The 111828-nt window shown below is 59.8% G+C and carries 108 protein-coding genes, 2 tRNA genes, 1 other RNA gene, 3 pseudogenes and 1 riboswitch (2 of these 115 only partly in view); of the genes and pseudogenes, 48 read left to right on the plus strand and 66 right to left on the minus strand.

All coding sequences use genetic code 11. The features are described 5' to 3' along the window. The 18 genes from lpxC to rsmI all read right to left on the minus strand — a co-directional run. Window positions 1-214, minus strand: partial view of a UDP-3-O-acyl-N-acetylglucosamine deacetylase gene (gene lpxC / locus ACA066_RS23810; protein ID WP_017340679.1) — the 5' end (the start) only. It extends 698 nt beyond the left edge of the window; only the first 214 of its 912 coding nucleotides appear in the window; it begins with the start codon at window positions 212-214; its stop codon lies beyond the left edge, outside the window. Between the two features lie 112 nt (window positions 215-326). Next, on the minus strand, window positions 327-1520 hold the full coding sequence (ftsZ, locus tag ACA066_RS23815; protein ID WP_017340680.1) for a cell division protein FtsZ: 1194 nt from the start codon (window positions 1518-1520) through the stop codon (window positions 327-329). Window positions 1521-1626: 106 nt separating this feature from the next. After that, the gene (gene ftsA, locus ACA066_RS23820) at window positions 1627-2886 is read right to left on the minus strand and encodes a cell division protein FtsA (RefSeq protein ID WP_017340681.1); all 1260 of its coding nucleotides are present in this window, start codon (window positions 2884-2886) and stop codon (window positions 1627-1629) included. A gap of 15 nt (window positions 2887-2901) precedes the next feature. Further along, complete coding sequence (locus ACA066_RS23825) at window positions 2902-3771, minus strand: cell division protein FtsQ/DivIB (RefSeq protein WP_497696882.1); 870 nt, start codon at window positions 3769-3771, stop codon at window positions 2902-2904. Between the two features lie 4 nt (window positions 3772-3775). After that, entirely contained in the window at window positions 3776-4744 is a 969-nt protein-coding gene (locus ACA066_RS23830) for a D-alanine--D-alanine ligase (protein WP_497696883.1), read from the minus strand. Next, complete coding sequence (gene murC / locus ACA066_RS23835) at window positions 4741-6201, minus strand: UDP-N-acetylmuramate--L-alanine ligase (protein ID WP_084320479.1); 1461 nt, start codon at window positions 6199-6201, stop codon at window positions 4741-4743. The genes ACA066_RS23830 and murC overlap by 4 nt, the downstream gene beginning before the upstream one ends. After that, window positions 6194-7264, minus strand: coding sequence for an undecaprenyldiphospho-muramoylpentapeptide beta-N-acetylglucosaminyltransferase (gene murG / locus ACA066_RS23840; protein ID WP_253431704.1), 1071 nt, complete (start codon window positions 7262-7264; stop codon window positions 6194-6196). Before murG ends, murC begins: the two co-directional genes overlap by 8 nt. Beyond that, window positions 7254-8471: a putative lipid II flippase FtsW gene (gene ftsW / locus ACA066_RS23845; protein WP_497696884.1), complete on the minus strand. Its 1218-nt coding sequence runs from the start codon at window positions 8469-8471 to the stop codon at window positions 7254-7256. Before ftsW ends, murG begins: the two co-directional genes overlap by 11 nt. After that, window positions 8468-9814, minus strand: coding sequence for a UDP-N-acetylmuramoyl-L-alanine--D-glutamate ligase (gene murD / locus ACA066_RS23850; RefSeq protein ID WP_497696885.1), 1347 nt, complete (start codon window positions 9812-9814; stop codon window positions 8468-8470). The genes ftsW and murD overlap by 4 nt, the downstream gene beginning before the upstream one ends. A gap of 6 nt (window positions 9815-9820) precedes the next feature. Beyond that, window positions 9821-10903, minus strand: a complete 1083-nt coding sequence (gene mraY, locus ACA066_RS23855) for a phospho-N-acetylmuramoyl-pentapeptide-transferase (RefSeq protein ID WP_497696886.1) — start codon at window positions 10901-10903, stop codon at window positions 9821-9823. Then, window positions 10903-12270 (minus strand): UDP-N-acetylmuramoyl-tripeptide--D-alanyl-D-alanine ligase, encoded by a 1368-nt coding sequence (locus tag ACA066_RS23860; RefSeq protein WP_497696887.1) that lies wholly within the window; start codon window positions 12268-12270, stop codon window positions 10903-10905. The genes mraY and ACA066_RS23860 overlap by 1 nt, the downstream gene beginning before the upstream one ends. Then, a complete protein-coding gene (locus tag ACA066_RS23865) occupies window positions 12263-13726 on the minus strand; it encodes a UDP-N-acetylmuramoyl-L-alanyl-D-glutamate--2,6-diaminopimelate ligase (protein ID WP_497696888.1) in 1464 nt (487 codons plus the stop codon). The genes ACA066_RS23860 and ACA066_RS23865 overlap by 8 nt, the downstream gene beginning before the upstream one ends. Next, on the minus strand, window positions 13726-15465 hold the full coding sequence (locus tag ACA066_RS23870) for a peptidoglycan D,D-transpeptidase FtsI family protein (RefSeq protein WP_497699948.1): 1740 nt from the start codon (window positions 15463-15465) through the stop codon (window positions 13726-13728). Before ACA066_RS23870 ends, ACA066_RS23865 begins: the two co-directional genes overlap by 1 nt. Next, the gene (gene ftsL / locus ACA066_RS23875; protein WP_032828607.1) at window positions 15465-15758 is read right to left on the minus strand and encodes a cell division protein FtsL; all 294 of its coding nucleotides are present in this window, start codon (window positions 15756-15758) and stop codon (window positions 15465-15467) included. The genes ACA066_RS23870 and ftsL overlap by 1 nt, the downstream gene beginning before the upstream one ends. Then, the gene (rsmH, locus tag ACA066_RS23880; protein WP_497696889.1) at window positions 15755-16702 is read right to left on the minus strand and encodes a 16S rRNA (cytosine(1402)-N(4))-methyltransferase RsmH; all 948 of its coding nucleotides are present in this window, start codon (window positions 16700-16702) and stop codon (window positions 15755-15757) included. Before rsmH ends, ftsL begins: the two co-directional genes overlap by 4 nt. Further along, on the minus strand, window positions 16699-17154 hold the full coding sequence (mraZ, locus tag ACA066_RS23885; RefSeq protein ID WP_008025967.1) for a division/cell wall cluster transcriptional repressor MraZ: 456 nt from the start codon (window positions 17152-17154) through the stop codon (window positions 16699-16701). The genes rsmH and mraZ overlap by 4 nt, the downstream gene beginning before the upstream one ends. 354 nt (window positions 17155-17508) lie before the next feature. Next, window positions 17509-17862, minus strand: an RNA gene (gene rnpB / locus ACA066_RS23890) — RNase P RNA component class A. A gap of 75 nt (window positions 17863-17937) precedes the next feature. Further along, a complete protein-coding gene (gene rsmI, locus ACA066_RS23895) occupies window positions 17938-18843 on the minus strand; it encodes a 16S rRNA (cytidine(1402)-2'-O)-methyltransferase (RefSeq protein ID WP_161990822.1) in 906 nt (301 codons plus the stop codon). Window positions 18844-19019: 176 nt separating this feature from the next. On the opposite strand from rsmI, the gene ACA066_RS23900 reads away from it, so the two are divergent. The 4 genes from ACA066_RS23900 (at window position 19020) to ACA066_RS23915 (ending at window position 22466) form a co-directional block, all read left to right on the plus strand. Then, window positions 19020-20831: a penicillin-binding protein activator gene (locus tag ACA066_RS23900; protein ID WP_497696890.1), complete on the plus strand. Its 1812-nt coding sequence runs from the start codon at window positions 19020-19022 to the stop codon at window positions 20829-20831. Then, a complete protein-coding gene (locus tag ACA066_RS23905; RefSeq protein ID WP_461953306.1) occupies window positions 20831-21193 on the plus strand; it encodes a YraN family protein in 363 nt (120 codons plus the stop codon). The genes ACA066_RS23900 and ACA066_RS23905 overlap by 1 nt, the downstream gene beginning before the upstream one ends. Before the next feature lie 104 nt (window positions 21194-21297). Then, entirely contained in the window at window positions 21298-21891 is a 594-nt protein-coding gene (locus ACA066_RS23910) for a phosphoheptose isomerase (protein WP_008025961.1), read from the plus strand. Continuing rightward, complete coding sequence (locus ACA066_RS23915) at window positions 21888-22466, plus strand: BON domain-containing protein (protein WP_214378574.1); 579 nt, start codon at window positions 21888-21890, stop codon at window positions 22464-22466. Before ACA066_RS23910 ends, ACA066_RS23915 begins: the two co-directional genes overlap by 4 nt. A 150-nt stretch (window positions 22467-22616) precedes the next feature. On the opposite strand, the gene ACA066_RS23920 is transcribed toward ACA066_RS23915, so the two are convergent. The 7 genes from ACA066_RS23920 to rplM form a co-directional block, all read right to left on the minus strand. Then, window positions 22617-23030 (minus strand): ClpXP protease specificity-enhancing factor, encoded by a 414-nt coding sequence (locus ACA066_RS23920; protein ID WP_008037283.1) that lies wholly within the window; start codon window positions 23028-23030, stop codon window positions 22617-22619. A gap of 16 nt (window positions 23031-23046) precedes the next feature. After that, the gene (locus ACA066_RS23925; protein ID WP_007905304.1) at window positions 23047-23664 is read right to left on the minus strand and encodes a glutathione S-transferase N-terminal domain-containing protein; all 618 of its coding nucleotides are present in this window, start codon (window positions 23662-23664) and stop codon (window positions 23047-23049) included. Between the two features lie 150 nt (window positions 23665-23814). Continuing rightward, window positions 23815-24597: a cytochrome c1 gene (locus ACA066_RS23930; protein ID WP_008025956.1), complete on the minus strand. Its 783-nt coding sequence runs from the start codon at window positions 24595-24597 to the stop codon at window positions 23815-23817. Beyond that, window positions 24597-25808: a cytochrome b gene (locus ACA066_RS23935; RefSeq protein WP_497696891.1), complete on the minus strand. Its 1212-nt coding sequence runs from the start codon at window positions 25806-25808 to the stop codon at window positions 24597-24599. Before ACA066_RS23935 ends, ACA066_RS23930 begins: the two co-directional genes overlap by 1 nt. Further along, window positions 25808-26401 carry a ubiquinol-cytochrome c reductase iron-sulfur subunit gene (gene petA, locus ACA066_RS23940; RefSeq protein WP_150633468.1) on the minus strand — a complete coding sequence of 198 codons (594 nt, stop codon included), beginning with the start codon at window positions 26399-26401 and terminating at the stop codon, window positions 25808-25810. The genes ACA066_RS23935 and petA overlap by 1 nt, the downstream gene beginning before the upstream one ends. A gap of 267 nt (window positions 26402-26668) precedes the next feature. Further along, the gene (gene rpsI, locus ACA066_RS23945) at window positions 26669-27061 is read right to left on the minus strand and encodes a 30S ribosomal protein S9 (protein ID WP_002555064.1); all 393 of its coding nucleotides are present in this window, start codon (window positions 27059-27061) and stop codon (window positions 26669-26671) included. Window positions 27062-27075: 14 nt separating this feature from the next. Beyond that, window positions 27076-27504, minus strand: coding sequence for a 50S ribosomal protein L13 (rplM, locus tag ACA066_RS23950; protein WP_007905295.1), 429 nt, complete (start codon window positions 27502-27504; stop codon window positions 27076-27078). A 245-nt stretch (window positions 27505-27749) separates the two neighbouring features. Between rplM and ACA066_RS23955 the strand changes: the two genes are divergently transcribed. Next, window positions 27750-28790: an NADP(H)-dependent aldo-keto reductase gene (locus ACA066_RS23955; protein WP_497696892.1), complete on the plus strand. Its 1041-nt coding sequence runs from the start codon at window positions 27750-27752 to the stop codon at window positions 28788-28790. 8 nt (window positions 28791-28798) lie between these two features. Here the strand turns inward: ACA066_RS23955 and ACA066_RS23960 are convergent. Both ACA066_RS23960 and ACA066_RS23965 read right to left on the minus strand, forming a co-directional pair. Continuing rightward, a pseudogene (locus ACA066_RS23960) lies at window positions 28799-28885 on the minus strand (outer membrane lipoprotein carrier protein LolA); the annotation flags it as partial. An 8-nt stretch (window positions 28886-28893) separates the two neighbouring features. Next, window positions 28894-30030 (minus strand): acyl-CoA dehydrogenase family protein, encoded by a 1137-nt coding sequence (locus tag ACA066_RS23965; protein ID WP_084320466.1) that lies wholly within the window; start codon window positions 30028-30030, stop codon window positions 28894-28896. A gap of 244 nt (window positions 30031-30274) precedes the next feature. On the opposite strand from ACA066_RS23965, the gene ACA066_RS23970 reads away from it, so the two are divergent. The 5 genes and pseudogenes from ACA066_RS23970 (at window position 30275) to ACA066_RS23990 (ending at window position 36646) form a co-directional block, all read left to right on the plus strand. Further along, window positions 30275-31171 (plus strand): GlxA family transcriptional regulator, encoded by an 897-nt coding sequence (locus ACA066_RS23970; protein WP_497699949.1) that lies wholly within the window; start codon window positions 30275-30277, stop codon window positions 31169-31171. Window positions 31172-31327: 156 nt separating this feature from the next. Further along, window positions 31328-33273 (plus strand): annotated as a pseudogene (locus ACA066_RS23975) (flavin monoamine oxidase family protein). 206 nt (window positions 33274-33479) lie between these two features. Continuing rightward, window positions 33480-34367, plus strand: a complete 888-nt coding sequence (locus tag ACA066_RS23980; protein ID WP_497696893.1) for a nitrilase family protein — start codon at window positions 33480-33482, stop codon at window positions 34365-34367. A gap of 16 nt (window positions 34368-34383) precedes the next feature. Next, window positions 34384-35595, plus strand: a complete 1212-nt coding sequence (locus ACA066_RS23985; RefSeq protein WP_497696894.1) for a hypothetical protein — start codon at window positions 34384-34386, stop codon at window positions 35593-35595. A 70-nt stretch (window positions 35596-35665) separates the two neighbouring features. After that, on the plus strand, window positions 35666-36646 hold the full coding sequence (locus ACA066_RS23990) for an asparaginase (protein ID WP_497696895.1): 981 nt from the start codon (window positions 35666-35668) through the stop codon (window positions 36644-36646). Window positions 36647-36829: 183 nt separating this feature from the next. On the opposite strand, the gene zapE is transcribed toward ACA066_RS23990, so the two are convergent. The 3 genes from zapE to ACA066_RS24005 form a co-directional block, all read right to left on the minus strand. Then, window positions 36830-37924 (minus strand): cell division protein ZapE, encoded by a 1095-nt coding sequence (gene zapE, locus ACA066_RS23995; protein WP_497696896.1) that lies wholly within the window; start codon window positions 37922-37924, stop codon window positions 36830-36832. A gap of 90 nt (window positions 37925-38014) precedes the next feature. After that, window positions 38015-39370 (minus strand): tryptophan--tRNA ligase, encoded by a 1356-nt coding sequence (locus ACA066_RS24000; RefSeq protein ID WP_497696897.1) that lies wholly within the window; start codon window positions 39368-39370, stop codon window positions 38015-38017. 24 nt (window positions 39371-39394) lie between these two features. After that, window positions 39395-40039 (minus strand): alpha/beta hydrolase, encoded by a 645-nt coding sequence (locus ACA066_RS24005; RefSeq protein WP_497696898.1) that lies wholly within the window; start codon window positions 40037-40039, stop codon window positions 39395-39397. Between the two features lie 144 nt (window positions 40040-40183). Between ACA066_RS24005 and ACA066_RS24010 the strand changes: the two genes are divergently transcribed. Continuing rightward, on the plus strand, window positions 40184-40618 hold the full coding sequence (locus ACA066_RS24010; protein WP_214378584.1) for a Z-ring associated ZapG family protein: 435 nt from the start codon (window positions 40184-40186) through the stop codon (window positions 40616-40618). Between the two features lie 242 nt (window positions 40619-40860). Here the strand turns inward: ACA066_RS24010 and ACA066_RS24015 are convergent, their stop codons facing one another. The 7 genes from ACA066_RS24015 to ACA066_RS24045 all read right to left on the minus strand — a co-directional run bounded on the left by ACA066_RS24015 (window position 40861) and on the right by ACA066_RS24045 (window position 51392). Continuing rightward, window positions 40861-41589, minus strand: coding sequence for a YiaD family glycine zipper/OmpA-like lipoprotein (locus ACA066_RS24015; RefSeq protein ID WP_497696899.1), 729 nt, complete (start codon window positions 41587-41589; stop codon window positions 40861-40863). A 101-nt stretch (window positions 41590-41690) separates the two neighbouring features. Continuing rightward, the gene (locus ACA066_RS24020; protein ID WP_008025937.1) at window positions 41691-42332 is read right to left on the minus strand and encodes an MBL fold metallo-hydrolase; all 642 of its coding nucleotides are present in this window, start codon (window positions 42330-42332) and stop codon (window positions 41691-41693) included. 86 nt (window positions 42333-42418) lie between these two features. Continuing rightward, complete coding sequence (locus ACA066_RS24025; RefSeq protein WP_497696900.1) at window positions 42419-45157, minus strand: winged helix-turn-helix domain-containing protein; 2739 nt, start codon at window positions 45155-45157, stop codon at window positions 42419-42421. Between the two features lie 174 nt (window positions 45158-45331). Beyond that, entirely contained in the window at window positions 45332-46696 is a 1365-nt protein-coding gene (locus ACA066_RS24030; protein ID WP_497696901.1) for a DUF1329 domain-containing protein, read from the minus strand. A gap of 28 nt (window positions 46697-46724) precedes the next feature. Next, window positions 46725-48587 (minus strand): DUF1302 domain-containing protein, encoded by a 1863-nt coding sequence (locus ACA066_RS24035; RefSeq protein WP_497696902.1) that lies wholly within the window; start codon window positions 48585-48587, stop codon window positions 46725-46727. A 337-nt stretch (window positions 48588-48924) separates the two neighbouring features. After that, complete coding sequence (locus tag ACA066_RS24040) at window positions 48925-50607, minus strand: fatty acid--CoA ligase (protein WP_497696903.1); 1683 nt, start codon at window positions 50605-50607, stop codon at window positions 48925-48927. A gap of 155 nt (window positions 50608-50762) precedes the next feature. Then, complete coding sequence (locus ACA066_RS24045) at window positions 50763-51392, minus strand: LysE family translocator (RefSeq protein ID WP_497696904.1); 630 nt, start codon at window positions 51390-51392, stop codon at window positions 50763-50765. A gap of 300 nt (window positions 51393-51692) precedes the next feature. On the opposite strand from ACA066_RS24045, the gene ACA066_RS24050 reads away from it, so the two are divergent. The 3 genes from ACA066_RS24050 to ACA066_RS24060 all read left to right on the plus strand — a co-directional run bounded on the left by ACA066_RS24050 (window position 51693) and on the right by ACA066_RS24060 (window position 54528). Beyond that, window positions 51693-52658, plus strand: a complete 966-nt coding sequence (locus ACA066_RS24050) for a 2-hydroxyacid dehydrogenase (protein ID WP_497696905.1) — start codon at window positions 51693-51695, stop codon at window positions 52656-52658. 33 nt (window positions 52659-52691) lie between these two features. Next, on the plus strand, window positions 52692-53690 hold the full coding sequence (locus ACA066_RS24055; protein WP_497696906.1) for a methyltransferase: 999 nt from the start codon (window positions 52692-52694) through the stop codon (window positions 53688-53690). 39 nt (window positions 53691-53729) lie between these two features. Further along, window positions 53730-53855, plus strand: a riboswitch (yybP-ykoY riboswitch). Window positions 53856-53943: 88 nt separating this feature from the next. Next, window positions 53944-54528, plus strand: coding sequence for a TMEM165/GDT1 family protein (locus tag ACA066_RS24060; RefSeq protein WP_497696907.1), 585 nt, complete (start codon window positions 53944-53946; stop codon window positions 54526-54528). Window positions 54529-54650: 122 nt separating this feature from the next. Here ACA066_RS24060 and ACA066_RS24065 read toward each other — a convergent pair whose 3' ends face one another. Continuing rightward, the gene (locus tag ACA066_RS24065) at window positions 54651-55469 is read right to left on the minus strand and encodes a M48 family metallopeptidase (protein ID WP_497696908.1); all 819 of its coding nucleotides are present in this window, start codon (window positions 55467-55469) and stop codon (window positions 54651-54653) included. A gap of 272 nt (window positions 55470-55741) precedes the next feature. On the opposite strand from ACA066_RS24065, the gene ACA066_RS24070 reads away from it, so the two are divergent. Further along, a complete protein-coding gene (locus ACA066_RS24070) occupies window positions 55742-57883 on the plus strand; it encodes a methyl-accepting chemotaxis protein (protein WP_497696909.1) in 2142 nt (713 codons plus the stop codon). Between the two features lie 102 nt (window positions 57884-57985). On the opposite strand, the gene ACA066_RS24075 is transcribed toward ACA066_RS24070, so the two are convergent. From ACA066_RS24075 to ACA066_RS24085, 3 genes are read right to left on the minus strand one after another with little or no spacing between them, the layout of a single operon-like run. Next, window positions 57986-58609, minus strand: a complete 624-nt coding sequence (locus ACA066_RS24075) for an SOS response-associated peptidase (RefSeq protein WP_017340721.1) — start codon at window positions 58607-58609, stop codon at window positions 57986-57988. Window positions 58610-58644: 35 nt separating this feature from the next. Beyond that, window positions 58645-58905: a putative signal transducing protein gene (locus ACA066_RS24080; protein WP_454841258.1), complete on the minus strand. Its 261-nt coding sequence runs from the start codon at window positions 58903-58905 to the stop codon at window positions 58645-58647. 12 nt (window positions 58906-58917) lie between these two features. Then, window positions 58918-59100 carry a CPXCG motif-containing cysteine-rich protein gene (locus ACA066_RS24085; RefSeq protein ID WP_008153387.1) on the minus strand — a complete coding sequence of 61 codons (183 nt, stop codon included), beginning with the start codon at window positions 59098-59100 and terminating at the stop codon, window positions 58918-58920. A gap of 142 nt (window positions 59101-59242) precedes the next feature. Here ACA066_RS24085 and ACA066_RS24090 point away from each other — a divergent pair, with 142 nt between their 5' ends. Then, window positions 59243-60406 carry a 1-acyl-sn-glycerol-3-phosphate acyltransferase gene (locus ACA066_RS24090; protein ID WP_497699950.1) on the plus strand — a complete coding sequence of 388 codons (1164 nt, stop codon included), beginning with the start codon at window positions 59243-59245 and terminating at the stop codon, window positions 60404-60406. Window positions 60407-60503: 97 nt separating this feature from the next. Here the strand turns inward: ACA066_RS24090 and ACA066_RS24095 are convergent, their stop codons facing one another. After that, entirely contained in the window at window positions 60504-60782 is a 279-nt protein-coding gene (locus tag ACA066_RS24095) for a hypothetical protein (protein WP_017340724.1), read from the minus strand. A 195-nt stretch (window positions 60783-60977) separates the two neighbouring features. Here ACA066_RS24095 and ACA066_RS24100 point away from each other — a divergent pair, with 195 nt between their 5' ends. After that, complete coding sequence (locus ACA066_RS24100) at window positions 60978-61184, plus strand: hypothetical protein (protein WP_214378627.1); 207 nt, start codon at window positions 60978-60980, stop codon at window positions 61182-61184. 123 nt (window positions 61185-61307) lie between these two features. Here ACA066_RS24100 and ACA066_RS24105 read toward each other — a convergent pair whose 3' ends face one another. Further along, entirely contained in the window at window positions 61308-61892 is a 585-nt protein-coding gene (locus ACA066_RS24105) for a YajG family lipoprotein (RefSeq protein ID WP_017340726.1), read from the minus strand. Between the two features lie 206 nt (window positions 61893-62098). Here ACA066_RS24105 and ACA066_RS24110 point away from each other — a divergent pair, with 206 nt between their 5' ends. Next, the gene (locus ACA066_RS24110) at window positions 62099-62332 is read left to right on the plus strand and encodes a hypothetical protein (protein ID WP_497696910.1); all 234 of its coding nucleotides are present in this window, start codon (window positions 62099-62101) and stop codon (window positions 62330-62332) included. 737 nt (window positions 62333-63069) lie between these two features. Then, the gene (gene mqo / locus ACA066_RS24115; protein ID WP_497696911.1) at window positions 63070-64578 is read left to right on the plus strand and encodes a malate dehydrogenase (quinone); all 1509 of its coding nucleotides are present in this window, start codon (window positions 63070-63072) and stop codon (window positions 64576-64578) included. A 200-nt stretch (window positions 64579-64778) separates the two neighbouring features. Here the strand turns inward: mqo and ACA066_RS24120 are convergent, their stop codons facing one another. The 4 genes from ACA066_RS24120 to ACA066_RS24135 form a co-directional block, all read right to left on the minus strand. Continuing rightward, window positions 64779-65066 carry a PA4642 family protein gene (locus ACA066_RS24120; RefSeq protein WP_497696912.1) on the minus strand — a complete coding sequence of 96 codons (288 nt, stop codon included), beginning with the start codon at window positions 65064-65066 and terminating at the stop codon, window positions 64779-64781. 63 nt (window positions 65067-65129) lie between these two features. Next, window positions 65130-65615, minus strand: coding sequence for a hypothetical protein (locus ACA066_RS24125; RefSeq protein ID WP_497696913.1), 486 nt, complete (start codon window positions 65613-65615; stop codon window positions 65130-65132). Window positions 65616-65797: 182 nt separating this feature from the next. Continuing rightward, window positions 65798-66271, minus strand: coding sequence for a WbuC family cupin fold metalloprotein (locus ACA066_RS24130; protein ID WP_497696914.1), 474 nt, complete (start codon window positions 66269-66271; stop codon window positions 65798-65800). Between the two features lie 3 nt (window positions 66272-66274). Continuing rightward, window positions 66275-66832, minus strand: a complete 558-nt coding sequence (locus tag ACA066_RS24135) for a hypoxanthine-guanine phosphoribosyltransferase (RefSeq protein ID WP_497696915.1) — start codon at window positions 66830-66832, stop codon at window positions 66275-66277. Window positions 66833-67008: 176 nt separating this feature from the next. Between ACA066_RS24135 and upp the strand changes: the two genes are divergently transcribed. Then, the gene (gene upp, locus ACA066_RS24140) at window positions 67009-67647 is read left to right on the plus strand and encodes a uracil phosphoribosyltransferase (RefSeq protein ID WP_461953271.1); all 639 of its coding nucleotides are present in this window, start codon (window positions 67009-67011) and stop codon (window positions 67645-67647) included. A gap of 2 nt (window positions 67648-67649) precedes the next feature. Further along, window positions 67650-68924, plus strand: coding sequence for a uracil-xanthine permease family protein (locus ACA066_RS24145; protein ID WP_497696916.1), 1275 nt, complete (start codon window positions 67650-67652; stop codon window positions 68922-68924). Window positions 68925-69113: 189 nt separating this feature from the next. Here ACA066_RS24145 and hemH read toward each other — a convergent pair whose 3' ends face one another. Together hemH and ACA066_RS24155 are read right to left on the minus strand one after the other, a co-directional pair. Beyond that, window positions 69114-70139, minus strand: coding sequence for a ferrochelatase (gene hemH, locus ACA066_RS24150; RefSeq protein WP_497696917.1), 1026 nt, complete (start codon window positions 70137-70139; stop codon window positions 69114-69116). 13 nt (window positions 70140-70152) lie between these two features. Continuing rightward, window positions 70153-71055 (minus strand): TIGR01777 family oxidoreductase, encoded by a 903-nt coding sequence (locus ACA066_RS24155; protein ID WP_497696918.1) that lies wholly within the window; start codon window positions 71053-71055, stop codon window positions 70153-70155. A 196-nt stretch (window positions 71056-71251) separates the two neighbouring features. On the opposite strand from ACA066_RS24155, the gene ACA066_RS24160 reads away from it, so the two are divergent. The 12 genes from ACA066_RS24160 to ACA066_RS24215 all read left to right on the plus strand — a co-directional run bounded on the left by ACA066_RS24160 (window position 71252) and on the right by ACA066_RS24215 (window position 81403). Next, window positions 71252-72238: an NAD(P)/FAD-dependent oxidoreductase gene (locus tag ACA066_RS24160; RefSeq protein WP_497696919.1), complete on the plus strand. Its 987-nt coding sequence runs from the start codon at window positions 71252-71254 to the stop codon at window positions 72236-72238. Beyond that, window positions 72235-72450, plus strand: coding sequence for a TIGR02450 family Trp-rich protein (locus tag ACA066_RS24165; RefSeq protein WP_497696920.1), 216 nt, complete (start codon window positions 72235-72237; stop codon window positions 72448-72450). The genes ACA066_RS24160 and ACA066_RS24165 overlap by 4 nt, the downstream gene beginning before the upstream one ends. A 219-nt stretch (window positions 72451-72669) precedes the next feature. Then, complete coding sequence (locus ACA066_RS24170; RefSeq protein WP_497696921.1) at window positions 72670-73629, plus strand: YbgA family protein; 960 nt, start codon at window positions 72670-72672, stop codon at window positions 73627-73629. Then, window positions 73629-74570, plus strand: coding sequence for a MerR family transcriptional regulator (locus ACA066_RS24175; RefSeq protein WP_497696922.1), 942 nt, complete (start codon window positions 73629-73631; stop codon window positions 74568-74570). Before ACA066_RS24170 ends, ACA066_RS24175 begins: the two co-directional genes overlap by 1 nt. Before the next feature lie 21 nt (window positions 74571-74591). Next, the gene (gene phrB / locus ACA066_RS24180; RefSeq protein WP_497696923.1) at window positions 74592-76037 is read left to right on the plus strand and encodes a deoxyribodipyrimidine photo-lyase; all 1446 of its coding nucleotides are present in this window, start codon (window positions 74592-74594) and stop codon (window positions 76035-76037) included. Then, window positions 76030-76452, plus strand: a complete 423-nt coding sequence (locus tag ACA066_RS24185) for a nuclear transport factor 2 family protein (RefSeq protein ID WP_497696924.1) — start codon at window positions 76030-76032, stop codon at window positions 76450-76452. The genes phrB and ACA066_RS24185 overlap by 8 nt, the downstream gene beginning before the upstream one ends. Then, entirely contained in the window at window positions 76449-77231 is a 783-nt protein-coding gene (locus ACA066_RS24190) for an SDR family NAD(P)-dependent oxidoreductase (RefSeq protein ID WP_497696925.1), read from the plus strand. The genes ACA066_RS24185 and ACA066_RS24190 overlap by 4 nt, the downstream gene beginning before the upstream one ends. After that, window positions 77228-78475 (plus strand): NAD(P)/FAD-dependent oxidoreductase, encoded by a 1248-nt coding sequence (locus ACA066_RS24195; protein WP_497696926.1) that lies wholly within the window; start codon window positions 77228-77230, stop codon window positions 78473-78475. The genes ACA066_RS24190 and ACA066_RS24195 overlap by 4 nt, the downstream gene beginning before the upstream one ends. After that, the gene (locus ACA066_RS24200; protein WP_497696927.1) at window positions 78472-79287 is read left to right on the plus strand and encodes a DUF1365 domain-containing protein; all 816 of its coding nucleotides are present in this window, start codon (window positions 78472-78474) and stop codon (window positions 79285-79287) included. Before ACA066_RS24195 ends, ACA066_RS24200 begins: the two co-directional genes overlap by 4 nt. Next, on the plus strand, window positions 79274-80545 hold the full coding sequence (locus ACA066_RS24205) for a class I SAM-dependent methyltransferase (protein WP_497696928.1): 1272 nt from the start codon (window positions 79274-79276) through the stop codon (window positions 80543-80545). The genes ACA066_RS24200 and ACA066_RS24205 overlap by 14 nt, the downstream gene beginning before the upstream one ends. Further along, the gene (locus ACA066_RS24210; protein WP_497696929.1) at window positions 80538-81044 is read left to right on the plus strand and encodes a DUF2878 domain-containing protein; all 507 of its coding nucleotides are present in this window, start codon (window positions 80538-80540) and stop codon (window positions 81042-81044) included. Before ACA066_RS24205 ends, ACA066_RS24210 begins: the two co-directional genes overlap by 8 nt. Window positions 81045-81097: 53 nt before the next feature. Further along, the gene (locus tag ACA066_RS24215) at window positions 81098-81403 is read left to right on the plus strand and encodes a YkgJ family cysteine cluster protein (RefSeq protein WP_084320418.1); all 306 of its coding nucleotides are present in this window, start codon (window positions 81098-81100) and stop codon (window positions 81401-81403) included. A 160-nt stretch (window positions 81404-81563) separates the two neighbouring features. Here the strand turns inward: ACA066_RS24215 and ACA066_RS24220 are convergent, their stop codons facing one another. From ACA066_RS24220 to hemA, 6 genes are all read right to left on the minus strand, one after another. Continuing rightward, window positions 81564-82082 carry an acyloxyacyl hydrolase gene (locus ACA066_RS24220; RefSeq protein ID WP_497696930.1) on the minus strand — a complete coding sequence of 173 codons (519 nt, stop codon included), beginning with the start codon at window positions 82080-82082 and terminating at the stop codon, window positions 81564-81566. Window positions 82083-82194: 112 nt separating this feature from the next. Then, window positions 82195-82986, minus strand: coding sequence for a glutamate racemase (gene murI, locus ACA066_RS24225; RefSeq protein WP_497696931.1), 792 nt, complete (start codon window positions 82984-82986; stop codon window positions 82195-82197). After that, window positions 82979-83734 (minus strand): molybdopterin-synthase adenylyltransferase MoeB, encoded by a 756-nt coding sequence (locus tag ACA066_RS24230; RefSeq protein ID WP_497696932.1) that lies wholly within the window; start codon window positions 83732-83734, stop codon window positions 82979-82981. The genes murI and ACA066_RS24230 overlap by 8 nt, the downstream gene beginning before the upstream one ends. Then, the gene (gene prmC / locus ACA066_RS24235) at window positions 83728-84558 is read right to left on the minus strand and encodes a peptide chain release factor N(5)-glutamine methyltransferase (protein WP_497696933.1); all 831 of its coding nucleotides are present in this window, start codon (window positions 84556-84558) and stop codon (window positions 83728-83730) included. The genes ACA066_RS24230 and prmC overlap by 7 nt, the downstream gene beginning before the upstream one ends. Continuing rightward, window positions 84555-85634, minus strand: a complete 1080-nt coding sequence (gene prfA, locus ACA066_RS24240; protein WP_497696934.1) for a peptide chain release factor 1 — start codon at window positions 85632-85634, stop codon at window positions 84555-84557. Before prfA ends, prmC begins: the two co-directional genes overlap by 4 nt. Further along, window positions 85631-86920, minus strand: coding sequence for a glutamyl-tRNA reductase (gene hemA / locus ACA066_RS24245; protein WP_084320413.1), 1290 nt, complete (start codon window positions 86918-86920; stop codon window positions 85631-85633). Before hemA ends, prfA begins: the two co-directional genes overlap by 4 nt. Before the next feature lie 272 nt (window positions 86921-87192). Between hemA and ACA066_RS24250 the strand changes: the two genes are divergently transcribed. The 8 genes from ACA066_RS24250 to ychF all read left to right on the plus strand — a co-directional run bounded on the left by ACA066_RS24250 (window position 87193) and on the right by ychF (window position 94113). Next, window positions 87193-88917 (plus strand): tetratricopeptide repeat protein, encoded by a 1725-nt coding sequence (locus ACA066_RS24250; protein ID WP_497696935.1) that lies wholly within the window; start codon window positions 87193-87195, stop codon window positions 88915-88917. Between the two features lie 4 nt (window positions 88918-88921). Next, the gene (lolB, locus tag ACA066_RS24255; protein WP_497696936.1) at window positions 88922-89539 is read left to right on the plus strand and encodes a lipoprotein insertase outer membrane protein LolB; all 618 of its coding nucleotides are present in this window, start codon (window positions 88922-88924) and stop codon (window positions 89537-89539) included. A 2-nt stretch (window positions 89540-89541) separates the two neighbouring features. Continuing rightward, window positions 89542-90393: a 4-(cytidine 5'-diphospho)-2-C-methyl-D-erythritol kinase gene (gene ispE, locus ACA066_RS24260; RefSeq protein WP_497699951.1), complete on the plus strand. Its 852-nt coding sequence runs from the start codon at window positions 89542-89544 to the stop codon at window positions 90391-90393. Between the two features lie 36 nt (window positions 90394-90429). After that, window positions 90430-90504 (plus strand) — tRNA-Gln (locus ACA066_RS24265). Between the two features lie 45 nt (window positions 90505-90549). Beyond that, window positions 90550-91491, plus strand: coding sequence for a ribose-phosphate pyrophosphokinase (locus ACA066_RS24270; RefSeq protein WP_003208392.1), 942 nt, complete (start codon window positions 90550-90552; stop codon window positions 91489-91491). Between the two features lie 141 nt (window positions 91492-91632). After that, complete coding sequence (locus ACA066_RS24275; RefSeq protein ID WP_497696937.1) at window positions 91633-92235, plus strand: 50S ribosomal protein L25/general stress protein Ctc; 603 nt, start codon at window positions 91633-91635, stop codon at window positions 92233-92235. A gap of 169 nt (window positions 92236-92404) precedes the next feature. Then, window positions 92405-92989 carry an aminoacyl-tRNA hydrolase gene (gene pth, locus ACA066_RS24280; protein ID WP_008037207.1) on the plus strand — a complete coding sequence of 195 codons (585 nt, stop codon included), beginning with the start codon at window positions 92405-92407 and terminating at the stop codon, window positions 92987-92989. Window positions 92990-93012: 23 nt separating this feature from the next. Next, window positions 93013-94113, plus strand: a complete 1101-nt coding sequence (ychF, locus tag ACA066_RS24285; protein WP_008011955.1) for a redox-regulated ATPase YchF — start codon at window positions 93013-93015, stop codon at window positions 94111-94113. A gap of 144 nt (window positions 94114-94257) precedes the next feature. On the opposite strand, the gene ACA066_RS24290 is transcribed toward ychF, so the two are convergent. Beyond that, window positions 94258-95520 (minus strand): MFS transporter, encoded by a 1263-nt coding sequence (locus ACA066_RS24290; protein ID WP_497696938.1) that lies wholly within the window; start codon window positions 95518-95520, stop codon window positions 94258-94260. Between the two features lie 438 nt (window positions 95521-95958). On the opposite strand from ACA066_RS24290, the gene ACA066_RS24295 reads away from it, so the two are divergent. Both ACA066_RS24295 and ACA066_RS24300 read left to right on the plus strand, forming a co-directional pair. Then, window positions 95959-98016, plus strand: coding sequence for a methyl-accepting chemotaxis protein (locus ACA066_RS24295; protein ID WP_497696939.1), 2058 nt, complete (start codon window positions 95959-95961; stop codon window positions 98014-98016). A 116-nt stretch (window positions 98017-98132) separates the two neighbouring features. After that, window positions 98133-98209: transfer RNA gene (locus ACA066_RS24300), tRNA-Met, on the plus strand. A 282-nt stretch (window positions 98210-98491) separates the two neighbouring features. Here ACA066_RS24300 and ACA066_RS24305 read toward each other — a convergent pair. After that, entirely contained in the window at window positions 98492-99601 is a 1110-nt protein-coding gene (locus ACA066_RS24305; protein ID WP_497696940.1) for a DUF2817 domain-containing protein, read from the minus strand. A 151-nt stretch (window positions 99602-99752) separates the two neighbouring features. Between ACA066_RS24305 and ggt the strand changes: the two genes are divergently transcribed. Next, entirely contained in the window at window positions 99753-101585 is a 1833-nt protein-coding gene (gene ggt, locus ACA066_RS24310) for a gamma-glutamyltransferase (RefSeq protein ID WP_497696941.1), read from the plus strand. A gap of 73 nt (window positions 101586-101658) precedes the next feature. On the opposite strand, the gene ACA066_RS24315 is transcribed toward ggt, so the two are convergent. The 3 genes from ACA066_RS24315 to ACA066_RS24325 are packed head-to-tail and all read right to left on the minus strand — an operon-like array spanning window position 101659 to window position 103783. Beyond that, window positions 101659-102003, minus strand: coding sequence for a gamma-glutamylcyclotransferase family protein (locus tag ACA066_RS24315; RefSeq protein WP_497696942.1), 345 nt, complete (start codon window positions 102001-102003; stop codon window positions 101659-101661). 33 nt (window positions 102004-102036) lie between these two features. Beyond that, complete coding sequence (gene ddlA / locus ACA066_RS24320; protein ID WP_497696943.1) at window positions 102037-103131, minus strand: D-alanine--D-alanine ligase; 1095 nt, start codon at window positions 103129-103131, stop codon at window positions 102037-102039. A 10-nt stretch (window positions 103132-103141) separates the two neighbouring features. Further along, window positions 103142-103783, minus strand: a complete 642-nt coding sequence (locus tag ACA066_RS24325) for a LysE family translocator (RefSeq protein ID WP_497696944.1) — start codon at window positions 103781-103783, stop codon at window positions 103142-103144. Between the two features lie 154 nt (window positions 103784-103937). On the opposite strand from ACA066_RS24325, the gene ACA066_RS24330 reads away from it, so the two are divergent. Together ACA066_RS24330 and ACA066_RS24335 are read left to right on the plus strand one after the other, a co-directional pair. After that, on the plus strand, window positions 103938-104747 hold the full coding sequence (locus ACA066_RS24330) for an AraC family transcriptional regulator (RefSeq protein ID WP_497696945.1): 810 nt from the start codon (window positions 103938-103940) through the stop codon (window positions 104745-104747). Window positions 104748-104823: 76 nt separating this feature from the next. Beyond that, entirely contained in the window at window positions 104824-105192 is a 369-nt protein-coding gene (locus ACA066_RS24335; RefSeq protein ID WP_497696946.1) for a cupin domain-containing protein, read from the plus strand. A 4-nt stretch (window positions 105193-105196) separates the two neighbouring features. Here the strand turns inward: ACA066_RS24335 and ACA066_RS24340 are convergent, their stop codons facing one another. From ACA066_RS24340 to ACA066_RS24355, 4 genes and pseudogenes are all read right to left on the minus strand, one after another. Continuing rightward, complete coding sequence (locus ACA066_RS24340) at window positions 105197-105796, minus strand: flavin reductase family protein (protein WP_150654027.1); 600 nt, start codon at window positions 105794-105796, stop codon at window positions 105197-105199. A 58-nt stretch (window positions 105797-105854) separates the two neighbouring features. Further along, window positions 105855-106463, minus strand: a complete 609-nt coding sequence (locus ACA066_RS24345) for a methyl-accepting chemotaxis protein (RefSeq protein ID WP_497699952.1) — start codon at window positions 106461-106463, stop codon at window positions 105855-105857. Further along, window positions 106443-107207, minus strand: a pseudogene (locus ACA066_RS24350) (PAS domain-containing protein); the annotation flags it as partial. The pseudogene ACA066_RS24350 and the gene ACA066_RS24345, both read right to left, overlap by 21 nt. A gap of 93 nt (window positions 107208-107300) precedes the next feature. Next, on the minus strand, window positions 107301-108614 hold the full coding sequence (locus ACA066_RS24355) for an MFS transporter (protein ID WP_497696947.1): 1314 nt from the start codon (window positions 108612-108614) through the stop codon (window positions 107301-107303). Between the two features lie 344 nt (window positions 108615-108958). On the opposite strand from ACA066_RS24355, the gene ACA066_RS24360 reads away from it, so the two are divergent. Beyond that, entirely contained in the window at window positions 108959-110377 is a 1419-nt protein-coding gene (locus ACA066_RS24360) for a short-chain fatty acid transporter (RefSeq protein ID WP_497696948.1), read from the plus strand. Window positions 110378-110413: 36 nt separating this feature from the next. On the opposite strand, the gene ACA066_RS24365 is transcribed toward ACA066_RS24360, so the two are convergent. Further along, a complete protein-coding gene (locus ACA066_RS24365; RefSeq protein ID WP_497696949.1) occupies window positions 110414-110758 on the minus strand; it encodes a HepT-like ribonuclease domain-containing protein in 345 nt (114 codons plus the stop codon). Continuing rightward, window positions 110755-111045, minus strand: coding sequence for a nucleotidyltransferase family protein (locus ACA066_RS24370; protein WP_497696950.1), 291 nt, complete (start codon window positions 111043-111045; stop codon window positions 110755-110757). Before ACA066_RS24370 ends, ACA066_RS24365 begins: the two co-directional genes overlap by 4 nt. 143 nt (window positions 111046-111188) lie before the next feature. Between ACA066_RS24370 and ACA066_RS24375 the strand changes: the two genes are divergently transcribed. Further along, window positions 111189-111828, plus strand: the 5' portion of a protein-coding gene (locus ACA066_RS24375; protein WP_497696951.1) for a hypothetical protein. It continues 533 nt past the right edge of the window; 640 of the gene's 1173 nt are visible here — the first part of the coding sequence; it begins with the start codon at window positions 111189-111191; its stop codon lies beyond the right edge, outside the window.

Raw genomic sequence — 111828 nt, forward strand, 5'->3', positions numbered from 1 at the left:
TGGTGTCACCACTGACCAGCGTGGTCGACATCGTGGTTTCACCAACGTTTTCCGCGCGGGCAGGAATCTGCACCACAGGGTCGAGATCGGCACGACAAAACACAATGCCGGTGTCGATAGGTGCGGGCTTGAGGGTCAGGTATACCTTCTCCCCGGAGTGCAGGCCTACACCTGTGGCACGGATAATATTTTTCAGTGTGCGTTGTTTAATCATGGCTTGGGCCGCTTCAGCGCAAATTGCGAACTGGTATCAACAAAGGCTGGCGATGATAGCAGACCAGACCTTTGCTGAACACCAATCACCTTCATAGCCCTGATACATTCCATTAATCGGCCTGACGACGCAGGAAAGCCGGGATGTCCAGGTAGTCCAGATCATCTTGCGGATTCATCTTCGCGGCAGTCGCAGCACCGGCCTGAGCCTGGTTGCGCATGACGGTCGGACGGTCCAGATCACGGTAGTTCACCGCTGGCGCTTCCTGACGAGCGGGAGCCGATTGTTGCGGCTGCGACGCCATGGAGGTGTGAACGGTGTTGTCGATGACCTTCACAGGCTTCTCGATTTTCGCGCCCAGACCAGTAGCAACCACAGTCACGTGCAGCTCGTCGCGCATGTCCGGATCGATAACGGTACCGACCTTGACCATCGCGTGCTCGGAAGCAAAGGCTTCGATGATGCTACCCACGTCGGAGTACTCACCCAGGGACAGGTCAGGACCGGCGGTGATGTTCACCAGGATGCCGCGTGCACCTTGCAGGTTCACGTCTTCGAGCAACGGGTTGCGAATGGCCGCTTCGGTGGCCTCGCGTGCACGGTTCGGACCGCTGGCGCAGCCAGTGCCCATCATCGCCATGCCCATTTCGCTCATCACGGTCCGTACGTCGGCAAAGTCGACGTTGATCATGCCCGGACGCTTGATGATGTCGGAGATACCGCGAACGGCACCGGCCAGTACATCGTCAGCCTTGGCGAAAGCCGACAGCAGGCTGGCGTCTTTGCCGAGGATGGTCAGCAGCTTCTCGTTGGGAATGGTGATCAGCGAGTCGACGCTTTCGGACAGCAGACGAATACCTTCGTCGGCGATCTGCATGCGCTTGCGACCTTCGAACGGGAACGGACGGGTCACCACCGCAACGGTGAGGATCCCCATTTCCTTGGCCACTTCAGCGATGATCGGCGCAGCACCGGTACCGGTGCCACCGCCCATGCCGGTGGTGATGAACACCATGTTGGTGCCCTGCAGGACTTCGGCAATGCGCTCACGATCTTCGAGAGCGGCCTGACGACCTACTTCAGGGTTGGCGCCAGCGCCGAGACCTTTGGTCACGCCGGTGCCCAGTTGCAGGATGGTCCGAGCGCCAATGCTCTTCAGCGCCTGGGCATCAGTGTTGGCGCAGATGAATTCAACGCCTTCAATGTTGCTCTTGACCATGTGATTGACAGCGTTGCCGCCGCCTCCGCCAACACCGATAACCTTAATGACCGGGCTTGCGGGGATGTTGTCTACGAGTTCGAACATTTTCCCTCTCCTTTGATTCTCTAGTTTTTTCGCCTACTGCTTTTACTGCTTGTCGCTTTTACTGCTTGCTCTTGCGGCTTGTAGCTTGCCGCTTGAAACTGCTTCGTCAGAAGTTGCCTTGTACCCAGCTCTTGATGCGATCGATCAAGGCGGCTTTCGGCTCTTCATTGCTGTAGCTGTCGCGGCTGCTGATGCCCGAGAACGAAATCCCGTCGGACTGCTTTTGCAGGCCGTACATCAACAGGCCAACGCCGGTGGAATAAATCGGGTTGCGCACCACGTCGTCCAGACCCTTGACGCCATGGGGCACGCCCAGGCGAACCGGCATGTGGAAGATCTCCTCGGCCAGTTCGACCGCGCCTTCCATCTTCGAAGTACCACCGGTCAGCACGATGCCGGCCGGGATCAGGTCTTCGTAGCCGCTGCGACGCAGTTCGGCCTGGATCAGCGTGAACAGCTCGTCGTAACGCGGCTCGACCACTTCGGCCAGGGCCTGGCGGGACAGCTCGCGCGGTGGACGGTCGCCAACGCTTGGCACCTTGATGGTTTCACCGGCACCGGCCAGTTTGGCCAGGGCGCAGGCGTAGCGGATCTTGATTTCTTCGGCGTACTGGGTCGGGGTGCGCAACGCCATGGCGATGTCGTTGGTCACCTGATCGCCCGCAATCGGGATCACTGCGGTATGACGGATCGCGCCTTCGGTGAAGATCGCGATGTCGGTGGTGCCGCCACCGATGTCCACCAGGCACACGCCCAGCTCTTTCTCGTCGTCGGTCAATACCGAGTAGGCCGAGGCCAGTTGCTCGAGAATGATGTCGTCGATTTCCAGACCGCAGCGGCGCACGCATTTTTCAATGTTCTGTGCGGCATTGACGGCGCAGGTGACCACGTGGACCTTGGCTTCCAGACGTACGCCGGACATGCCCAGGGGTTCACGAACGCCTTCCTGGTTATCGATCACGTAATCCTGCGGCAGGGTATGCAGCACGCGCTGGTCCGCCGGGATCGCCACGGCCTGGGCGGCGTCGAGGACGCGTTCAAGGTCGGCGGAGCTGACTTCGCGATCACGAATCGCCACGATGCCGTGGGAGTTCAGGCTGCGGATGTGATTGCCCGCCACGCCGACGAACGCCGAGTGGATCCGGCAACCGGCCATCAGCTGCGCTTCTTCGATGGCGCGCTGGATCGACTGCACGGTGGACTCGATGTTCACCACCACGCCTTTCTTCAGGCCGCGGGACGGATGAGTGCCGATCCCGACGATTTCCAGCGTGCCGTCGTCCGAGACCTCGCCTACCAGCGCCACCACCTTGGAGGTGCCGATATCGAGACCGACGATCATTTTGCCGCTTTGCACGTTTGCCATGGGTCCTGCCTCTTCTTAATTCTTCGCGACAGCGGGTTGGGCTATCGTGGGCGCTACAGGTTCCCGCCAGCCAACAGCGAGGCCGTTGGCGTAGCGCAGATCGATGCGCGCAATGTTCGTAATCTGTTCTTTAAGCGTCTTGTCGTAGATGGCTATGAAGCGGCGCATCCTTTCCACCAGCTTGCCGCGGCCCAGTAGCAGTTCGATTCCCGGGCCTGAACTACCGGCGCCGGTGGTCAGGAACCAGCTGCCCCGTTCACGCAACTCCAGGCGTGCAATCGAGAAGCCCAACGGCCTGAGCATCTGGCTCAGCACCTGGTATTGCTGCATCACTTGCTGCTGAGCCCGTTGTGGGCCGAACAACTGTGGCAAGTGTTCGTAGTTCGCCAGCTCACGCGGGGTGAACGCCTGACCCTGGTTGTTCAATAGCGATTCGTCGCCCCAGCGGGCCACCGGCAGTTGTTCTTCCAGGCGGATCACCACTTGATCCGGCCACACCCGACGCACTTCGGCGTGGGCAATCCAGGGCATCTGTTCCAGCTCGGTGCGCATGCTCGCCAGGTCGATGGTGAAGAAGCTCGACGCCACGTACGGGGCGATCCGCTGCTGCACCGCTTGCTGGCTGATGTAGCTCAGGTCGCCCTGCACCGCGACCTTGGTGATCGGCCGGTCGGCGTACGGCAACAAACGCTGCGCGCCTTCGTAAGTACCGAACCCCACCGCCACTAACATCACCGGCCAGAACAAAGCTTTGAGAAAACCAAAATTGGCTTTCGGCAGGCGCGCGGACATCGGCTCTTTCGCCACCATTCGGCTGGCACCCCGTGGCACCGGCTTGCGGCCGGGTGCTGGTGGGGGCTGATGTCTTAGCTGTGCGCCTTGCATGGTCTTAACCTCGCAGCTCTTCGTTGCCGGCAACACTGGCCGCCAGAATCGCCAGGACCAGTTGCTGGAAATCCAGACCGGCAGCACGGGCCGCCATCGGCACCAGACTGTGATCGGTCATGCCCGGAGCGGTGTTGACTTCGAGGAACCAGAACTGCCCGTCGGCGTCCTGCATCACGTCTGCCCTGCCCCAACCGGCGATACCCAGCGCCTCACAGGCTTTCGCCGTGAGGTCCATCAGTTCTTTTTCCTTGGTGCTGTCGAGGCCACACGGGATCCGGTACTGGGTATCGGAAGCCACGTACTTGGCGTCGTAGTCGTAGAAACTGTGCGTCGTGCCCAGGGCAATCGGTGGCAACACCTGGTCACGCAGGGTGGCGATGGTGAACTCCGGACCTTGAATCCATTGCTCGACCAACACTTGCGAATCGTAGGTACTGGCCGCTTTCCAGGCGTCGATCAACTCCGACGCGGACGTCACTTTGGCCATCCCGATACTTGAACCTTCATGGGCCGGTTTGACGATCAAAGGGAAGCCCAGTTCCGTCGCCGCCGAAATACAATCGGCCTCGGAACTCAGCACCGCGTGGCGTGGCGTCGGAATGCCGAGGCTGTGCCAGACCTGTTTGGTGCGCAGCTTGTCCATGGCCAGTGCCGAGGCCAGAATGCCGCTGCCGGTGTACGGAATGCCCAGGCATTCCAGCAGGCCTTGCATGCTGCCGTCTTCACCACCACGACCGTGGAGGATGACGAAGGCGCGGTCGATTTTTTCGTTGAGCAAACGCTGCAACAGGTCATCGCCCACGTCGAGACCGAACGCGTCCACGCCGGCGCTTTGCAGCGCTTCGAGAACCGCGTTACCCGACTTCAGGGACACCGCGCGCTCGGCACTCTTGCCGCCGAACAGCACTGCGACGCGGCCGAAGTCTTTCGGCGCGATTGTGGAGACGAGGTTGGCGTAAGCAGCAGTCATTTCAACTTCCCCACGCTTGGCGCGGCAACGGCGCCAGCGAACAACGGACTTTTCAACAGTTTCGGTGCGAGACCGCCGATATCACCGGCGCCCTGACACAGCAGGATGTCGCCGGCACGCAGCAGCGGCTTGACCACCGGCGCGAGGTCGACACCGCGCTCGATGTAGATCGGATCGAGCTGACCGCGCTGACGGATGCTGTTGCACAGCTTGCGGCTGTCGGCACCCGGGATCGGCTCTTCGCCGGCCGGATACACTTCCATCAGCAGCAGGACGTTGGCGTCGGCCAGTACATTGACGAAGTCGTCGTACAGGTCGCGGGTGCGGCTGTAACGGTGCGGCTGGTAAACCATCACCAGACGGCGCTCCGGCCAGCCACCGCGCACGGCCTTGATCACGGCAGCGACTTCGGTCGGGTGGTGACCGTAGTCATCGACCAGCATCACACTGCCGTCTTCGACCGGCAGTTCGCCATAGACCTGGAAGCGTCGACCGACACCCTGGAACCCGGACAGGCCCTGGACGATGGCTTCGTCGCTGACGCCCTCATCAGTGGCAATGCAGATGGTGGCCAGCGCGTTCAGCACGTTGTGGTTGCCCGGCATGTTCACCGAGACGTCGAGCGGCTCGCGATCAGGACGCAGCACGGTGAAGAACGTCTGCATGCCCTGCTGACGCACATTGATCGCGCGCACGTCGCAGTCGTCGCCGAAGCCATAAGTGACGGCCGGACGTTTGACCTGCGGAAGGATTTCACGCACCACCGGGTCGTCCAGGCACACCACGGCCAGACCGTAGAACGGCAGGTTGTGCAGGAACTCGACGAAGGTTTTCTTCAGTTTGTTGAAGTCGCCGTCGTAGGTCGCCATGTGGTCGGCGTCGATGTTGGTAACCACGGCCACCAGCGGCTGCAGGTGCAGGAAGCTGGCGTCGCTTTCGTCGGCTTCGGCGATCAGGTAACGGCTGGTGCCGAGCTGGGCATTGGTGCCCGCGGCATTCAGACGGCCACCGATGACGAACGTCGGGTCCAGGCCACCGGCCGCGAACACCGAAGCGATCAGGCTGGTGGTGGTGGTTTTGCCGTGCGTACCGGCGACGGCGATGCCGTGGCGATAGCGCATCAGCTCGGCCAGCATCTCGGCGCGCGGCACCACTGGAATGCGGCGTTCCAGCGCAGTGGCGACTTCCGGGTTGGAGGTGTTCACGGCGCTCGACACCACCAGCACGTCGGCGGCCGCAGCGTTTTCGGCGCGGTGGCCGATGAAAATCTGCGCGCCGAAGGATTCCAGGCGTTCGGTCACCGGCGAAGCTTTCAGGTCGGAACCGGACACTTCATAGCCCAGGTTCAGCAACACTTCGGCGATCCCGCACATACCCACGCCGCCGATACCGACGAAGTGGATGCGACGGATGCGGCGCATTTCCGGTTGCGGCATGGCTTTCTGATTCTCAACCATGGGCCACCTCCAGGCAGGTATCGACCACGTTACGGGTCGCATCGGGTTTGGCCAGGCGGCGTGCCGCAGTGGCCATGTCGGTGAGTCGTTGTGGTTGCATCAGGACCTCTGTCAGGCGTGCGGCAAGATCCGCAGCGCCAGTCGTTCTTTGCGGCATCAGGAAGGCAGCGCCTTCACGGGCCAAATAATCGGCGTTGCGGGTCTGGTGATCGTCGATCGCGTGGGGCAAAGGCACCAGCATCGAGGGCAGACCGGCGGCGGCCAGTTCACTGATGGTCAGCGCGCCTGCACGGCACACCACCAGGTCGGCCCAGCCATAGGCGTGGGCCATGTCTTTGATGAAAGGCTGCACTTGCGCCTCGACGCCAGCCGCGCGATAGCGCTCTGCAGTCACTTCATCGTGGTTTTTGCCGGCCTGATGGAACACTTCCGGACGCAGGTCGGGGGCGACGTGCGACAGGGCTTCAGGCAGCAACTTGTTCAACGGTTCTGCGCCCAGGCTTCCGCCCAGGATCAGCAAACGCGCCTTGCGACCGGCCAGGGCTGGTCGCGGTGTGTCGAGGAACAGCTCGGTGCGCACCGGATTACCGGTGGTCCGTCGGCTGTCCGACAGGGTAAAGGTGTCGGGGAACGCTTCACAGACTCGGGCGGCCAACGGCACCAGCAACCGATTGGCGGTACCGGCCACGGCGTTCTGCTCATGAACGATCACCGGCACGCCGGCCAGTTTGGCTGCAACGCCGCCAGGGCCGGTCACATAACCACCGAAGCCGACCACGCATACCGGCCGTAGCTGGCGAATGATCGCCCGCGCCTGCCAGACGGATTTGAGCAACATCAACGGCGCCTTGAGCAGGGACAATTTGCCCTTGCCGCGCAGACCGCTGGCATTGATCCGGTGCAACTCGATACCGGCCATCGGCACCAGATCGTTCTCGATGCCACGCGGCGTCCCGAGCCAATGCACGGTGTAACCGCGCGCCTGGAATTCGCGAGCGCAGGCCAGCGCCGGGAACACGTGCCCCCCGGTGCCGCCCGCCATGATCAGAACGTTAGCGCCCATGGGTCGACTCCTCGGCGAAGTCGCTCTCATGAAACTCCATCTCTTCGCTGCCCAGGTGGGTTCGACTCTCCCACTCAATGCGCAGCAACAAGCCGAGACAGGCACAGCAGATCACCAACGAACTGCCGCCATAACTGAGGAACGGCAAGGTCAAGCCCTTGGTCGGCAGCAGGCCGACGTTCACCCCGATGTTGATCAGGAACTGACCAATCCACAGGAACGACAGGCCATACGCGATGTACGCAGCGAAGAACTGCTTGGCTTTCTCGGCCCAGTAACCGATGTACATGCCACGCACACAGACAAAGACGAACAGCGCGACCGTGAACAAGGAACCTACGGCACCCAACTCTTCGGCCAGGACCGAAAACACGAAGTCGGTGTGGGCTTCCGGCAGGTAGAACTGTTTCTGCACGCTGTTGCCCAGGCCCACGCCCAGCCATTCGCCGCGACCAAACGCGATCAATGCCTGCGACAACTGGTAACCGGCACCGAACTGGTCAGCCCACGGATCGGCAAAGTTGGTCAGACGCGCCATTCGATACGGCTGCACTTGAATCAACAACACCACCGCTGCGACCGCCAGAACCACCATCAAGGAAAAACGGAACAGCCCGACCCCGCCGAGGAACAGCATCGCCGCAGCCGCCCCCATCATCACGACGGTGGCACCGAAGTCCGGCTCCATCAGCAACAGACCCGCCATCGGCAGCAGCACGATGAACGGCTTGAAGAAACCCATCCAGCTTTCACGCACTTCTTTCTGGCGACGCACCAGATAACCGGCGAGGTAGATCACCACGAACACCTTGGCGATCTCGGAAGGCTGAACGTTGAAGAAACTGAAACCGATCCAGCGCATCGACCCGTTCACTTCACGGCCGATCCCCGGAATGATCACCATCACCAGCAAACCGAACGCACCAATCAGCATCAGCCAGCCCAGGCGCTGCCAGGTGGCGATCGGAATCATCATGGTGACGATGCAGGCACCCAGGCCCAGCACCACGTAGATCAAATGGCGAATCATGTAGTACAAGGCACTGCCCGACTGCACGGCCGCCACTTCGGTCGAAGCAGACGCAATCATCACCAGCCCGAGGCCGAGCAATGCCAGGCAACCGGCGAGCATCGGGAAATCGAGGTCGATGCCGCGCCCGGTAATGAGCGGCGAAGGGTACGGCTTGATGATGTTGAGCAGGCTCATGCCAGATCCTCCACGGTGCGGACGAACTGGTGACCACGGTCTTCGTAATTCTTGAACATGTCGAAACTGGCGCAGGCCGGCGACAACAGCACCACGTCGCCCGGTTGCGCAGCGGCGCGGCATTGTTCCACCGCTTCGATAAGAGAACCGGCGCGGATCAGCGGCACGGCATCGCCAATGGCCTCACCGATCTTGTCGGAGTCGCGGCCCATCAGGATCACGGCACGGCAATTGGCCGCCACCGGATCACGCAGATCATTGAACTCGGCGCCCTTGCCGTCGCCACCGGCGATCAGCACGACCTTGCCGTCGATGTCCGCGCCCAGGCCTTCGATGGCGGCCAGTGCGGCGCCGACGTTGGTGGCTTTGGAATCGTTGTAGTAGCCCACGCCATCGAGGTCACGGACCCACTGGCAGCGATGCTCAAGCCCTGCGAACGTGCGCAGGCTCGACAGCATGGCGTCGAACGGCAGGCCGACCGCGTGGCCCAGGGCCAATGCCGCCAGGGCGTTGGACTGGTTGTGGGCGCCGCGAACTTTCAACTCGCGCACCGGCATCAGGTTCTGGAATTCGAAGGCCAGGTATTTCTCGCCGTCCTCTTCCCGGATACCGAATGCTTTGAAATCGGGTTTGCTCAAACCGAAGGTCCAGCAAGGCTGGCCCTCACCCATCAACGGACGGCTCAGGGCATCCTGACGGTTGACCACAAACTGTCTGGCGCCACGGAAGATCCGGTGCTTGGCCAGGTGATAGGCCGGCAGACCGCTGTAGCGGTCCATGTGGTCTTCACTGACGTTGAGCACGGTCGCCACTTCGGCGTTGAGTTGGTCGGTGGTTTCGAGCTGGAAGCTCGACAGTTCCATCACGTACAGCTCGACGTCATCGCGAAGCAGGTCCAGCGCCGGAGTGCCAAGGTTGCCGCCGACGGCGACGCGCTTGCCCGCCGCAGCCGCCATCTCGCCCACCAGGGTGGTCACGGTGCTTTTCGCGTTGGAACCGCTGATGGCGACAATCGGCGCCTTCGCGTTACGCGCGAACAGCTCGATGTCACCGGACAATTTCACACCACGGGCAGCAGCGGCCTGCAGGGCCGGGGTCGCCAGCGCCAGGCCGGGGCTCACGTAGAGCTCGTCGGCACGGCACAGGAATTCGACGTCCAGCTCGCCACAACGCACTTCCACGTGCGGATAGTCACGCTTGAGCGTGGCCAGTTCCGGTGGATTGTCCCGCGTATCGGCGACGGCAAACGACGTGCCCCGGTTCGCCAGGAAGCGAACCAGGGACATGCCGCTCTTGCCGAGGCCGACAACGATGCGGAAGTGGTCAGAAGCGATCAGAGACACGAGTTTCTACCTCAGCTTCAGGGTGGCAAGGCCAACCAGCACGAGAATCACGGTGATGATCCAGAAACGGACAATCACGCGCGGCTCGGGCCAGCCCTTGAGTTCAAAGTGGTGGTGAATGGGCGCCATGCGGAACACACGGCGACCGGTCAGCTTGAAGGAAGCCACCTGAATGACGACCGACAGGGTTTCCATCACGAACACACCGCCCATGATGAACAGGACGATTTCCTGACGGACGATCACCGCGATGGTGCCCAGGGCTGCGCCCAGCGCCAGTGCGCCAACGTCGCCCATGAAGACTTGTGCCGGATAGGTGTTGAACCAGAGGAAACCAAGGCCCGCACCGATCAGCGCACCGCAGAACACGATCAGCTCACCGGCGCCCGGTACGTACGGGATCAGCAGGTATTCAGCGAATTTCACGTTACCCGACAGGTAGCAGAAAATCCCCAGGCCGCCGCCAACCATCACGGTCGGCATGATCGCCAGGCCGTCGAGGCCGTCGGTCAGGTTGACCGCGTTGCTCGAGCCGACGATCACGAAATAGGTCAGGACGATGAAGCCAGCACCCAGCGGAATGCTGTAGTCCTTGAGCATCGGCAGGATCAGAGTCGTTTCCACCGGCGTCGCAGCGGTCATATAAAGGAAGATCGCCGCGCCGAGGCCGAACACCGACTGCCAGAAGTACTTCCAACGGCTCGGCAGGCCTTTGGAGTTTTTCTCGATCACCTTGCGATAGTCATCGACCCAGCCGATGGCACCGAACAGCAAGGTCACCAGCAACACGGTCCACACATAGCGGTTGCTCAGGTCAGCCCACAACAAAGTGCTGACACCGATCGACGACAGGATCAGCGCGCCGCCCATGGTCGGCGTGCCGGATTTGGACAGGTGCGATTGCGGACCGTCGTTACGAACGGACTGACCGATCTGACGGTTCTGCAACGTGCGGATCATCCACGGGCCAAAGCACAGCGACAGGACCAGCGCGGTCAGCACACCGAGAATCCCGCGCAGGGTCAGGTACTGGAAGACCGCGAAGCCTTTGTAGAACTGTTGCAGGTACTCCGCTAACAGCAGCAGCATCAATGTTTCTCCAGGCTGGACCCACACAAAGCGGCGACGATGTTTTCCATCGCAGCGCTGCGCGAGCCCTTGATCAAAATGGTGGTGTTTGTGTCTTGCTCGGCGCCGAGGGCCTTGATCAATTCAGCTTGGGTACTGAAGTGAAAAGCCTGCTCGCCGAAAGCCTTCACGGCGTGGGTCATCATTGGCCCGACCGCGTAAAGTGCGCAAACCTTGCCACGGGCGTACTCGCCCACGTCGCGGTGCCCCTGCTCCGCCCAATCGCCCAACTCGCCGATATCCCCGAGCACCAGAACGGTGCGGCCGGAAAAGCCGGCGAGTATATCAACGGCAGCGCACATGGAGGTGGGGTTCGCGTTGTAGGTGTCATCGATCACGCGCATGCCGTTGGTAGCCAGTTGCGCAACGGTGCGACCCTTGACCGGCTGCACCGCGCCGAGGCCGGTGGCGATACCGAACAGCGACACGCCCAGGGCATGCGCGGCGGCGGCGGCGGCCATGGCATTGGCAACGTTATGGGTGCCGAGCAGGTTCAGTTGAACGCGCTCCACACCGTCAGGACTGTGCAGGTTGAACGCCGGGCAACCGCGAGCGTCGCGGTCCAGATCGCTGGCGTAGAAGTCGGCGCTGACGTTGCTCAGGGCGAAGGTCAGGACTTTGCGACCGGCGGCGCGGGTCTTCCAGATCTCGAATGCCTTGTCGTCAAGATTGAGCACCGCGACGCCATCGGCCGCCAGTCCTTCAATAATCTCGCCCTTGGCTTCAACGATTTTTTCCGGCCCGCCGAACTCGCCGACGTGGGCGGTTCCGGCATTGTTGAGCACGGCCACATGGGGTTTGGTCATGCCGACGGTGTAGGCGATTTCGCCAAGACGCGAAGCACCCAGTTCGATCACGGCCGCGGTGTGTTCGGGCGCGAGTTCGAGCAAGGTCAGCGGCACGCCCAGGTCATTGTTCAGGTTGCCACGGGTCGCCAGCACCGGACCGCGGGTGCGCAGGATGCTCGCGAGCATTTCCTTGACCGTGGTCTTGCCGCTGGAGCCGGTGATGGCGGCAACCGGATGGGTAAACGCTGCGCGATTCATCGCTCCCAGTTGGCCCAGTGCCTGACGGGTGTCCTTGACCAGCAATTGCGGCAGCACGCTGTCGGCGACTTCGCGCTCGACCAGGGCACCGACGGCGCCTTTGCTGGCCACGTCGTTCAGATAATCATGACCGTCGAAGCGCGGACCGGTCAGGGCAATAAACAGTTGGCCCGGTTTGATCGCACGGCTGTCGATGCTGACGCCATCGAACGTGGCATCGGCGACGATCAATCGGCCATTCAGCGCGCCGGTCAGTTCGCTCAGTTTCAGGTTCTTAAGCATGGGCCACCTCCCACGCGGTCAACGCGTGATCAGCCTCGACCAGATCAGAGAAGTCATGGCGCTGGCCGTTGATTTCCTGATAGTCCTCGTGACCTTTACCAGCCAGGACAATCACGTCATCCACCGAAGCGGCGGCGATCAACTGCGCAATCGCCTGACCACGGCCAGCGACAAAAGTAACTTTATCCACATCGCTGAAACCGGCGCGGATGTCGTCGAAGATCACGGCCGGGTCTTCGGTGCGCGGGTTGTCATCGGTCACCAGCACGCCATCGGCCAGACGCTCGACCACTTCAGCCATCAGCGGACGCTTGCCGCGATCGCGATCACCGCCGCAACCGAACAGGCACAACAAGCGGCCTTTGGCGTGCGGGCGCAGGGCCATCAATACTTTTTCCAGCGCATCCGGGGTGTGGGCGTAATCGACCACCACCAACGGCTGAGTACCACCGCCCAGGCGCTGCATGCGTCCGGCCGGGCCTTCGAGTTTTGGCAGGACCTTGAGGATTTCGTCCAGCGCATAGTCCAGACCCAGCAAGGCGCCGACCGCAGCCAACACGTTGCTCAGGTTGAAGCGACCGAGCAAGGTGCTGCGCAGATGGTGCTCGCCCTGCGGGGTAACCAAGGTGGCGCGCACGCCTTCGTCGTCGAACTGCGCTTCGCGGCAATACAGGTAAGCGCTGCTGTCGAGCAGGCTGTAGGTGATCAAGCGCGATTCGCGTTTTTCGGCGGCCAGTTGCCGACCGAAATCGTCGTCGAGGTTCACTACCCGGCATTTCAGATTGTCCCAGGCAAACAGCCTGGCCTTGGCTTCGCCGTAGGCTTGCATGGTGCCGTGGTAATCCAGGTGATCGCGGGACAGGTTGGTCATCACCGCCACATCGAACGCCAACGCGGTGACGCGCCCCTGATCCAGACCGTGGGACGACACTTCCATGGCCACGGCTTTGGCGCCGGCCTTTTTCAGGTCAGCCAGGGTCGCTTGCACCGCGATCGGATTCGGCGTGGTGTGCAGGCCGCTTTCCAGCGCGCCGTAGAAACCCGAGCCCAATGTGCCGACGATGCCGCAGTGTTGACCGAGTAGATCCAGCGCTTGCGCAACCAGCTGGGTCACACTGGTTTTGCCGTTGGTGCCGGTCACGCCGACCAGGTTCAGGTGGCGGCTCGGGTCACCGTAAAAACGCCCGGCGATGTCCGACAGCTGCGCCGCCAGGCCTTTCACCGGAATCATCGGCACATCGGTGATCGGCAATACGGTTGCGCCTTCGACTTCATAAGCCACGGCTGCCGCACCGCGCTGCAAAGCGTCGGTGATGTGCGCGCGACCGTCGAACTTGCCGCCGGGGACGGCGAGAAACAGGTCGCCTGCCCGCACGTTGCGGCTGTCCAGTGCCAATTCACGGATCAACAGATCGCGGCCGGCGTGGGCGAAAATCTTGTTCAGACTCAGAGACATCAGCCGCGCCCTCCATTGGCTTTCAGCGGAACGACCGGTGTTGCGTTGGCCTGTTGAACCGGCGGCAGGTTGTCCGGCGTGATGTTCATCAGGCGCAAGGTCCCGGACATCACTTTGCTGAACACCGGTGCCGATACCAGACCACCGAAGTAACCGGCTTTGGTCGGCTCATCGATCACCACCACGATGGCGTAACGCGGATCGCTCATCGGGCCGAAGCCGGCGAACAGCGAGCGGTAGGAATTCTCGGCGTAGCCTTTGGTGCCGACCGACGTTTTACGTGCGGTACCGGACTTTCCGCCCACGTGATACGCCGGCACCTGCGCACGGAATACACCGCGCGGGGCCTCGATCACCTGTTGCAGCATGGTCTGCATGGTTTTCGCGACCGCTTCCGGTAGCACTTGCGTGGTTTGCGGTGCTTTGTCGGTCTTGATCAGGGTCAGTGGCGCGAGGCGACCGTTGTTGGCCAGGGCCGAGAAGGCGTGGACCAACTGGATCGCGGTCACGGAAATACCGTAGCCGTAGGACAGCGTGGCGGTTTCAGCCTTGCGCCATTCGCGGTAGTTCGGCAGGTTGCCCACGCGCTCGCCCGGGAAGCCGAGGCCGGTGTCCTGGCCGAGGCCGACTTTCTGTGCCAGACGGAAAATGGTTTCGCCGCCGATATCGAACGCGACCTTACTCATGCCGACGTTACTGGAGTTGATCAGAATGCCGGTCAGGTCGAGCACCGGACCTTCGGTCTTGGAGACGTCCTTGATGGTGTACTTGCCAATCTGCAAGGTGCCTGGATACACCTCGACGGTATCGGTCGGTTTCCAGCGGCCGGTTTCGATGGCGGCGCTCATGGAGATCGCTTTCATGGTCGAACCCGGTTCGAACACGTCGATCATCGCGCGGTTACGCATCATCGCCGGTTGCAGGTTGCGACGGTTGTTCGGGTTATAGGTCGGCTGGTTGACCATGGCGAGGATCTCGCCGGTCTTCACGTCCATGATCACCAGGCTGCCGGCCTTGGCGCCGTTCTCGATGATCGCGTTGCGCAGCTCGCGGTTGGCCAGGTATTGCAGACGCAGGTCAATGGACAACGCCAAGGGCTTGCCGGCCTTGGCGTTTTTGGTCACCTGAACATCTTTGATAAGTCGACCGCGCCGGTCCTTGATGACCTGCCGCTTGCCGGCGACACCGGCGAGCCATTCGTCATAAGCCAGCTCTACACCTTCACGACCGTGGTCATCGATGTCGGTAAAGCCGACCATGTGCGCCGTCACTTCGCCAGCCGGGTAGAAACGGCGGAATTCTTCAATGCCGTAAACGCCCGGTACTTTCAGGTCGAGCACGGACTGGCCTTGCTCAGGCGTCAGCCCGCGCACCAGATAAATGAATTCTTTATTGGCCTGGGCTTCGAGACGCTCGGCCAGGGCTTTCGGATCCTGTCCCAACGCTGCAGCCAATGCCGGCCATTTCTCTTTGGCCAGCTGCATTTCCTTGGCGTTGGCCCACAGGGTGGTGACCGGTGTACTGACGGCCAAAGGCTCGCCGTTACGGTCGGTAATCAGACCACGGTGAGCCGGAATCGGAATGTGACGAACGCTGCGCGCGTCGCCCTGACCTTTCAGGAAGGCACGGTCGACCACTTGCAGGTCAATGATGCGCCAGCAAATCGCCGCTACCATCACGCCGAGCAAACCCACCACCAGGCGAAACCGCCATGGGAACATTGCGCCTTCGAGTTTCATCATGGCGCCACCATCTGCACGTCAGCCGCGCCAGGGATGTGCATCTTCAGTTGCTCGGTGGCCAGGACTTCGATACGGCTGTGGGCGGTCCAGGTGCTCTGCTCGAGAATCAACCGGCCCCATTCCGCCTGCGCCTTGTCGCGCACGCTCAACTCGTTGTACAGCGAGTTCAACAGCTGACGGTTCCAGTGGGCGCTGTACGACACGCCGATGGCCGACACAAGCACGCCCACAAACAGCAGCAGCATGAAAAAGCTTCCGCCGGGCAGTGGCTTGGCGAAAAGCTTGCTCACCGCAGCTTCTCCGCGACGCGCATGACGGCGCTACGGGAACGTGGGTTGGCTTTGAGTTCGGCCTCGGAGGCGGACTGCGCTTTGCCATGGACTTTGATTTTGGGTTCGAAGGCGACGTGACGTACCGGCAGATTGCGCGGCAGGTTGTCGGCTTCGCCTTTCACCAGTTTGCGCATGAACAGTTTGACGATGCGGTCTTCCAGCGAATGGAAGCTGATGACCACCAGACGGCCGCCGATTTCCAGGCATTCCAGCGCGGCTTCGAGACCGGCTTCCAGATCGCCCAGTTCATTGTTGACGTGGATACGCAGGCCCTGGAACGCACGGGTCGCCGGGTTCTTGCCCTTTTCCCACGCTGGGTTGGCGACTTTCAGGACTTCAGCAAGGTCGCCGGTGCGTTCGAACGGCTTGATGTCGCGACGCTCGGCCACGGCACGCGCCATACGACCAGAGAAACGCTCTTCGCCGTATTCCTTGAACACCCGGGCGATTTCTTCCACCGGCGCGGTGTTGACGAACTCGGCCGCGCTGATCCCGCGGGACGGGTCCATGCGCATGTCCAGCGGACCATCGTTGAGGAAACTGAAGCCGCGCTCTGGGTCGTCGAGCTGCGGTGAGGACACGCCCAGGTCGAGCAAAACGCCGCTGACCTTGCCGGCCAGACCGCGCTCGGCCACTTCCGAACCGAGCTCGGCAAAGCTGCGCTGCACAACGACAAAGCGGCCGTCTTCGGCCGCTAGCGCTTGCCCGGTGGCAATCGCTTGAGGATCTTTATCAAATCCGAGCACTCGACCATCGGGACCCAGCTTGCTGAGGATCAACCGACTGTGTCCGCCGCGCCCGAACGTGCCGTCCAGATAGCAGCCATCAGGACGTACGGCGAGAGCCTCGACGGCTTCGTCAAGCAGTACGGTGATGTGGTTAAAGCCGCTATCAATAGTCACAGGATCAAATCACGCAGTTCATCAGGCATGGCGCCCGGTTGTTGAATAGCAGCCAGGTCAGCGGCAGAAACCGCATCCCAGGCATCCTCGTCCCACAATTGGAACTTGTTCAGTTGGCCTACCAGCATCGCGCGCTTGTCCAATCGGGCATATTCACGAAGACGCGGCGGAACCAGAAAACGACCACTGCCATCGAGCTCGAGGTCGACGGCATTACCAATCAGTAAACGTTGCAGCCGGCGGTTCTCTTCGCGAAGCGAAGGCAGTGCGCGCAGTTTGGTTTCAATAATTTCCCACTCATCGAGGGGGTAAACACACAAACACGGATCAACGGCATCAATTGTGACGATTAGCTGCCCGGAACTACGCGAAACGAGCTCGTCACGGTACCGGCTCGGCATGGCGAGACGGCCCTTTGCGTCGAGACTGATAGCGTTAGCTCCGCGAAACACGTCAGCGTTTCTCCAAATATTAGCGTTTTGCGTTCAAAAAACCCACTTCATGCCACTTTCCGCCACTTGCGCACACTATAGGAATGCGGCCACCGCACCGTCAAGGCGCGGATTAAAGGAAAACCCTTACAGAACTGAGATTTAGGAGCGTATTAGGAGGGGTAACGAGAATCTGGCGGATGAATCTGTCCAATAACTTGAATCAGCACTGGAGGCTGCACTCAGAAGTTAAAGTAGTTTGTTAAGAGTAAGATTTTTTCGGTATTACAAAAGAAGATATGCGATGGATTGTGCAAGGAGGGAAACTGCCATTACGAGCGCCCTGCTCAATCATTCAAACAGGGAGGGAAAAAGGTGGAGAGTCGATCTGTAAGCCGGGTTCTGTCTTGAACAGTCATTCGTCTACGATGGCCATCACTGGACATCTTTAGCAACCTACCCGGTCCCAGCGCGGGCCACGCCTTGGGACCCTATTTGGTCTTGCTCCAAGTGGGGTTTACCTAGCCACGAACTGTTGCCAGACGTGCGGTGCGCTCTTACCGCACCTTTTCACCCTTACCGGCGCCGAAGCGCTTAGGCGGTTATTTTCTGTGGCACTTTCCGTAGGCTCACGCCTCCCAGGCATTACCTGGCACTTCGCCCTATGGAGCCCGGACTTTCCTCCCCCCCCTAATTTTCATAGAGGGCAGCGACTGTCCGATCGACTCTCCGCCGCGAAGGTTAACGGCAGAGCGGCCGAAGAACAAGCGCTAAACGCCTGCAGGCACTCCAGCACGTCGGGTTTTACTCGCCCTTCTGTTTATCCAGCGCAACCTGATACAAAACATTCTTGCGCTCGCCGGTAATTTGCGCCGCCAATGCTGCGGCACGCTTGAGCGGCATCTCTTCGAGCAACAGATTGAGAATGCGCATGGCTTCACTGCTGACGGCGTCCTCGGTTTCGGGGGCCGACCAGCCCGCGACCAACACCACGCACTCACCGCGCTGCTGATTGCTGTCCGACTCGACGAACTCGCGCAGCTCGGCCAATGGCAGGCCTTTCAGGGTTTCGAAAGTTTTGGTCAGTTCCCGCGCCAGCAACGCCGGACGCTCGCCGCCAAAGACCAGCTCCATATCCTGCAGGCATTCAAGGATGCGGTGCGGGGCTTCGTAGAAAATCAGCGTGCGCGGCTCTTCCTTAACCAGCTCAAGACGAGCACGACGACCGACAGCCTTGGCCGGCAGGAAGCCTTCGAAGATAAAACGATCCGACGGCAGACCCGCCGCCGACAGCGCCGCGATCAATGCACAGGCACCGGGAACCGGCACCACGTTGATTCCCGCCGCGCGAGCCTGACGCACCAGGTGATAACCCGGATCGGAAATCAGCGGCGTCCCGGCATCGGAGATCAGCGCCACATCGTCGCCGGCGAGCAGGCGGGTAATAAAGCGGCTACCTTCATCCCGCTCGTTGTGTTCATGGCAGGCTGCCAGCGGCGTGGGGATGCCGAAGTGCTGCATCAATCGCTGGGAGTGACGCGTGTCTTCGGCGGCGATCAATGCCACTTCGCGCAGAATCTTCAGCGCACGCGCACTGATGTCGTCCAGGTTGCCGATGGGCGTCGCCACCACATAAAGCGAGCCAGCAGCGGAATTCAAAGCACCTGGAGCAGTCAAAGCGCACACCTCATGATCGGTAAAAGCCGCCATTGTAGCGCGTAGCGATGTTTTCGATACGCGCAAGCACGCCCGGTTTTTTCAGCCATTTGTGCGGTGCTGCAACATTTGTACGAGCTAAATTGATCGATTCACGCCAGCAACATCGCGCCCCGGCCAGCGCTTGGGTACAATTCCACGCTAATTTGATCGAGTATCAGGAACACTACATGATCGCTTGCCTGCGGCTGTTCACTGCCCTCTGCCTCGCTGCCTTGCTGGCGGCTTGCGCCAGCTCGCCCTCTTCCAGCCTTGGCGAACTTCCACGGACCCCGGATGCCAGCATCGAGCAACTGCTCGATCAGGCCGCCAAAAGCAAAACGCCGGAGCAAGCTGCGCTGCTTCGCCTGAGTGCGGCAGACCTCGCTTATCGCCAGGGCAATGCCGGCCAGTCCGCGCAAATCCTGCAACAAGTGCCGGTCGAACAACTCAAGCCTGGCCAACAGGTATTTGCCAGCACCCTGGCGGCTGAACTGGCCATGGTGCGCAATCAGCCAAAAGCAGCGCTGACTGCCTTGAGCCACCCGAGCCTGCAACGCCTGAGCGAGTTGCCTGTCGAGCAACAGGTTCGCACCGGCACCGTGCATGCCCGCGCCCTTGAAGCCGACGGCCAGACCCTCGCCGCCGCACGGGAGCGTATTTTCATCGCGCCGATGCTGAGCGGTGAAGCAGCAAACAAAAACCACGAAGCGATCTGGACCCTGATCGCCTCGCTGCCAACCGACCAATTGCAACCGACCACCAACGACGACCTCGGTGGCTGGATGGGCCTGGCGCTGGCCGTGAAAACCGCCGGCACCCTGGAACAGCAGCAAGCCGCGATCGACAACTGGCGCGCCCAGAACCCTAAACACCCGGCCGCCATCCAGCTGCCGCTGCCACTGACCAAACTCAAAGAGCTGGCCAGCCAGCCCCTGGGCAAGATCGCCCTGCTGCTGCCGCAAGACGGCCCGCTGGCATCGGTCGGCAAAGCGCTTCGCGAAGGTTTCATGGCCGCTCATTACCAGGCTCAACAAGCCGGTCAGAAGCCGCCAGCCATCGAGTTCTATGACAGCTCGCGCCTGACCTCCCTCGACGAGTTCTATCGCAAGGCCCAGGCCGATGGCGTGCAACTGGTCGTCGGCCCGCTGGAAAAGCCGCTGGTCAAACAGCTCAGCGCTCGTCCGCAACTGCCGATCACGACGCTGGCGCTGAATTACAGCGAAGGCGAACAAGGCCCGGCGCAGCTGTTCCAGTTTGGTCTTGCCGCTGAAGACGAAGCCCGCGAAGTGTCCCGCCGCGCACGCGCCGACGGCCTGCATCGCGCCGCCATCATGGTGCCGAAAGGCGAATGGGGCGATCGCGTACTGAGAGCGTTCAGCCAGGATTGGCAAGCCAACGGCGGCAGCATCGTTGCCACCGAACGTGTAGACCAGCCGGTGCAACTGGCCCAGCAGATTGCCGACATGTTCCAGCTGCGCCAGAGCGAAGGCCGCGCCAAGAGCCTGCAAAGCACTGTTGGCTCGCAGGTAGCCGCCCAGCCGTCGCGCCGCCAGGACATCGAGTTCATCTTCCTGGCTGCAACACCTCTGCAAGCCCAGCAGATCAAACCGACCCTGAACTTCCAGTACGCTGGCGATGTGCCGGTTTACGCCACGTCCCACGTGTTCAGCGCCAGCGGCGACGTCAACCAGTACAACGACATGAACGGCATTCGTTTTTGCGAAACCCCATGGTTGCTGGATGCCAACGACCCACTGCGCAAGCAAGTGACAGCACAATGGCCACAAGCCGGCGGCAGCCTGGGTCGTTTGTATGCGATGGGCGTCGATGCCTATCGCCTGGCTCCACGCCTGGGGCAACTCAAGGCGCTGCCGGACAGCCGCATCGAAGGTCAATCGGGCAGCCTGGGCATGACTCAGAACCAACGCGTGGTGCGTCAGTTGCCGTGGGCCCAGTTCGTCAACGGCCAGGTTCAACGCCTGCCGGACACCCCGCGCTGATGCCTGACAGGTCACGCCAGCAAAGCGGTAAAGATGCCGAGCGCCATGCGCTCGAGCATCTTCAACAACAAGGTCTGCGCCTGCTGGCGCAGAACTGGTTGTGTAAACGCGGCGAGCTTGATCTGGTCATGCTTGATGGCGATACAGTAGTATTCGTTGAAGTTCGCTACAGAAAAAACACTCAATGGGGTGGCGCGCTCGATAGCATCGATGGCCGCAAACGGCAGAAACTGATTTTTGCCGCGCAGTATTTTCTTCAGCGCGAGTCGCGTTGGGCCAATTCCCCTTGCCGTTTCGACGTGGTCGCCATCGACAGCAACCACGATCAGTTGAACTGGCTGCAGAATGCCTTCGACAGCTGATCGCGTGCGTCCCGAAACGGACACCTTCACCCAACAATTTTGCTCTTTGCTTTGCGGGCTGCACATTCATGTGCCGAGTAGCCGCGCTAATTAAGGTCACACAGATGGACATGCAATCCCGAATTCGCCAGCTTTTTCAGGCCAGTATCGACACCAAGCAAATGGCGATGGACGTACTTGCACCGCACATCGAGCAAGCCAGCCAGGTGATGGTCAACGCCCTGCTCAACGAAGGCAAAATGCTTTCCTGCGGCAACGGCGGCTCCGCCGGCGACGCCCAGCATTTCTCGTCCGAGCTGCTCAACCGCTTCGAACGCGAGCGCCCGAGCCTGCCAGCCATCGCGTTGACCACCGACAGCTCGACGATCACCTCGATCGCCAACGACTACAGCTACAACGAAATCTTCTCCAAGCAAATCCGCGCGCTCGGCCAGCCGGGCGACGTTTTGCTGGCGATTTCCACCAGTGGCAACTCGGCAAACATAATTCAAGCGATCCAGGCCGCACATGATCGCGAAATGATTGTCGTAGCATTGACGGGACGAGATGGCGGCGGCATGGCGTCGCTGCTATTACCCGAGGACGTCGAGATTCGCGTACCGGCCAACGTCACCGCACGTATTCAGGAAGTCCACCTGCTGGCGATCCATTGCCTTTGCGACTTGATCGACAGCCAACTGTTCGGGAGTGAAGAATGACCCCTAATCGCCTAGGCCTTCTGGCCTTGACCCTGTGCCTTGGCATCAGCGGCTGCACCTCGGTGGTTAACGCCAGCCGTGAAGCGCCGATCGATGATGACCGCGGCACGCGCACCTTAGGCAGCAAGATCGACGACTCTCTGATCGACACCAAGGTCGGCGTGAACATCGCCAAGGCCGATCCAGCCCTGGATAACGATTCGCACATCGTCGTCACCAGCTTCAACGGTGTCGTGCTGCTCGCCGGCCAAACCCCACGCGCAGACCTCAAGGCCAAGGCCGAACAGGCCGCCGCCGCCGTCCAGCGCGTGAAGACGGTGCACAACGAACTGCAGGTGCTGCCACCTTCCGGCTTCCTTGCCCGTCAGAACGACACCTGGCTGACCTCCAAGATCAAGACCCAGATGCTCACCGATAAGAACATCCCGGGCTCGCGCATCAAAGTTGTCACCGAGAATGGCATCGTCTACTTGCTGGGCTTGCTGACCAAGCAGGAAGCCGCACAGGCGACCAATCTGGTGCAGGGTGTTTCGGGCGTGCAGAAGATTGTGAAGTTGTTTGAGTACATCGACTGATAAACGCATGTCGGCGATGGCGACCCTTGAGATCACCATCGACCTGTAGGAGCACGGCTTGCCGGCGATGGCGTACTTGAGATCGTCATCGCGAGCAAGCTCGGCTCCTACAGTAATAAAAAAGGCGATCCTTTCGGATCGCCTTTTTTATTACTTCACCACTTTCAAACTGGGTCGACCGCTGGGACGCGGCGGTTCACTGTCCGGTGGCGGAAGATCATCATCCGGCTCGATCTCTTCCTCGTCTTCCATAGGCGATTCCAGATCGAACACCATGCCCTGACCGTTCTCCCGGGCGTAAATGCCCAGGATCGATGCGATAGGCACGTACAGGGTGTGCGGCACGCCACCAAAGCGCCCTTCGAAGCTGACCGCTTCGTTGTCCATGTGCAAATGACGCACGGCGGCCGGCGATACGTTCAGGACAATCTGTCCGTCACTGGCGAAACCTTGTGGCACCTGCACCGACGGATATTCGGAATTGACCAGCATGTGCGGGGTGCAATCGTTGTCCACAATCCACTCGTAGAGCGCGCGGACCAGATAAGGTCGACTGGAGTTCATAGCGGCTCCTTAAGCCTTAGCGCATATCGCGTTCGACACCAGACAGACTCGCCTGGAAAGCCTCACGCGCAAACGAGCGCTCCATATAATCAAGCAGCGGCTTGGCAGGCCGCGGCAGTTCAATACCCAAAATCGGCAAGCGCCAGAGTATTGGCAGTAGGCAGCAATCCACCAGACTTTGTTCCTCGCTGAGGAAAAACGGCTTGTCGGCAAACAACGGCGACACGCCAGTCAGGCTTTCGCGCAGCTCTTTACGAGCCACCACACGGGCTGCTTCCTTGGTCCGCGAATCCAGGATCAGATCCACCAGACCACACCAGTCACGCTGAATACGATGAATCAGCAGACGGCTGTTGGCACGCGCCACTGGATAAACCGGCAGCAAAGGCGGATGCGGGTAACGCTCATCCAGATATTCCATCACCACGGTCGACTCCCACAACGCCAGGTCACGATCGACCAGGGTGGGCAGGCTTCCGTAAGGGTTCACTTCAATCAGTTTAGGCGGCTGGCGGCCAGCTTCCACGTAAATGATTTCGGCGCTGACACCCTTCTCTGCAAGTACGATGCGCACTCGGTGGGAATAGTGGTCGGCGGGGTCGGAGTAACAGGCCAACCGATTGGTCACGCCCATGGCGGTCCTCCTCGCTTGTTGAAATTATCGGAAGCGGAAAAACGCGCGCGCCCAGAGGGCGCCTCCCGTAACGCCTGGATCACCAGGCTCGTTACACCTTCAGAGACGCCCTTGGGCGCGCGCGATTAACAGCAATTGCTTGAAACTTTATCAGTGCACATCTTTCCAGTATTCGCGCTTGAGCAAGTAGGCGAATACGAAGAAGAACGCCAGGTACAGCAAGACGTAGGTACCAATGCGCTGATGCTGCAGCTTAACCGGGTTAGCCGAGTAAGCGAGGAAGGTTACCAGATTCTTGACCTTCTCATCGAACTGCTCTTCGGTCAGGGCACCGCTCTTCGGCACGATGGTCAGCTGATCGCACGCTTCATGAGTCAGCGCGGTACCGGTCAGCGGATCATATTGCTTCTTGCCGTCTTCGACGATCTGCACCTGTTTGCAACCGACGACCTGACGACCTTGCAGGCCAACCAGGACGTTCGGCATGCCCACGTTCGGGAAGACCTTGTTGTTCACACCCCAAGGACGCGACGGATCTTCGTAGAACGACTTCAGGTAGCCATAGAGCCAGTCAGTACCGCGAACACGAGCCACCAGGGTCAGGTCGGGTGGCGCTGCACCGAACCAGGTCTTGGCGTCAGCCGGCTGCATGCCGATGCTCATGTGGTCGCCGATCTTGGCGCCGGTGAACACCAGCTTCGAGAGCATCAGATCGTGAGGAATGCCCAGATCATCGGCGACACGCTCGTAGCGCTGGAACTTGGCGCTGTGGCAGCCCATGCAATAGTTGGCAAACGTACGCGCGCCATCCTGCATGGCGGCCTTGTCGGAAACGTCGATGTCGACCTTTTCCAGCTCAGGACCACCGTGTTCGGCCGCGAACGACAGTACAGGCAAAGCAGCAAGAATCAGTACAGCAAATAGCTTTTTCATCAGCCAGTCACCCTATCCGGAACCGGTTTGGTCTTCTCGAGCCTGGTGTAGAAAGGCATCAGAATGAAGTAGGCGAAGTACAGGAAGGTACACACCTGCGACAGCAACGTACGGCCTGGAGTCGGAGCCAGAACACCCAGAATGCCGAGGATCACGAACGAGATGCAGAACACCACCAGCCAGATTTTGCTCAGCCAGCCTTTGTACCGCATCGACTTGACCGGACTACGGTCCAGCCATGGCAGGACGAACAGCACTGCAATGGCCGCACCCATGGCGATTACGCCCAGGAGCTTGTCCGGGACCGCCCGCAAAATCGCGTAGAAAGGCGTGAAGTACCAGACCGGAGCGATGTGCTCTGGAGTCTTGAAGGCGTTAGCCACTTCAAAGTTCGGTTTCTCGAGGAAGTAGCCACCCATTTCCGGGAAGAAGAACACGATCGAGCAGAAGATGAACAGGAACACCACCACACCGACGATATCTTTCACGGTGTAGTACGGGTGAAAGGCAATGCCGTCCAGCGGTACGCCGTTTTCGTCCTTGTGTTTCTTGATGTCCACGCCGTCCGGGTTGTTCGAGCCGACTTCGTGCAACGCCAGAACGTGCAGCACCACCAGACCGAGGATCACGATCGGCAAGGCCACGACGTGCAGGGCGAAGAAGCGGTTCAGGGTAATACCGGAAATCAGGTAGTCACCACGGATCCACTGGGTCAGGTCGTTACCGATGACCGGGATCGCACCGAACAGCGAGATGATCACCTGGGCGCCCCAGTAGGACATCTGACCCCACGGCAGCAGGTAACCCATGAAGGCTTCAGCCATCAGCGCCAGGTAAATCAGCATGCCGAAGACCCACACCAGCTCACGCGGTTTCTGGTACGAACCGTAGAGCAAGCCACGGAACATGTGCAGATAAACCACGATGAAGAACATCGAAGCACCGACCGCGTGCAGCAGACGCAGGATCGAACCGTACTCGACGTCGCGCATGATGTATTCGACGGAGGCAAACGCTTCTTCCGCCGACGGGGTGTAGCTCATGGTCAGCCAGACACCGGTGACGATCTGGTTGACCAGAACGAGCAGCGCGAGGGAGCCAAAAAAATAGAAGAAGTTGAAGTTCTTCGGGGCGTAGTACTTGCTGAGATGGTCTTCCCACATTTTGGTGGCGGGAAAGCGCGCATCAACCCAATCCATGAACTTGCTCATCACGCTTTCTCCGTATCGACGCCAATGACAATGATCTCATCGGTCTCATAGGAATGCGGGGGAACTGGCAGGTTCAAAGGCGCGGGTTGCGACTTGTAGACGCGGCCAGCCAAATCGTAGTGGGAACCGTGGCAAGGGCAGAAATAACCACCTACCCAATCCTTGCCCAGATCCGCAGGGGCCACTTCTGGACGGAAGGTCGGCGAGCAACCGAGGTGTGTGCAGATACCGATCAGCAGCAGAACCTCTGGCTTGATCGAACGCGTTTCCGGGTCGACATAAGTCGGTTGAGTCGAGTTCTTGGAGGTCGGGTCAGACAGCTGGCCCTCGATCTTTTTCAGATTCCCCAGGATTTCCTCGGTACGGCGGACGATGAACACCGGCTGACCGCGCCACTCAGCAATCATCTGCTGGCCTGGCTCGATTTTGCTGACATTCACTTTCACCGGTGCACCTGCGGCTTTCGCCTTGGCACTGGGAAACCATGACCCCACGAACGGGACCGCAGCCCCCACCGCTCCTGCAGCACCCACCACGGATGTGGCTGCTACCAAGAAGCGACGCCGGCCTGCATTCACGCCGTCATTGCTCATTCAGTCCTCTCCCATCAGCTTTGTGGCCTGTTAAATCAGGCATCTACTAAGTAAAACTATGTACTTATAAAAATTTTGCCGAATGGTAATGAAAAGCCCCAATTCTGACAAGGTAATTACCGAGGGGCTCCACTGCCAAGCCTTGCAGTATAGGGCCTCTACGGCTGTGGCAAGTTGTCACAGAGCAATTCTTTGATAAATCGCGCCCATAAAAAAACGCCCAGCTCCGTGAGGATACTGGGCGTTCTTTTTGAACGAGAAAGCGAATTAACGCTTCGAGTACTGCGGACGCTTACGCGCTTTACGCAGACCGACTTTCTTACGTTCAACTTCACGAGCATCGCGAGTAACGAAGCCAGCTTTGCGCAGAGCGCCACGCAGGGTTTCGTCGTACTGCATCAGTGCGCGAGTGATACCGTGGCGGATTGCGCCAGCTTGACCACTTACACCACCACCAATCACGGTGACGTAGATGTCGAACTTCTCGACAGTCTCAGTCAATTCCAGCGGCTGACGAACTACCATGCGGGCAGTTTCGCGGCCGAAGAAATTATCCAGCGAACGGTTGTTGATGGAGATGTTACCAGTACCCGGACGCAGGAAAACGCGTGCGGTTGCGGTCTTGCGACGGCCAGTGCCGTAATTTTGAGTCGCCGACATAATGAACTATTCCGTTAAAACTTCAGTTCTTGGGGCTGCTGAGCAGTATGAGGGTGTACAGCGCCCGCATAGACTTTCAGCTTACGATACATGTCGCGACCCAGCGGGTTCTTAGGCAGCATGCCTTTGACCGCGGTCTCGATCACGCGCTCAGGGGCTTTAGCGATCAGCTTTTCGAAGTTGATCGACTTGATGCCGCCCGGGAAACCGGAGTGGGAGTAGTAGATTTTGTCGGTGGTTTTAGCACCGGTTACACGAATCTGCTCGGCATTGATAACGACGATGTAATCGCCGGTGTCAACGTGAGGAGTGTACTCAGCTTTATGCTTGCCACGCAGACGGCTCGCGATTTCGGTGGCCAGACGACCCAGGGTCTGACCTGCAGCGTCGACGACAAACCAGTCGCGCTGTACTGTTTCCGGTTTAGCAGTAAAAGTTTTCATTCTTTATAGCCTCAGGGGCCGCCCTGTAAATTAGACGGCGGATCTTACTGAATAGTGCGTACTTTGACAAGTCAAAGGCAGCCGGATACAGACGCTTTCGGGGGCTCGGGTCGGCGCGTCCGTTCAACGGCAAGATTCTTCGGCGGCGGCGCATCACTTCCACTGCAGAAAGAGGTGCGCAATTATGCAGATTGCGAAAAATATTTCAACCTGCTTTTATGATTGTTTTGCCCAAGGAGCACCCGATGGACTATCGCCAGCTAGGCCGAACCAATCTGAACGTGAGCGCCATCTGCCTCGGAACCATGACCTGGGGCGAGCAAAACAGCGAGGCTGAAGCCTTCGCACAGATTGAACGGGCCAAAAGCGCCGGGATCAATTTCATCGACACCGCAGAGATGTACCCGGTGCCGCCGAAGGCCGATACCTACGCCATCACCGAGCGCTACCTCGGCAATTACTTCAAAAGCCGCGGCGATCGTGCCGACTGGATCCTGGCCAGCAAGATCGCCGGCCCCGGCAACACCATCGACTACATCCGCGACAAAAACCTGCGCCACAACCGCCAGCACATCACCGAAGCGGTGGATGCGAGCCTCAAGCGCCTGCAAACCGATTACATCGATCTCTATCAGTTGCACTGGCCGGAGCGCAGCACCAACTTCTTCGGTCAACTGGGTTACAAACACAAAATCGAAGCCAACCTGACGCCACTCGAGGACACCCTCGAAGCACTGGACGAACAGGTCAAGGCTGGCAAGATCCGTCACATCGGCCTGTCCAACGAAACACCGTGGGGCACCATGCGTTTCCTGGCGCTGGCCGAAGCCCGTGGCTGGCCGCGCGCTGTATCGATCCAGAACCCCTACAACCTGCTCAACCGCAGCTTCGAAGTCGGCCTGGCGGAAATCGCCATCCGCGAACAGTGCGGCCTACTGGCCTATTCGCCGCTGGCGTTCGGTTTTCTGTCGGGCAAGTACGAAGGTGGCGCGCGTCCGCCGAAGGGTCGCCTGAGCCTCTACAGCCGCTTCAGCCGCTATTTCAATCCGCAGTCGGAAGCAGCGTGCAGCCGTTATGTGGCTCTGGCCCGTGAGCACGGCCTGGATCCGGCGCAAATGGCGCTGGCGTTCGTGACGCAGCAGCCGTTCGTGACCAGCAACATCATCGGCGCGACGACACTGGAACAGCTGGATAGCAACATTGCCAGCTTCGAGCTGAAACTTTCCGATGAAGTGTTGGCGGGGATTGAGGCGATTCACAAGGATCACCCGAATCCGGCGCCATAACCCGCACTTGTAGGAGCGAGCTTGCTCGCGATAAACCTGAGGGCGCCGCGGGGTAACAGGCTTTCAGCGTTATCGTTGACGACCTTCGCGAGCAAGCTCGTCCCTACAATGATCTGGCAATAATCTCCTTCATGATTTCATTGGTGCCGGCATAAATCCGCTGCACCCGCGCATCCGCCCACGCCCGGGCGATCGGGTATTCCCACATGAACCCGTAGCCGCCATGCAACTGCACGCACTCGTCGAGCACCTTGCACTGCAGGTCCGTGCCCCAATACTTGGCCATCGCCGCCGTCGGCACATCGAGTTTACCTTGCAGGTGCAACTCCAGACAGCGATCGACGAAGACCCGGCCAATCTGAATTTCAGTCGCCATTTCCGCCAGCTTGAAACGGGTGTTCTGGAAGTCGGCAATCGCCTTGCCGAACGCCTTGCGCTCGCGGGTGTATTCCAGCGTCCATTGCAGCGCAGCCTCAGCTGATGCCAATCCGCCAACAGCGACCGTCAGACGCTCCTGCGGCAATTCCTGCATCAGATACGCAAAACCCATCCCGGCCTGCCCCAGCAGGTTTTCTTTCGGCACACGAACATCCTGGAAGAACAGCTCCGAGGTGTCCTGCGCCTTCATGCCGACTTTTTCCAGGCGCTTGCCCTTGGCGAAGCCAGGCGTGTTCGCCTCAACCAGAAACAGACTCGTGCCCTTCGCGCCCGCCTTCGGATCAGTCTTGGCCACGACAATCACCAGGTCCGCGAGATAGCCGTTGGTGATAAAGGTCTTCGAACCGTTGATCACGTATTCGTCGCCATCGAGCACCGCCGTGGTTTTCACACCTTGCAGGTCAGAACCCGCACCTGGCTCGGTCATGGCAATCGCAGTGACCATCTCGCCAGACACCAGTTTCGGCAGGTATTTGTGTTTCAGCGTTTCACTGCCGTAATGCAGGATGTACGGTGCGACGATGTCGGAATGAAGGGAAAAACCGATGCCGGTCAGCCCCAGACGTCCCACCTCTTCGATCACCACCGCACTGTAGAGAAAGTCTGCACCCAGCCCACCGTATTCTTCCGGCAGGTGCGAACAGAGCATTCCTGCCTCCCCCGCCTTGTTCCAGAGTTGGCGGTCGATATAGCCTTGCTTCTCCCATTGAGCATGAAACGGCACGGCCTCTTTTTCGAGGAACGTTCGCACACTGTCGCGAAAAAGTTCGTGCTCGGGACTGAACAAGGTTCTGGGGATCATGCGACACCTGTCGTTATTGTTAGAAAGAATTGACCTTCAGAGACTAAGCCCCGCATCCGATACAGGACACTGGACACATCAGACAAAAAATAAGACGATCCAGCCGTCCGGTGACCACTTTCCCCTATAAGAATAAAGTTGAATTATGTCTAACCAAGTCTCCACGCCCTTGCGGCGCGTCAGCATCCTGGCTATCGACCGGGTGTTCGCTTCCACCCTTATGCAAGCCAAGGATTTCTTTCACCTGGCCAGCCTGCGCTACGGCAAACAGCTGGGCCAGGGCCTGACACCGGCGTTCGAAACGCGGCTGGTCAGTCCCGACGGCAAACCGGTGAACAGCTTCAGCGATGTGATCATGCCGGTGGACGGCGGTCTGGAAAATGCTGACGTCATCATCCTCCCGGCGTTCTGGGACGATTTCGAAACCCTTTGCCAACGTTATCCACAGATCCTGCCGTGGCTGCGCCAGCAACATGCTCGCGGCGCGGTACTCTGCGGTGAGGCCACGGGGGTGTTCTGGCTCGCCGAAGCCGGGCTGCTCGATGGTAAGGAAGCGACCACCTACTGGCGTTTCTTCAACGCCTTTGCCGAGCGTTTCCCGAGGGTTCACCTCAATCAGGACAAGCACCTGACCGACGCCGACAACCTGTATTGCGCCGGCGGCACGACCTCGGCGTGCGATCTTTACATCTACCTGATCGAGCGCTTCTGCGGCGCCAACGTGGCCCAGGCCGTGGCCCGCGACATTCTCTATGAAGTGCAGCGCAGCTATTCGCCGGGACGCATCGGTTTCGGCGGGCAGAAGCTGCACCAGGACGTGATCATCCTGCAGATACAGCACTGGCTCGAAGAACATTTCGCCGACAAGTTCCGCTTCGAAGACGTCGCGCGCGAGCACGGCATGAGCATCCGCAACTTCATGCGCCGCTTCCAGACCGCCACCGGCGACAAGCCGCTGCATTACCTGCAACGCCTGCGCATTGAAACGGCAAAGGGCTTGCTGTCCGGCAGTCGCAAAAGCATCAAGACCATCAGCTATGAGGTCGGATATGACGATGCGAGCTTCTTCGCGCGGCTGTTCCGCCAGCACACCGAGCTGTCGCCGAATCAGTATCGGCAGCAGTTTCAACAAGCGGCGTAACCCGTTTACTGCCGAGTAAAAAGACCTGCCATGCAGGTCTTTTTTCCCACGATAAAAAACGAATGAAGAGTACCCGCGAGCCCAGTTTGACGGCTAGGCGCCGATCGCCCGGAACCGCAACATCTTCCCTGCAAACACCTTCAGGGAAGATCATCAGTGACTATCGGATCAAGCTACGACTACCCGCCATACCTGCCCCAGGAAAATGCCCCAAAAAAGCACTCGGAGAAAAGAAAGTGGGCCGCCCGTTTCCCCAACCCACCCGATTTGTGCTTCGACTATAGAGCACTGGTGAACAGGAAAACGGCATCGCCAGGGCAACTGATCCGCAGCACAGGATTTGTATCATCGGCGCCGGAGTCACCGGACTGACTGCGGCCAGAGAACTGTATCGCTGCGGCTTCACCCATATCTCCCTCATCGAACAATCCACGCGCATCGGCGGCAGGCACCTGACCGTTGCCGGAAGCCCACACTCCACACAAAGCCATACCCCGTTTGAAATGGGTGCCATGCGCATGCCCTTCTTCAACCGGGCGGACGAGTCGCCGACAGAAGGCCGATCGCTGATGGCCTACTACACCAAGGCATTTGATCTGGCGTTTTCGGATTTCCCCAACCCCGGTAGCCAATGGGTCCGTTCGACCGGAATTTATCTTCGAGAGGGCCGCCTGGACGGCGGGCCGACGCCGCACATGTTGATATGGACCAACGTCGATGGCGTGACTCCACCTCCAGGTGAAGATCTGCAAAAGGTCTACGCCAAGTGGAAAGCCTTTTCCGATCGCATGACCCTGCACGTTGCACAGGTGTACGCCAGCCAGGAATGGGAAGCCATATGGGGCGCCATCGTCGAAAAATACGAGAGCGTTTCGTTCCGAGACCTGGTCCGAATGCCGACACTGGAAGCCTTGGATGAACGCTCGCCCGGGGACTTTGGCGGTTTGGGAATGTCCGCAGAAGAGTCCGCGATTTTCTACGCGATCGGCATCGGTGACGGCAGCTGGGGTGCGTTCTACGACGTCTGCTGCCTTTACCCGCTGCGCACAGCCATCTTCGGATTCAGTAGCCGGTTGCAACTGATCCACGGTCGGGTGGATGCAAAGGGCGATCCGCTGCCCTCACCCTGCCTGCACAGCGAAGCTGTTCATGATTGCGCCGGGCTCAGTTTCGACAGACCCCGCTACATCGGGCTCGCCGCTTTGGACGAATGCCTGTTGTTCATGAAAATCGAAGAAACCGGAAAGTCCGTCTACGAACACAGCCGCGAAACAAATACCGGCCTCCTGACCGACTCCTCAGTGACCGGACTCAAAAAACTGACCAATCAGAAAATCCGGGTTTACTTCAATTGGAAATGCAGCCAACCCGAGTTCACCCAGGAGCACTTTGAAGACTTCGACTCAGTCATCATGACCCTACCCTCCTGGCTGATTGAAACGCGCATCAAGCTCGAAAATTTCACCGAGGAAATGCTGCCCTTCGACACCATCAATGCCTATAAAACCGCGCACTGGGAAACCAGTTGCAAGGTCTTCGCACCGTTGAAAAAATCATTTCTTTCGGAAAATTTCAGCATCCCGCAAGCCATCGTCACCGACAGTTTCATCCATGACGTCTACACCTACCGCTACAACGATCACTACAGCTACGACTGCATTTTGCTGAGTTACACATGGGAGGACGATGCCACCAAGCTTGCCTCCTACAGCGACAAGGAACTGGTGGCCAAGTGCGCCGAGGAACTGGATCGCATCCTCATGAACTGCACCAATATTCAGCAGAAAATCTCACCGTACATTGGCCTTGAACAAGCCGTCGTCCAACGCTGGATGACCGATAAAAACGCGCTGGGTTGTGCAAAGTTATACCGGCCGGGCACCTACTACGATGCCGTGAGCCTGATGAAATACAACCGGGATTTCGCGCACATCTCCGGCCTGTATTTTTCCGGTGAATCATTTTCTGTCGATGCTGGCTGGACGGAGCCCTGCTTTCGAGGGGCCGTCGATGCCGTCATTCATATTTGCAACAAAACCGCCGCGACCTTCAATGGTGGTTTCTCCATGAATGACTATCCGCACTACCGACTGAAAGCCTGACAGCCCCATTCCAGAGCCATGCACCCGGTGCATTGGCTCTCACCCTGCGCCTCCCCTGGCGAACCGATCAACCCTCACTCACCCCATCTTCGGAAACGGACTACAGCCGTACCGGAAGCCGCCGACTTTCGCCCCTCTGCGGTTTCAACTCTTAATAAACACGCAATTCAACGGCGTGAATAACAATAAAAAAGAGGTCATCGGTAATGAGCGATCCAACAAGCCCTGTTCGTGTAGCAGTCGTGCAATTCGACCCGCAAGTGGGCACCGAGAAATGCGCAGATAACCTGCGTTGCAGCCTGGAATTAGCCCTGGAAGCGGTAAACGGCGGAGCGAATCTTATCGTCCTGCCCGAGCTTTCCAATACCGGCTATTTTTTCAGCAATCGCCAGGATGCCTTTGCCCATGCGGAGTCCGTTCCCGACGGGCCGAGCGTGCAGCTGTGGATGGACTTTGCACGACAACACAACGTTTATCTTGTAGCCGGCCTGACCGAGCGCGACGGCATGCGCCTCTTCAACACCGGCGTTCTGGTCGGGCCTGACGGCTTTATCGGCAAGTACCGAAAAGCTCATTTGTGGAACCTGGAGAAACTCTGGTTTACCCCCGGCGATCTGGGCTTTCCGGTTTTCGATACACCGATCGGCCGTATCGGTTTGTTGATCTGCTGGGACATCTGGTTTCCGGAAGTGCCGCGAATTCTCAGCCAGCAAGGCGCCGACATCATTTGCAGCCTGAACAACTGGGTCTGGACACCGCCGCCACTCTTCGACGAGGCCGGCAAGTGCATGGCGTCCTACCTGACGATGACAGCGGCCCACGTAAACAATGTGTTTATCGCGGCGGCCAGCCGGATTGGCGAAGAGCGAGGCGCGCGTTACCTGGGTTGCTCGCTGATCGCCGGCACCAACGGCTGGCCGATTGGCGCGGTGGCTTCGGCAGACAAACAGGAGATCCTGTTCGCTGACATCGACCTGACCAGTTCCCGCAGTGCGCCGATCTGGAACGACTTGAACGATCTGCATCGCGATCGTCGAGCCGATCTCTACGATCAGATGCTCGGTTACACCCAGCACCCTTGTCTGCCGCGCTGATAAGGGGGCATGACCGATGGAATCCACCACTGAAAAAAACCTGCCTGATCGTCTCACCGCCAGATCATCACTGGACATCGCCATCCTCTTGCTGATGCTCGGCACGGCATTGCTGATCATCTGGCTGTCATTCACTCACCGCTCTACTTGGGCCGCCCATTGGCCCGACTATCGTCATCTGCTTTTGAACCTCCCCGAACCGAGCGCGTGGCTGCGCTGGGTGCTGGGGGACATCAGCGAGGTCGCGTTCTACAAACACGAGTTCGCCTCCATCGGGTTGTTGGCGGGCGCGTATCTGGCCTACCGGGCCAACCGCACCGGGAAAGCCTGGCAAGGCTTTGCCATCTCATACGGCAGCGGATTGTGGCCGTGGCTGGTGACCAGTTCGTTACTTGGGCTGGTGCTAAGCAATCTGCTTTGGGGCTGGACGGTGGCTGCCGACAGTTGGCAACCGACGTTTGCCGCATTCGTTTCATTGCCGGCGGCCATGGTGTTGATGTTCGGCAGAGGCTGGAAGGTCACGATCAACGGCGCAATCCTGGGTGCGGTACTCGTTACGCCGATGTGTTTGCTGATGGTCAATTACGTGTGCAACCCACTGGAATTGCCAGTGGTGATTGGCAATGTCTCGGGCATGGCGGTCGCCAGCGTGTTTGCCTTTCTGTTGTGTCGTTACCTGCCGAGCCTGGTGAAATCCGACGCCTGTGAGAAGCCGTCCAGTCCAGCGCCCGAAACCGCCATCACCAAAGCACCGGACTATGGTGTCGTCTGGAGCCTGCGCCGGGTGTTGGCTGACTTTTCGGAAGCGCCGTTCTATGGCAACGAATGGGCCAGCCTTGGTCTGATACTGGGTGCTCTGCTGGCGTTCACGCTGAATCCGTTGAGTCCGGTTTACGGCTCGGCCTTGCTGCCACAACTGATCGCTGCGCAGGCGCTGACTTCAGCATTGGGCGTGGTGATCTGGCGTCGACAATGGATGTCGCTTGGCTGGTATCCCACCTACGTTCCGTTGGTGTCCGTGGTGCCGGCGGCGGTTCTGACGTACGGCGGCAGCTGGCAGGTCATCGTCATGAGCGCACTGCTCGGCGCCTTGATTGCACCACCCCTGGCCTGCGCGATTGCCAAACGGTTGCCGCCCGACATGCATGGCTTCATCGGCAATGTGCTGTCGATGGCCATCAGCACGCTGCTGATCATTCCGTTTATCGGTTTCCTGATTGCCAACTGACCCACGTCGCCATTCGGCTGTACCTCGAACGGGGTACAGCCGACTTCTTCACACTCAAGCGAGGTATCACATGGACTTGCCCAAACTGGCCATAGCCGCACTTGGCGGTACTGTGAGCATGCAAGCCAGAAACGCCGATGAAGGCGTTATCCCGACAGTCAGTGGCGAAACGCTGCTGGCATCCGTTCCGGAATTGACGTTGCTGGCCGAGGTGACCATTGAAACGCTCGGACTGCTGCCCAGTGCCTCGCTGGATTTCGAGTTTCTGCTGAGCGTGCTTTCCTGGGCGAATTTCCAGATCAAGCAAGGCGCCGCAGGTGTCGTCATCATTCAGGGCACAGACACGCTGGAAGAAACCGCCACATTTTTTGACTATCTGTGGGACCACGACGCTCCGCTGGTCCTGACGGGCGCAATGCGTTCGGCAGGCCAGGCCGGGGCTGATGGTCCGGCAAATTTGCTGGATGCCTGTCGGGTGGCGCTGGCGTGTAGTAGCCGTTCGCGCGGTGTCCAAGTGGTCATGAGCGGGCAGATTCACTCGGCAAGCGCCGTGCGCAAGACCGCCTCATTGGCCTTGCAGGCGTTTTCTTCTCCTATCGTGGGTCCTGTGGGCCTGCTGGTTGAGGACACTGTTCGCTATCTACGCCCGGCGCCGCTGCGCAAAGTCCTGCCATTACCCTTTCAAACCACACAAAGGATTGCGCTTCTGGAGGCATCGCTATCTGCCGACAGCCTGTTATTGGAAAGTATCCTGGCGCTGGGCTATGACGGAATGGTGATCGCGGGTTTCGGTGCTGGGCATGTTTCCGAGAGCTGGGCTGACGGGATCGAAACAATCGCTCAGAAGATTCCAGTGATCGTTGCCACCCGGACGGGTTCGGGCTCCACCGCTCGCTCAACGTATGGTTTCAAGGGTGGCGAGATTGACCTGACGCGCAGAGGCGCTTTGATGGCGGGGTGTCTGTGTCCGCGCAAAGCCAGAATCCTGTTGTGGTTGCTGGTGGGTTGCCAGCAACAGGAGCAGTTGACGAGCCACCTTTTGGAAACCTGACACACACCCCCTGTGGGAGCGAACCTGCTCGTGAAAGCGGTGGTTCAGTCAACTTCATTGTTGAATGACAGTCCGCTTTCGCGAGCAGGCTCGCTCCCACAAGGGCCTTGGTAGACCAGATTTCTTCGGTGCACAAAAAAGGGCCTGCGTATTTTGCAGGCCCTTTTTGTTTTCCGAATTCGCCTACGGCTTGTGCGCCCGAGACAGGAATTCGTGGGACTGCATTTCCAGCAAACGGCTGAGGGTGCGCTGGAACTCGAAGTTCAGGCGACCGCCGGTGTAGAGATCCTTGAGCTCGACTTCGGCGGAAATGATCAGCTTCACGTTACGGTCGTAGAACTCGTCGACCATGTTGATAAAGCGTCGGGCGATGTCGTCGGTGGTGACGCTCATCTGCTCGACACCGCTGAGCAACACGGCGTGGAAGATCTTGCCCAGTTCGATGTAATCGTTCTGGCTGCGCGGACCGTCGCAGAGTTCGCGGAAGTCGAACCAGGCCACGTCATCGCAGGTGCGCAACGCGCGGATTTCGCGATTCTCGATCATAAGTACGTCGTTTTCGACTGCTGCCGTGCATTCCGGCGTCAGCGCGCGGAAGCTCTTGCGCAGGCTTTCGTGGGATGCTTCGTCGAGCGGGAAGTGGAACAGCTCCGCTTGCTCGAGATGACGCAGACGATAATCGACGCCACTGTCGACGTTGACGATCTCGGTGTTCTGCTTGATCAGCGCAATGGCCGGCAGGAAGCGTGCGCGTTGCAGGCCGTCCTTGTACAGGCCGTCCGGAACGATGTTCGAGGTCGCGACCAGGGTCACGCCGTTCTTGAACAGCTCTTCCATCAACGTACCGAGGATCATCGCGTCGGTAATGTCGGAGACGAAGAACTCATCGAAACAGATCACTCGCGACTCGTCGGAGAAGCGCTTGGCGATGATGGTCAGCGGGTTTTTCTCGCCACCGAGGGTCTTCATCTCTTCGTGCACGCGCTTCATGAAGCGGTGGAAGTGAGTGCGGGTCTTTTCCTTGAACGGCAACGCTTCGAAGAAGGTGTCGACCAGGTAGGTCTTGCCGCGCCCCACGCCACCCCAGAAGTACAGGCCCTTGACCGGCGCCAGGTCTTTCTTGCCAAACAGTTTGCCGAGCAGGCCCGGTTTGTTCTGCGAGGCTGCGACCAGATCGTCGTACAGGCGCTGCAAATGGCGCACGGCGGTTTCCTGCGCGGCGTCATGGAAGAATTCCGGGCGTTTCAGATCAGCTTGATATCGTTCTAGGGGCGTCATAATTCGTTAGCAAGGCAACAAAAACGGGCCGTCACTGTAGCGACGGCCCGTGGGAATGGCAATCAGCCCTTAGTCGGGCCGAGCCGTTGATTATTCCTGAACCGGCGTCAGCGCAATCCGCAGGGCGTCGATGGCGACGTCGCGAGCAGTAATGTCGGCGAAGGCCGGGCTATCGGCAACGCACTCGCCTTCCAGCCAGACACTGAAGCTCAAGTCTTCGCTGCGCACGTCCAATGGCTGGCCCGCTTGCAGTTGCTTGGTCACCTGACCGGCGGTTTTACCGTCGGCGAAGTTGCGCGACAGCAGCAGTTGCTCGCCATCGGCCGCCAGCAGACGGAAGCGGAAGCTGCCATCGTCTTCGCGGAAGCTGACAAAACGCGCGGCTTTCGCGGCTTTCTTTTTAGTGGTTGCCGCGACTTGGGTCTGAGCAACAAAAGAACGCAGGCCAACCGCTTCGCGCAGTTCGTGGAGGAACGGCGTGGCCACGGCACGGGCCTTTTTGGCGCCGATTTGCAGGATGTCTTCGAGGTCTGCCGGCCGCTCAATCAGCTTGTAATATCGATCGCGGGACTCGCCCAACTCGCTGTCGAGCAGCTGGAACAGGCGGTTCTTCGCCTCGCCCCAACCCAACCCCTGCAACAATTCGCTGCGGAACTCGTCGGACTGCGCCGGGGTGGCGAAGGCCTGGAACAAGGTGAACAGGTGCGAATTGTCTGGATCTTTCGCTTCGCCAGGTGCACGGGAGTCGGTGACGATCCGCGAGATTGCGTCTTTCATCTCTTTGGCGCTGCTGAACAACGGGATGGTGTTGTCGTAGCTTTTCGACATCTTGCGACCGTCGAGGCCTGGCAGCGTGGCGACGCTTTCTTCGATCAGCGCCTCGGGCATGGTGAAGAACTCCTTGCCCTGGCCAAACAGGTGGTTGAAGCGCTGGCCGATGTCGCGGGCCATTTCCACGTGCTGGATCTGGTCACGACCGACCGGTACCTTGTGGGCGTTGAACATCAGAATGTCCGCGGCCATCAGCACCGGGTAGCTGTACAGGCCCATGGTGATGCCGGCATCCGGGTCTTCGCCGGTTTCGACGTTCTTGTCCACCGAGGCCTTGTAGGCGTGGGCGCGGTTGAGCAAACCCTTGGCGGCAACGCAGGTCAGCAGCCAGGTCAGCTCGGGGATTTCCGGGATGTCGGACTGGCGATAGAACGTCACGCGGTCCACATCCAGGCCACCGGCCAGCCAGGTCGCGGCGATTTCCAGACGCGAGCGCTGGATGCGCAGCGGGTCATCGCATTTGATCAGGGCGTGGTAGTCGGCCAGGAAGTAGAACGAATCGGCATTGCTGTCGCGGCTGGCAAGGATCGCCGGGCGGATGGCGCCGGCGTAGTTGCCCAGGTGCGGCGTGCCGGTGGTGGTGATGCCGGTGAGGATACGGGTACGAGTCGTCATGGGTAATCGCTTGTCAGACTGCAATCAATTCGAAAGACGCGGCAGGATCAGATCCTTGAGATCGGTCAGCTTGCCATGAAAAAAGTGTCCGCATTCTGCCACTTTCAGCAGCTCATGGGGACGCTCGAGTTTCGAGGACCAGTCGTAGACGGCTTGCGGGTCGATGACTTCGTCGGTTTCCGGTTGGATCAGGGTCAACTCGCCTCGCTGCGGCAGTGGGTCTTGATCGCCGAGGCGCATCACCGCTGGCGCGACCATGAACAAATGCTTGAGCTGTTCGCCCTTCGCTTCCAGGCGCCCGCCGAGACTGGCTGCAACAAAACCGCCGAAGGAGAAACCGAACAGCGTCAGCGGCAAATCCGGATGTTCGGCCCGCAACCATTCGGCCGCCGCCTGAGCATCGTCGACTTCGCCGGTGCCCATGTCGTGCGTGCCTTCGCTGGCTCCGACGCCACGGTAATTGAAACGCAAGGTAATCAAACCGGCATCGCGCGCAGTGCGCTGCAGGGTCGAGACCACTTTGTTGAGCATGGTGCCGCCCTGCACCGGGTTCGGGTGGCAGATCAGCGCGATGCCGCGAGGCGCTTCGTTGTTCAAGCTCTCGTTATTTAAGTACAGAGCTTCCAGTTGACCGACCGGGCCATCAATCACTACAGGGGTTTCGCGCATAAGCAAGGAAGGAACTCCGTGACCTCGAATCGGGTCGACTCGTCTAGCAAATTGTCTGTGCGAGTGTATTGCGAGCGAATCGCGGTATACAGCGCAGGTTCGAGCCGTTAACGTAAAGCAAAGCCGTTTATAGAGGAAGGACTCGTGGAACACTCGCTCTTAGTTTGGTTGTTGCCGACTCTTGCCCTGGTTGTGGGTGTCGCCGTTGGATTCCTGATCGCTCGCCTGGTGCCGAACGCCGCGCCGAGCAGCACACAACGTCAGCTGGATGACATTCAGGAACGTTTCGACAGTTATCAGAACGAGGTGGTCACCCACTTCAACAGCACTGCAACCCTGGTCAAGAAACTGACTCAGAGCTATCAGGAAGTGCAGGATCATCTCGCCGAGGGTGCCAACCGCCTGGCCCTGGACGAGCAGACCCGCCAACGCCTGCTGGCCTCGCTGCACGCCGACGCAGCAGCAGCCCCACGGGAGCGCCTGACGCCACCGCGCAATCAGGAACCGCCTCGCGACTACGCTCCAAAAGCCCCGAACGCGCCGGGCATGCTCGATGAGCATTACGGCCTGAAGAAGTAATCAGGTTTCGCGCGATATGAAAAAGCCCCCGGATGAGTGGTTGTCCGGGGGCTTTTTTGTTGCTGATGGTTTTTGTTGCCTGTTCTGCCCTCTTCGCGAGCAGGCTCGCTCCCACAGTTGGAATGCGTCCCCTGTGTGAGCGAGCCTGCTCGCGAAGGGGCCAGAACGGGCGACACAAAAAAAACCGCCCGATCTGTTGAGGGATCGGGCGGTTTTTTTACGCCTGGGGTTCAGTCAGGCGATCAAGGGTACTGCTGAACCGTACCCTGCTGCTGGCCGCCATACTGCTGGCCCGGAATTGCCTTGAGGTTGACCTCGACCCGACGGTTCTGCGCCCGGCCATTGACGTCACCGTTGCTGGCAACCGGGTTATCCGGGCCGGCACCGCGCGCCGACAGGTTGGTACCACTCACACCTTGAGAGGTCAGATAAGTCGCCACGCTCTGGGCCCGACGCTGGGACAGGTCCATGTTGTGCTGACGGCTGCCGGTGCTGTCGGTGTAGCCGACGATCTCAATCTGGTTCTGGCTGAACTCCTTGAGCGAGCCTGCCAGGTTGTTCAGCGGCTGATAGAAGCTTGAAGCGATGTTCGCCGAATCGGTGGCGAACGTGATGTTGCCCGGCATGATCAGCTTGATCTGATCGCCCTGACGCTGCACCTCGACGCCGGTATTGGCCATGCTGGCGCGCAGCTTTTTCTCTTGCTGGTCGGCGTAGTAACCGTAACCGGCAGCGGAAGCCCCCACCACGGCGGCACCGATCAGCGCCCCCTTGCCACGGTTGTTGTGGTCAATGGCTGCACCCGCAAGGGCACCAGCCAGAGCACCGAGGCCACCGTATTTCGCGGTTTTGCTCATGCCCGTGGAACCACTGTCGGCCTGGCCCTGGTTGTCGTAAGGGTTAGTCGAGGCGCAGCCAGACAGAAAGGCCACAGCCGTAGCGACAATAATCAAACGCTGCTTGGTGAACATGAAGAGCTCCTACTTTCTACATTCTATGGTGCAACGGAACAAGGCATCGGCCTTAGCGGGCGTTGGATCATTTCGGGCGGCGAAAATTCCGTCGGTAACAATTAAGCCCGCACAAAAGGGTTGTCGCGCATTTCGTCGCCCAGCCGCGTGTCCGGACCATGACCGGTCACCACTGTCGCGTCTTCATCAAGGGTGTACAGCCGTTGCTTGATCGAACGCACGATGGTCGCCTGATCGCCACCCCACAAATCCGTGCGCCCTACCCCGCGACGAAACAGCGTGTCACCGGCAATCAGCAGCTTGGCCTCTGAAAACCAGAAGCTCATGGAACCCGGCGTATGACCTGGCGTGTGCAACGCCACGCCACAGCCGCAGGCCAGTTCTTCATCATCGGCCAACCAGCGATCGGGAGATGGGACCGGGGTATAAGGCACACCGAACATCTGGCATTGCATCTCCAGATTGTCCCAGAGGAACTGATCTTCCTTGTGCAGGTGCAAGGTCGCGCCGGTTTTTTCCTTCAACTGACCAGAGGCCAGGAAATGATCCAGGTGCGCGTGGGTGTGAATGATGCTGACCACCTTCAGGCCCAGGGCGTCGAGCCGAGCCAGGATCAGCTCGTGATTGCCACCCGGATCGACCACGATGGCCTTTTTCGTGACCGGATCGCCGATGATCGTGCAGTTGCACTGCAACGGGCCGACGGGGAAGGTTTCGCGGATGAGGGTCGGTTGTTGGGACATCGGGGCATGCTCGATAAACAGGGTCGGGGGATTTTCGCACACATTGGCATCCCGCCCTTTACCGCCATGTGTATCGACAAACGACGTCAGCCCAAAACACCCAACGCCTTCGCCCGTGCCACCGCCTGCGTACGCCGCTCAACCCCGAGCTTGCTGTTGATGTGGCTGGCATGGGTTTTAACGGTGTGCAGGGAAATGAACAGCTGATCGCTGATTTCCTGGTTCGAGCAGCCTTGGGCAATGAGTTTCAGAACCGACAGTTCTCGGGAGCTGAGCTGTTCGCAGGCTTGTGAGGGCTCCGGAGCAATGCGCGCGGCGACAAGGGGGAGCCGTTCTGAAAGGCTCTGCGAAACCACTGCTTTCGCGCAGTTCTGCAGCTGCTCGCGCAACCAGTCGGGGTATTTGCTCAACAAGCCATCAAAAGGCTGCAGCGCGCCGCCGCTGGCCGCTTCCAAAGACTGAGCGAAAGCTTGCCGGGCTTCAGGCTCACGGTTGTGCGCGAGGAGCAGTTCGGTTTTCTGTGTCAGGGCCATCACACTGAGCAATTGCCGACCGGTTTGCTGACCATGCTCGAGCAACGCATTCAATCGTCCCTCGGCCAGCATCGGCTGCGCCTGAATGACCTCCAGCAAGGCCTGTTGCAACTCGATATGCAGCGGCAATTGCGGATGGAACTCCGGAGGTGCTGCCGGCTGTTCGCCGTTGTAGGTCTGGCCCAGTCGCGCGAGCCAGGCTTCCGCCAGATCGGTACGTCCCTGAGCCAGCCAGAGTTCGCATTTGACCAGGGTGATCATCGCCAGATAGTAGATCGGCGGTACGTCCCAGATGTGCATCAGTCGTTCGGCTTCTGCGAGTTCGGCGAAGGCCTTGGCGAATTCGCCGCTGCTGCCTTCGAGCCTGGCGATCACGCAATGGCCGATCAGTACGCTGATGTCGCGACAGGCGCGGGCTTCAGTCAACCCCGCCTGCAAGCGCACCCGCGCCGTCTGCGGCTGCAGACGCAGGGCCAGCAGGAACCCCTCGTACAAGGTCAGCCGGGCGCGTACGGCATAGAGCCGTTGCGGCGACAATCCTTGCAGGCGTTGCAGTCCCTGGCGAACTTCATCCAGCGAACGCAGGATCTCGCCTCGCGCCTGCAACACCCGGGCGCGATCGTAATGCGCCAACGCTTCGAACAATGGATTGCCCACCCGTTGCGCCAGCTCCAGAGAATCACGGTTCAGACCGCGTGCCCGCCATAAGTCGCCGTCGGCAATGGCGAGGTTGGACAGGGTTGAAAGGCACATAAGGCGCTGGCCGTAACGCTTGGACGGAAGACTCTCCAGCGCTTCGGTGCAATACAGCAGCGTCAACTCGCGATTGCCGCGACCGCGGGCGATGATGCCGCTCAAGGCCAGCCATTGCGCGAGCATGGACTTCTGCGCAGTGGCCGACGGCGCCGGCAGGAAGCGGCTCAGGTGACTGGCCAGCTCCTCGGCGGCATCCAGCTGACAAGCCAGTCCCAGCGCCCAGCTGTAGAGCACGATCAAGCGTGGCGTGCTGATCAGCAGGCTGTCGGGCAAGTCCATTTTCCAGCGCAGCAACATGCCGACGTTCTGTTCTGCCAGCAGCTGTTCTTCAGACAGGTTCTGTACCAGGTTTGCCGCCACGTCCAGGTGCCCGGCGCGCAACGCCTGCTCCACCGCTTCATCGAGCAGGCCCTGAGCATTGAACCAGCGACAGGCGCGCAGGTGCAGGCTGGCCGCCGGCACCATTGCCTGACGGGTAGGCCGGGTGCGCAGCAGGTCGGAAAAAAGATGGTGATAACGATACCAGTGACCGTGTTCGTCCAGCGGCACCAGGAACACTTGATGCGCGAGCAGAAAACCCAGGATCTCGGCACTGTCGTGCGCCTCGCGAACAGCGTCGCACAGCTCGCTGCAAAAACGCTCCTGAGGTGCTGTGTCATACAGAAATGACTGCACCTCGGCGGGCAGGCAATCGATGACCTCTTCGAGCAGATAATCGCGAATCAGCCCTTCCCCGCCATGCAAGGACTGGGGCAATGCGCCTTCGGAGCCGGCTTCGGAAGCCGCCAGCAACCAGAAACGCAAGCCAGCGACCCAGCCCTCGCTGCGCTGGATCAGGCTCTCCAGCGCTTCGCCGCGCAAGGACGTGCTGTGTCTATCGAGCAGGGTCAAGGCTTCGTCGTGGGTCAGGCGCAGATCCTGCTCATGCAACTCGAGCAATTGCCGTGACAGGCGCAGGCGTGCCAGATGCCAGTCCGGACGCTGGCGACTGGTGACCATCACCAGCAAGCCGTCAGGAAGATGATTGAGGAAAAATTGCAGGCAACGATCGAGTACCGGCCCCTGGGCCAGATGGTAGTCATCGAGTACCAGCAGCAGTGGCGCCGTCGGCAACAAATGCACGGCCAACTCGTCGAGCAAACCGTCCAGCCATTCTTCGAAGGCAAATGGCTGATGACGCTGACGCATTTTCAACAGGCCCAGGGACTGCCTGCCCAACTGTGGAAAAAAGTCTTGGAGGCCTTCGAGCAACCGCTCAAGAAAACGGCCGGGGTCGTTGTCTCGCGGACTCAATCCCAGCCACAGACTTTGCCAGTGAGCTGGCAGCCCCTGACAGAACTCTACTGCCAGCGAACTCTTGCCGAACCCCGCCGGTGCGCTGACCAGCAACAGCCTGCCACCGAGGCCCGCACTCAGGCGCTCGCACAAACGAGGCCGCAGCACGTGCCCGTCAGGCAGCGGTGGCCGAAAGAAACGACCGTCCAGTGTCGCGACGGCAACGCTTGCAGGGCCCGGGAGTGGGGACAGATCAGTCATGGCCGGCTCTTGTTTGAAATGCTGTTGGCGGCGTTGCAGATGTCCGCAGCCTAGCGGTAAACGAAGAGGTATTGAAGGTTATTGCTACAAATGGCTACAAAAAGTCTACGCGCAAAAAAAAGCCCCGAACGAGTCGGGGCTTTTTTCGAGGATGAGGCCTCTGTTCAGTTCAGGTTAACGAACCCCGGTCTGACGCAACGCCGCCGGTGTGAAGTCGCTGGTGGTGGCAGTGAAACCGAAGTTATACGCCGATTTCTCTTCGTTCTTCATACCGAGTGCCAGGTAACGGCCCGATTGCAGGTCATACAAGGCTTCCAGGGTGTACCACGGCACTTGAACGTTGTAGTAGTTCTGGGAGTGAGCTTCCGCTACACGCCAGAGTTGATTGCGACCGTCGTAGTGATCGATGACCGATGCTTGCCAGGTGTCTTCATCGATGTAGAAGTCACGCTTGGCGTAGATGTGACGCTGACCTTCCTTCAGGGTGGCGACCACATGCCAGACCCGACGCAGTTCATAGCGAGCGAGGTCCTGGTTGATGTGACCGGCCTTGATAATGTCGTCGTACTTCAGCTTCGGATCGTCGAGCTTGTAGCTGTCGGAGGCGATGTACATCTCTTTCTTGCCTTCGAGCTTCCAGTCGTAACGATCCGGTGCTCCGTTGTACATGTCCAGGTTGTCAGAGGTACGCAGGCCGTCCGCCGCGGTACCCGGCCCGTCATAGGACACTTGCGGTGCGCGACGCACACGACGCTGACCGGCGTTGTAGACCCACGCCGAACGCGGTTCCGCCACCTGATCGAGGGTTTCGTGCACCAGCAGCACACCACCGGCCAGGCGCGCCGGCGCGGTCACTTCCTGCTTGAAGTAGAACAGGATGTTGCCCGGGTTCGCCGGATCCCAATCCTTCATCTTGTCGCGGAATACGAACTGGTCCTGGAAGTACACCAGGCTGTACGAGCCGTTCGGCTGCGGCGTGGCCTGGGTGATCAGACGGGTCACGCTGCCACCGCGATAACGGGTGATGTGGTTCCAGATAACCTCGACACCGCTCTTTGGAATCGGGAACGGTACGGCTGTGTCGAAGTTTTTCAGCCCGTTGCCGCCGGACACCAGCTCCGTGCCGGTGGCGTTTTTCTTGATCGCCGCGAACACGTCATCCGGCACGGTCGCGCCGCGATGGGACGGGTAGACCGGCATCTTGAAAGATTCCGGGTAGCGCTTGAACATCGCGTACTGGCCCGGAGCGAGCTTGTTCTTGTACTGATCGACGTTCTGCGCCGTGATGGTGAACAGCGGTTTTTCACTGGCGTACGGGTCGGACAGGAAACCTTTGCCGTCGATGGTGCCGGCGTTTTTCGCCATCGGCTTCCAGGCTGGAATAGAACCGTCGGCATTGCCGGCCATCTCGGCGCCCATCGGCGTCAGGCTCTTGCCCAGCTTGTCCGCTTCGGCCGCAGGGACCGCAGCCATCACGCTGGTCGCCAGCAGCGTAAGCCCCAGAAATCCGGCGTGGAACAGACTCTTTGTTGTTTTCATAGGTGTGTTCGTCCTGAAAATGCAGTGCTTAGAAGTTCACGCCGAAGCTGAGCGCAACAAAGTCGCGATCATCCACGGTGGTGTAGTCGCCACCAAAGAAGTTGGTATAGGCCAGGCTCGCGGTGTAGGTGTTCTGGTACTCGGCATCGAGACCCAGGCTGACCGCCTTGCGACCTTCTTCGAAGTTGCCACCAGGGCCAGGCGAGTAACCGCTCACGTCATGGGACCAGGCTACGTTGGGCTTGAGGTTTACACCGGCGAAGACATCCGGGTATTCCCAGATGGCGCGACCGCGATAGCCCCAGGAAGTGGAGGTGGTAAAACCGTCGTTGTTGCAGTTGGTGGTGCGATTGCTGGCATCTGTGCCGGCACCGGCACCAGCAATGGTGCTGCTGTTGAGCGTGGTACAAAAACCATTAGGCAATTCACCTGGACCGAAGACCGGATCACGACCATAACGAGCTTCAGATCGACTTTCCAGGCCGCCGACGTATGTAACACCGATTTCACCGACCAGAGTCAGACGACTCGCACCCATGATCTGATCCAGAAAGTGGGTGAATGTTGTCTGGAACTGGGTGATTTCCTTACGACGATAACCATGCAGATCCTGGCCCGGAGAACCCCGCAAAACAGAGGCGTTGCCGAAACCGGGAATGGGTGTAACACCGGCAAAAAGAATATCGGTGGAGTTCAACTGAACCGGAGCATTTGGCCGGTAGCTCAACTCACCGCTCCATGCCGTGCCGGTAGGCAAGGTGGTGGAAAAGCTCAAGCCATACAGGCGAATATCTTCCGGATACTCGACAAAGTAGTTGGAGTTACCCGCCACAACCAACGGCCGCGCGCTAGCCAAAGGTCCCAACGGGACGCTGTAGTAAAACTGTCCTGCGCCTTGAGCACTGAAAATGGGTGCGCGGCTATGGTAATTCATGAAGTACGCACCGAACTCGGTGTCCAGCGGCTCGAAGTTATAGTGCATGGCCACGCCGAACTGACCACTGTCACGAGCATCACGGTCTGGACCGCGCTTAACCAGAACACCCTCTTCGTTAGCGTTCACCCCAAGCGCAGTCAAAGTAGGGATTGCCAGGGGGTTAATCGTCGAACGTTTGTTGAGAACGCGCAGATTGTTGTCGCAACCATCAGCAATGATGTCCGGCTGCGAGAAGAAAGTCCCGCAGTTATCGGTAACCGTCTGGTCCCACTCCAGCTGATAGAACGCCTCAGCCGACAGGTTGTCGGTCAGGGTCTGGGACACATAGAACATGTTGACCGGAATCAGGCCTTCCTTGACCTCAGCACCTGGACGGCGGAATGCCGACACGTCGATCGGGTTGATCGAGTTGATACCGCCACCGATAAAGGTGCTTTCACCCCAGCTTACTACCTGCTTGCCCAGACGCACGGAACCCGGCTGATCGGCAATGGCATAGTTGTGGTAGACGAAGGCGTCGAGAATCTGCCCACCGGCGGACTTGGCGCCTTCCTTGCGGTTTTCATCGCTGATGTCCTTGAACAGACGACTTTCGTCCTTGAGTTCAAAGTCATACCAGTATTTGCCACGGACAAAGACACCGGTATCGCCGTACTTCAGTTCCAGATCATGGATACCCTTGAAGATTTTCGAAAACGTTTCCCCGCGCTTGAAGTTCAAGTGACCGTCGTCAGAGGTTTGCGACAACCCCTTGCCGCCGTTGTTGACCCCGATCAAATCTCTGTTGGGTTTGGCAGTAGACCAACTGGCACCAACGGAAAGGGACGAGTCGAAGCTGCCTTCGATTTCACCAACGTTGAAACTGACGCCGAATGCGGGCCCGGCGAGCGAAGAAGCAAGACTGACAGCCAGAGGCAGTTTAGCCCGGCGCCAGAACTGGTTTACTGATGTCATCGACGCTACTCCATGTGCATTATTGTTATGGCAGTGAGTACTTTTAAAAACGCTGTGGCTGACCCGGAGCCAAGGCTTCCCGAAGTCACTCCAAAGTTGCATCGCCCCGTTTTGTGCGTTTGCTCCGTTCTTAAAAATCCTTGAGCGGACTATAGCCAGCAGGTAGTAGTGCTTGATCCCTCTAAAGTGTGATTTGCAGCTGCCGGCCACTCTGGAACAGTCCTTTCGCCAGTCCGACACCTGTCGGCACGGCAAGGATGGCTGAAATTTCGGATTTCACAAGCCAAGCGCTTGCTTGGTGGGGCTGGCGTGCCTTTTCGGGCACGCCAGAAGATGCTTAAAGCGTCGAAAGGAAGGTGCTGTTGTTGGCTTGCCATTCGGTGATGTCGACGCGAATGCGCTTCTTGTCGAGCTTGCCGACGCTGGTCTTGGGAATTTCAGTAACAAGGGCGATCTGGCTCGGGATGGCCCACTTGCTCAGGTGCCCCTGCTCCACAAACGGCTTGAGGTGTTCCTTGAGTTCTTTGGCCCCGATTACATGGCCTTCGCGGATCACCAGCAAGGCAAACGGTCGCTCGCCCCACTGCGGGTCGGCAATGCCCACCACTGCTACTTCGCGTACCGCTGGATGGCGACTGATCAGGTCCTCGAGGTCCAGGGAGGAAATCCACTCGCCGCCGGTCTTGATCACGTCCTTGATCCGGTCACGAATATCGATCACGCCCATGCTGTCCAGTGTCGCCACGTCACCGGTATGCAACCAGCCACCGGCCCAGAGCTCGGCGCCCTTCTGCGGCTCGTTGAAATAGCCTTCGGTGAGCCACGGCGCGCGCAACACGAGCTCGCCTTGAGTCTCGCCATCGGCGGGCAGGAAGTTGCCGTCGGTGTCGACGATCGCCGCCTCCACCAGCGGCCCCGGCACGCCAGCCTTGATTCGATACGTGGTGCGTTCGTCTTCGGTGCCCGCCATCAACTCATCGTTGAGGTGCGCACACGAGATCAGTGGCCCGGTTTCCGACATGCCATAGGCGGCCGTCAGCTGAATGCCATTGGCTTTGGCGGCTTCGTACAACGTACGGTTCAACGCACTGCCGCCAATGACAATTTTCCAGCCACCGAAGTCCGTGCCTTGCGCAGCCTTGGCGTTGAGGACCATTTGCAGGATGGTCGGGACGCAGTGGGAAAAGGTGACTTTTTCCTTGCGCCACAGCTCCACCAGATACTCCGGGTCGTAGCGACCGGGATAGACCTGCTTGAGCCCGAGCATGGTGGCCACATACGGCAAGCCCCAGGCGTGCACATGGAACATCGGGGTGATCGGCATGTACACGTCGTTGGTGCCCAGCAGCCGCACGCTGTCGATGGCGCCCATGATGGTCGACACGCCCATGGTGTGCAGCACCAGTTGCCGGTGGGTGAAATACACGCCTTTGGGATTGCCGGTGGTGCCGGTTGTGTAGAACGTGGTTGCGACCGAATTCTCGTCGAAATCCTGGAAGTCGTACTGCGTGCTCGCGGCCTCCAGCAACTGTTCGTACTCGCCGACGAGGTTCGGCAAATCAGCGGTTTTTTCCGGCAGATCGGTCAGCAGCAGGGTTTTTTCCACTGTGGTCAAGTGCCCGGCAATCGCGTTGTACAGCCCCACGAACTCGCTGTTGACCAGCACGAAGCGGTCCTCGGCGTGGTTCATGGTGTAGAGGATCTGTTCCGGCGACAGGCGCACGTTGATGGTGTGGATCACCGCGCCGATCATCGGGATGGCGAACATGCATTCCAGATAACGATGGCTGTCCCAGTCCATCACCGCCACGGTATCGCCGGCCTTGACGCCGGCCGCCGTCAGTACGTTGGCCAGGCGTGCAACCCGTTCGATCAGGGTCGGATAGCTGTAGCGCAACTGGTCGCGGTAGATGATCTCGCGGGTTTTCTCATAGCGCGCGCCAGACATCAACAGCCGTTTGATCAGCAATGGATACTGGTAAGCGCCTTCGGCTGGGGGGATAACGCGAGTCTGCAACATAAGAATCCCTTTTCTGACTGCACGGTCGTGACTGAAAGTAAGCACTCTAGTGCCCTTCCATGACAACCAAATCAGCCGAAGGAATGATTTGCAACATTCAGCAAATGCTAGCGTTGCGCCAGCATTTGCAGGTTATACAGTCGCGTTTAACGCGATCAATGCATCTCAGTGAACGCGAGTTTCACGCCGATGGCGATCAGCACCGCGCCCATGGTCCGGTCGAACCAGTGGCCCATGCGGGCGAAGCCGGCGCGCACGCGCTGCTGACTGAACAGCATCGCCACCAGGCAGAACCAGACAGCGGTCGCCACTGCGAGGTAAATCCCGTAACCCGCCTGCACGGCCAGCGGCGTGTGCGGATTGATCACCACGGTAAACAACGACAGGAAGAACAGCGTGGCCTTGGGGTTCAGACCGTTGGTCACGAAACCCGAGGTGAAGGCGCCGCGAGCCGTGCGCTCGCCGGCTTCCTTGTGCAGGTCGTCAGCCACCGGTCTGGCCGGTTGCGCACGCAGGGCTTTGAAGCCGATGTACAGCAGGTAAGCGGCGGCCGCCCATTTCAAGGCGTTGAACAGCACGATCGACTGGGACACGATCAGGCCAATGCCGAGCAGCGAATAGCCGACGTGCAGGAAAATCGCCGTGCCGACGCCCAGCGCGGTCCAGGTGCCGGCGCGACGACCGTGGGTCACGCTCTCACGCACCACCACGGCAAAGTCCGGGCCGGGGCTGGCCACGGCCAGCAAATGGATGAGGGCAACGGTCAAGAACTCTGTCCAGTACATGGGGGCTCCTCTGGGGCAGGCCGATCAATAAAAAATTTCAAGGTGAACTCACCTTTTTGCCATCTTCAATTTTGTGGCGAGGGAGCTTGCTCCCGCTGGGCTGCGTAGCGGCCCCAACCCAGGCGACCGCGTTTTGTCAGGCGCACTGCGTCATCCGGCTTACGGCTGCTTCGCAGCCGAGCGGGAGCAAGCTCCCTCGCCACAGGCTTTGTGCCAGACCAGCCAGTAAGTAACCATTTGTTTCTATCTGATAGGCTCGGCAGATTACGCCTTCAATTCAATGCACAAAAGGTACAGTTGATGACGAACCCTCGCCGCGCCGTTTTCCTCGACCATCCCTCGCTGGACCTCGGCGATCTGGACCTCAGTCCATTGCGTGATTGCTTCGACGATTTGCAGCTGTTCGCGCAGACCACGCCCGAACAGGTCATCGAGCGCCTCAAGGGCGCGACCGTCGCCATCAGCAACAAAATCCTGATCGACGCCGCAGCCATCGCCGCCAGCCCCGAGCTGAAGCTGATCCTGATCACCGCCACCGGCACCAACAACGTCGATCTCGCCGCCGCCCGCGCCCACGGCGTTACCGTCTGCAACTGCCAGGGTTATGGCACGCCGTCGGTGGCGCAGCACACGATCATGTTGCTGCTCAACCTGGCGACGCGCCTCGCCGATTATCAGAAAGCGGTCGGCGAAGGTCGTTGGCAACAAGCGAAACAGTTCTGCCTGCTGGATTACCCGATCGTCGAACTGGAAGGCAAAACCTTGGGCTTGCTCGGTCACGGCGAGCTGGGTGGCGCAGTCGCACGACTGGCCGAAGCCTTCGGCATGCGCGTGTTGCTTGGGCAGATCCCGGGGCGCCCTGCCCGGCCGGACCGGTTGCCGCTAAATGAATTGTTGCCGCAGATCGATGCACTGACTCTGCACTGCCCGCTCAACGAACACACTCGTCACTTCATCGGCGCTCGGGAACTGGCGTCGATGAAACCGGGCGCCTTCGTGGTCAACACCGCCCGTGGTGGCCTGATCGACGAACAGGCGCTGGCCGATGCCTTGCGCAACGGCCATCTGGGCGGCGCCGCCACCGACGTGCTGAGCGTCGAACCGCCGACCGCCGGCAACCCGTTACTCGCCGCCGACATTCCACGCTTGATCGTCACACCGCACAACGCGTGGGGCAGTCGCGAGGCGCGGCAGCGGATCGTGGGCCAATTGACCGAAAACGCGCAGGGATACTTCAGCGGTACAGCGCTGCGGGTCGTCAGTTGATAAACTGCGGCACTTTTTTCACAGGAGCAGAGTATGGATCCGCGCAGTGAAGTACTGCTTCGTCAGGCCGAGTTATTCCAGGGTTCGGTGTTACTGGCCGGTTTGCCCGCCGATGATTTGCTCGGTCGCCTGCCCGACGCCCATGGCTGGTGCTGGCACGCCGGCGACCAGGCCGCGCTGGACGCTCGTTTCGTTGAGCGCAGCCACTTCGGCGTGACCGCGCCCGAGCGCGAGTTCGATACCGCGGTGGTGTTTCTGCCCAAGTCCAAGGACCTTACCGACTACATCCTCAACGCCCTCGCCTCGCGCCTGGCCGGTCGCGAGCTGTATCTGGTAGGGGAAAAACGCAGCGGCATCGAAGGCGCGGCCAAGCAACTGAACCCGTTCGGCAAACCGCGCAAGCTCGACAGCGCGCGTCACTGCCAGCTCTGGCAGGTCACCGTGGCCAATGCGCCAGCAGCCAAATCGCTGGAAAGTCTGGCTCAGACCTATGAGTTGCCGCTGGCCGAAGGTCCGTTGAAAGTCATCAGCCTGCCGGGCGTGTTCAGCCACGGTCGCCTGGATCGCGGCAGTGCGTTGTTGCTTGAGCATCTGGACAAATTGCCGAGCGGTCATTTGCTGGACTTCGGCTGCGGCGCGGGTGTGTTGGGCGCGGCGGTCAAGCGTCGCTATCCGCACAATCAGGTCACGCTGCTCGACGTGGACGCTTTTGCGGCCGCCAGCAGCCGCTTGACCCTGGCTGCCAACGGTCTGGAAGCCGAGGTGATTACCGGTGACGGCATCGATGCGGCGCCGATGGGTTTGAGCGCAATTCTGAGCAACCCGCCGTTCCATGTCGGTGTACACACAGACTATTTCGCCACCGAGAACTTGCTGCGAAAAGCAGCCAAACATCTGAAAAACGGTGGCGAACTGCGCTTGGTTGCGAACAGTTTCCTGAAGTATCAGCCGCTGATCGAAGAGCACCTTGGCGTGTGTGCGATCAAGGCTGAAGGACAGGGCTTCAGAATTTATCGAGCCAAACGCGGTTGAAAATTTGTACTTGCCCAATCGGATTTGCCTAGGCAGAATCCGCTCCGTCCTAGGGGAGTAGTCTCCCACGAGCGCCATGCTCGTCCGGCATACGTCAACATACTTGGTCCTCAGACCATGGCGTATGCGACCCAAGCGTCCGCATCAGACGGATCGCCAGGGTTTGACAAGACCTATGACACGAACACCTTACCCGGGGCGGGAAGGCTGTACGTGTCATAGCCGTGTCGACCCGCCCCTTAGGAAAACCCTGATGCTGGATTCACTTCTCGTTCCCACCGCAATCGTTGCCTTGGCCGAAATCGGCGACAAGACGCAACTGCTCGCGCTCATTCTCGCTGCCCGTTTTCGCAAACCGTGGCCGATCATTGCCGGCATCGTCGCCGCCACCCTGGCCAACCACGCGGCAGCCGGTGCGGTAGGCGCCTGGGTCGGAAGTTTCTTCTCGGATGCGATGTTGCACTGGATTCTCGCCGCGAGCTTCACCGCGACGGCGTTGTGGACCCTGGTGCCGGACAAGATGGATGACGACGAAGCCAGCACCGCCCGCAAGTTCGGGCCGTTCCTGACGACGCTGATTGCGTTCTTCCTCGCGGAGATTGGCGACAAGACCCAGATCGCGACCGTGATGCTTGCCGCGCAATACCCGGAATTGTGGCTGGTGATCATCGGCACCACCGCCGGTATGTTGATTGCCAACGTGCCGGTGGTGCTGGCGGGTAACTTTGCGGCGGACAAACTGCCGTTGACGTTGATCCGTCGCCTGGCGGCTTCGGCGTTCTTCATCCTGGCGATTGTCGCGGTGTACAAGGCGATGCAGAGCAGTGGGTGGGTTTGACGTGGTAAGTCGATAGACCGCGTTATCGTTCATCGCGAGCAGGCTCGCTCCCACATTGGAATGCAATCAACTGTGGGAGCGAGCCTGCTCGCGATGGCGTCTTCAAAGACGCCGCATGACTATCAGGATTTTGGCGCTTTCTCGTACAGAGGCATCACCTTCGGAATCGCCGCCTGCAACGAAGCAATCCGACTGGACGATGCCGGGTGAGTGCTCATGAACTCCGGTGGCGAACCTTCCGAGGCTTTGCTCATCTTGTTCCACAGGGTGATCGCGGCATTCGGGTTGTAACCGGCGCGAGCCGCCAGTTCCAGGCCGATCAGGTCAGCTTCGTTTTCATTGGAGCGGCTGTTGGGCAACGTCATGCCATAGTTGGCCACGGTGTCTGCCAGCGCCATGCTGTCCTGGCCCAGGCCGAACAAGGCACCGGCGCCCTGCTTGGCCATTTCGATGCCGTAGGCCTTGGACATCGCTTCACGACCGTGCTCGCGCAAGGCGTGGGCGATTTCATGGCCCATGATCGCGGCGATTTCATCGTCGGTCAGTTTCAGGCTGTCAATCAGCCCGGTGTAGAAAATGATCTTGCCGCCAGGCCCGCAGTTGGCGTTGAGTTCGTCGCTCTTGATCAGGTTGACTTCCCATTTCCACTGGGCCGAATCAGGACGAAAAATCGGCGCCTGGGCAATCAGTCGATTGGCGATCGTCTGGATGCGCTTGGCATCGTTGCTGGTCTTGTCCAGCACACCTTTGCTGCTCGCCTCGCCAACCGTCTTTTGGTAAGACTGGGCGTACATCTGGTTGACCTCGTCCGTGGACAACATGCTGAACATGTACTGCTTGCGCTCCACGCCAACGGCACCGCCGCTGGTGGTGTTGACCGACTGACAACCGGCGAGCAACAGACCCGCGCTCAGAGCACACAAAACCAATCGCTTGTTCATCAAAAAACTCCCTGAAAACATGCCGGGTATCCTAGGCGGGGAAATGTATCGGCGCCAGATACAACAGACATTCAGACGCATATTTCGGATAAAGCTCCCATCGCCGCAGGAAAAAATTCACATAGTCTCCCCGCCGCGGCCAGTAACGGCCCGCAATGACTCATTTGCGACATCTACCACTCCAAAACAGCCATTTCACCATGCCTCGCTCATGGCCCTCGAACCCCCTGCCGATACAGCACCGCAGATGTCCTCTTGTGTGCGGAGCACCCATGAAATTCAAGTCGATTCAGTTTTCCGTGGCGGCCCTCGCCGGTGCCATCGTTCTTAGCGTAGTCGCCGCGCTGGTGCTTTACGCCCTGTTTTCCGGTGCCCGGACCCAAGACATGGTTCAGGAACGAACCCAGGCGCAATTCGAGCAAGTCATCGAACAGCGCCTGACGTCCCTGGCGCAAACCCAGGTCAGCCAGATCCAGCGCGAACTTGAAGCGCCCCTGCTGATTGCCGGCGGACTGGTGCGGGTCAACGCCCTGATCGGCACGCCGGGCGCCGACGGCCAGCCGCAGCTGAGCCTGAGCCGTGAGCAATTGATCAGCCTGATCAAGGAAAACGTCGCCAAAAACCCGAAAATCCTTGGCACCTACATCGGCTGGGAAAAAAACGCCCTCGACCATAACGACGCGGCCTACGTCGACACCAAGGTGGTGGGCATCGACGCCAGCAACGGCCGCTTCCTGCCATGGTGGTTCCGCAACGAAGACGGCACTCTGGGCCTGGACAAACTGGTGGACGTCGACGACCAGAAAACTCTGTCCACCGGCGTGCGCGCCAGCGAGTACTACCTGTGCTCGAAAGAAACCAAAAAATCCTGCGTGATCGATCCGGCGCCCTACAAGGTCGGCGACAAGATCGTCATGCTCGCCTCCTTTATTGAGCCGATCATGCTCGACGGCGCCTTCCAGGGCATCGTCGGCGCCGACCTGTCGGTGAACTTCATCCAGGAAATGCTCCTGGGCGCGAACCAGAAGTTGTACAACGGCTCGGGCGTCATGGCGCTGATCGGCGGCAATGGCCGGATCGTGGCCTACACCAAGGACCCGAGCAAATTCGGCGAGAAGGTCAGCGACATCCTCGACAGCCAACAGATCGCCAACATGGCCAATCTGAAACGCGGCGAAGTCACTTACACCGTCGACAAGGCCCAAGGCCGGATCGAATTGTATTTGCCATTCGGCATCGGCCAGACCGACGCCCGCTGGACCCTGATGCTGCAACTGCCGCTGAACGCGGTGATGGCCGACCTGCAAAAACTCCAGGCCGACCTCGACACACAGCGCAAATCCGACACCTTCGGCATGGCCATGGTTGGTCTGCTGATTGCCGGCATCGGCTTGCTGGTGATCTGGCTGGTGGGCCATGGCATTGCCCGGCCGCTTAAACAGATGGTCGCCATGCTCGATGACATTGCCAAAGGCGAAGGCGACCTGACGCGCCGCCTGACCAGTGATCGCGCCGACGAACTGGGCTCGATCGCCAAAGGCTTCAACACCTTCCTGGCCAAGTTGCAGGCGATGATCACTCAGGTCGTGACGTCGGTGCAGAGCGTCAGCGATTCGTCGGAACACACCGCTGACATCGCCATTCGCACCAATATCGGCGTACAGAAACAAATGGTCGAGATCGATCAGGTCGCCACCGCGGTGCATGAAATGACCGCCACCGCCCAGGACGTGGCGCGTAACGCGACCCAGGCGGCACAAGCGGCCAGCCATGCGGATCAGGCTGCGGCACAGGGCAAACAGATCGTGCGGGACACGTCGAATTCAATCGGTGTGCTGGCGGTGGAAATCGGCAAGGCTGTGGGCGTGGTGCAAACCCTGGCCAAGGACAGCGAAAACATCAACGCGATCCTCACGGCCATTCGCGGGATTGCCGAGCAGACCAACCTGCTGGCCTTGAACGCCGCCATCGAAGCGGCACGCGCCGGCGAACAGGGCCGTGGCTTTGCGGTGGTGGCCGATGAAGTGCGCAACCTGGCGCAGAAAACCCAGAAGGCCACCGAAGAAATCCAGACCATGATCCAGCAACTGCAACAAGGCACGCGCGATGTGGTGCGGGTGATGGAGGACAGCCAGAACCGTACCGATGAAAGCGTGCAACACGCGGCGAAAGCGGCCGAAGCGCTGGATGCGATCACTCAGGCGGTGTCGGTGATCAACGACATGAACACCCAGATTGCCAGTGCGGCCGAAGAGCAGAGCGCGGTGGCGGATGACATCAACCGTAACGTGATCAACATTGGGCAGGTGGCCAATGAAGTGGCCGGTGGGGCGGATGAGTCCAGTGCGGCGAGTGCGGACTTGACCAAGCTGGCGGAACAGCAGCGGCGGTTGATCAATCAGTTCAAGGTTTGATCCAAGAGCCTCTTCGCGGGCAAGCCTCGCTCCTACAGGGGATCACCTGATCCGTAGGAGCGAGGCTTGCCCGCGAAGGCGTCAGCACAGACACCACTTCACTCAACCTGGGGTCAAACACTCCGGCCCATTCAACTTCGGATCATTCACCAGATTCGCCAACACCCGCTCGCGCAACGCAGCGGGCTCACTGGCCAGCAACCCCTGCAACACATGCAAAGGCGTCTCGGGATCAAGCCACGCCTCCTGCCCTGCCGCATCGAGAATCAACGGACGACGCTGACTCGCCGCCGGCTGCGTGATCACGGCCGTGCTCAACCACACCTGCTCCTGCACCGGATAGGCTTCCCAGATCGCCGCAAAAAACAGCGTCGAGCCCTCCCCCGGCGTCAGCCAGTAAGGCCGCTTGCGCGTCGTGCCGCGCCATTCGTAAAAACCGTTGGCCGGCAGCAGGCACCGGCGCTCACGCAAGGCCTGACGGAACATCGGTTGCTCGGCCACGGTTTCGGCCCGGGCATGGGCTGGTGTGCGGGACAGATCGGTCAGCCACGGCGGCGTCAAACCCCAGCGCGCGCGGGCCAACTCTCGCTGGCCGTCGGCACCGGCACGCAGCATCAACACCGAATCGTTTGGGGAAATATTCCACTGGGCCTGCTGATCGGCGGGAAAGCCAGGCAGGGCCGCGAAGGCGGGGTTCCAGCGAAACAGGGCATAACGTCCACACATGGGGCAACACGACTCTTGATAAAACGAACGTCAGCCTAACAGACCAGCGTGCCGGGAAAGCTTTCCGGTTCATCGCCGGGTAGCGGCAGCGCGGCATTGTACGCGGCGATCAACTCACGGGCGTATTCGGCCTGGTCATTATCGACCGACAACCCCAACAGACCAAAGATGGGCAACTCCCCGCTGCCACCGAGCAAATCACGCCCGACCAGATGCGCCTCGACGCCCTCGCTGGCCAGCATGCCTTGCAGCAGCTCGCCTTCCATCAGGTTTTCCGGTTCATAGATTCGCTGCATGAAGCGCCCCTTTCATTCGTTTTCGCTGTGAACTTCAAGCAACCATTCCTGACCATCAGTCTGCAGGACAAACGTGATGGGACGGCAACACACCGGACAGTCTTCGATATAGGTCTGATCGCCACCGGACAAGTCCAGCACGGCCTCGGCCTCTTCACCACAATACGGACATTCGTAGCGCTCGGTTTCCAGCATCGCGGTCTCCCGGGTGACTTGTGCGTATAATCGCCGGTCTATTTGCAGGGCTATTTTTGTCTGGCTACCTTTTCAGACCGTGCCCCGTTGGTTTTCGATCAAAACCTTTACTTACCCTAGCCGTTTCTAACAAGAGAGCATGATGGGCGAATTCGATGCCATCCGACCTTACGACGACAGCGAAGTCCCAGCGGTACTGAACCGGCTGCTCGGCGACAAGGCGTTTCTAGATATCCTCATCCACTTCCGCTTCCCGCGTTATGCCGGTGCCTTCGGCTGGATGCTCAAACCCCTTATAGCCCATCGGCTGCGCCGTGAGTTCGCCGGTGTCCATTCGGTGGCGACGTTGCAGGACAAAGTCGAGGTGTACGTTGACCACACCATCGAACGCGCCACGGACGGGGTGACGTACACCGGCGTCGAGCAGTTCAAGTCCGGCAGCGCCTACCTGTTCATCGCCAACCACCGCGACATCGTGATGGACCCGGCCTTCGTCAACTATGCCGTGTACCACGCCGGCCTGCCGACACCGCGCATCGCGATTGGCGACAACCTGCTGCAAAAACCCTTCGTCAGCGACCTGATGCGCCTGAACAAGAGCTTCATCGTGCACCGCTCGATCACCGGTCGCCGGGAAAAAATGGCGGCTTATCAACTGCTGTCCGCCTACATCAACCACTCGATCCGCAACGATTGCGCCTCCATCTGGATCGCTCAGGCCGAAGGCCGGGCGAAGGACGGCGACGACCGCACCGAGTCGGCGATCCTCAAGATGTTCCACATGAGCCGCAAGGATGAACCGTTCGGCGAGGTGATCCGCTCGCTGAACGTCACTCCGGTGTCGATCAGCTACGAATACGACCCGTGCGACCAGGCCAAGGCCCGCGAGCTCTACATCCGCGCCACCACCGGCAGCTACACCAAAGTGCCGGGCGAGGACGACGTCAGCATCGCCAAGGGCATCACCGGCTACAAGGGCCGGGTCCACGTGAACTTCGCCGCGCCGATCACCGAGCTCTACGAAGACACCAAGCAATTGGCGATCGAAATGGACAGGCAGATCCTCGGCGGTTACCGCTTGTTCCCGGTGCACTATCTGGCTTACGCACAGTGGAAGGACGCCGATCCGCAGTTGCAGGTGCCGAAAGCGGCTGAAGTGTTTGCGGCCGACGAACTGGCCAAGGCCCAGGAAGAATGGCAGCAGCGTCTGGACGCTTGCCCGGAAGAGCATCGGCCGTTTCTGGTGCTGCAATACGCCACGCCGGTGCGTAATCAGTACCGCGTGAAAGCCGGGTTGGCGCTGTAGGTTTTTACAGCAAGATCAAAAGATCGCAGCCTTCGGCAGCTCCTACATGAGATCAGTGTAGGAGCTGCCGAAGGCTGCGATCTTTTGCTTTAAGGGATCAAACCCGCGTACTGATCCACGACACCAGCAATGCCAACCCCAGGCAGGCAAAACCGAAACGATAGAAAAAGCGGTTCATGCGCAAGGTCGCCCAATCCAGCACTGGCTCTTCACTGGGACGGCTCTGACGCTGCGCTGCCAGACTCGCCTGCGCGCGTTGTTCGCGGCGACGCGTAGCATGCAGTAACCAGCTGCCCGGGAAGGCAAACAGCAAGGCGAGCAGGTTGATCAATTTGGCGGGATGGGCGGTAAACAGCGTCATCAAATGCAGCGACATCACAAACCTCAGTCAAAACAGGTGTGGCGAACGCCGGATCGACGACCGCGGCGCGGATTCTACCGAAAGCCGTCCCCCCTGCCCGCCGCATTACGACAAATAACTCACCATCTGGCAGATTCCTGTCCTGCGTCATGGCTTCGTCATCTGAATGCGCCAGTCTCTCAGCCCATCGAAACCGACACGGAAACCGTCATGCTGCACGCCGAAAACCAGGATCGCCTCTACCTCATTGCCCAAAGCGACGAACAACAAGCCTTGGTCGGCAGCCTTGCCTTCAACGTTCAGGATCGCCATTGGCTGGTGTATTGCGCACTGGGTGGGCATCAACATGCGGATTTGCCGGAAGCGGATTTGCTGACGGGCGTGAGTGTGCTGGATTTTTACTCGCAGGCTGCCTGACCCCAACGCCCTTCTGTAGGAGCGAGCTTGCTCGCGAAAAACGTACCGGCAACGCGTTTATTCAGGTTGCACGCGTCATCGTTAACGTCCATCGCGAGCAAGCTCGCTCCTACAGGGCTCGCATTACTCGCTGAGAATCTGACCAATCGTCGGGTCCTTGAACAGGCGCGTCAACGCGTCGCTCAACACATCGCTGACCAGCTTGGTGTTGGTTTCCTGATTCGGCGCCATGCCGAAACGCTGATCCAGCGACGCACCGTAACGGCCGCTGTAGCGGCGGTTGGCGTTCTGTACGTCGGAGCGGAAGGTCGCGCCGATGGTCGCTTCAGTCACGTACATGCCTTCTTTGGGCGACTGATACTTCAGCTCGGCCAGGGTCACGGTCAATTGCGGAGCATTCATCGCATTGGACGTCGGGGTAAAGCCCAGCAGGCGCACGGCCGCTTCGGCCTGGGCCTGCAACTTCGGCAGGATCTGCGCGCCCTGCACAGTAATGGCGCTGGTCTCCGGATACAAACCGCCACGGGTGCCCAGAGTTGGCGACGGACGACCGTCTACCACACGCACCACCACTGGCTGACCGTGGCCGACCGGTGCCAGCTGAGTCGTCAGCTTCGGCTCCGGGTTCAGTTGTTGCGGGCTGTGGGCGCAGCCAACCAGGGTCAAACTGGTCACAGTGATCAAACCGAACAACAGGCGTTGCAACATGCTCTTCTCTCCAGAATCAGGCACAAACAGGCCGGCAGTATAGCGGTGCGCCATCGTCGCGAACTAGCACCTCGCACTGAATACTGAAATGTCTGACAAACCCTTGGGAAGCCGGTTCCTGTCACACAGATGTCACCGCCCATACACTTGCATGTCACGGCGCTCTGACAACCTTCACGACAGTCACCCCTTCAAGGTACTTTGCCATGCGCCACCTGATCTCGCTGTTCGCTCCACGCCCATTGCATCGCTGCTTCGCCCTGCTCGACCGCAATGGTCATTGCCAGGCATTCAAGCAGTGCAGCCTGCAGCCGATGGGCGATGGATGGGTCGAAATCGAAGAAATCCGCCTCAACTGGCTGCACCATCCCCTGCCCGCCAGTGCCCGTGTCAGCCAGCACAAACCGCGCGCGCGGGCGCAGCAGCTGTTGGCCACCTGACCAGACGCCTAATAAAAGTCATTAAACACGTCCATTTCCCTGCGTTTCTTAGATACAATCTCCCCCCGATTATAAGGACGTCTCCTGATCGGGCCTCGCAGCATCGTCAATGCTTCGGTATTGGCACCCCGCACCGCCCACAGAGAGCCGCCCACACAGATCGAGTGAAGCTGGCGCGCTTGCTGTTCCTTGAGCAAAACCCCCACTTTTCGCGAATCTGCAGAGCTGTCATTACGCTCGGTCACTGAGCTGTTTGCCCGTTTTGCCTGTCATGTATCCCATGGCGGCAATCCATCCGGGCACGGTGCCAGGCTGGGGCAGCCCTTTTTTGAGGTTCACGTCTTCAAAAGAGCGTGAAAAAAACGGGTTTTCACAACTTCACAAGAGTGTGGCGAGCAAATGAATAGTTTTGCGTCTGAACATGCACCATTAGCGTCTGGAACAGCCCAACGACACAGGACCGAGTATTCCTCGAACACCGGAGCCTGAAGCCTGTCCGCTACGGATTTGGTTGCACAAACGGATGTCTCGACCATAAGTCGAATTGCCAGTCGCGCGTTGAAATGAGTTCATAGACCTCATTGACCCGGCCGGTAGCGTCCGTCGAAGTTGCGATAAATTGCGAAGATTCGGACATGGCGATACTGCCATGAGTACCAGGGGCATCACTGACTCGCCCCGGAACGCCTGGCAGCCATGCCGACAATTTGGTGCTGCAGATTTTGGAGACGCGTTAAATGGCGCATAACGAAGCAGTCGACGTAGTACTGGTTGGGGCCGGCATCATGAGTGCCACCCTCGCAGTACTGCTCAAAGAGCTCGACCCCGCGATCAAGCTGGAAGTCGTCGAGCTGATGGATTCCGGTGCCGCGGAGAGTTCGAACCCGTGGAACAACGCCGGTACCGGTCACGCCGGGCTGTGTGAGCTCAATTACACGCCGCAGGCCGCCGACGGCACCGTCGACATCAAGAAAGCCGTGCACATCAACACCCAGTTCGAGGTGTCGAAGCAGTTCTGGTCGTACCTGACCAAAAAAGGCACCTTCGGTTCGTGCAAGTCTTTCATCAGCCCGGTGCCACACCTGAGCTTCGTGCAAGGTGACAGTGGCGTGTCCTTCCTCAAGGAACGCTTCAACGTGCTGAGCAAGCACCACGCCTTCTCCGACATGGAATACACCGAAGACAAAGCAAAAATGGCGGACTGGATGCCATTGATGATGCCTGGTCGTCCGGCTGACGAAGTCATCGCCGCCACCCGCGTGATGAACGGCACCGACGTCAACTTCGGCGCGTTGACCAACCAATTGCTCAAGCACCTGACCAGCGCACCCGATGCCCAGGTCAAGTACTGCAAGCGCGTCACCGACCTGAAGCGTAACAACGGCGGCTGGACCGTCAGCATCAAGGACGTCAACAGCGGCAACTCCCGTGAAGTCGACGCCAAGTTCGTGTTCCTCGGCGCGGGCGGCGCGGCATTGCCGTTGCTGCAGGCGTCGGGCATCGAAGAAAGCAAAGGCTTCGGCGGCTTCCCGATCAGCGGCCAGTGGCTGCGTTGCGACAACCCGGAAGTGGTCAAACACCACCAGGCCAAGGTGTATAGCCAGGCCGCCGTGGGTTCGCCACCGATGTCCGTGCCGCACCTGGACACCCGCGTGGTCGATGGCAAGAAGTCCCTGCTGTTCGGACCTTACGCCGGTTTCACCACCAAGTTCCTCAAGCACGGCTCCTTCATGGACCTGCCGATGTCGGTTCGCGCCGGCAACATCGGCCCGATGCTGGCCGTGGCGAAAAACAACATGGACCTGACCAAGTATCTGGTCAGCGAAGTGATGCAGTCGATGGAGCAACGCCTGGATTCCCTGCGTCGTTTCTACCCTGAAGCGAAAGCCGAAGACTGGCGCCTGGAAGTGGCCGGCCAACGGGTTCAAATCATCAAGAAAGACCCGAAAAAGGGCGGCGTCCTGCAGTTCGGCACCGAACTGGTCGCGGCCAAGGACGGTTCCCTTGCTGCACTGCTTGGCGCTTCGCCAGGCGCGTCGGTGACCGTTTCGATCATGCTGGAGCTGATCGAGAAATGCTTCCCGGCCAAAGCGTCCGGCGAATGGGCTGCCAAACTGGCGGAAATCTTCCCGGCCCGTGAAAAGGTTCTGGAAACCGATGCTGCGCTGTATCGCAAGATCAACACGCAGAACAACATCGCGCTGGAACTGGTTGAAGAAAGCAGCGAGACCCCAAGCTACGCTTGATCGTCGCGCATAAAAAACGCCCCGTTCTCAGTGAGAGCGGGGCGTTTTTTTATGCCTGTTTCACGACGAATCTGATTTTGCAGGAGCCGGCTTGCTGGCGATGGCATCACTTCGGCATGTCAGATAACACCGAGGAGATGCAATCGCCAGCGAGCCGGCTCCTACAAAAGCGGGGCGTTTATTTGTCGGATGAAAGGGCCTTAACCGCGAGCCTTGTCGATCAGCTCGATGTACTCGGCCGCGTTGCGCTGATCCTTGATCACGGTCACAAAGTCATTGCCGTGCTCATCCTTGCCGTTCAAATCCAGACCGGCTTCGACGAAGAACGTCAGAAAACGCTCAAAGTCGTCGATGCGCAGGCCGCGGTAAGCCTTGATCAGTTTGTGCAGGGACGGCGAAGTGGCGTCGACCGGTTCGAAATCGAGAAACAACTTGATCTGCTCATCGCCGATCTCGTCACCAATCACTTGCTTCTTATCTTTACGCATTGCCGACTCCAGCTCGCAGACATTTCACGGGGCGGGCAGTTTACCCCTCACTGGCCGCCGGGCTCAACGCGGACGAACGGCCCCGGTGTGCAGGTCAGCCCAGACATGGCCATTGGCGTAGCTGAGGAACTGGCAATACACCGTGTCATTGCGCAGCAAGTCGATCACCACGCGGTACTGCGCCATCGGATAAAACAGCGTCAGGGTTTTGGTCTTGTCGTCGTAGATCGGCTTTTTCAGGCTTTTGCTTTCGCCATCGAAGTTGACCAGCACCTGATTGATGGTCGCCCCCTTGTTCAAGGATTTGCCCTTGAGGCGGATCAGCAGCGGAGACGTCACCGGGATCGGCTGTTGGGTGGACTGGCGCTGACTGCCGACCACTACCGAATACTCGGTGACCTGCAGCAGTTGTTGCTGCTCGGGTTCGGCATCACGCAGGGTCAGGTCGTCCGGTGGCAGGAACTGCGCATGCATCGGCGCCGGCGCGGCGGCCAGGGGCAGGCTGAGGGTCAGCAACAGGGCGGCGCAGCTGCGGATCAAAAGGCTCATGACGGGCTCCGGAGTCAAGGCCGAGCACTTTAGCATGCTGACCGGAGAGGTTCGGCGATCACGATTACTTGTAGGAGCGAGCTTGCTCGCGATGGACGTGAACGATGACGCGTGCTGTCTGGAAACAAGCGGCGTTTTCAAGTTCATCGCGAGCAAGCTCGCTCCTACAGGGGTGGTGCACATCAATCGAATTGCGCGCGCATCCACGCCTGATACTCGACCACGCCCGGCTCGCCTTCACGTGGCGCCCAATGCGCAAGCTCACCTTCGCCGACCGGGCGATAAGGACCGGCCTTGCATTCAAACATCAGGCTGTCGGCTTCCAGCACCACCAGGCCATGGAACACACCGGTGGGCAGGTCCACGCCGACACAATCGCCACCGGCCTGCAGGATTTGCTTCTTCACCACCGCGCCGGCCTCATCGAAGATCAACAGGCCAAGCCGCCCTTTGAGCACCAACAAGGTTTCAGCCTTGTTCTCCCCCAGATGCCGATGAGGCGGGATGTACGTGGACGGCTGCAAACCCACCGCCATGCGATGGCAGGCCTCTTCAATCCGATGGAAGTTGTGATGCTGCCGTCCACGTGGATTTGCCGCAGCCTTCCCGGCCAATTCATTGAACAAGGATTGATCAAGAAAGCTCGGCGCGCTCATTGCTTACATCCCTTTAACGGCGAAAATTCCGTTGGCATTACGCCAGTAGCCTTTGTAGTCCATCCCGTAACCGAAGATGTAACGGTCGATGCACGGCAGGCCGACGAAATCGGCTTTCAGGTCCGGACGAGCCTTGCGGTCGTGGTCCTTGTCGATCAGCACGGCGGTGTGCACTTTGCGCGCGCCAGCGTGTTTGCAGAAGTCGATAATCGCGCCCAGGGTGTGACCTTCGTCGAGGATGTCGTCGATGATCAGCACGTCACGGTCGATGAACGACACTTCAGGCTTGGCTTTCCAGAACAGGTCGCCGCCGCTGGTTTCGTTGCGATAGCGGGTGGCGTGCAGGTAGGACGCTTCCAGCGGGAATTGCAGATGGGTGAGCAGCTTGCCGGCGAAAATCAGGCCGCCGTTCATCACACAGAACACCACCGGATTGCTGTCCGCCAGTTGTTCGTTGATGTGCGCACCGACGCGGGCGATGGCCGCCTCGACTTCAGCTTCGGTGTACAGGCGGTCAGCCTCTCGCATGATTTGACGGATATGCTCGAGATCAGCGGACATGGCGCTCTCCAAGGGGGGTTGAGGGGAGGGTCGGGTTCAGGAAAAGCGGGCAAAGGTACGCATCAAGCGAGGCCAGATCAAGCGTTTGTGGACTAACGTACTCTATGTCTATAGGACAACACCCTCGGATAGATTAATCTAGGCCGGTTTTTTTGCCCGCCGCCGGAGCCTTTCCCATGCCCATCCTCGAGATCCGCCATCCGCTGATCCGTCATAAACTTGGCCTAATGCGCCGCGCAGACATCAGCACCAAGAATTTCCGTGAGCTCGCTCAGGAAGTCGGCGCCCTGCTGACCTATGAAGCCACCAAAGACCTGCCGCTGGAATCCTACGACATCGAAGGCTGGTGCGGCACGGTGTCGGTCGAGAAAATCGCCGGCAAAAAAATTACCGTTGTGCCGATCCTGCGCGCCGGTATCGGCATGCTTGAAGGCGTGCTGAGCCTGATCCCGGGCGCCAAAGTCAGCGCCGTGGGCGTGGCCCGCAACGAAGAAACGCTGCAGGCCCACACCTACCTGGAAAAACTGGTTCCGGAAATCAACGAACGCCTGGCGATGATCATCGACCCGATGCTCGCCACCGGCAACTCCATGGTCGCCACCATCGACCTTCTGAAAAAAGCCGGTTGCCGCGACATCCGCGCCATGGTGCTGGTCGCCGCGCCGGAAGGCATCGCCGCCGTGGAGAAGGCTCACCCGGACGTGACCATCTACACCGCTTCCATTGACGAGAAACTGAACGAGCACGGTTACATCATCCCAGGCCTGGGCGATGCCGGTGACAAGATCTTCGGCACCAAGCAGAAGGACGCGTGACCATGCAGCAAGAGTTCAACGATCCGCTTTGGCGCACGGTGCTGTCCGGCGCCCAGATGCTGTTCGTGGCGTTCGGCGCGCTGGTGTTGATGCCGCTGATTACCGGCCTCGACCCGAACGTGGCGCTGTTCACGGCAGGTCTGGGGACGATTCTGTTCCAGGTCGTCACCGGGCGTCAGGTGCCGGTGTTCCTCGCGTCGAGCTTCGCCTTCATCACCCCGATCATTCTCGCCAAGGGCCAGTTCGGCCTCGCGGCGACCATGGGCGGCGTGATGGCGGCCGGTTTCGTCTACACCTTCCTCGGCCTCGCCGTGAAGATCAAAGGCACCGGCTTCATCGACCGCTTGCTGCCACCGGTGGTGATTGGTCCGGTGATCATCTCGATCGGCCTGGCCATGGCGCCGATCGCCGCCAACATGGCGATGGGCAAGGCTGGCGACGGTAGCGAGCTGATTCATTATCAGACAGCCATGCTGATCTCGATGCCAGCGCTGCTGACCACCCTGATCGTCGCCGTGTTCGGCAAAGGCATTTTCCGCCTGGTGCCGATCATCTCCGGTGTGCTGGTAGGTTTTGCGATGGCGTTCTACTTCGGCGTGGTTGATACCGCGAAGATTGCCGCTGCACCGTGGTTCGCGATCCCGAACTTCACCGCGCCGGAATTCAACTGGCAGGCGATTCTGTTCATCGTTCCGGTGGCATTGGCTCCGGCCATCGAGCACATCGGCGGCGTGATCGCAGTCGGTAGCGTGACCGGTCGCGACTACCTGAAAAAACCCGGCCTGCATCGCACCCTGCTCGGCGACGGCATTGCCACCACTGCAGCCGGTTTGTTCGGCGGTCCGCCCAACACCACGTACGCCGAAGTGACGGGCGCGGTGATGCTGACCAAGAACTACAACCCGAAAATCATGACCTGGGCGGCGATCTTTGCCATCAGCCTGGCGTTCATCGGCAAGTTTGGCGCGCTGCTGCAAAGCATTCCGGTGCCGGTGATGGGCGGGATTCTGTGCCTGTTGTTCGGTTCGATTGCTGCGGTGGGGATGAACACACTCATTCGCCACAAGATCGACCTGGGCGAAGCGCGCAATCTGGTGATTGTGTCGGTGACGCTGGTGTTCGGGATTGGCGGTGTGCTGGTCGGCACCGGCACCGGTCCGGACGACTTCGGCCTCAAAGGCATCGCGCTGTGCGCGGTGGTGGCGATTGCGCTGAACCTGTTGCTGCCGGGGAATGACAGCTGGAAGCACAAGAAGGCGGATGAGCCGTTGCTCTAATGGTTCACTCAATCCCTGTGGCGAGGGGGCTTGTCGGCCCGCCGCACCGCCCCGTTCGGCTGCGAAGCAGTCGTAAACCCGGCAAACGCATTGTGTCTGGTGCAACGCGTTTGCCGGATAGAGGGCCGCTTCGCGACCCAACGGGGCGGTGCGGCGGGCCGACAAGCCCCCTCGCCACAGTTTGTATTCCTACAGTGCCAACGGCGCTCTTTCGCACAAGGTGTTCAACGCCTTGGCCCACTGAGGATCATCGTTGAGGCACGGCACCAGCACCAACTCCTCCCCTCCCGCTTCGCGGAACTGCTCTGCGCCGCGATCACCAATCTCTTCCAGCGTCTCGATGCAATCGGCAACGAACGCCGGGCACATCACCAGCACTTTTTCCACGCCCATTCCGGCCAACTCATCAAGGCGAGCCTCGGTGTAGGGTTCGATCCATTTGGCCCGGCCCAGACGCGACTGGAACGACACCGACCATTTGCCGTCAGGCAGGCCCATGCGTTTGGCAAACTCTGAAGCCGTGCGCAGGCATTGAGCGCGGTAGCAGGTGGCTAACACTTCTGGCGAAGCGTTCTGGCAGCAGTTGTCGGTTTTAAAGCAATGGTGACCCGTCGGGTCGATCTTGGTCAGGTGCCGCTCCGGCAAACCGTGGAAACTCAGCAGCAGATGATCATGCGGCTGCTCCAGATAAGGTTTGGCACTGGCCACCAATGCGTCGAGGTATTCCGGCTGGTCGTAGAACGGCTGAAGGATCGACAACTGCACGTCGAGGTTCTTCTCCCGCACCACCCGCTTCGCTTCCTCGATCACCGTCGTCACGGTGCTGTCGGCGAACTGCGGATAAAGCGGCGCGAGGGTAATACGCTTGTGCCCCTGGGCGGCGAGCTGCACCAGTTTGGATTCAATCGACGGCTCGCCATAACGCATCGCCAGCTCCACCGGCCCGTGTTTCCACTGTGCGCTCATGGCATGTTGCAAGCGACGGCTGAGCACCACCAGCGGCGAGCCGTCTTCCCACCAGATCGAGGCGTAGGCGTGGGCCGACTGCTCCGGCCGCTTGATCAGAATCAGCGAGACCAGCAAACGCCGCACCGGCCATGGCAGGTCGATCACATACGGGTCCATCAGAAATTGATTGAGGTAGCTGCGCACATCCGCCACCGAGGTGGAGGCAGGTGAACCCAGGTTGACCAGAAGCAACGCGTGATCGGTCATGCAACGTCCTATTTCAAAGGCGGCTGGACAAGTCGTCCAGGGCCGCGCGCAAATCAGTGAACTGGAATGTGAAACCCGCTTTCAACAAACGCGCCGGCACGGCTTTCTGGCCGCCCAGCAACAGCAATGACAATTCGCCCAGACACACCTTCAACGCCAGGGCCGGCATGGGCATGAATGCCGGGCGATGCAGCACGGCGCCCAGCGTGCTGGCAAACTCACGATTGCGCACCGGTTTGGGCGCGCAGGCATTATAAGGACCGCTGACGTCTTTCTGATGCAGAAGAAAATCAATCAGGGCGATTTGATCCTTGATATGGATCCACGGCATCCACTGCCGACCATCGCCAAGAGGCCCGCCCAGCCCCAGTTTGAACGGCAACAACAGCCGCGACAAAAAGCCGCCCTCGGCAGACAACACCAACCCCGTGCGAATCAGGATCACGCGAATGCCCAAGGCCTCGGCACGCTGCGCGGTTTCCTCCCAGGCAATGCACAACTGACTGGCGAAATCGTCGATGACGGGTGGAGATTCTTCAGTCAATTCCCGCTCGCCACCGTCGCCGTACCAGCCGATGGCAGAGCCAGAGATCAACACCTGCGGTTTCTGTTCGCGGGTTTCGAGCCAGGCCAGCAGGGTTTCAGTCAGGGTAATGCGACTGCTCCAGAGCAAGGCTTTGCGCCGGGACGTCCAGGGCCGGTCGGCAATCGGTGCCCCCGCCAGGTTGATAATCGCGTCCACCGGTTCTTGTCCGAGGTCTTCCAACCGCGCGATACCACGAACTTCTGCACCGCAGATTTTTGCGACTTTTTCAGGCGTCCGACTCCATACCGTCAGACGATGTCCCTGGCTCAACCAGTGTCGGCAGAGTTGACGTCCTATCAAACCAGTACCGCCGGTCAGCAATATGTGCATGACTTCTTCCTCGCGTGGCGTTTTACCCTGATCACTAGTCTATTTTTATAAGCAGGGATCTTTGATATCGGGCAGGCTCTGTTGTTAACAATAGGCCAAGCTGTCAGAACGAGAACGCTAAAAGTTATACCAAAAAACAATATTGTACAGGTTTCATCCACGGCGTAGTCTGTACAGAAAGGTAAACGAGGCCCCTATGACTGTACCTATCGCAATCATCGGCACCGGCATCGCCGGACTCTCAGCCGCCCAGGCCCTTACGGAGGTCGGGCATGTCGTTCAATTTTTCGATAAAAGCCGCGGCAGTGGCGGACGCATGTCGAGCAAGCGCAGCGACGCGGGTGCTCTGGACATGGGCGCGCAATATTTCACTGCCCGCGATCGCCGCTTTGTCACGGAAGTCCAGCGCTGGCAAGCCAACGGCTGGGTCGCCGAGTGGACGCCACAGCTCTATACCTTCCACGGTGGTCAGCTCAATCTGTCGCCGGACGAACAGACGCGCTGGGTCGGCACGCCGCGCATGAGCGCCATCACCCGCGGCTTGCTCGGCGATTCGGAAGTACATTTCGCCTGCCGCATCACCGAGGTCTATCGGGGTGAGGAGCATTGGCATCTGCAGGACGCCGAGGGGTTCACCCATGGCCCGTTCAGTCATGTCATCGTCGCCACGCCCGCGCCACAGGCGACCGCATTGCTGGCCTCCGCGCCGAAGCTCGCCGGTGCTGCCGCCGGGGTAAAAATGGACCCGACCTGGGCGGTCGCACTGGCCTTCGATATACCGCTGGACACCCCCATGGAAGGCTGCTTCGTGCAGGACAGCCCGCTCGACTGGCTGGCCCGCAACCGCAGCAAACCGGGGCGTGACAACACGATGGACACTTGGGTGCTGCACGCAACGAGTGCCTGGAGCCGGCAACATATCGACCTGCCCAAAGAGGCCGTGATCGAGCAATTGCATGGCGCGTTCGCCGAACTGCTCCACAGCGCGATGCCCGCGCCCACGTTCAGCCTCGCCCACCGCTGGCTCTACGCCCGCCCCGCCAGCAGCCATGAATGGGGCACCCTGGCCGATGCCGACCTGGGCCTTTACGCATGTGGCGACTGGTGCCTGTCGGGCCGCGTCGAAGGTGCATGGCTCAGCGGACAGGAAGCCGCCCGCCGCCTGCACGAACATCTGCAGTGAACCGCATCAACCCGAGCAAATTGCTGCTGTCGAAATGGACAGCAGCCCACCCGCAAAACCGCGAAAAACATTTTCTGGTCACCGAGTTGTTCCGCGACGAGGAAGGCACGGTGCTGGACGTCGAATTGCAGGCGGTGCTGACCCAGCGCAGTGAACGCCTGGCGTGGCAAACCCTTAAAAACAGCGACGCCTGGATCCTCGGCTGGAAATAGATCCCCTGTAGGAGCGAGCTTGCTCGCGATGTCCGTCAACGCTCACGCTGTAAACCTGACACTCCTCAGCGATCTCAGGTTCATCGCGAGCAAGCTCGCTCCTACAGGGCCTCCGCAAAACCTATACAAATAATTTGACTTGTACACCTTTGAATCTATGATGAAGTCATGTTGTACAGAAATTGAATTCTGTACAGGTCTTAAATTCGAGGTGCTCCAATGCCCCACGCCAGCGCGAAACCGAAAATCGCCATCAGCGCCTGCCTGATGGGTGCCGAGGTGCGTTTCAACGGCGGGCACAAGGAATCGCGGCTGTGCAGCCGCACCCTCACTGAGTATTTCGATTTCGTCCCGATATGTCCGGAGGTCGCGATCGGTCTTGGCATCCCTCGGCACCCCATCCGATTGGTCGGCGACGCTGAACACCCCGAAGCCGTTGGCACTGTTGACCCTGAACTGAATGTCACCCGAGCGCTGGCCGATTACGGCGAGAAAATGGCCATCGAGCTGGACGATATCTGCGGCTACATCTTCATGCAGAAATCACCGTCATGCGGCCTGGAACGGGTCAAGGTCTACCACGCCAACGGCGTGCCCGTAGACGGCGGCGGCCGTGGCATCTTTGCCCGGGCTTTCTGTGCGCGGCACCCGGATCTGCCGGTGGAAGAAGACGGTCGTCTCAATGACCCGGTGCTGCGGGAAAACTTCCTCACCCGCGTGTTCGCCTACAGCGCCTGGCAACAACTGCTGCAAGCGGGCCTGACTCGCCGCGGACTGACGGAATTTCACTCGCGCTATAAATACCTGCTGATGGCCCACAATCCGGTGCAGTACAAAACCCTGGGCAATCTGCTGGGCAACATGGGCCAGATCGACCCGAAAGAACTCGGCCCACGCTATTTCAGCGAACTGATGGCGGCCTTGAAGAAGTGCGCCACGCGCCGCACCCACACCAATGTTCTGCAACACATCAGTGGTTACCTCAAACAGGTCATCAGCGCTGACGACAAACAGGAAGTGCAACACGTCATCGGCCAGTACCGCCACGGCATCGTGCCGCTAGTGGTGCCGCTGACGCTGCTCAAACATCACTTTCGCCAACACCCGGATTCGTACATTGCGCAACAGGTTTACCTGCAACCGCACCCGGAAAACCTAAGCCTGCGAAACGCGATCTGATGAAAATCCCACTCGACACCAGCGCCCGCGAAGACCTCGGCGCCGACTTCAAAAAAGCCCTCGATGAAGGCTGGCTGCCGATTCGTGAAGTGGCCCGGCAGACCGGGGTCAACGCCGTCACCTTGCGCGCCTGGGAACGGCGTTACGGTTTGATCGTGCCGCAACGCACGCCGAAAGGGCATCGGCTGTTCAGCGCCGAACACGTACAACGCATCCTGACGATCCTCACCTGGCTCAATCGCGGCGTGGCCGTCAGCCAGGTCAAGCAACTGCTCGACACCCCGCAAGCCTTTAGCGAAACAGTCGAAAACGATTGGCAGGTGCTGTGCAAAACGCTGCTGCAAGCGGTCACTTCGCTCAACGAACGCACCCTCGATGACACCGTCAACCAGGCGATCGCGTTGTACCCGCCACGGACCTTGTGCGAACAACTGCTGATGCCGTTGCTCGCCGAACTTGAACAACGCTGGCAGGGCCAGTTTGGCGCGCAGATGGAGCGCGTGTTTTTTCACTCCTGGTTACGCAGCAAATTCGGCGCGCGCATCTACCATAACAATCGTCAGTTGCGCACCGCACCGCTGCTGTTGATCAATCACTCCGACCTGCCGCTGGAACCACATCTGTGGCTCACCGCGTGGTTGATCAGCAGTGCCGATTGCCCGGTGGAAGTGTTCGACTGGCCGCTGCCGGCGGGCGAGCTCGCACTGGCGGTCGATCACCTGCAAGCCCGCGGTGTACTGCTGTATTCCAGCAAAGCCATGAACCTTTCGCAGCTGCCGAAACTTTTCAACGGCGTCAGTTGCCCAAAAATGATTGCCGGACCAACGGTGTGCATCCACCACGCCGAGTTGTCCGTAAAAACTACAGAGATTGCTGAATTGTTCCTGGCCGAAGATCCGTTATCGGCGCATCAGGACCTGGTTCAGCGCGGGCTTGTTTAAATGAATCGTACGGACACCATCATGCAATTGATCTGGCTGCGCAGCGACTTGCGCCTACATGACAACACCGCCCTCTCGGCCGCCGCTTCCCGGGGTCCGAGCGTGGCGGTGTACTTGTTGAGCCCGGAACAATGGCGCCAGCATGACGACGCGCCGTGCAAAGTGGATTTCTGGCTGCGCAACCTCCGCGAACTGAGCCGCGCACTCGGCGAGTTGAACATCCCGTTGCTCATCCGCACGGCCTCTCGTTGGGATGAAGCGCCGAAGGTTTTGCTCGATCTGTGCCAGCAGTTGAAGATCGACGCGGTGCACGTCAACGAGGAGTACGGCATTCACGAAAGCCGTCGTGATGCGGCGGTGGCCGAAGCACTGATAACCAAAGGCATCGACTTTTATAGCTACCTCGATCAGTTGCTGTTCAAGCCCGGCACCGTGCTGACCAAGACCGGCACGTACTTCCAGGTCTTCAGTCAGTTCCGCAAGGTTTGCTACGACCGCCTGCACAGCTCGCTGCCGAATCTGGTGAGCGCGCCAATGGCTCAATCGCGGCTGACCGTCAACAGCGATGAAATCCCCTCAAGCGTTGCAGGCTTCGACACGCCGAGCGATACCTTGCGCGCGCTCTGGCCCGCCGGTGAAACCGAAGCCCGACGCCGTCTCGACACCTTCGCCGATGCGCAGATCGACTACTACAAAAGTGAGCGCGACTTCCCGGGCAAACCCGGCACCAGTCAGCTCTCGGCCTACCTCGCGGCCGGCGTCATTTCCCCGCGCCAATGCTTGCACGCCGCCCTGCAAAGCAATCAGGGCGAGTTCGAAAGCGGCAAAGTCGGCGCCGTCACCTGGATCAACGAATTGCTGTGGCGCGAGTTCTACAAACACATTCTGGTGGGCTACCCACGCGTCTCCCGCCACCGCGCCTTCCGCCCGGAAACCGAAGCCCTGGCCTGGCGCGATGCCCCCGATGAACTGGCGGCCTGGCAAGAAGCGCGTACCGGCCTGCCGATCATCGACGCCGCGATGCGCCAACTGCTCGAAACCGGCTGGATGCACAACCGCTTGCGCATGGTCGTGGCGATGTTCCTCACCAAGAATCTGCTGATCGACTGGCGTGAAGGCGAACGTTTTTTCATGCGGCACCTGATCGATGGCGACCTCGCGGCGAACAACGGCGGCTGGCAGTGGAGTTCGTCCACCGGCACCGACTCGGCGCCCTACTTCCGGATTTTCAACCCGCTCAGCCAATCGGAAAAATTCGACAGCGAAGGCCTGTTCATCAAGCACTGGCTGCCGGAGCTGGCCGGGCTGAACAAGAAAGACGTGCACAACCCGGCGAACCTCGGTGGCTTGTTCGGGGTGGCAGGTTATCCGTCGCCAATCGTCAATCTAAGTACGAGTCGCGCCCGCGCGCTGACCGCGTTCAAAAACCTGCCATCGCGACAAAATGCCGGAGGCGGTTATGAGTGATTTTCTGCGGCGCTTCGCCCGGCAGTTTGGCGAACTCAACAAAGACAACCTGCAACGCCTGAATGAGCTGTACACCACCGACGTGCACTTCACCGATCCGCTGCACGACGTACAGGGCATCGGGCAGTTGCGCAGCTATTTCAGTGAGCTCTACGCCAACGTCAGCGAGCTGCGTTTTGATTTTCATGGCTTCGATCAGATCGGCGAAGGCGAAGGTTATCTGCGCTGGGTCATGAGCTACCGCCATCCACGCCTCGCCGGCGGGGGCTTGATTCGGGTGGATGGCTGCTCGCACCTGCTCTGGCGTGACAAGGTTTATCGCCACCGGGATTACTTCGATGCCGGGGCACTGCTTTACGAACATGTACCCGTATTGGGTCGGGCAATCGCCTGGTTGAAAAGGAGAATGGGATGAGTCTTACACCTCCACGACGATATTGGCTGACCGGGGCCAGCAGCGGCATTGGCGCCGCGCTGGCCGAGGAAATTCTAAAAACCGGCGCCCATCTGGCGGTCAGTTCACGCTCGCTGCCGCCGCTGAAAGTCTTGTCGCAACGCTATCCCGGCCAAGTGCTGGTGGTGGCGGGTGATCTGACCAACAGCCAGACCGTACGCGAAATCGGCGAGCAAATCGCACATGACTGGGGCTCGCTGGATACGGTGATTCTCAATGCCGGCACCTGCGAATACGTCGACGTTCAGCAGTTCGATTCGTCGCTTATCGAGCACGTGGTGCGCACCAATCTGCTGGCCAGCAGTTACTGCATCGAAGCGGCGCTGCCGCTGTTGCGCAAAGGCCTCGCGCCGCATCTGGTGGGCGTCGCCAGTTCGGTGACTTACCTGCCGCTGCCACGGGCGGAGGCGTATGGCGCGTCGAAGGCCGGGCTGCGTTATCTGTTCGAATCGTTGCGCATTGACCTCGCGCCCGAAGGCATCGAAGTCACCGTGGTCAGCCCGGGGTTCGTCGACACACCGCTGACGGCGAAGAACGACTTCCCGATGCCGCTCAGTTGGCCGGTGGGCAAAGCGGCGCGACACATCTTCACCAAACTGAAGCATCGGCCGCTGGAGATCGCGTTCCCGGCGCTGTTCATGGCGGCGCTCTGGCCGCTGTCGAAAATGCCCAACCGGGTGAAGCTCGCCATCGGCAAACGCATGGTGCGCAGCAGTCCGCCGATCAAGGACGTGCCGTGAACATCGCCATCATCGGCAGCGGCATCTCGGGGCTGACCAGCGCTTACCTGCTGAATCGCAGCCACGAGATCGCCCTGTTCGAGGCCGGCGACCGGGTCGGTGGTCATACCCACACCGTGGACGTGAAGGTCGATGGCGAGGGCTATGCCGTGGACACCGGTTTCATTGTGTTCAACGACTGGACCTACCCGAATTTCATTCGCCTGCTGGGCCAGATCGGCGTCGGTTTCAAAGCGACAGAGATGAGTTTCTCGGTCACCGACCCGGACAGCGGCCTCGAGTACAACGGCAACAACCTCAACAGCCTGTTCGCTCAGCGCCGCAATCTGCTGTCGCCGAGGTTCTGGGGCATGCTGCGGGACATTCTGCGCTTCAACAAGCGCGCTCAGTCCGACCTGTCCGAGGGCCGGATCGCGGCGGACACCACGCTCGATGAATACCTCAAGGCCGGCGGTTACGGAGAACGGTTCATCCTGCATTACATCGTGCCGATGGGCGCGGCGATCTGGTCGATGCCGATGGCCCAGATGCTGAATTTTCCGCTGCAATTCTTTGTGCGGTTTTTCAAGAATCACGGTTTGCTGTCAGTCAACAATCGCCCGCAATGGCGGGTGATCGAGGGCGGTTCGAGTGCGTACATCGCACCGTTGACCGCGACCTTCAAGCAAAAGATCCGCCTCAACTGTCCCGTGATACGAGTCGAGCGCGATGCCGATGGTGTCGTGATCCACAGCAGCGCCGGCAGCGAACGCTTCGACAAAGTGGTGTTCGCCTGCCACAGCGATCAGGCGCTGAAACTGCTGGCCAAACCGAGCGAAGCCGAAGTGTCGATCCTCGGCGCCCTGCCCTATGCCGACAACGAAGTGGTGCTGCACACCGACACGCGCCTGCTGCCGTCGCGCACACTCGCCTGGGCCAGTTGGAATTACCGCCTCGGCGGTGCCGGCCATACGCTGGCCGCGGTCACCTACGACATGAACATTCTGCAAGGCATCCAGAGCGACACCACGTTCTGCGTCAGCCTCAACCAGAGCGCCGGCATCAGCCCGTCCATGGTGCTCGGCCGATTCACCTACGCCCATCCGCAGTACAGCCTGGCGGCAGTGGCCGCACAGGCGCGCTGGGAAGAATTGAACGGCGCGCAACACAGTTTTTATTGCGGCGCCTACTGGGCCAACGGTTTCCATGAAGACGGCGTGGTCAGCGCGTTGCGCGTGGCCCGCTCGTTCGGGGAAGTGCTGTGAACAGCGCCCTCTACAGCGGCTGGATCGCCCATCGGCGGTTTGCCCCAAGGCGCCATGAATTCCGTTACCGGATCGGCCTGCTGTACCTCGATCTCGACGAACAGGACGCCGTGCTCGGGCTATCGCCACTGTCGGGCTATCGCCGTTTCTCGCCGTTTTCGTTTCGCGAAAGCGACTACCTCAAAGCCTACACCGGCAACGGCATACGCCTGATCGACGCGGTGCGCGAACAGGTCCGCCAGGCCCTTGGTCATGCGCCACAAGGTTCGGTGTGCCTGTTGACCCAGCCTCGCAGTTGGGGCCTGGCGTTCAACCCGGTGAGTTTTTTCTATTGTTACGAAGCCGACGGCCAACTGGCGGCGATCCTTGCCGAAGTCACCAATACCCCGTGGCGCGAGCGTTATCACTACGTGCTGCCGGCCAGGACGCCGGAGGACCTGCGCGATTTCCATCAGCATTTCGCCGTGGCCAAGGCTTTTCATGTGTCGCCGTTTCTGCCACGCGATCTCGAACACCGCATGAGCTTCAGCCCCGTCGCGAAAAAGCTCGGCGTGCACATGGCCGACTGGCAGGGCGAGCTGAAGCTGTTCGACGCCACGCTCAACCTGAAACGCGAAGACTTGAGTCGCGCCAGCCTGCACCGTTACTTGCGGCGCTTTCCGTGGATGACCGCGAAAACCTGTCTGGCGATTTATTGGCAAGCCCTGCGCCTGCTGCTCAAACGCGCGCCGATATTTGCTCATCAAGCTGCCGATGGCAGCTTTCAAACCGCCACCGTTCCGCCCAAGGATCGCCGCCATGAAATCCTCTAGTGTCTCGGCCAAAGCCACACCGCGACGCACCAATGGTCTGACCGGGACGTTGCTGCGTCGCGGTGTGCTGCGGCAACTGGCGCACCTCAAACACGGGCAACTGGTGGTCGTCGAGGACGGCGAGCGGCATGTCTTCGGCACCGCTGGCAGCCATTTGCTGGGGGAGATTCACATCCTCGATGCCGCAGCGTGGGGACTGGTGGCGAGCAACGGTTCGATCGGCGCGGGCGAGGCGTTTATCCACGGTTACTGGAGTTCGCCGGACCTCACGGCGGTGGTTCGCGTGTTCGTCAGCAACCTGGAAGTGCTGGATGCGCTGGAAGGCGGTCTGGCGAAACTCGGCCGGCCGTTCGTTCAAGGGTTGCACTGGCTCAACCGCAACACACGCAAGGGCTCGCAGAAAAACATCGCCGCGCACTACGACCTCGGCAACGACCTGTTCGAACAGTTTCTCGACCCGACCATGATGTATTCCGCGGCACAATTCCTGAGTCCCGAGGACAGCCTGGAACAGGCTCAGCTGAACAAACTGGAACGGATCTGCCAGAAACTCGACCTCAAACCAAGCGATCACCTGCTGGAAATCGGCACCGGCTGGGGCAGCATGGCGCTGTACGCGGCGCAGCACTATGGCTGCAAAGTCACCACCACCACGCTGTCCAGGGAGCAGTACGCCTTTACCGCGCAACGGATCGACGCCCTCGGGTTGCAAGACCAGGTCACGTTGTTGCCCAAGGATTACCGCGACCTCACCGGGCAGTACGACAAACTGGTGTCGATCGAGATGATCGAAGCAGTGGGCCATCGCTTTCTGCCGACCTATTTCAAGCAGTGCGCGCACTTGCTCAAGAGCAATGGCTTGATGCTGTTGCAGGCGATCACCATCCGCGAGCAGCGCTACGAGCAGGCCAAGGGCAGCGTCGATTTCATTCAGCGCTACATCTTCCCCGGCGGCGCCCTGCCCTGCGTGCAGAAAATGCTCGAGATCGTCAGCCGCGACACCGACATGAACTTGCTGCACATGGAGGATTTCGGCCTGCACTACGCACGAACCTTGCGCCTGTGGCATGAAAACTTTCGCCGCGCCCAAGGTCGCTTGAGCGAATTGGGCTACGACGATTATTTCCTGCGGCTGTGGGAGTTTTACCTGTGCTACTGCGAAGGTGGTTTCCTGGAGCGCACCATCGGCACCGCGCAGTTACTGCTGGCCAAACCTTCGGCGATCACCGCGCCGCTGCTCGGCCGCTTCGATGCTTGAACGCTTGGCCAACGCTGCGCTGTTCCAGCTCGGCTGGCTTGCCTGCGTGATAGGCGGCGACAGTTTGTGGTTGTTGGTGGCGCTGGGCGCGTTGGTGATTCATCTGCTGTGGATAAGTCGTTGGGCGGACGAAGGCCGGCTGATTCTCAGCGTGGTTTTGCTGGGCACGACCGTCGACAGTTCATTGCACTGGCTGGGGGTGTTCGAGTTCAACGATGTCGCGCCGCTGATTCCTCTATGGCTGATGCTGTTATGGGCGCTGCTGGCAACGACGTTGCGCCATTGCCTGCAATGGACCGCAACGCCCTGGTGGCTGGGCAGCCTGCTGGGCGCCGTGGGTGGACCGTTGTCGTATTACGCGGGAGGAGAACTGGCCGGGGTGAAATTCCCTTACGGCCAAGTACCGACGCTGATCGGCATCGGATTACTCTGGGCGCTGCTGTTTCCCACGCTGCATTTCATGGCCCAGCGGTTGGCGGCGTCCGACACCCACGGTTGAGCGTCCGTCAGGCCTTTCACACAGCGCCGACCGACTGACTTACACTGCGCGCCATGAAGACCATTCCCCACACACAAATCGCCGAGCCGGCGGTCACCTGCTCGACCTGCGCAGCCTGCTGCTGCCAGCTCGAAGTCATGCTGATCACCGACACGGGGGTGCCCGAACGTTTTATCGATACCGATGATTGGGGTGGGGAAGTCATGCTGCGTCTGGATGACGGCTGGTGTGCCGCGCTGGATCGCAACAGCATGATGTGCACGATCTACGAAAAACGCCCGCTGATCTGCCGGGAATTCGAGATGGGCGCACCGGAGTGCATCGATGAGCGCCAGGGGATTACCACGGCGTATCGTTAGTTTAGAGATGTGTTGTCTGGTCTGACGCCTTCGCGGGCAAGTCGGATCGCCGCATCGCTCGCTCCTACAGGTTTTGCGGTATGTCGTAACGGTGAATACGACATGAAACCTGTAGGAGCGAGCGATGCGGCGATCCGACTTGCCCGCGAAGCTTTTAGCGTTACAACGGCATCGTGTAGTGCAGCGCGTAGCTTTCTACACCGTTGTTCGGGCTACTGAGCCCGGCATTGGAATAGTGCGTTGCACGAATCCCGACTTCGTGCCCGCCCGCAAAACGCAGGCCGAAGCCGAACCGGTCTTCGAACTGAAAAGCACTGCCGAGGTTATTGTTTTCGACTTCGGTATTGGCGAACAACGCCACGCCAACCCCGAGTTCTACATAGGGTTTGACGTTCTGACCGGCAAACTCATAAACAAACACCGGCGAGAACGACAGGCTGTGGTTGCTGGAGGTCTTGTCGCCGTCCCAATAGGTGTAGGCACCACTCCAGTAACCGGTCAAACGACCGACATCACTCTGCAGCCAGCTCTTGTCCCAATCGAATTGCATGCCCAATCGATAGGTCATGGTCGACTCGCTGGTCTCGCCAACCGCGAACTCCACGCCTGCCGCCTGTGCGGTAAAACTGTGCCCCATCAGTGCAGCCGCAATCGCGGCCAAGCAGAATAGTCGCTTCATAGAAACATCCTTTTCCGTACGATTTCGTATTGTTTTTTTGTTGCTTACCGCTATAGAAGTCGACGTTTAATCAGAAGTTCACCCCAATTATTCGTTTGCCGCTGGATTTTGTTTATCCCTTGAAGCTTTGCACAACGCCAGCGGTATTCCACAGGATTGGCAAGATATTTGCGAAATGTTCCGGATCGGCACTCGTCCAGAATTGCGCTGCGCGAGCAGGCCCGTCAGCGAGCAATTCGCGCTCGGCCAACAAACGTTGAAGCTGACGTGCCACCGCGGCCCCTGTGTCGATCAGGCTGATGTCCTCAGGGATCATCTGCTTAAGCAACGGCTTTAGGAAGGGATAATGCGTGCAGCCGAGAATTATCGTGTCGCAGCCGGCGGCGAGCAGCGGCCCGACATACCTGGCAAGCAACTCACGCAGGGCGGGACTGCGCAAATCGCCGTTTTCAATCAACTCCACCAGCCCCGGGCACGGCTGAGTGATCACCCGTACATCAGTGGCGAAGCGGTCGAGTAACGCGGCGAATTTGGCACTCTGCAAGGTGCCGGTGGTGGCGAGCACACCGACCACTCCGCTGCGGGTAGCGGCTGCAGCCGGCTTGACCGCGGGCTCCATGCCGACGATGGGCCAGTCTGGATAATCGCGCCGCAAATCCGCAACGCCGGCGACCGTTGCCGTGTTGCAGGCCAGCACCAGGGCCTTGGCGCCCTGCTGCTGAAAGAAATCGGCCATCACGCTGCAACGCTGCTGGATGAATTCCGGGGTTTTCTCGCCGTAGGGAATATTTCCGCAATCGGCGAGGTACAGCAGCGTTTCGTTGGGTAGCAATCGCTGGATCTCGGCCAGCACCGAGAGCCCACCGACACCGGAGTCGAACACGCCAATCGGCGCTTCACGCATGTTTCGGTCCACAGACGCTGCAACCCGGATCACGCTTGACCCGCAGCTCGCGAAAACGCGAACCCAAGGCATCAATCAACAACAACCGTCCCACCAGCGGCTCGCCGAAACCCACCAGCAGTTTCATCGCCTCCAGCGCCTGGAGGCTGCCGACCAGCCCAACCAGCGGACCGACGACGCCGGCTTCACTGCACGTCAGTTCGGCTTCGCTGCCGTGCCCATATAAACAGTGGTAGCACGGACTTTCCGGGCGACGCGGGTCGAACACCGACAATTGCCCTTCGAGGCGAATCGCCGCGCCACTGACCAACGGCTTGCCCGCGACCACGCATGCGGCGTTGACCGCTTCGCGGGTGGAAAAATTGTCGGAGCAGTCCAGCACCAGATCCACGGCGGCAACCGCTGCCGCCAAAGAATCTTCGTCCAGCGCAGTGCGATGGGCGACTAAGGTGATCTCGGGGTTGATTGCGCTCAGTCGGCGAATGGCCGAATCGACCTTGGTCTGACCGACGCTGTCGGTGTCGTGAACGATCTGGCGTTGCAGGTTGGTCAGGTCGACGGTGTCGAAGTCCGCCAGATGCAGCTCACCGACGCCAGCCGCGGCGAGGTAAAGCGCAACCGGTGAACCGAGACCGCCAAGACCGACGATCAATACGCGGCTTTCTTTCAGTCGCAACTGACCGTCGATGTCGACGTGCTGCAACAGAATCTGCCGACTGTAGCGCAACAATTCCTGATCATTCAGCACGGCAGGCGCCCCAGGCTGATCCGTTGGTGACCGCCCAGATCGGTGCGGCTGTGGACTTCTGCAAAGCCGCGGGTCTGTAGCAGATCGCGCACGGCCTCGGCTTGATCATAACCGTGTTCGAGCATCAACCAGCCGCCCGCTTCCAGGTAATCCGGCGCCTGGTCGACGATCAGGCGCAAATCGTCGAGCCCGTCGATACCCGCTACCAAAGCGCTCGCCGGCTCGAAACGCACATCGCCTTCCACCAGATGAGGATCGGTCGAAGCAATATAAGGTGGATTGCTGATGATCAGCTGAAAACGCTGACCTTCCAGCGCGCTGAACCAATGGCTGCTCAGCACGGTGGCATTGTTCAGGTGCAGGCGCTGACGATTGCGCTCGGCCAGGGCCACGGCTTCAAGCACGCGATCCACGGCAGTGACGCTCCACGCCGGACGTTCACTGGCCAGGGCCAGGGCGATGGCGCCGCTGCCGGTGCCAAGATCGAGGACCTTGGCGGATGTGCCGGGCAACAATTCCAGCGCGGCCTCCACCAGCAATTCGGTGTCCGGGCGCGGGATCAGCGTGTGCGGCGCGACTTCCAGATCGAGTTTCCAGAACCCTTGCTGGCCGAGAATGTACGCCACCGGCTCTCCGCCACGACGGCGTTGCAGGTACTCGGCAAATTTCAGCGCGGCATCGCTCGGAACGATGCGCTCCGGCCAGGTGTGCAGAAAACTGCGGGACTTGCCCAGCGCCGCCGCCAGCAGCAATTCGGCATCCAGACGCGCCGTCGGCGAGTCGGGTAAATCAGCGGCGCGCAACAGACTGGCAATGATCGTCATTCGATGGCCGCCAGTTGGTCAGCTTGATACTCGGCCAGCAACGGCTCGATCACCGCATCGACACCGCCCGCGAGGATTTCATCGAGGGAATACAGCGTCAGGTTGACCCGGTGATCGGTGACCCGGCCCTGGGCAAAGTTATAGGTACGGATCCGCTCCGAGCGATCCCCCGAACCCACCAGCAATTTACGCTCGCTGGCGATGGCATTGGCGGCGGCGCTGGTCTGCTGATCATTGAGTTTGGCCGACAACCAGGACATCGCCCGGGCGCGGTTCTTGTGCTGGGAACGTTCTTCCTGGCACTCGACGACGATACCGGACGGCAAGTGCGTGATGCGGATCGCCGAGTCGGTCTTGTTGACGTGCTGACCACCGGCGCCGGAGGAACGATACGTGTCGACCCGCAAATCCGCCGGGTTGATCTCGATCGCTTCCTGTTCGTCCGGCTCGGGCAACACTGCCACGGTGCAGGCGGATGTATGGATGCGCCCCTGGGATTCAGTGGCCGGAACCCGTTGCACGCGGTGCGCGCCGGATTCGAATTTCAGCTTGCCGTAGACGTTGTCGCCTTCAACCCGCGCGATGACTTCTTTATAGCCGCCGTGCTCGCCGATGTTCTCCGAGAGAATTTCCACCCGCCAGCCACGCCGCTCTGCGTAACGCGAATACATGCGGAACAGGTCGCCGGAGAAAATCGCCGCCTCGTCACCGCCGGTGCCGGCACGGATTTCGAGAAACACGTTGCGCCCGTCGTTCGGGTCCTTGGGCAGCAAAAGCCGTTGCAGGCTGGCTTCGATCTCGATCAGTTGCTCCTTGGCTTCGCGAACTTCTTCCACGGCCATTTCGCGCATGTCCGGGTCGCTGTCCTTGAGCAGGGCCTGGGCGCCTTCGAGGTCGCTTTGCACCTTGAGCAACTGTTTATAGGTGTCGACAATCGGCTCGACTTCCGCGTACTCCTTGGAATAGGCGCGGAATTTGTTCTGATCGGAAATGACCTCGCCATCGCCAAGCAAGGCGGTCAATTCCTCGAAACGGTCCTGGAGGATGTCCAGCTTATTGAGCAGTGACACTTTCATTGCGGTTTTTTATCCGAAAAGCTATCCGATGAGCCCTCACCGAGGGCAAAGAGTTCCTGGGCCATGGCCAGTGCGTCGAGGCGACCTTCGGCAGAGAGCTTTTTCAACTGCACGCTCGGTGCGTGCAAGAGTTTGTTGGTCAAGCCACGCGCCAATTGCACCAGCACGTCTTCGGCGCTGCTGCCGTTGGCCAGCATCCGTTGGGCCTTCTGCAGTTCTTCGTCACGCATGCGCTCGCTTTGTTGGCGATAGGCCTTGAGCACATCCACCGCCGCCAGTTCGCGCAGGCGGATCATGAAATCTTCGGCGCCCACCGAAACCATCTCTTCCGCCGCTTGCGCAGCGCCCTGACGGCTCTTGAGGTTTTCGGCGACCACTTCGTGGAGATCGTCGACGCTATAAAGGTAAACGTCGTCCAACTCGCCGACTTCAGGCTCGATATCGCGCGGTACGGCGATGTCCACCATGAAGATCGGCTTGTGCTTGCGCAGCTTCAAGGCACTTTCCACCGCGCCTTTACCGAGGATCGGCAACTGGCTGGCGGTGGAACTGATGACGATGTCGCTGCGCACCAGTTCGGCCGGGATGTCCGAGAGCAACACGGCATGGGCGCCAAACTGTTCGGCCAGAATGCTCGCGCGTTCCAGGGTGCGGTTGGCGACGACAATGCGTTTTACGCCGAGCTCATGCAGATGACGGGCGACCAGGGTGATGGTCTCGCCGGCGCCGATCAGCAAGGCCTGGCTGCGTTGCAAGTCACTGAAAATCTGTTTCGCCAGACTGACCGCGGCAAACGCCACGGACACCGGGTTTTCGCCGATGGCGGTATCGGTGCGCACTTGCTTGGCCGCATTGAACGTCGCCTGAAACAGACGCCCGAGCAACGGACCGATGGTGCCAGCCTCGCGGGCCACGGCGTAACACGATTTCATCTGGCCGAGAATCTGCGGTTCGCCCAACACCAGCGAATCGAGCCCGGAGGCGACCCGCATCATGTGACGAACTGCCGCATCATCTTCATGCACATAAGCGCTCGCGCGCAGCTCGTCGAGGCTCAAATGGTGATAATCGGCCAGCCAGCGCAGCACGATGTCAGCCGAAAGGTGATCCTGTTCTATATAGAGTTCACTGCGATTGCAGGTGGAGAGGATCGCAGCTTCGCGGCTGTCGGTGAGTCGGCAGAGCTGCTGCAAGGCCTCAACCAGCTGCTCAGGGGTAAAGGCCACGCGCTCGCGGACGTCTACTGAAGCAGTCTTGTGGTTAATACCGAGTGCAAGGAAGGCCATTCAAGGTCGCTGATGGTGACGTGAAGCCGGCAATTGTCCTACTTCGACAGAGCCAGAACAACTACCGCTGACTATTGTCCTGGTAGCTTGCGCTTATAAAGGCTTTCTGTAGGAGCGAGCTTGCTCGCGATGGTCGTTAACGATAACGCGGGTTTTCTGGATAAACGCGTCGCCCTCAGGTTCTTCGCGAGCAAGCTCGCTCCTACAGGTTATGTTTGGCCGAAGGCTTGTGTCATGATGATCCGACCGCAGGTTAGTCGTCCTCTTCCTATATGAATAGATCTTCCGCGTTGCTCCTCGCTTTTGTCTTCCTCAGCGGCTGCCAGGCTATGGCGCCCGTTTCGCCGGACGGTACGCCGCCGGTCGAAGACAGCACTCCGGCCCCTGAAAAGCCCAAGGTTTACAGCTCATTCAGTGAAGAAACCGTCTTCAGTCTGTTGAGCGCCGAACTGGCTGGCCAACGCAATCGTTTCGACATTGCGCTGGACAACTACGTGACCCAGGCCATCAATACCCAGGATCCGGGCATCTCCGAGCGGGCGTTTCGCATCGCCGAGTACCTGGGCGCCGACCAGGCCGCCCTGGACACCGCGCTGATCTGGGCGAAAAACGCCCCGGACGACCTCGAGGCGCAACGGGCTGCCGCCGTGCAACTGGCGCGCGCCGGGCGCTATGACGACTCCATGGTGTATATGGAGAAAGTCCTGCAAGGCAAGGGCGACACGCATTTCGACTTCCTTGCCCTGTCCGCGGCCGATACCGATCAGGAAACCCGCAACGGCCTGATGAAAAGTTTTGACCGTTTATTGCAGCGCCATCCGCAAAACAGCCAGCTGCTTTTCGGCAAGGCCTTGTTGATGCAACAGGACGGCGACAGCAAAGGCGCGCTGGCCTTGCTGGAAGACAACCCGCCGGACGACGGTGAAATCGCCCCGATTCTGCTGCGCGCACGCTTGCTGCAAACCCTCGATCGCGGCGATGAAGCGTTGCCGCTGCTGCAAAAAAGCATCAAGAAGTACCCGGACGACAAGCGCCTGCGCCTGACGTACGCCCGCATGCTGGTCGAACAGGACCGCATGGACGACGCCAAAGCCGAGTTCTCGAGCCTGGTTCAGCAATACCCGGAAGACGACGAACTGCGATATTCCCTGGCGCTGGTGTGCCTGGAAGCCAAGGCCTGGGACGAGGCCAAGGGTTACCTCGAAGACCTGATCGCCCGGGAAAACCATGTCGACTCGGCCCATCTGAACCTTGGTCGCATCGCTGAAGAGCGCAACGATCCCCAGGGTGCACTGATCGAGTACGCCCAGGTCCGCCCGGGCAACGATTACCTGCCGGCGCAATTGCGTCAGGCCGATATCCTGATGAACAACGGCAAGACCGCCGAAGCGCAAAGCCGTCTGGCGAGCGAACGCGATGAGCAGCCCGATTATGCGATTCAGCTGTATCTGATCGAAGCCGAAACGCTGTCCGCCAATAAACAGGGGGACAAGGCCTGGAATGTTTTACACAAGGCCTTGCAGCAATACCCGGACGATCTGAATCTGCTGTACACCCGCGCCATGCAGGCGGAAAAACGCAACGACCTGGCGCAGATGGAAAAAGACCTGCGCCTGATCATCAAGCGCGACCCGGACAACGCGATGGCGCTGAACGCCCTCGGTTACACCCTGTCCGATCGCACGACGCGTTACGCGGAAGCCAAGGCCCTGATCGAACAGGCGCACCAGATCACCCCGGAAGACCCGGCGGTACTCGACAGCCTCGGCTGGGTGAATTTCCGCCTGGGCAATCTCGATGAAGCCGAGCGATATCTGCGCCAGGCACTGGATCGCTTCCCCGATCAGGAAGTCGCGGCTCACCTGGGTGAAGTCCTGTGGGCCAATGGCAAGCAACGGGAAGCCAAGCAAATCTGGGGCAAGTTCCTCAAGGCACAACCCGACAGCCCAATCCTGCGCGGCACCATCAAGCGCCTGACCGGATCAGAGACTCTTTAAAATCATGTTTTTGCGCCACTTCATCGTTTTCAGTTTTATCGCCCTGCTCGCCGGTTGCGCGGGCTTCGGTGCCCGCGAATCGGTTCAGGGCCAGGGCGACGCCGGCCTATGGCGCATTCACAAAGAGCAACTGACCAGCCTCGACGGCTGGCAGATCAACGGCAAGATCGGCATCCGCGCGCCAAAAGACTCGGGCAGCGGCACACTGTTCTGGCTGCAGCGCCAGTCGTATTACGACATTCGCCTTTCGGGCCCTCTGGGTCGTGGCGCCGCACGCCTGACCGGACACCCCGGAAAGGTCTCGCTGGAAGTCGCCAATCAGGGACGCTATGAAGCGCCGACGCCGGAAGTGCTGCTTGAAGAACAGCTCGGCTGGAAACTGCCGGTGTCGCATCTCGCCTGGTGGGTCCGCGGACTCCCGGCGCCGGACAGCAAAAGTCGCCTGACACTCGATGCCGACAGCCGCCTGGCCAATCTGGATCAGGATGGCTGGCAGGTCGAATACCTGAGTTATGCCGAGCAAAACGGCTTCTGGCTGCCCGAGCGGATCAAACTGCATGGCACCGACCTTGACGTCACGCTGGTGATCAAGGAATGGCAACCTCGCAAACTGGGGCAATGAACATGACGGCCCCACGCTTGACGTTGCCCTCCCCGGCCAAACTCAATCTGATGCTGCACATCCTCGGCCGCCGTGAAGACGGTTACCACGAGTTGCAGACGATTTTTCAGTTTCTCGACTACGGCGATGAAATCACCTTCGCTGTGCGCGACGACGGTGTAATCCGACTGCACACTGAATTCGACGGTGTGCCTCACGACAGCAATCTGATTGTTCGAGCCGCGAAAAAACTTCAGGAGCAATCCGGTTGTTCGCTCGGCATCGACATCTGGATCGAAAAAATTCTGCCCATGGGCGGTGGCATCGGTGGCGGCAGTTCAAATGCCGCGACGACTTTGCTCGGCCTGAATCATCTCTGGCAACTGGGCTGGAATGAGGATCGGCTGGCCGCACTGGGCCTGACGCTGGGCGCCGACGTCCCGGTTTTCGTGCGTGGCCACGCGGCTTTTGCCGAGGGCGTGGGGGAGAAACTGACCCCTGTAGACCCCGAAGAACCGTGGTATCTCGTGCTTGTGCCGCAAGTATCTGTAAGTACAGCAGAAATTTTTTCAGATCCACTGTTGACACGTAACTCTCCTCCCATTAAAGTGCGCCCCGTTCCCAAGGGAAACAGTCGAAATGACTGCTTACCGGTGGTAGCAAGGCGTTATCCAGATGTACGTAACGCATTGAATTTGTTAGGTAAATTTACCGAAGCAAAACTCACCGGAACTGGAAGTTGTGTGTTTGGGGGCTTCCCAAGCAAAGCTGAAGCTGATAAAGTCTCGGCCCTTCTTACAGAGACCCTTACAGGGTTTGTAGCAAAAGGAAGCAACGTTTCGATGTTGCATCGCAAGCTGCAAAGTCTGCTCTAAAGGAACCGAATACTGGGTATTCGTTGCAACAGATACAGGGGCGTCGCCAAGCGGTAAGGCAGCAGGTTTTGATCCTGCCATGCGTTGGTTCGAATCCAGCCGCCCCTGCCATTTTCTATACTCATCCAGGTTACCCTCAGCCTCTAGGTACTGCGCGTGTCCAAGATGATGGTCTTTACGGGGAATGCTAACCCCGATCTGGCTCGGCGTGTCGTACGTCAGCTGCATATCCCTCTCGGTGACATCTCTGTCGGCAAGTTCTCCGACGGCGAAATTACTGCCGAGATCAATGAAAACGTCCGCGGTAAAGATGTCTTCATTATTCAGCCGACTTGCGCTCCGACCAACGATAACCTGATGGAACTGGTAGTGATGGCTGATGCCTTCCGCCGCTCCTCGGCTACTCGTATCACTGCTGTTATTCCTTACTTTGGTTATGCCCGTCAGGATCGCCGTCCGCGTTCCGCACGTGTGGCTATCAGCGCGAAAGTCGTTGCTGACATGCTTACCGTAGTCGGCATCGACCGTGTTCTCACGGTTGATCTGCATGCTGACCAGATCCAGGGTTTCTTCGATATTCCGGTAGATAACATCTACGGCTCCCCGGTTCTGGTGGATGACATTGAAGATCAGCGCTTCGAAAACCTGATGATTGTGTCCCCGGACATTGGCGGCGTCGTGCGTGCACGTGCTGTTGCCAAATCCCTGGGCGTGGATCTCGGGATCATCGACAAACGCCGTGAGAAAGCCAATCACTCTGAAGTGATGCATATCATCGGTGATGTCGAAGGGCGTACCTGTATTCTGGTCGATGACATGGTCGATACCGCCGGCACTCTGTGCCACGCGGCAAAGGCTTTGAAAGAGCATGGCGCTGCCAAGGTTTTCGCCTACTGCACACACCCTGTGCTGTCCGGTCGGGCGATCGAAAACATTGAAAATTCCATGCTGGACGAACTGGTGGTGACTAACACCATCCCGTTGTCCGCTGCTGCTCAAGCCTGCTCGCGTATCCGTCAACTGGATATCGCGCCGGTAGTTGCCGAAGCGGTCCGCCGCATCAGCAATGAAGAATCGATCAGCGCGATGTTCCGTTAAGGGCCCTGCCCTTCTCGAACATCTCGTTGACGAAAAGCGCCCCGCCCCGGCATTCCTGTCGGGGCGGGGCTTTTTTGCCCATATCGCCTTTAGCGCTGGTCGCAAACGCTGGGGCGAATGTGGTTATTTTGGAGATACAACATGAACGATTTTACTCTGAATGCTGAAGTGCGTTCCGACCTGGGGAAAGGTGCGAGCCGCCGCCTGCGTCGTCTCGCAAGCCTGGTACCAGCTGTAGTTTACGGTGGCGAAAAAGCCCCTGAATCCATCAGCATGCTGGCTAAAGAAGTTGCCAAACTGCTCGAAAACGAAGCGGCTTACAGCCACATCATCGAGCTGAACGTTGGCGGCACCAAGCAAAACGTAATCATCAAGGCTCTGCAGCGTCACCCGGCCAAAGGCCACGTGATGCACGCTGACTTCGTACGCGTAGTTGCCGGCCAAAAGCTGACCGCTATCGTTCCAGTGCACTTCATCAACGAAGAAGCTCCGGTCAAGAAAGGCGGCGAAATTTCGCACGTTGTTGCTGAAATCGAAGTTTCCTGCCTGCCGAAAGACCTGCCTGAATTCATCGAAGTCGACCTGGCTAACGCCGAAATCGGCTCGATCATTCACCTGTCCGACCTCAAAGCCCCTAAAGGCGTTGAGTTTGTTGCTCTGGCACACGGCGATGACAAGGCTGTTGCCAACGTCCACGCTCCACGTGTTGCTCCAGAAGCTACTGAAGAAGGCGCAGCAGAGTAATTTCACTCTGTTCGCCGGAGTGACCGGAAACATCGCGGACTAGAGCGTAGCGAGAAAGCGGGCGAGAACGCGGAGTTTACATAATGGTAAATGAGCACTTGTCGTCCACTTTCGCCGCACTCCCTGATTGCGGCGATGTTATCCACCACTCCAAGGAAGGGCCCCTATCGTGACTGCCATCAAACTGATCGTTGGCCTGGGAAATCCAGGCGCTGAATACGAACAGACCCGGCATAACGCAGGGGCCCTTTTTGTTGAGCGCATCGCGAACGCACAAGGCGTAAACCTTGTGGCGGATCGCAAATATTTCGGCCTGACCGGGCGCTATTCGCATCAGGGTCAGGATGTTCGTCTGCTGATTCCCACCACGTACATGAACCGCAGCGGCCAGGCCGTGGCGGCACTTGCCGGCTTCTTTCGCATCAAGCCGGAAGAGATACTTGTGGCGCACGACGAACTCGACCTGCCTCCGGGCGTTGCCAAACTCAAACAGGGCGGCGGCCATGGCGGTCACAACGGGTTGCGCGACATCATCGCGCAACTGGGCAATCAGAATACCTTCTACCGCTTGCGGCTTGGCATTGGCCACCCGGGCGTAGCCAGTATGGTTTCAAATTTCGTCCTGGGTCGTGCGCCACGCGCCGAACAGGAAAAACTCGATGCCAGCATCGACTTTGCCCTCGGCGTGCTGCCGGATATCCTCGCCGGGGAATGGAACCGCGCGATGAAAAACCTGCACAGCCAGAAGGCCTGACTCTACTCCTCGGGGAAAACACCATGGGATTCAATTGCGGCATCGTCGGCCTGCCTAACGTCGGCAAGTCCACCCTGTTCAACGCCCTGACCAAATCCGGGATCGCGGCCGAGAACTTCCCCTTCTGCACCATCGAACCGAACACCGGTATCGTGCCAATGCCGGATCCACGACTGGAAGCCCTGGCGGCCATCGTCAATCCAAAGCGCATCCTGCCGACCACCATGGAATTCGTCGACATCGCGGGCCTCGTTGCCGGCGCCTCGAAAGGTGAAGGCCTGGGCAACAAATTCCTCGCCAACATCCGTGAAACCGATGCCATCGCCCACGTGGTCCGCTGCTTCGAAGACGAGAACGTGATTCACGTCTCCAACAGCGTCGACCCAAAACGTGACATCGAAATCATCGACCTGGAACTGATCTTCGCCGACCTCGACAGCTGCGAGAAGCAACTGCAGAAAGTCGCCCGTAACGCCAAGGGTGGTGACAAGGACGCCGTTGTCCAGAAGGGCCTGTTGGAGCAGTTGATCGCTCACTTCACCCTCGGCAAACCTGCGCGCACCCTGATGAAAAACATGGGTGCCGACGACAAGGCGGTGATCCGTGGCTTCCACCTGCTGACCACCAAGCCGGTCATGTACATCGCCAACGTCGCTGAAGACGGTTTCGAGAACAACCCGCTGCTGGACATCGTCAAAGCCATCGCCGAAGAAGAAGGCGCCATGGTGGTTCCGGTCTGCAACAAGATCGAAGCTGAAATCGCCGAGCTGGAAGACGGCGAAGAAAAAGACATGTTCCTCGAAGCCCTGGGCCTCGAAGAGCCTGGCCTGAACCGCGTGATCCGCGCCGGCTACGAGATGCTGCACCTGCAGACTTATTTCACCGCCGGTGTCGAAGAAGTCCGCGCCTGGACCGTCCGCGTCGGTGCCACCGCACCACAAGCTGCTGGCGTGATCCACACCGACTTCGAAAAAGGCTTCATCCGCGCCGAAGTCATCGCCTATGACGACTTCATCCAGTACAAGGGCGAAGCCGGCACCAAAGAAGCCGGTAAATGGCGTCTGGAAGGCAAGGATTACATCGTTAAAGACGGCGACGTGATGCACTTCCGCTTCAACGTCTAAGTTTTTCAGAACGAAGCACCCGCCCAAGAAAAAGCCGCGTTTGATACGCGGCTTTTTTGTGCCTGAGATCGGGGCGACACCCCGATCCTGTAGGAGCGAGGCTTGCCCGCGAATGCCGTTACGCGGTTTGCCAGGAACACCGCGTCATCGTTCTTCGCGGGCAAGCCTCGCTCCTACAGAGTTACGGTGTTCAGGCCTTTGGGTTCTTGGCAGGAAGATCGCCAACACACCCAACAACGGCAGGAACGAGCACAGGAAGTAAACGTACTCAATGCCGTGCACATCCGCCAGATACCCCAGCAACGCCGCGCCAATCCCGCCGAAACCAAACATCAGCCCAAAGAACACCCCGGCAATCATCCCGACATTCCCCGGTACCAATTCCTGCGCATACACCACGATGGCCGAGAACGCAGAGGCCAGGATGAAGCCGATCACCACGCTGAGAATGCTGGTCCAGAACAGGTCAACATGCGGCAGGATCAGCGTGAACGGCGCAACGCCCAGGATTGAAAACCAGATCACCGCCTTACGCCCGATCTTGTCGCCGATCGGCCCACCGAAGAACGTCCCCGCCGCCACCGCCCCCAGGAACAGGAACAAATGCAGCTGCGAACTGGCCACCGACAGGTCGAATTTCTCGATCAGGTAGAAGGTGAAGTAGCTGGTGAAACTGGCCATGTAGAAGTACTTGGAGAACACCAGCAACCCGAGCACCACCAGCGCACTGATGACCCGGCCCTTCGACAAGCCATGCGTCGCCGCCTGACCTTGCTTGAGCTTGAACAGGTTCAGGTGATTGGCGTACCAGCGGCTGATCCGGTAGAGCACGAACAGCGCAAACACCGCGAACAACCCAAACCATGCCACATGGCCCTGACCGAACGGAATGATGATCGCCGCCGCCAGCAACGGACCGAAAGCGGAGCCCGCGTTACCGCCGACCTGGAAAGTCGATTGCGCCAGGCCAAAGCGGCCACCCGAAGCCAGCCGCGCCACGCGAGACGCTTCCGGGTGAAAGGTCGACGAGCCGATGCCGATCAACCCCGCCGCCAGCAGAATCAATGGAAAGGTGCCGACCACCGACATCATCAAAATGCCGATCAACGTGCACACCGTCCCGGCCGGAAGCAGCCAGGGTTTTGGATGGCGATCGGTGTGGTAACCGACCCACGGCTGCAACAGCGAGGCGGTCAGCTGGAAGGTCAGGGTGATCAGGCCGACCTGGGTGAAGGTCAGGCCATAGTTGGCCTTGAGCATCGGGTAAATCGAAGGCAGCACCGACTGAATCAGGTCGTTGATCAAATGCGCCAGCGCCACGGCGCCGATGATGCGCATGACCAGAGGGCTGCTTTGTGAAGTCGCGAATGCCGGCGTCGCGCCGGTCTGGGCATTGCTGATAGCCATGGGAATTTCCGTACAGCAGATGGGGGCACACGGGCAGGTGCGTCAATGTGCCATTTTTCAGTGCAGCAGCGCCATCCCCTTAGCCAGCTAACGAACTAAATGCCCCCTTCCTGTAGGAGCGAGCTTGCTCGCGATGGTCGTCAATGATGACGCTGGGCATCTGACACACCTCGGCGTTCTTTCGACCATCGCGAGCAAGCTCGCTCCTACAGTCAAGTCCCGGTAATAGCGCAACGCCATGGTCTGAATCTTGCCTTCTTTATCCCCTTCAACGCGGCGCCCTTACAAAGGGCACCGAGAATGGGAAGTTTCGCTACAAAGTCGGCCTACAGAGCTGACGAGGGTGAATTTTCGAGGCCTTTAAAAAGGGCACGAGTCGCGGTCACAACGACCTCGACGCACGCGATTGGTGCGTGGTGTCCAGAGGAGTCATGGGGCATGCAGTTTTTTTTATCTCCGGGGATCGGGTTGCTGGGGCGTTTCGGCTTCGCCCGCAAGTTTCAGCTGTTGTTTCTGCTGTTTATCCTGCCACTCGCGGGCAGCCTGCTGATGATCGGCCAGGACTATCGCGCCAAACTGAACCTGATTTCCGGCGAGCGTGCCGGGGTCCGGCAACTGCTCGCGCTGGATGCGCTGGATAACCTGCTCGCCGCCCAGCGTGACCGCGCCGCGCGCTGGCGTGCCACCGAGACCAATCGCCAGCCGACACCGGCCACTCTTGCGGCGATGGCTGCGTTCGATGCAGTTCAGCCGGCAGTCGCCCAGGCCACCACGGACCTTGGCAACGCGTTGCAAACCGAAGGCGCCGAGGGCGAAACCCTGGCCCGCTATCAAGCCCTGCAAACCGCCCTCAATGGCCTCGACTCGAAAAGCCTGAGCAGCGTCGGCTGGTGGCCGGACGGTTACGATCGTTTCACCAATGCCTTGAGCGCTCTGCAAGCCTTGCGTGAACAGATCGCCATGGACAATCGTCTGACGCTGGCACCATGGCTGGAAACCTACCTGCTGACGCAGATCTCGACACAACACGCGCCGGACCTGATCGAGCGAGTCGGCCGTCTGGCCAGCGTCGGCCAGGCGTCGGTGGTGTCCGGTCAGTTCACGCTGCAAAGCCGTCTGCAACTGCGCGACCTGCGCAGCCGCATCGGCGACGCCCGCGAGCAATTGGTGAAAACCGCCACGCTGCTGGAAGCACGTCTGCCCAGCGCCTTGCAGACCTGGGCCGGGCAATACCATGACAGCCTCAAGCACCTCGATGCAGAGCTGAAAGTCCTTGATGACGGCGTGTTTGGCGGCAGCATCAAACTCAAGCCCGAGGAGTTCGAACGCAGCCTCGACAGCCTGCTCACCGACCTCGCTTCGTTGCGTCAGCAGTCGTTGGTCTCGTTGGATCAGCGTCTGGATTACTACCACGGCTCGGCGATCCGCCAGTTCATTGTGGTGGCGGTGATCTTTGGTTGCCTGCTGCTGGCCGCGTTGTACCTGTTTATCTGCTTGCAGGCCTCGATCCGTCGCAGCGCCAGCGGCATCACACTGCTGGCCGAAGCCCTGCGCGACGGCAATCTGAGCCTGCAAGTGCCGGTTGAGGGTCGCGACGAATTGGCGGCGATCAGCACCGCGCTCAACGTCGCCGTGGTGCAACTGCGCAACAGCCTGTTGGGGGTCGATCACGAAACCCTGCAACTGAGCAACGCGGTGCGCACGCTCAACCATCATTCCAGTGGTGCGTTGGGCGAGGTCGAAGCGCAGCAATTGCAGATCAGTCAGATCGCCGCGGCGGCAACGCAATTGGCCGCCACTTCCCAAGGCGTCGCCCAGAGTTGCGAACAGGCTTCCGGCAGCGCCCAGCACACCCAACGCATTGCTGCCGACAGCAGCCGTGACAGCCAACGCACCACCGCGAGCATTCAGCAGCTCAACCAGCGTTTGAACGACACGGCGGCGGCACTCGGACGGGTCAGCGAACAAGGCCAGCAGATTCAACTGGTGGTCGACACCATTCGCGGGGTCGCCGAGCAGACCAACCTGTTGGCGCTCAACGCGGCCATCGAAGCCGCTCGTGCGGGTGAACAGGGTCGAGGCTTTGCGGTGGTGGCCGATGAAGTGCGCAGCCTGTCGCAACGCACCCAATCGTCCACTGCGCAGATCGCCGGCACCGTCGACAGCCTGCGTAACACAGTGAATGAAGCCGTGAGCCTGATGGAAGCCGCCTGCGGCCAGGCGCAATCCGATGCGCAAGCGGTCACCGGCCTCGGCGAGCGACTAGGGGAAATCGCCAGCGCCGTGCAGAGCGTCACCGACACCCTGGCGCAGATCGCCACGGCGGTCGACGAGCAAGCAACCACTGCCGACGAAGTCAGCGGCAACATCCAGCAAGTCGATCAGGCGGCGGTGCGCTTGCTTGAAGGCGCACGGGCGGTGAACCTGGCAGCGGACACCTTGAGCCAGGGCAGCAAGGCCTTGAGTGCCAATACCGGGAGATTCCAGCTCGGTTGACGCCCTCCCCCAGTCCGGTTTTTCGGCTCAGATGGATAAGCGGTTGAAAGCGTAGAGAAATATTTTAGATTTACGCTTGACGCATCTGCATTACCGGTGAATAATGCGCGCCACTTGGCTACATAGCTCAGTTGGTTAGAGCATAGCATTCATAATGCTGGGGTCCGGGGTTCAAGTCCCTGTGTAGCCACCAAGTACTAAAAACGGCTTACCGAAAGGTAGGCCGTTTTTTTATGCCCGGAGAAAACTGCACAGATTCTTTGGCCGACACAAAACCTGTAGGAGCCCGGTTTGCCGGCGATGAGGGCCTCGAGCCTTGTATCGACTGCGAGCTCGCCATCGCTGGCAAGCCAGCTCCTACACGGGTATGTGTCGTGCGCGAACTCTTTGCCCGACACAAAACCTGTAGCAGCCGGCTTGCCGGCGATGGCAGCCTGACAGGCACCACAAAACCTCAGCCGGGCCACGACGTCGGTCAGGAATGCATCACCGGCAACGCCGACAACGCCCGTTCCCATATCTGCCACGTACGCAACCAGACCATCGCCTGCCAGTCGCTGTCGGCGGGATAGAACTGCTCCAACAGATTCAGTTTGATTTCACGCCCTACCGCATCACTCGGATTGCCGTGCAGATGCAACCAATGGTCGTCGCGCAAATGACGATGAACCTCGGCCCCCGGATAAGTCCCGCACTCGATCACGAAGGGCATCAGACGCACCAGCGGCAGCGCGTCGATCAGCGCCTGCGAGGTGTAGCCGGTGGCCGTCGCAGCCACGCCGGTTTCGCTCAGCGTGTCGGCGCCGGTCAGCAGCGTGTAGAGCCACGGTCCATAGATCGCCTGCGCATCCGGCAACGCTGGATAAGCGGACTCGGTGATGGTCAGCAACATCGGATGGCCGTACTCCCCGGCACCGGTGTGCAAGTCGAAGCACATCGCGATATCGGCGTGAGCGACATGCTTTTGAAGGATCTGGTGCAACGTGCGGTTCGACCAGCTCGGCGCCCGCCCACCGTAAAACAGACCGTCGGGATGACTGTGCTGGCCGCCCTCGACAATCGACATCACCGCCGGCCAGCCGTGTTTGTGGATCTGTTGATTAAGCAGCGCATCGGCGCGATCACGCTCGGGGCCTGTCAGCTCAGTGCAGGCATAGATTTCATGCAGCGCGGCGTAGGCCTGATTGTCCGGCAGCGGATGTTCGAAGTTCAGGTGATTGCGGTTGAGATCGATGTTGTCTTCGTTGACCCGGCGCAGCCACGCCGTGCCCCAGGGATTGATCAGATGGACAAACACCACCGCGACATCGGCCGGCAATGAACGCTTGCCCAACTCCTGCATCCACTTGATCTGACAGCCCGAGCCATAGAAGCCTTCGACCCCGTGAGTACCACTCAGCGCGATCAGCAAGCGCTTGGCGGCCGAGTCACCGAGCACCGCCACATCGGTGCTTAGAGGTTCACCGAACGGGCCTTTGAGCGGGTGCGGATACTCGGTCAATGTCGCGCCGGCCGCATTCGCTGCTGCCAGAAACTGTTCACGCTGAGCGCCATAGCTCGGCTGTGCGGGGAAGTCGGTCTGCATGTCTGCCTCTTGTTGATCTTCTGACTCGTCTGCTGCCCTTGACCCTACAGAAAATCCGTCAATGGATGAAGGACAATAACGTCCCATGTTTGCGTCACTGGCTATCGGCCGATAAAGTCCCCTGACCTTTCCCACGGACGGAGTGCCGCGCGTGTTCACAGCCTTTCACTGGAATCGCTATCGCCTGTCAGCCCTTTCGCTGATTGCCAGCGCGTTGACCCTTGCAGCGTGCAACGCTCCGCCCGCGTCGACATTGCCGCTCGCACCGGAAACCACCTCGGGCTATCGCACCGACCTGCAGACCCGGCACGCCTCCAAGCATATGGCCGCAGCAGCGAATCCGCTCGCGGCAGACGCCGGCCGGGAGATGCTGCGTCAGGGCGGTTCGGCGATTGACGCCGCTATTGCAATGCAAGCGGTGCTGACGCTGGTCGAGCCGCAATCCTCAGGTATCGGCGGTGGTGCGTTGATCGTACTCTGGGACGGCAAAACCGTGCGCACCTACGACGGTCGTGAAACCGCGCCGGCCGGCGCCACCGAGAAGCTGTTCCTGCAAGCCGACGGCAAACCGATGCCGTTCACTCAGGCGCAGATTGGCGGCCGTTCCGTAGGCACGCCCGGTGTGTTGCGGGCGCTGGAACTGGCCCATCAGAAACACGGGCGCCTGCCATGGGCGCAGCTGTTCGAGCCGGCGATCAGACTCGCGGAGCAAGGTTTCCCCATCTCGCCACGCCTGCATCAGTTGATCGCGTCGGATTCGTCCATGCAGCGCTCGCCAGACATGATGGCGTATTTCCGGAACGCCGATGGTAGCCCGAAAGCCGTCGGCACCCCACTGAAAAACCCGGCGCTGGCCGCCGCGTTCAAACGCATCGCCAAGGAAGGTCCTGATGCGTTGTACAAAGGCCCCATCGCGCAGGAAATCGTTGCCAAGGTTCAGGGCCACGCCAACCCCGGCAGCCTGTCGCTGAACGATCTCAATGGCTATTACGCCAAGGAACGCGCGCCGCTGTGCACCGATTACAAGCGCTGGCAGGTCTGCGGCATGCCGCCGCCGTCGTCGGGCGGAATCGCCGTAGCGCAGATCCTCGGCACCTTGCAGGCGCTGGAAACCCGCGACCCGCGTTTCGCCCTGGCCCCCTTGAAACCGGTCAAGAGCACCCTCCCCGCAGGCATCGAACCGGCCCCTGAAGCCGTGCACCTGATCTCCGAAGCCGAACGCCTCGCTTACGCCGACCGTGCACAGTACGTCGCCGACAGCGACTTCGTACCCGTCCCGGTCAAAGGTCTGGTGGACCCGACTTATCTGGCCAGCCGCGCCGCCCTGATCGGCGATCGCAGCATGGGCACGGCCAAACCCGGCACGCCGCCGGGCATTCAGGTCGCCTATGCGCCGGACCGTTCGCCGCTGCGCATTTCCACCTCGCAAGTGGTGGCGGTCGATGACTTGGGCGGTGCGGTGTCGATGACCACCACAGTCGAATCCGCATTCGGCTCGCACCTGATGGTTCATGGTTTTCTGCTCAACAACCAGATGACCGACTTCTCGTTCATCCCCGAAGAAAACGGACAGAAAGTCGCCAACCGCGTCGAACCCGGCAAACGCCCGCGCTCATCCATGGCGCCCACCCTGATCTTCGACCGCCAGAGCGGTGAATTCCTCGCCACCCTCGGCTCCCCCGGCGGCTCGCAGATCATTGAATACGTCGCCAAATCCACCGTCGGCCTGCTCGACTGGAACCTCGACCCGCAAACCGCCATCAACCTCCCCAATTTCGGTAGCCGCAACGGCCCGACCGAGCTGGAACAGGGGCAGTTCAGTGCGGAGACGATTCAGGCGCTGAAGGACAAGGGGCACAGCGTGACCGAGATCGACATGACCAGCGGCACTCAGGCAATTGTCCGGGTCAAGGATGCTCAGGGGAACGCTTCACTGGCGGGTGGGGCGGACCCGCGGCGCGAGGGGGAAGCGTTGGGGGATTGAGTCGTACGCAGCAAGGAAAGGGCTTACCGGGTGGTAGGCCCTTTTTTTTGATCACCGCAGACGCATTGAGCAACTACACGCTCACATACACCCACGCTTCAATCCCGGACTCCAGCACCACGCTGACGCGCTTGTAATCCGAGACTTCATAACTGTCGGCAGCAGCCAACTCCTCGGCCGTGATCTGAAACACCATCCCCGGAATCGGCGCGCTGTTCTCGTTGCCCGGACGGAGGATCGGATGGTGCGTCTTGCCGCTGGTGGCCAGCACCTCGGGATCGGTAATTTCCACCCACGCCTGCTCGTAACCCAACATCGCGTCGGCACTGCCGATCAGCTCACGCCCGAAGTTGGCCAGTTGCACGGCTTTGTCCTGCAAGGTGCCGTAGGAAAACAGATACACCGTTGAATCGCTCATCCCAAAATCCTTGATTGAATAGTCGCGCGCAGCCTAGCGAGAAATCTTCAGTGCCTGCCGCGCCTTGTGCTTTTCCAGCGCCAGCTCGATCAGACGGCTGACCAGTTCGCTGTAGGTCATGCCGGTGGCCTGCCACAGTTTGGGGTACATGCTGATGCGGGTGAAACCGGGCAGCGAGTTGATCTCGTTGATCAGCACTTCACCGCTGTCGGTCAGGAACACATCGACCCGCGCCAGCCCGGAACAGCCCAGCACCTGAAACGCCTCGACGGCCAGGGCACGAATGCGCTCGCTGGCTTCGCTGCTGATGTGAGCCGGAACCACCACTTCAGCGGCCTGTGCGTCGATGTACTTGCTGTCGTAGGAATAGAACCCACTGCGTACGACGATTTCGCCACAGCCGCTGGCGACGGCGTCTTCGTTGCCGAGCACCGCGCATTCGATCTCGCGGCCGCTGACGGCGGATTCGACCAGCACTTTCTCATCGAAACCCAAAGCCAGTTCGACTGCAGCCGTGTACTCGGCTTCGTCGTTGACCTTGCTCACGCCCACCGAAGAGCCCTGGTTCGCCGGTTTGACGAACAGCGGCAGGCCGAGCTTACCCTGGACCTCGGCGAACCCGGTGCGCGCCGCCGTGGCGCGGGTCAGGGTCACGAACGGCGTGACCGCCAACCCGGCATCACGCAGCAGGCGTTTGCTGATGTCCTTGTCCATGCACACCGCCGACCCGAGCACATCGGAGCCGACAAACGGCAGATCGGCCATGCGCAGCAACCCTTGCAGGCAGCCGTCTTCACCCAGGGTGCCGTGGACGATCGGGAAGATCACGTCGACGTGGCCCAGCAGTTCCTGACTCGAGGTTTCCACCAGTTGCTGACTGGCCTTGCCCGGCACCACGGCGAGTTCGCGGTTGGATTGGTTGAGGGCGATCAGCGCCGGGTTTTCCTGGTTGAGCAGGAAGTTCGACGGATCGTTGAGGTGCCAATGGCCCTGTTTATCGATGCCGATCAGTACCGGTTCAAAGCGCGACCGGTCCAGCGCGTCGACGATGTTTTTCGCCGATTGCAGCGACACTTCGTGCTCAGCCGAACGGCCGCCAAAAATAATGCCTACCCGCAGTTTGCTCATTCAGAATTCCTCAACGATTGGCCACCAGATGCGCACCGAACAGTAAGTAGCAACTGCCGGCAAAGCGATCCAGCCATTTACGCGATCGCTCGTAAGCGCCCGCCATCCGGCGACTCGAAAACAGCAGCGCAACGCCGCTGTACCAACTGAAGGACAAGGTCGCCATGGTCAGCACGGCCAGCGCCAGCAACATCGGCGGTATGGTCGCGGGCATGGCCGTCGCAAAGATGGTTGCGACGAACAAGGCGGATTTGGGGTTGGTCATGTTGCCCAGAAAACCCTGGCCATACACCGACAGTAACGTGCGCCCTGCTCCGTCAATCGAGCCGGACTTGCCCGCAACAACGGGCGATTTACGCCTGAACTGCTTCAAGCCCAGATAGATCAGGTAACAGCCACCGGCAATCTTGAAGCTCAGGTAAAGCGTCGGCGCCGCGCTGAACAGCGACTTGATGCCCAGCCCGCCTGCCAGCCCCCACAGCACAGTGCCAGTGGCCACGCCCAGTGCCGCCACCACGCCGTGGCGCTTGGATTGACTGGCGGCCAGTTGCGCGATGTTGAAGAAGTTCGGCCCCGGCGTCACCACCGCAACCGTCCACAACAGCGCCAGCGACAACAACGGTGCGGCGTAGCTCAGGTGGGAAATTTCCATGATGTGGGTCGCCTTCTTGGCTTCAGAGGATGTGCCACACAGTGCAACATTTGCCTTCGATTTTCTACTCGCGCGCGGCCTTCCATCGGCCAGAAGACAGACGACCGGTCACTGGGTTAACGTGATCTGTATCGAGCTCCAGGCAACGTTCACCATGACCAGGCACCCACCGCGCAATGACTGGTTTCACCGCGCGCCCGATATTGGCGGGCTACAGCGGTTCGAGGCGTTCTTTGCCGGCCATGGCTACGATCTGCACCGCCACGACACCTACGCCATCGGACACACCCTCGCCGGCGTGCAGCGTTTTCAGTACCGCGGCGGCTGGCGCCACAGCCTGCCCGGCGGGACGATGGTGCTGCACCCGGACGAAATCCACGATGGCGAAGCCGGGACCGAGACCGGCTTCCAGTACCGGATGATGTACATCGAACCGGCACTGATTCAGCAGATGCTCGGCGGTCAGCCGCTGCCCTTCATCAAGAACGGCTTGTCGACCGATCCACGCCTGTTCGCCGCCACCGAAGTCCTGTTGCGCAGCCTCGACTGCCCCCTCGAACCACTGGAAGAGCAGGACGCGCTGTTCGATCTGGCGCAAGCCTTGAACTGCGCTGGCGGAGTCACTGCCAGGCCTTCAAGCTTCGACTACAGGGCTGCGGAGCGCGCGCGGGAATACATGCACAGCGCACTGGATCGCACCGTGACGCTGGAAGAACTGGCGCACCACAGCGGCCGGGATCGCTGGAGCCTGTCGCGGGATTTTCGCCTGTTGTTCGGCACCAGCCCTTACCGTTACTTGACCATGCGCCGTCTCGACCTGGTTCGTTCGTTGCTGATTCAGGGCCAGTCGCTGGTCAGCGCCGCGCTGATCGCCGGCTTCACCGATCAGAGCCACATGACCCGCCAGTTCAGCAAAACCTACGGTTTGTCCCCAGCGCGCTGGATGAAAATGCACCGCCGCTGAGCCACGCACAATCGTACAAGAAGCACGCTGCTGCGCTGGCTATCGTGGTTTCACGATCAACCACGAGAGCTGCTCCATGAAAGCCTACGAAAGCCTGAATTTCGCCGAAAAAATCTCCCGGATCGACGCGCACTGGACACCGCGGATCATCGCCGAAATGAACGACTACCAGTTCAAGGTGGTGAAGCTGCTGGGGGATTTCATCTGGCATGACCACCTTGATACCGACGAAGCCTTCATCGTTCTCGAAGGCCAGTTGCGCATCGATTTTCGCGATGGCCACGTGCTGGTGAACGCCGGCGAAATGTATGTAGTGCCCAAGGGGGTCGAGCACAAACCGTTCGCCGGGCAGGAGGTGAAGCTCCTGCTCATCGAACCCCGGGGCGTGTTGAACACCGGCAGCAATGGCGGCGAGCGCACGGCTGAGAATGACGTTTGGGTGTGAAGTCTTACGGCTGTAAGGTCTTGCCGTCCACCGGATCACCGATTGTCAGGAAATGCCCGCCTGCCACGTGATGCAAGGTGCGCAACGCATCGTGCCCCTCGAAGTGCCAGCGACCGTCGCTGAACACACGCTCGTCCGCCTGAGCGGCGATCACTTCGGCCAGGAACAGATCGTACTGTTGGTGGTTACCGGGCTCCGGCAGCAGTCGGCATTCCAGCCAGGCCACGCAACCTTCGAGCATCGGCGCATCGATCAGCTCGCCGCTGAAAGTCTGCAAATCATAGGTCTGGAATTTGTCCCGGCCCTGGCCCTGAGTCAGCTCCAGCCCGGACGTCGAACCAACGGTTTGCACGATATCGGCCTGGGCGGCGCAGGGTACATTCAGCACAAACGTGCCCGACGCTTCCAGCAGTTGCCGGGTCCAGGTGGACTTGTCCAGCACCACGGCAATTTTCGGCGGCTCGAAATCCAGGGGCATGGCCCAGGCCGCCGCCATGATGTTGCGCTGCCCGTCATGGGCCGCGCTGACCAGTACGGTCGGCCCATGATTGAGCAGGCGATAAGCCTTGGACAAGGGAACCGGGCGGCGGTGGGAAGCGCTCATGGACATCTGCTCCTGGGAAAAGAGCCGATTGTAGCGATTTCCGCCCGGTTGGCAGGTATCAACTCGATAGCTGATTGGCGAACTGCCCGACCGCATTCACCACTTTCTGCGCGCCGTCCTGAATCTCGACAATCACCGTGCCCGCCTCTGCCGCCAGCGCCAGGCCTTGCTCAGCCTGGAGTTTGCCGTCGGTCATCAGGGATACGGCGTTACGCGCCATGTCCTGGTTCTGACGCACCACCAACACAATTTCATCGGTGGCCTGACTGGTGCGCGAAGCCAGTTGCCGGACCTCGTCCGCCACCACGGCAAAACCGCGACCCTGCTCCCCGGCACGGGCCGCTTCGATCGCCGCGTTGAGCGCCAGCAGGTTGGTCTGTTCGGCAATGCCACTGATGGTTTTGACGATGGTGCCGATCACCAGCGATTGCTCATTCAGCGCTTCGATGCCGTCGCCGGCGGTTTGCATGTGTTTGGCCAGATCGCGCATCACGTTCACCGCCTGAGTCACCACGGCTGTGCCGCGCTGGGCGCTTTGATCGGTTTGTTGCGAGGTGCCATAGGCAATGTTGGCCGCTTCGGCGACAGCCTGCTCCTGATTGACCTGATCGGTAATCAGCGTGGCGAACTTCACCACTTTGTAGAGCTTATTGTTGGCGTCGACCACGGGGTTGTAGGACGCTTCCAGCCAGACCGTACGCCCGTGGCTGTCGACACGCTTGAAGCGCCCCCCCACGAATTCACCGGCATTCAGACGACGCCAGAAGTCCTGATACTCGGCGCTGTTGTGCACCTGCGCTTCGCAGAAGGTGCGGTGATGTTTGCCCTTGATTTGCGCCAGGCTGTAACCCATGCCGTTGAGGAATCGGTCATTGGCTGTGAGCACGTTGCCCGCGAGGTCGAATTCGATCACCGCCGTCGAGCGCACCAGCGCACCGATCAGGTTCTCGTGTTCACGGGAAGCCTCGATGGTGCGGGTCAGGTCGCTGGAAAAAATCGAAAAATGCTTGATCCGCCCGTCCGAGGAACGCACCGGCTGCACGATCGAGCGCAACCAGGCTTCCTGGCCATCGCCACGCAACAGGCGCACCGCACCGGTAAAGTGTTCGCCACGGGTCAGCGCAGCCTTGAAACGGTGGTGGAATTCATCGGACTTCACGTGGGGCGGCACGATGTCTTCGATCGGACGATCGATCAGGTCGTGGCTTTTGTAGTGCATCTCACTGAGAAAATTCTGATTGGCCGATTGAATCCGCCCGTCGGGATCCAGGGTCAGGACCAGCATCTCGCTTTCCAGACTTTCCTTCACTTGCTGAAGGCTAGAGAGTTCTTCGCGAAGAGCCGACAACTCTTGCTTCAAGCGTTTGTTGAACATGGGAAAGCACCGATGGGCTGAGATAGAAAGCGGCATACAGCCTAGCCATCGGCCTTGGGAATTTTTTCTGAAGAGTGTTTCAGGGTTGTCCTACAAAAATAGTTGTCATGTGCGCCGCGCCACCTTCAATCAGAGGGCGCCAGCCGCCGCGCAACTGCCTGTTCTGGGCATGCGCGCACCGAAATACAAAGCGCTGCTCACACCCACCGCCCCCATCACCGCGCAGAAAATCACGCAAATCCACGGACTCCACGGCATCAGGCCGATCAGCAACAGCGGTGTGATACTCGCCCACGCGGCGTAGGCAATGTTGTACGTGAAGGAAATCCCCGAAACGCGAATCCGCGCCGGGAACAGGCTGACCATGACCGAAGGCACCGCACCGACCACCCCGCAACCGAGGCCGGCAATCGCGTACGCCAGACCGATCCAGCTGCCGCCGCTAATCAGGCTGGTATAGAGCACGCCAATGCCCAGCGGCAGCAGCAGGCTATACAACATCACCGTGCGCCAGGCGCCGATGCGGTCGACCAGCAACCCGGCGAGCACGCAGCCGATGTTCAGGAACACGATGCCCAACGCACTCAGGGCGAAGGTGTGGCTGGCGGTCATGCCGAAAGTTTTCTGCATCATGGTCGGGGTAATGACCACGAACACCACCACCGCCGATGTCAGCACGCAGGTGAGAATCATCGCCGGCAAAATGGCCAGGCGATGCTCACGCAAGACCGTGCGCAATGGCAGTTCGACGGCGGCATCACGCTTGGCCTGCATCGCCATGAACACCGGGGTTTCGCTGAGCCAGCGGCGTAGCCAGACGCCGATCACGCCAAATACGCCACCCAGCAGGAACGGGTAACGCCACGCGTAATCGAGGATTTCCGCCGGAGTGAACGCCTGCGCCAGAAAGGTCGCCGTCAGGGCGCCGATCAAGTAGCCAAAGGTCAGTCCCGCTTGCAGGAAACCGAGTGCGTAACCACGGTGCGCGACCGGTGCGTGCTCGGCGACGAAGACCCAGGCACTCGGCACTTCACCGCCCACCGCCGCGCCTTGCAGAATCCGCAGGACCAACAGCAGCAGCGGCGCGAAATAGCCGATCTGGGCGTAGGTCGGCATGATGCCGATCAGCAGGCACGGCAGCGCCATCATCAAAATGCTCAGGCTGAAGACTTTCTTGCGCCCCAGCCGGTCGGCGAAATGCGCCATCAGGATCCCGCCCAACGGCCGCGCCAAATAACCGGTCACGAAAATCCCGAAGCTTTGCAGCAGGCGCAGCCATTCGGGCATTTCCGGCGGAAAGAACAGCTGGCTGAGGGTCAGGGCGAAAAACACGAAAATGATGAAATCGTAGATTTCCAGCGCACCACCGAGGGCCGCAAGGCCTAGGGTCTTGTAGTCCGAGCGGCTGAACGGTGCCGGGCGCGAATCGTTATGGGCAGTCATCAAAAGAACTCTGGCGTAGGCAAAAAACCAAGGCGCCCATCGTCTACGCAAACGCGCCAGCGGACAACCCGTTAGACCAAAGTCTCAGTCTGGTAAAACTTCGTCACAAAACATGACCGATTGATTTACTGTTGGCACCTGTCCAGACGGGCCTTTGGAGCCAATGCCAATCAAAAATTGTAGGAGCGAGCTTGCTCGCGATGGTCGATAACGATTACGCGTGTTTACTGGCTAAACGCGGCGCTCTTGCGTTCATCGCGAGCAAGCTCGCTCCTACAGTAACAACGGCTTCAGGTCTCTGCGGCCTTGAAGACCACAACAAACATAAAAATCGAGGTACTCCCGTGGCTGCTGATATCGAAGATACCCGCTCTGCCCGCTTTGCCCTGCGCTGTTCCAGTTTTGCCGAACGCTGGTTTCCCGATTCCTGGGTGTTCGCCGCGCTGGCGGTGATTATCGTCGCAGTCGCCACCCTGTTCATGGGCGCCAAACCCGCCGACGCGGCCATGGCGTTCGGTGACGGGTTCTGGAGCCTGATCCCGTTCACCATGCAAATGGCTTTCGTGGTGATCGGCGGCTATGTGGTCGCCAGTTCGCCCCCCGCCGTAAAGCTGATCGACCGCCTGGCGCGAATCCCGAAGAACGGTCGTTCCGCCGTAGCGTGGGTGGCGCTGATTTCCATGGTCGCGTCGCTGCTGAACTGGGGCCTGTCGCTGGTGTTTGGCGGCTTGCTGGTACGCGCCCTCGCCCGCCGCGTCGATCTGAAAATGGACTACCGCGCGGCCGGCGCCGCTGCGTATTTGGGCCTTGGCGCCGTATGGGCCTTGGGCCTGTCGTCGTCCGCCGCGCAATTGCAGGCGAACCCGGCCAGCCTGCCGCCGTCGATTCTGTCGATCACCGGGGTGATTCCTTTCACACAAACGATCTTTCTCTGGCAGTCCGGCGTGATGTTGCTGGCGCTGATCGTGATCTCGCTGATCATTGCCTACGCCACCGCACCCGGCCCGAACTCGGCCCGTGATGCCAAAGCCTGCGGCATCGACCCGAGCTTCAACCTGCCGCCGCTGCAACCGCGCACTCGTCCCGGCGAATGGCTGGAACACAGCCCGCTGCTGACGATTCTGCTAGTGCTGCTGGCGGCCGGATGGCTGTTCCACGAGTTCTCGACCAAACCGGCGATCAGTGCGATTTCCGGGCTGAACACCTACAACTTCCTGTTCATCATGCTCGGCGCCCTGCTGCACTGGCGCCCGCGCAGTTTCCTCGATGCAGTGTCCCGAGCGGTGCCGACCACCACCGGCGTACTGATCCAGTTCCCGTTGTACGGTTCGATCGCCGCGCTGATGACCACGGTCAAAGGCACTGACGCGCAAACCCTGGCTCACCACATCTCGACCTTTTTCGTACAGATCGCGTCCCACGACACCTACGCGCTGCTGATGGGCGTGTACTCGGCGATCCTCGGGTTCTTCATTCCGTCGGGCGGCGGCAAATGGATCATTGAAGCGCCGTACGTGATGCAAGTGGCCACCGACCTGAACTACCACCTGGGCTGGGCCGTGCAGATCTACAACGCCGCCGAAGCCCTGCCGAACCTGATCAACCCGTTCTACATGCTGCCATTGCTGGGCGTGCTGGGGTTGAAGGCGCGGGACTTGATCGGGTTTTCGTTCGTGCAACTGCTGGTGCACACGCCGCTGGTGCTGTTTCTGTTGTGGGCGTTGGGGACTACGCTGACGTATACGGCGCCGGTCATGCCGTAAACGGAGTTGATTGCACCTGCTGTAAGGCAGGTGCAATCAGCCTTGATCGGTGGGTAACACCTGCAGAAGTTCAGGCAAGGCGGCCTGAACCGTATCCCATACCACTTCCAGATTGATATCGAAGTAGCCGTGAGCAATGCGATTGCGCATACCTCGCATGCTGCGCCATGGCACCTGAGTGTTCTGCGTGGTGTATTCGGTGTAGCGATCCATGATTTTGGTCGCGGCCTCTCCAATAATGATGAGGCTCATGATGACGGCTTGCTGGGTTCGTTTGTCGTCGAAGAACTCTTCTTTACTCAAACCTTCGACAAAGATCAGCGCATCCCCTGCAGCCTGACGCATATGGTCAAGGTAATCGCCGAGACGGTTATCGGTCATACGGGACGAGCCTGCTCAAGCACCTGCTGGCGAAACTTCACTGGAAGATCGCCAGGCGTCAGCAGATCGACACTCACCCCCAACAAATCCTCAAGTTCGACCTGAAGGCCGCCAAGATCAAAAAGCGTGGCACCTGGCAGTGCGTCTACCAGCAAATCAAGGTCACTCCCCTCTTTATCCGTTCCGAGCAGTGCCGAACCAAACACTCGCGGGTTGGCTGTACGAAAGCGGCCGACAACCTCGCGAACGGCTGCTCGTTGCAGATCAAGAGCGGTGGAGGGCTTCATTTTTCACCTTTACCCAGTGCAGTATTGCGCCAGTCTAGCAGTGCTTGAGTGAGGTAAACACTGCGCCACTTGTAAGCCGACCTGTCACATCCCACTGTACCCGCCTCCGCTTCGGGGGCCCACACGCTGAAAAGGATCTGAGCATGTTCAAACTCGCAGGACTCACCCTCGCCGCCCTCACCCTGAGTGCCGCCGCCCATGCCGATGCCGATCTGAAGCTGGGCAGCACCGAGCGCGTCACGCGGCTGTTCGCCTACCCCAACAACTGCAACGTGATCTGCTTTCGCAACTGGACGCTGGAGCAAACCGTCGAGCATTACCTGACTCAAAGCGTGCAGCGCGATGGTTACATCGATGCGAAGGTGCAGGTCAAAACCGATAACGATCAGCTCTATGCCGCCATCACCGGGGTGCCCAGAGGCTATGAAGAGCCGTTGGCGGCGCTGCTCGATGCGGGCGATCTGGCGTACACCGGCGCCAGCAAGCTGAATGCCGACGGCAAATGGGCTTACAACTGGTACCTGTTCCTGCCGCTGGGCATGGCGCTGGAGAACCGTAGAAGCGTCGAGTTGCTGCACTTCCCGCCGGACTACTCGCTGACCCAGGCGCAGGACTACCTGGAGTCCAAGACAACCGATCGTTGGGCCACGCTGCTGACGGTCAACGGGATCCCTGCTGATCAGACGCCGGCTTTCCAGACCATCATCGACATCGCGCCGATCGCCGCGCCATCCAGCGCCGGCAAGGATCTGGAAGGTGTCTACGACTACTTCAAGGACTACC

The sequence above is a fragment of the Pseudomonas sp. LBUM1651 genome, from assembly GCF_059716135.1.

Excerpts from the sequence above, each read along its gene's own strand:
- ftsZ (WP_017340680.1), bottom strand. The coding sequence starts at position 1,520 with ATGTTCGAACTCGTAGACAACATCCCCGCAAGCCCGGTCATTAAGGTT.
- ftsA (WP_017340681.1), bottom strand. The coding sequence starts at position 2,886 with ATGGCAAACGTGCAAAGCGGCAAAATGATCGTCGGTCTCGATATCGGC.
- ACA066_RS23825 (WP_497696882.1), bottom strand. The coding sequence starts at position 3,771 with ATGCAAGGCGCACAGCTAAGACATCAGCCCCCACCAGCACCCGGCCGC.
- ACA066_RS23830 (WP_497696883.1), bottom strand. The coding sequence starts at position 4,744 with ATGACTGCTGCTTACGCCAACCTCGTCTCCACAATCGCGCCGAAAGAC.
- murC (WP_084320479.1), bottom strand. The coding sequence starts at position 6,201 with ATGGTTGAGAATCAGAAAGCCATGCCGCAACCGGAAATGCGCCGCATC.
- murG (WP_253431704.1), bottom strand. The coding sequence starts at position 7,264 with ATGGGCGCTAACGTTCTGATCATGGCGGGCGGCACCGGGGGGCACGTG.
- ftsW (WP_497696884.1), bottom strand. The coding sequence starts at position 8,471 with ATGAGCCTGCTCAACATCATCAAGCCGTACCCTTCGCCGCTCATTACC.
- mraY (WP_497696886.1), bottom strand. The coding sequence starts at position 10,903 with ATGCTGCTGCTGTTAGCGGAGTACCTGCAACAGTTCTACAAAGGCTTC.
- ACA066_RS23860 (WP_497696887.1), bottom strand. The coding sequence starts at position 12,270 with ATGCTTAAGAACCTGAAACTGAGCGAACTGACCGGCGCGCTGAATGGC.
- ACA066_RS23865 (WP_497696888.1), bottom strand. The coding sequence starts at position 13,726 with ATGTCTCTGAGTCTGAACAAGATTTTCGCCCACGCCGGCCGCGATCTG.
- ACA066_RS23870 (WP_497699948.1), bottom strand. The coding sequence starts at position 15,465 with ATGAAACTCGAAGGCGCAATGTTCCCATGGCGGTTTCGCCTGGTGGTG.
- rsmI (WP_161990822.1), bottom strand. The coding sequence starts at position 18,843 with ATGGCGGCTTTTACCGATCATGAGGTGTGCGCTTTGACTGCTCCAGGT.
- ACA066_RS23900 (WP_497696890.1), top strand. The coding sequence starts at position 19,020 with ATGATCGCTTGCCTGCGGCTGTTCACTGCCCTCTGCCTCGCTGCCTTG.
- ACA066_RS23905 (WP_461953306.1), top strand. The coding sequence starts at position 20,831 with ATGCCTGACAGGTCACGCCAGCAAAGCGGTAAAGATGCCGAGCGCCAT.
- ACA066_RS23910 (WP_008025961.1), top strand. The coding sequence starts at position 21,298 with ATGGACATGCAATCCCGAATTCGCCAGCTTTTTCAGGCCAGTATCGAC.
- ACA066_RS23915 (WP_214378574.1), top strand. The coding sequence starts at position 21,888 with ATGACCCCTAATCGCCTAGGCCTTCTGGCCTTGACCCTGTGCCTTGGC.
- ACA066_RS23920 (WP_008037283.1), bottom strand. The coding sequence starts at position 23,030 with ATGAACTCCAGTCGACCTTATCTGGTCCGCGCGCTCTACGAGTGGATT.
- ACA066_RS23925 (WP_007905304.1), bottom strand. The coding sequence starts at position 23,664 with ATGGGCGTGACCAATCGGTTGGCCTGTTACTCCGACCCCGCCGACCAC.
- ACA066_RS23930 (WP_008025956.1), bottom strand. The coding sequence starts at position 24,597 with ATGAAAAAGCTATTTGCTGTACTGATTCTTGCTGCTTTGCCTGTACTG.
- ACA066_RS23935 (WP_497696891.1), bottom strand. The coding sequence starts at position 25,808 with ATGAGCAAGTTCATGGATTGGGTTGATGCGCGCTTTCCCGCCACCAAA.
- petA (WP_150633468.1), bottom strand. The coding sequence starts at position 26,401 with ATGAGCAATGACGGCGTGAATGCAGGCCGGCGTCGCTTCTTGGTAGCA.
- rpsI (WP_002555064.1), bottom strand. The coding sequence starts at position 27,061 with ATGTCGGCGACTCAAAATTACGGCACTGGCCGTCGCAAGACCGCAACC.
- rplM (WP_007905295.1), bottom strand. The coding sequence starts at position 27,504 with ATGAAAACTTTTACTGCTAAACCGGAAACAGTACAGCGCGACTGGTTT.
- ACA066_RS23955 (WP_497696892.1), top strand. The coding sequence starts at position 27,750 with ATGGACTATCGCCAGCTAGGCCGAACCAATCTGAACGTGAGCGCCATC.
- ACA066_RS23965 (WP_084320466.1), bottom strand. The coding sequence starts at position 30,030 with ATGATCCCCAGAACCTTGTTCAGTCCCGAGCACGAACTTTTTCGCGAC.
- ACA066_RS23980 (WP_497696893.1), top strand. The coding sequence starts at position 33,480 with ATGAGCGATCCAACAAGCCCTGTTCGTGTAGCAGTCGTGCAATTCGAC.
- ACA066_RS23985 (WP_497696894.1), top strand. The coding sequence starts at position 34,384 with ATGGAATCCACCACTGAAAAAAACCTGCCTGATCGTCTCACCGCCAGA.
- ACA066_RS23990 (WP_497696895.1), top strand. The coding sequence starts at position 35,666 with ATGGACTTGCCCAAACTGGCCATAGCCGCACTTGGCGGTACTGTGAGC.
- zapE (WP_497696896.1), bottom strand. The coding sequence starts at position 37,924 with ATGACGCCCCTAGAACGATATCAAGCTGATCTGAAACGCCCGGAATTC.
- ACA066_RS24000 (WP_497696897.1), bottom strand. The coding sequence starts at position 39,370 with ATGACGACTCGTACCCGTATCCTCACCGGCATCACCACCACCGGCACG.
- ACA066_RS24005 (WP_497696898.1), bottom strand. The coding sequence starts at position 40,039 with ATGCGCGAAACCCCTGTAGTGATTGATGGCCCGGTCGGTCAACTGGAA.
- ACA066_RS24015 (WP_497696899.1), bottom strand. The coding sequence starts at position 41,589 with ATGTTCACCAAGCAGCGTTTGATTATTGTCGCTACGGCTGTGGCCTTT.
- ACA066_RS24020 (WP_008025937.1), bottom strand. The coding sequence starts at position 42,332 with ATGTCCCAACAACCGACCCTCATCCGCGAAACCTTCCCCGTCGGCCCG.
- ACA066_RS24025 (WP_497696900.1), bottom strand. The coding sequence starts at position 45,157 with ATGACTGATCTGTCCCCACTCCCGGGCCCTGCAAGCGTTGCCGTCGCG.
- ACA066_RS24030 (WP_497696901.1), bottom strand. The coding sequence starts at position 46,696 with ATGAAAACAACAAAGAGTCTGTTCCACGCCGGATTTCTGGGGCTTACG.
- ACA066_RS24035 (WP_497696902.1), bottom strand. The coding sequence starts at position 48,587 with ATGACATCAGTAAACCAGTTCTGGCGCCGGGCTAAACTGCCTCTGGCT.
- ACA066_RS24040 (WP_497696903.1), bottom strand. The coding sequence starts at position 50,607 with ATGTTGCAGACTCGCGTTATCCCCCCAGCCGAAGGCGCTTACCAGTAT.
- ACA066_RS24045 (WP_497696904.1), bottom strand. The coding sequence starts at position 51,392 with ATGTACTGGACAGAGTTCTTGACCGTTGCCCTCATCCATTTGCTGGCC.
- ACA066_RS24050 (WP_497696905.1), top strand. The coding sequence starts at position 51,693 with ATGACGAACCCTCGCCGCGCCGTTTTCCTCGACCATCCCTCGCTGGAC.
- ACA066_RS24055 (WP_497696906.1), top strand. The coding sequence starts at position 52,692 with ATGGATCCGCGCAGTGAAGTACTGCTTCGTCAGGCCGAGTTATTCCAG.
- ACA066_RS24060 (WP_497696907.1), top strand. The coding sequence starts at position 53,944 with ATGCTGGATTCACTTCTCGTTCCCACCGCAATCGTTGCCTTGGCCGAA.
- ACA066_RS24065 (WP_497696908.1), bottom strand. The coding sequence starts at position 55,469 with ATGAACAAGCGATTGGTTTTGTGTGCTCTGAGCGCGGGTCTGTTGCTC.
- ACA066_RS24070 (WP_497696909.1), top strand. The coding sequence starts at position 55,742 with ATGAAATTCAAGTCGATTCAGTTTTCCGTGGCGGCCCTCGCCGGTGCC.
- ACA066_RS24075 (WP_017340721.1), bottom strand. The coding sequence starts at position 58,609 with ATGTGTGGACGTTATGCCCTGTTTCGCTGGAACCCCGCCTTCGCGGCC.
- ACA066_RS24080 (WP_454841258.1), bottom strand. The coding sequence starts at position 58,905 with ATGCAGCGAATCTATGAACCGGAAAACCTGATGGAAGGCGAGCTGCTG.
- ACA066_RS24085 (WP_008153387.1), bottom strand. The coding sequence starts at position 59,100 with ATGCTGGAAACCGAGCGCTACGAATGTCCGTATTGTGGTGAAGAGGCC.
- ACA066_RS24090 (WP_497699950.1), top strand. The coding sequence starts at position 59,243 with ATGGGCGAATTCGATGCCATCCGACCTTACGACGACAGCGAAGTCCCA.
- ACA066_RS24095 (WP_017340724.1), bottom strand. The coding sequence starts at position 60,782 with ATGTCGCTGCATTTGATGACGCTGTTTACCGCCCATCCCGCCAAATTG.
- ACA066_RS24100 (WP_214378627.1), top strand. The coding sequence starts at position 60,978 with ATGCTGCACGCCGAAAACCAGGATCGCCTCTACCTCATTGCCCAAAGC.
- ACA066_RS24105 (WP_017340726.1), bottom strand. The coding sequence starts at position 61,892 with ATGTTGCAACGCCTGTTGTTCGGTTTGATCACTGTGACCAGTTTGACC.
- ACA066_RS24110 (WP_497696910.1), top strand. The coding sequence starts at position 62,099 with ATGCGCCACCTGATCTCGCTGTTCGCTCCACGCCCATTGCATCGCTGC.
- mqo (WP_497696911.1), top strand. The coding sequence starts at position 63,070 with ATGGCGCATAACGAAGCAGTCGACGTAGTACTGGTTGGGGCCGGCATC.
- ACA066_RS24120 (WP_497696912.1), bottom strand. The coding sequence starts at position 65,066 with ATGCGTAAAGATAAGAAGCAAGTGATTGGTGACGAGATCGGCGATGAG.
- ACA066_RS24125 (WP_497696913.1), bottom strand. The coding sequence starts at position 65,615 with ATGAGCCTTTTGATCCGCAGCTGCGCCGCCCTGTTGCTGACCCTCAGC.
- ACA066_RS24130 (WP_497696914.1), bottom strand. The coding sequence starts at position 66,271 with ATGAGCGCGCCGAGCTTTCTTGATCAATCCTTGTTCAATGAATTGGCC.
- ACA066_RS24135 (WP_497696915.1), bottom strand. The coding sequence starts at position 66,832 with ATGTCCGCTGATCTCGAGCATATCCGTCAAATCATGCGAGAGGCTGAC.
- upp (WP_461953271.1), top strand. The coding sequence starts at position 67,009 with ATGCCCATCCTCGAGATCCGCCATCCGCTGATCCGTCATAAACTTGGC.
- ACA066_RS24145 (WP_497696916.1), top strand. The coding sequence starts at position 67,650 with ATGCAGCAAGAGTTCAACGATCCGCTTTGGCGCACGGTGCTGTCCGGC.
- hemH (WP_497696917.1), bottom strand. The coding sequence starts at position 70,139 with ATGACCGATCACGCGTTGCTTCTGGTCAACCTGGGTTCACCTGCCTCC.
- ACA066_RS24155 (WP_497696918.1), bottom strand. The coding sequence starts at position 71,055 with ATGCACATATTGCTGACCGGCGGTACTGGTTTGATAGGACGTCAACTC.
- ACA066_RS24160 (WP_497696919.1), top strand. The coding sequence starts at position 71,252 with ATGACTGTACCTATCGCAATCATCGGCACCGGCATCGCCGGACTCTCA.
- ACA066_RS24170 (WP_497696921.1), top strand. The coding sequence starts at position 72,670 with ATGCCCCACGCCAGCGCGAAACCGAAAATCGCCATCAGCGCCTGCCTG.
- ACA066_RS24175 (WP_497696922.1), top strand. The coding sequence starts at position 73,629 with ATGAAAATCCCACTCGACACCAGCGCCCGCGAAGACCTCGGCGCCGAC.
- phrB (WP_497696923.1), top strand. The coding sequence starts at position 74,592 with ATGCAATTGATCTGGCTGCGCAGCGACTTGCGCCTACATGACAACACC.
- ACA066_RS24185 (WP_497696924.1), top strand. The coding sequence starts at position 76,030 with ATGAGTGATTTTCTGCGGCGCTTCGCCCGGCAGTTTGGCGAACTCAAC.
- ACA066_RS24190 (WP_497696925.1), top strand. The coding sequence starts at position 76,449 with ATGAGTCTTACACCTCCACGACGATATTGGCTGACCGGGGCCAGCAGC.
- ACA066_RS24205 (WP_497696928.1), top strand. The coding sequence starts at position 79,274 with ATGAAATCCTCTAGTGTCTCGGCCAAAGCCACACCGCGACGCACCAAT.
- ACA066_RS24210 (WP_497696929.1), top strand. The coding sequence starts at position 80,538 with ATGCTTGAACGCTTGGCCAACGCTGCGCTGTTCCAGCTCGGCTGGCTT.
- ACA066_RS24215 (WP_084320418.1), top strand. The coding sequence starts at position 81,098 with ATGAAGACCATTCCCCACACACAAATCGCCGAGCCGGCGGTCACCTGC.
- ACA066_RS24220 (WP_497696930.1), bottom strand. The coding sequence starts at position 82,082 with ATGAAGCGACTATTCTGCTTGGCCGCGATTGCGGCTGCACTGATGGGG.
- murI (WP_497696931.1), bottom strand. The coding sequence starts at position 82,986 with ATGCGTGAAGCGCCGATTGGCGTGTTCGACTCCGGTGTCGGTGGGCTC.
- prmC (WP_497696933.1), bottom strand. The coding sequence starts at position 84,558 with ATGACGATCATTGCCAGTCTGTTGCGCGCCGCTGATTTACCCGACTCG.
- prfA (WP_497696934.1), bottom strand. The coding sequence starts at position 85,634 with ATGAAAGTGTCACTGCTCAATAAGCTGGACATCCTCCAGGACCGTTTC.
- hemA (WP_084320413.1), bottom strand. The coding sequence starts at position 86,920 with ATGGCCTTCCTTGCACTCGGTATTAACCACAAGACTGCTTCAGTAGAC.
- ACA066_RS24250 (WP_497696935.1), top strand. The coding sequence starts at position 87,193 with ATGAATAGATCTTCCGCGTTGCTCCTCGCTTTTGTCTTCCTCAGCGGC.
- lolB (WP_497696936.1), top strand. The coding sequence starts at position 88,922 with ATGTTTTTGCGCCACTTCATCGTTTTCAGTTTTATCGCCCTGCTCGCC.
- ispE (WP_497699951.1), top strand. The coding sequence starts at position 89,542 with ATGACGGCCCCACGCTTGACGTTGCCCTCCCCGGCCAAACTCAATCTG.
- ACA066_RS24275 (WP_497696937.1), top strand. The coding sequence starts at position 91,633 with ATGAACGATTTTACTCTGAATGCTGAAGTGCGTTCCGACCTGGGGAAA.
- ychF (WP_008011955.1), top strand. The coding sequence starts at position 93,013 with ATGGGATTCAATTGCGGCATCGTCGGCCTGCCTAACGTCGGCAAGTCC.
- ACA066_RS24290 (WP_497696938.1), bottom strand. The coding sequence starts at position 95,520 with ATGGCTATCAGCAATGCCCAGACCGGCGCGACGCCGGCATTCGCGACT.
- ACA066_RS24295 (WP_497696939.1), top strand. The coding sequence starts at position 95,959 with ATGCAGTTTTTTTTATCTCCGGGGATCGGGTTGCTGGGGCGTTTCGGC.
- ACA066_RS24305 (WP_497696940.1), bottom strand. The coding sequence starts at position 99,601 with ATGCAGACCGACTTCCCCGCACAGCCGAGCTATGGCGCTCAGCGTGAA.
- ACA066_RS24315 (WP_497696942.1), bottom strand. The coding sequence starts at position 102,003 with ATGAGCGATTCAACGGTGTATCTGTTTTCCTACGGCACCTTGCAGGAC.
- ddlA (WP_497696943.1), bottom strand. The coding sequence starts at position 103,131 with ATGAGCAAACTGCGGGTAGGCATTATTTTTGGCGGCCGTTCGGCTGAG.
- ACA066_RS24325 (WP_497696944.1), bottom strand. The coding sequence starts at position 103,783 with ATGGAAATTTCCCACCTGAGCTACGCCGCACCGTTGTTGTCGCTGGCG.
- ACA066_RS24330 (WP_497696945.1), top strand. The coding sequence starts at position 103,938 with ATGACCAGGCACCCACCGCGCAATGACTGGTTTCACCGCGCGCCCGAT.
- ACA066_RS24335 (WP_497696946.1), top strand. The coding sequence starts at position 104,824 with ATGAAAGCCTACGAAAGCCTGAATTTCGCCGAAAAAATCTCCCGGATC.
- ACA066_RS24340 (WP_150654027.1), bottom strand. The coding sequence starts at position 105,796 with ATGAGCGCTTCCCACCGCCGCCCGGTTCCCTTGTCCAAGGCTTATCGC.
- ACA066_RS24355 (WP_497696947.1), bottom strand. The coding sequence starts at position 108,614 with ATGACTGCCCATAACGATTCGCGCCCGGCACCGTTCAGCCGCTCGGAC.
- ACA066_RS24365 (WP_497696949.1), bottom strand. The coding sequence starts at position 110,758 with ATGACCGATAACCGTCTCGGCGATTACCTTGACCATATGCGTCAGGCT.
- ACA066_RS24370 (WP_497696950.1), bottom strand. The coding sequence starts at position 111,045 with ATGAAGCCCTCCACCGCTCTTGATCTGCAACGAGCAGCCGTTCGCGAG.